Genomic DNA, 115,343 nt, shown 5'->3' on the forward strand with positions numbered 1-115,343 from the left:
TGGGGGAGCTCCTCGGCGACCACGATGCGGTCCGGCCGCTGGTGCGCGGGGAGCGACTCGGCCAGCGCGAGCGCGAGCTTCGACGGGTCGAGCGAGTGCCCGGCCCGGGGGACCACCGCGAGCAGGATCCTCTGCTCGGCGGCGTCGGCGCCCTCGACGTGCGCGGGCACGCCCACCGCCCCGGCCTCCGCCACGTCGTCGAGGGCCACCGCGGCCTCCTCGATCGCCGACGGCTGCGACCACGCGCCGCCCTTGAGGACGGCGTCCTCGCGGCGGCCGAGCACGGTCAGGTTCCCGTCCGCTGAGAGCACGCCCAGGTCCCCGCCGACGTACCACTCGCCGCGCAGGACCTCGGCGGTCTTGTCGGGCAGCCCGTCGTACCCGGCCATCCGGTGCGGTCCCGCCAGGTTGATCTCGCCGGTCTCGCCGACCAGGCGGCGGCCGTCCGGGCCGGTGATCCGTACGGCGTTGCCGGTGCGGGCCCGGCCGGAGGAGCCCAGCGGCGTGCTGCCGTCGTCGACCCGGCCGAAGCAGGTGTAGGGGGCCTCGGTCTGGCCGTAGTAGCAGTAGACGCCCGCCTCCGGCAGCCGCTCCTTCATCCTGGCCAGCAGGGCGGCCGGGAGCGGCTCGCCGCCGAGCATGATGACCCGCAGCGAGGACAGGTCGGCGGAGGCGTGCTCGTCGGAGCCGAGCAGCGCCGCGTAGAACGACGGGATCTGCGAGACGTGCGTGACCCTCTCGCGCGGGACGACCTTCAGGAAGTTCGCCGGTCCCCAGTCCTGCTCCAGCACCAGCCGCATCCCGGCGTAGAGGGCGGGTCCGACCAGGGCGGGGAAGCCGATGCCCCAGATGATCGCGCCGGTGCCGAGCACCGACTCCTCCGAGCGCGGCACGTCCAGCCAGATCTGCGCGGTGGCCAGGGCCGAGGCGTGGGTGTGCACCACGGCCTTGGGCAGGCCTGTGGTGCCGGAGGTGTAGTAGAGCGCCAGCGGGTCGTCGCCGGACGCGCCGGGCACGGGCTCCTCCTCGGCGGCTCCGGTGCTCAGCGCGTCCAGGTCCACCGCGTCGTCGCCGGGGCCGCCGACCTTGATCCAGGTGGTGATCCCGGGCAGTTCCGGCCGGATCTGCGCGACGACCTGCTCGACCGTCGAGTCGTAGACGAACGCGGTCGCTCCGGAGGCGGCGACGACCGCCTGGAGCGTCTCCACCGGCCAGTACGGGTTGAGCGCCGCGGTGACCGCGCCCAGTTTGGCCGCCGCCAGGTAGACCTCGGCCACGTGCAGTGTCTCGTTGAGCAGCGCCGCCACCCGGCGCCCCGGTCCGACCCCGGCCTCGGCCAGCGCGTGGACGCGCCGGTTGACGACCCGGTTCAGCTCCTCGTAGGTGAAGCTCTGCGTGCCGCAGTAGGTGAGCGCCACCCGGTCCGGGGTGCGCAGGGCGCCCGCGGTGAGGATGGCGTAGGCGTAGTTGCCGTAGGGGGATCGCGCCATGGTGGCCTCCGGTCGGCTTGCGGGTGGGGGAGGGAGCGGGTGCCGGCTACGGCCGGCGGGACGAGTAGAGGACGAAGGCGTTGCCCGACGGGTCGCGCAGCACGGCGCGGATCTCGTGCGGCCCGGTCTCGGGCTCGCGCACGACCTCGGCTCCCGCCCCCGCGAGCTCCCGTACGGCCAGCGCCACGTCGCCGACCTTGTAGGACGGCGCGGTGGCGGCCCCGGCGACCTGCTCGGCGGCCGAGACGAGCGCGACCGTGGCGCCCCCGCCGTCCAGGGCCGCGAACCGGTCGCCGTCGCGGAACCTGACCGCCAGCCCGAGCGCGCCGGAGTAGAAGGCGATCGCCGCCTCCAGGTCGTCGACGGGGACGAGGACGTTGCCGAGCTTGCTCACGCTGGTCTCCACTGGGGTAGGTCGTCGGCGAAGGTCACGCGCACCGGCATGCCGATCCGCACCCGTTCGGGCGGGCACCCCACCACCTGCCCGAACGCGCGCACCCCTTCGGGCAGGTCGATCCAGGCCAGCACGTACGGCTCCCGCCCCCGGAACTCCGGGACGAAGGAGCGGTGGACCACGGTGAACGTGTGCACGGCGCCGTGGCCCGAGACGGGTTCGTAGACGAGGTCGGCGCCGCCGCAGCGGGGGCACTCGGGAGCGGGCAGGTGCACCCGCCGGGCGCAGGCCGTACAGCGCTGGACGAGCAGCTCGCCGCGCCGGCAGGCGTCCCAGTAGGTGAGCGTGTCACTGGCCATCGATCGCCAAGCTAGCGCACGCTTGGTTTGCTCACAAGGTGTGGTAGCCGCCGGATTCGTCCCGGCCCGCCGGGTCCTGCCCCTGATCCCCGGCCGGGCCCTCCGGCGGGCCGTCCCCGGCGCCGCCCTCCCGGTCGGTCCCGGGGCCCTCTCCCGGATCGCTCTCCGGCTCGCCCTCCGGGTCGCCGGTGGGCGGGCCGGAGAGCGATCCGGACGGGGAGCCGCCCGGCTCCGGGCACGGCTCGCCGGGAACCTCCACGAGGAGGGAGCTCGCGCCGCCGGGGGCCTGAGGCGAGGTGGCGGCGGTGACCCGGCGGTAGAGGGTCTGCCCGCAGGGGGGATCGGCGAAGACGTGCGGGATCCGCTGGACGTAGGTCTCGGAGCCGGAGAGCGTGACGGTGCGGGCGGCCATCTCCGTGAGCCGGTCGGGGTCCGGCCCTTCGGCGAATCCGGCGGTGAGGACGACCTCCGCCGCGGTGGAGGCGCGCAGGGCGATCGTGGCGCCGTCCCCGTCGACCCCGGCGACGGCCAGGCCGCTGACCCCGTGCCGGGGGGCGGGAGGCGTCGGCCCGCCGGTGGGGGACGGGGATCCGGCGGGCGTCCGGGCTTCCCCGGTCGGATCCGGCGGCGCCGGAGGCGGGTTCACCGGGACGGCCGAGACGCTCCTCGGCGGCGGCGTGGCGGCCGGGCGGACGGGGGCGGAGGACCGCGGGGACGCGGGCCGGTCGGCGGCGACGTTCCGCGAGCGCTCCGTGGCCCCGGAGGGGGCGGGGGAACCGGACCGGGGTCCCGCCGTGCCCTCCGGCGCGCCCGCCCCGCCCGCGGAGTCCGGCCCCGGCCGCGGCGTGAAGACCGCGTCGGAGGCGAGCGGGTCGGCCGGCCGGTCGGCGGCGACCAGCGCGGCGGTGACCGCGACGGCCGCCGCGCCCGCGACGAGCGCCAGCCGCGCCCCCGGCCGCCGGCTCCGCCACTGGCCGTGCCGCCAGAGCCCCGCGGCACGGCCCGCGGCGCGGGCGGCCGGGCCGGCCGGCGGCGCCGCGGGCCGTGCCAGCGGGAAGTCCAGGGCGAGCAGGGTGGCCCGCTCGGCCAGCCGCCGCCGCCCGCGCTGCTCCCACTCCGGCCCGCAGGCGGCGAGTGCGGCCACGTCGAGCTCCGCGGCGAACGTCCGGGCCGTCGGCGGCCGGTCCGCCGGGTTCTCCGCGGTGCCGCGCGCGACCAGCCGCCACACCGGCCCCGGGATCGCCTGCGGGAGGGCCGGGCCCGGCGTCCCGGCGAGGTCCGCCGGCCGCGGGGCGCGCCCGGTGAGGCATTCGAGGAACACCCGGGCCGCCGCGTACAGGTCGGCCGCCGCGCTCCCGGCCGGGGCGCCGAGGCCGAAGTCCGAGAGCTTCGTGTTCCCGTCCGCCTGGACCAGCACGTTCTCCGGCCTGCAGCCGCGGTGCACGACGCCCCGCGAATGCGCCTTCGCCAGGCCCAGCAGCACGTCCTTGAACAGGGCCAGCGCCGCCTCGGGGCCCGTCGCGCCACCGGTGGAGAGGATCCTCCGGAGCGGGACGCCGTCGACCAGCTCCATCACGATCGCGGCGTCGAGCACGTCCTCGTAGTACTCGTACAGCCGGACCACGTTGGGGTGGTCGAGGTCGACCAGGGTGCGCGCGTCCCGGCGGAAACGCGCCACGGACAGGCGGTCGTCCTTCATGGCGGAGTTCAGGTACTTGATGGCCACGTAGGCGCCGGTTCCGGTGTAAGTGGCCAGCACGACGCGGCCACCGCCCCCGGTGCCGAGCTCTCGAACCTCGCGGTATCCCGGAACCATGCAGTCCCCTCCCGAGTGCCGTCGCCTTGTTCGACGGTCTCACCCGGGGCGCCGGTTGTCATGCTTCGCGAACTTTGGCGGAGTGTGATCCGAGTATCACGTCGAGTGGAGAGCCGTGTGCTCCGTCCCGTGTTACGCTCTGCCCACATAACCAAGCAAGCGCTCGTGTCATTTCGCGGGTGTGGAGGTCGCATGCCGGTCGATCTGGGAGCCCTGGCCCCGCCGGGGCGCAGCGCGGTTCTGGTCATGGAGATGCAGCGCGGGGTCGCCGGCGACCTGACGCGGTTCCCGGAACTGGTGGAGGTCTGCGAGCGCCGGGGCGTGGCGGAGAACGCCGCGGCGGTCCTGGCCGCCGCGCGCGCCGCAGGGGTCCCGGTGATCCACTGCACCGCCGCCTTCCGCGCCGACCGCGCCGGATCGCACACCGCCAACTGCCCGTTCGTGACCGCGCTGCTGAAGGACCCCGCCCACATGCTGGAGGGCACCGGCGCGGTCGAGGTCCTGCCGGCCCTGCTCGGCCCCGGGGACCTGGAGTCGCGCCGCTACCACGGCTTCTCGCCGTTCACCGGCACCTCGCTGGACACGACCCTGCGCTCGCTGGGCGTCTCGACCGTCGTCGCCACCGGCCTCTCGCTCAACCTGGGCATCCCCGGCCTCGCCCTGGAGGCGGTGAACCTGGGCTACCGGGTGGCGGTGGTGACCGACGCGGTGGCGGGGGTCCCGGACGACTACGCGCAGGCCGTGCTGCGGAACACCGTCAGCCTGCTGGCCGCGAGGGTGACCGCCGCCGAGGTGGCGGAGGCCTGGAAGTGATGCGGGGCATGGGCCTGGACGGCAGGACCGCCGTCGTCACCGGCGGAGCCGGCGCCATCGGCACCGCCATCTGCCGGGACCTCGCCTCCCTCGGCGCCCGCGTCGTCGTCGCCGACATCGACGGGCCCGGGGCCGCCGCGACCGCCGCCGCCCTCGCCGGGGCCACGCACCTGGCGGTGGACCTGGCGGACCCGGCCTCCATCGAGGAGTTCTGCGGCCGGACGGGGCCGGTGGACATCCTGGTGCACAACGCCGGGGTGTCGATCGTGGAGCCGTTCGTCACCGGCGATCCGGAGCACTGGGAGCTGATGTGGCGGATCAACCTGCGGGCGCCGATGCTGCTCACCAGGCTCCTGCTGCCCGGCATGACCGAGCGGGGGTGGGGGCGGCTGGTCTTCATATCCTCGGACGGCGCGCGGGCCGGGTCCGGCGGCGAGGGCGCCTACGCGGCGACGAAGGCGGGCCTGTTCGGCCTGGCCAAGACCCTCGCCAGGGAGGCCGCGCGGGGGAACGTGACCTCCAACGTGGTCTGCCCGGGGCCGACCGACACCCCGATGCTGCGCAGGATCGACGCCGAGAAGCCGGGACTGGTCGACAAGATCGCCAGAGGCATCCCGCTGCGCAGGCTCGGCGCTCCCGAGGACGTCGCCGGACTCGTCGCCTACCTCTGCACCGACAGGGCGGCCTACGTCACGGGCCAGACCCTGTCGGTCAGCGGGGGCGTCACGATGCATTGATCGGGGCGCCGGGCGGGGGAGGCTCCGCCGTCCGCGCGGGGGCGCACGCCCCGGTCACCCTCACGGCGTGCGCCCCCGGGCGGGCGGTCTCACCGCCCGAGCGCGTCGTAGACGGCCTCGGCCAGGCGGTAGGCGCGCAGGCTGCCGGAGACGGCGCCGGCCATTCTGTTCATCGTGTACGCCATGGCCAGGCCGTGCTCCACGTCTCCCAGGCCGAGGGACCCGCCCATGCCGGTGTGGCCGAAGGCGGTCCCGGCGCCCCGGGCCGGGGTGAGGAAGGTCAGGGACGGGCGCATGTAGCCCAGGCCGAAGGAGCTGTCGACGAACAGCACCCGGTCCGGCCCCTCGACGCGGCGGCGCACGGCGTCGTGGAGCGTCTCGGGGCGCAGGATCCGCCCGGCGACCAGCTCCCGGTAGAAGCCGGCCAGACCGCGGGCCGTGGTGACGGCGCCCATCGCCGGCCAGCCCGCCCGCAGGATGACCGGGTGGTTGGCGCCGCCGGCCAGCCGGTGGATCGGCGGGTTGCCCAGGGCGCGGTTCATCAGGCTGCCGGCGTCCATGGAGGCCCTGGCCATCTCGTAGAGCGGGTCGCCCGGCCCCTGCCCCGGCAGCCCGGCCGCCGCGGAGCCCCCGCCGCCGGGGCCGTCTCCGGAGGCCGGGACCCCGGCGTCGGTCTCCGCCGGAGCGGGCGGCTCCCCGGTCCCGGGCCGTCCGGCGCCCCCCGGCCCGGCGCGCTCCCCGGCGGACAGGCGCGCCGCCCGCGCCGCCACGTCGTCCGGGGCGCCGACCCAGAGCTCCAGCCCCGCGGGGCCGGCGATCTCGGCGGCGGTGATCTCGCCCACGGTCTTGCCCGACACCCGGCGGACCACCTCGCCCAGCAGGAACCCGTAGGTCAGCGCGTGGTAGCCGTGCGCCGTTCCCGGCTCCCAGATCGGCGCCTGGCGGGCCAGCCGGTCGGCGATGGCGGCCTGGTCCTCGAACTCCTCCGGCGGGACCGGATCCTCGATCGCCGGCAGCCCAGCCTGGTGGGTGAGCAGGTGCAGCGTGGTGATCCGCTCCTTGCCGCCGCGGGCGAACCCGGGCCAGACGTCGGCGACCGGGGCGGCGAGGTCGAGCAGTCCGCGCTCGGCCAGCAGCAGGACCGCCGTCGCGGTCACCGCCTTGGTGCACGAGTAGGCCAGCACGGGGGTGTCGCGCTCCCAGGCGCGCCCGGTGCGCCGGTCGGCGACGCCGCCCCACAGGTCCACGACCGGCTCGCCGTCCAGCTGGACGGCGAACGCCGCGCCGAGCTCCTCACCGTCGGCGAAGTGCCGGTCGAACACCTCGCGCACCCGGGAGAACCGGGGATCGCACCACCCGTCCGTCCGCACCCCGGGAGAGCCCGGGACCTCGTCATCCGCCACTGTGACCCGCCTCGTGAAAGTGAGCAATCGCTTGGTTGATCAGCCTAGCAACTGGGGGCGCTTCGGCCCAGACGACCAGCGCGGGACCCTGAACCTGCTGACCCCGGCCACGGTCCTCGCCGCCCTCGCCTCGGCCGCGACCGGACAGGTGATCAGCCTGGCCATGCCGATCAGGGGGGCCACCTCCTCGCCCGCTCCCACGACGGTCCCGCACCTGCGGGGCCGCCCGCTCCCGCAGCATTTCATGTCGGTGGACGGCGGCGACTACGCCGCCGGCACCCGCCCCGTCGGGGCCGGGCTCAGGATGGCGGACGACGCCGTCGTCGTCACCCCGCACGGCACCACCACCCACATGGACGCGCTGTGCCACATGTGGGCGGGGGAGGAGCTCTACAACGGCCACCCCGCCGCCCGGGTCAGATCGTACGGCGCGACCCGCTGCGGCATCGAGCACGCCGGCGGCGTCGTCGCCAGGGGGGTGCTCTTCGACGTCCCCCGGCATCTCGGCCTCGACCGCCTGCCCGCGGGCTTCCGGATCTCCGGGGAGCTCCTGGAGGAGATCCGCGGCGAGGTGCGTCCCGGTGACGTGGCCGTGGTCCGCACCGGCTGGCCGCTGGCCTGGCAGAGCTCCCCCGAGGAGTACTGGTCGGGACAGCCCGGCCTGTCGGCGGACGGGGGCCGCTGGCTCGCCGCCCGGGACGTCGCGATGGTCGCCTCCGACAACGCCGCCATCGGCGGCCTCAACGCCCGCCAGCTCGCCGACGAGGACCTGGCGGACGACCTCCACCTGATCCTGCTCTGGCGGCACGGCATCCACCTGGCCGAGATGCTCTGGCTGGAGGAACTGTCCGAGGCGTGCGCGGGCCGTACGGGCGGGGACTTCGTCTTCGTGGCCGCCCCCCTCAAGATCGAGGGAGGGACCTGCAGCCCCATCAACCCGCTCGCGATCCTCTGAACCGGGCAGGCCGGAGGATTCGCACGATCCCATCCGTTTTCGGGTCAGGTGGCGGGGGCCGCGGCCGATGAGACGACGCAGGCCGGAACCTGCCGTACCGCCGCCGGGGATGTGCCACCGGGCGGCGCGTGGAGTGAAGAGCCTCCCGGCACGCGCGTCCCGAGGAGGGGACCGACCATGGCAGAAGACCGTTCCACCCGGTGGATCCTCTGGGAGCGCCCGGAGGAGGACCGTCCCGGCTTCAACCCGGGGACGCTGTGGGGGAAGAAGCGATCCGACCAGCAGGACGCCCCGGCTCCCCCCGCCCCGGTTCCCCCCGCCCCGGTTCCCCCCGCCCCGGCCGCCCACGCCGGGACGTCGTCGACGACCCTGAGCACGTCGCAGCTGCGGCCCTCGCACGAGCAGCCGGTGGGGATCACCCAGCACACCGACCTGATCACCCGCATCATCGAGAACCGGCTGGTCGAGGTCGAGTTCCAGCCGGTCCTCGACGTGGTGCACAACCAGGTGGTGGGCTTCGAGGCGCTCAGCCGCGGCCCGCGGGACACGCCGCTGCGCGCCCCGGACCGGCTGTTCGCCGCGGCCCGCGCGGTGGGCCGCGCGGGCGAACTGGACTGGATCTGCCGCGCGGAGGCGTTCCGCCAGATGCTCGCCCGCAAGATGCCCGGCGCGGTCTCGCTGTTCGTCAACGTCGCCGCCGACTCGCTGATCGTGGAGTGCCCTGAGGACCTGCTCCCGGTGGTGTGGGAGGCGACCCGGCAGCTGCGGGTGCTGGTCGAGCTCTCCGGCGAGGCGATGGACCGCCACCCCCGGCAGGTGCTGGAGACGGTACGGCGCGCCCGGGCCGCGCGGTGGGGGGTGTCGATCGGGGACATCGAGTTCAGCCCGGCGGGCCTGGCGATGCTGCCGGTGCTCGAACCCGACGTGGTCAAGCTGGACCACTACCTGCTCACCAACGGCCGGGCGTACATGGGCCAGGCGCTGGCGGCGGCGCTGAGCGAGGCCCAGCACAGCCGGGCGACGCTGCTGGTGGAGAACGTCGAGGACCAGTCGGGCCACCTGATGGGCCGCAGCCTGGGCGGGAACTACCAGCGCGGCTACTTCCACGGCCGCCCCGGAGAGCTGCCCGACACGGTGCCCCAGCCCAGGGCGCCCATCCGGCTGCGCGAGGCCCCGCCGGAGCAGGAGTCCTCCTACTGGGACCTGGCCGTCGAGGCGGGCGCGCACGTGTCCAGCGGGCTGAGCTGGGAGGAGATCAACACTCTCACCCTCACTCTGGCCGGGCCCATCGCCCAGGCGCCGGTCCCGCCGGTCATCGGGTTCCTGCTGCCCGACGGCCACGGCTGGAACGCCGAGCTGGCCGTCATCTACCGCGTCCTGCTGGCCCGCTGCCCGCTGGTGCTGGTGCTGGGCTCGGACGTGGCGCAGCACGGCAACTGGCGGGTCCGGGGGGCGAACCTGCCGGGCGGCCACCCGCTGCTGAGCCACGGCTTCCTGATCGCGCTGTCGTCCAGCTCCGCGCTGGTGGTGCTGTCCCGGCAGCAGGACGCCGCCAAGGACCTGTGGGAGGTGGCCATCAGCGAGAGCTCCGAGCTGGCCCGGCAGCTCCTGCGCCACTCCACGGACCTCCTCGACGTCCTGGAAGGCGGGGTGCGCCACAACGCCGAGGCGGAGTGACGCACCCGCGGGCCGTCAGGAGCCGGGGTAGTTGCCGCCGCCGTAGGCGGCGTCGAGGGCGTCGTAGTCGGGGGTGAAGCCCTTCTTCGGAATGGACGCGGCGAACTCGACGTGCCGGGGCTTCTTGTAGGAGGCGAGCGCCCCCTTCACGTGCTCGGCGATCTCCTCCGCGGAGGCGGTCCCGCCGTCCTTCAGCACCACGACGGCCTTCACGGCCTGGTGCCACCGCTCGTCGGGCACGCCGATGACCGCGGCGTCGGCGACGGCGGGATGGGTCCTCAGCGCCCGCTCGACCTCGGCCGGGTAGACGTTCTCGTTACCGGACTTGATCATGCGCAGCCGGGGCCCGACGAAGGTGATCGTGCCGTCGGCCTCGCGGCGGCCGAGGTCGCCGGTGTGGTGCCAGCCGCCCCGGCTCCTGGCCTCGTTCAGCTCCGGCCGGTTGAAGTAGCCGGAGAAGAGCGACTTGCCGCGTGCGCAGATCTCCCCGGTCTCGCCCGGCGGGACCTCGCTCCCGTCCGGGGCGAGGATGCGGACCTGGACCAGCGGTGACGGCCGCCCGGCGAACCCGGCGGCGTCCGGGGCCAGGCCGAGGAAGGTCAGCATGCCGCCCACCTCGGTCTGGCCGTACCCGCCCATCTTGGAGCGGCACCACGGGGAGTCGTCCACGGTCGTCATCGCGTCCCACTCGGCGGAGTGCGAGACGAAGCGCAGCGAGGACAGGTCGTACTTGCCGCCCGCGTTGGCCGCCACCACGGCGTCGATCATCTGGCCGAAGAGGAACGCCTGGGTGACCTTCTCGGCGTCGACCAGGCGGCAGACCTCCTCGGCGTCGAACGCCGGCGTGAACACGTTGGTGCCGCCGATCTGGAGCGTGGCCAGGCAGAACATCATCGTGCCGACGTGGAAGAGCGGGCCGTTGTTCAGGAAGGTGAACCCCGGCTCCATCTGCCGGACCACCAGCAGCGAGGCGCTGTGCGCGACGAGCGCGGCGCTGCTGAGCAGGGCCGCGTTCGGGCGGCCGTCGAAGGCGGCGGTGTAGAGCGCCAGGACCGGGGCCGCGTCGTCGCCGGACTCCGGTACGGCCTCGGCGGATCCGCCCGCGAGGAACTCCTCGTAGTCGGCGCCCGCGGCGATCCAGCCGTCCCCGCTGAGCGGGCCGGCGGTCTCGGAGCGCTCCCAGACCACGGCCTTCGGCGCCAGGTCGTCCAGCACGAAGGCCAGCTCGTCGGCCGACTGCCGCCAGTTGGCCGGGCAGAAGACCGCGCCGAGCCGGGACGAGGCGAGCAGCAGCTCCAGCACCGCGTGCGAGTTCTGGCCGAGCCAGAGCACCCGCTCCCCGGCCGCGACCCCCCGGGCGGCCAGCGCGTTCGCCAGGCGGGTGACCCGCGCGTCGAGTTCGGGATAGGTGAGCCGTACCTCGCCGTCCACCACCGCGGTCACCTGCGGGCGGCTGCGGGCGTGCTCGGCGAGGACGTCGGACAGGGTCAGCTGGTGGATCATCGCGCCTCCTGGGGGGACGGGGGAATCACTGGAACGCGGGCATGACCTCGGCGGCGAAGAACCGCATGACCTTCTTCATGTCGTCCAGCGGCATCGGCCGGGTGCTGCCGAAGTCGCAGAGCAGGTTGGCGAAGCCGGCGTCCTCGAGGATCCTGATCTGGCCGATCACCCGCTCCGGGTCGCCGATGACCTCCAGCTGCTCCCAGCGGAAGTCGTTGGAGACCGAGCCGCCCTTGAGATAGCGGTCCTGGTAGTACTCGAAGCCCTGGGCGGCCTTGCCGGTCCTCGGGTCGATCGGCGCGCTCTTCTCGTTGAAGATCCGGGCCCGGTCGAACATCGCCTCGAAGCGCGCCTGGTCCTCGCGGGCCTGCTCGGCGGTGGGGGCGACGTAGACGCTGCGGGCGACGACCAGCTCCGCCTTGGCCACGTCGTGCCCGGCCCGCTCCGCGGTCTCCCGCCAGGTCTGCGCGGCCTGCACCACCTTGCGGAACGGCGCGGCGGGGTCGGCGAGGACGGGCAGTCCGCGCTCGGCGTACATGGTCACGGTCTCCGGGGAGACCGCGGCGACGTGGACCGGCGGGTGCGGGTCCTGCACGGGCCGGGGGACCAGCTCCACCTCCGCGCCGGTCCGGTAGAACTTGCCCTCGTGCCGGAGGACCGGCTCGGTCCACAGGCCGAGGATCACCTCCAGCGCCTCGTTGAACCGGTCGCGGGCCTCGGCCAGGTCGATGCCGAAGCCCTCGAACTCGAAGCTCTGGTAGCCGCGCCCGATACCCAGCTCCAGCCGCCCGCCGGAGAGCAGGTCCACCATGGCCGCCTCCTCGGCGACGTGGACCGGGTTGTGCAGCGGCAGGACCACGATCCCGGTGCCCAGCCGGAGCCGCTCGGTCCGGGCCGCCAGGTGGGAGAGCATCGTGAACAGGTTCGGCACCACCCCGTAGTCGCGGAAGTGGTGCTCGGCCAGCCGCACCCCGGTGAAGCCCAGCTCCTCGGCGAGTTCGGCCAGCTCCAGGTGGTAGTCGTAGACCTCCTTGAAGCTCTGGCCGTCGAACCGGTGGAAGAGGTGGAAGGTCGAGAACTTCATCGGCGTCCCCTGGCGGTCGTCTCGGTGTGTCCCGTGCCGCGCTCCGGGTACGGCTGGCCGTACGAAACCAAGCGCTCGCTTGGGAGCGTATCAGTGCCCACCGGGGACGGTCCAGGTGACGGGCTGCGCCGGGGAACCCCGTGACGCCGGGGCCGCGCACGCCGGCGGTCCCGTCCGGAGGGCGCCCGCGCCGTCCGCGGAGGCGGGGCGGGTACCGTGTCGCGGGTGACCGTCCTGCTGCCCGGTGTCGAGCTCACCGACCACGTCTTCACCGTCCCCCTCGACCACGCCGACCCCGGCGGGCCCATGATCGAGGTCTTCGCCCGCGAGGCGGTCGATCCGGCCGGGCGGGACCGCGACCTGCCCTGGCTGCTGTTCCTGCAGGGCGGGCCGGGCGGGAAGTCCCCGCGGCCCACGGCGGCCGGCGGCTGGCTGGGCCACGCGCTGAAGACCCACCGGGTGCTCCTGCTCGACCAGCGGGGCACCGGCCGCAGCACCCCCGTCACGGCCGCCACGCTGCCCGGCCTCCCCGCGGCCGGGGCGGTCCCGTCCGACGCGGAGATCGCCGCCTGCCTCAGGCGCTTCCGGGCCGACGCGATCGTCGCCGACGCCGAGCTGATCCGGCGGCGGCTCTGCGGGGACCGGCCCTGGGAGACCCTCGGCCAGAGCTACGGCGGGTTCATCACCCTCACCTACCTGTCGCGGGCCCCCGAGGGGCTCAAGGCCTGCTACGTCACCGGAGGCCTGCCCGGCCTGAGGGCCGGAGCCGAGGACGTCTACGCCCGGACCTATCCCCGGGTCCGCGCCAAGGCGGAGCGCTTCTTCGCCCGCTACCCCGGCGACAGCGCCCGGCTGGACGCGATAGCCGACCACCTGGGCCGGGAGAGGGTCCTGCTGCCCGACGGGGACGTGCTGACGGTGCGCCGCCTGCAGACCCTCGGCATGTGCCTGGGCGCCGGCGACGGCGCCGAGTACCTGCACTGGCTCCTCGACGAGGCCTGGACCGGCGGCGAGTTGTCGGCCGCGTTCCGCTACGAGGTCATGACGGCCACCGGCTTCGTGGGCAACCCGCTCTACGCGGTCCTGCACGAGTCGATCTACGCCCAGGGCTCCGCCACGGAGTGGGCGGCGCACCGGCTGCTTCCGGCGGAGTTCGCCGAGCACGCCCGCCCGCTGCTGCCCACCGGGGAGATGATCTACCCCTGGATGTTCGACGAGATCGCCGCCCTGCGTCCCTTCAAGGGCGCCGCCGGGATCCTCGCCGCCGCCGGCGACTGGCCCGATCTCTACGACCCGGTACGGCTGGCGGCCAACGAGGTCCCGGTGGCCGCCGCCGTCTACTACGATGACATGTACGTCGACGAGCGCCTGTCCATGGAGACCGCCCGCGCCGTCGGCGGCGTCCGGGCCTGGGTGACCAACGAGTGGGAGCACGACGGCGTCCGGGTCTCCGGCGGCAGGGTCCTCGCCCGGCTCATGGACGTGGTCGGGGGCGTCCACGGCTCCTGAGACCGGGGAGGCCCCGCCGAGGGGGAGGGCCGGGGCGCCGGTCAGACGGCCAGCGGAACGGGGTGGATCTCGCTGGCGGGGTGGCCCGCCCGCTCGTGGACGCGCTGCACGGCGTCCGGGCTGGGAGCCTCCGACAGGCAGTAGACGACGCCCGAGTCCGGGTCGGCCCACGCGTGCTCGAAGGAGACGCCTTCTTCGTCCTGGATCGCGAGGTCGGCGGCGTGCGCCTCGCGGAGTTGCTCGTCGGTGATGCCCGTCATGCCGCGATGGACGTCCATGAACGTCGCCATGGCTTCCTCCTGGAAGGGCTGGACCGGCTGGCGTGCCGGAGGTCTCTCCCAGGCTAATTTTCACATAAGTCGCAAAACACCCCAAAAAACCAAAATGCGCTTATGTCACCTTCGGGGAGCGGGCCGGGGTCAGGCGCCCGGCTGCTCGGCGAGGGGGAGGCGGACCTGGAAGCGGGTGTCGCCGGGGACGGACTCCACCCGCAGGTCGCCGCCGTGCCGGCCGGCCACGATGCGGAAGGAGATGTCCAGGCCCAGCCCGGTGCCCTCGCCGACCGCCTTGGTGGTGAAGAACGGCTCGAAGATCCGCTCGCGCAGGTGCCCGGGCACGCCGGGGCCAGTGTCGCAGATCTCGACCAGGGCGGTGGTGCCGTACTCCAGACGGGTGCGGACGGTCAGCGTGCCCGTCCCGTCCATCGCGTCCAGCGCGTTGTGGACCAGGTTGGTCCAGACCTGGTTGAGCTCGCCGGCGTAGGCGGGCAGCGGCGGCAGCGCCGGATCGTAGTCGGCGGCCACGGTGATCCCGGGCGGGATCTTGCCGCGGAACATGGTGAGGGTGCTGTCCAGCAGTTCGCGCACGTCGACCGTCCGGTACGGCGCGCGGTCCATCTGGGAGTACTGCTTGGCGGAGGCCAGCAGCGAGGTGATCCGCTCGGTCGCGTCGGCCACCTCGTCCAGCATCTGGGAGATCTCGACCGCCTCGGCCAGCCAGTGCACCGCCCCCGGCAGGTGGTCCTCGCCGATCTCGCCGCGGACCTTCTCCAGCCCCTCCGGGCCGAACCCGGCGGCGACCAGCGGGGAGGCGAGCTCCCAGCCGTCGTCGACGCCGGCCTCCTCCAGCGCGTCGCCCAGCTCGTCCTCGGCGTCGGAGACCTCCAGCGGGGAGCGGGCGGGCGCGTTCCCCGCGCCGTCCGCGCACCGCTCCTCCAGGTCCACCAGCGCGCGCAGCCGGTCGGGGGAGATGCCCGCCCCCGCCAGCTCCGCCAGCCGCCGCCGGGAGGAGCGGACCTTCTCCCGGAGCTCGCCCACGGCCCGCACGGCCGCCGCGGCCGGGTTGTTGAGCTCGTGGGTGAGCCCGGCGGTGATCGTGCCGAGGGCGGTCAGCCGCTGCCGGCGGTCGATGAGGTCCCGCTGCGCGAGGCCGCCCAGGCGCACCCCGTCCAGCAGGTGCACGGCCATCGGGAACCACTCGCCCATGATGCGGCCGAACTCCGCGGCGGGCAGCACGAAGAACCGCGAGGGCCTGGTCGTGTGGAGCGAGTGGGTGTAGGTCTCCGGCGCGCGCTCGCCGAGGTAGGCGGAGGTGGCCCCGGCGTAGACGCCGGCCTGCGAGGTGGGCGCCATCGGGACGGCGCCGGAGGGGGTCAGGGTGGACATGACCACCTCGCCCTCGACGAGCACCAGGAAGCAGTCGGCCGGGTCGCCCTGCCGTACGACCTGCTCGCCCGCGTCCGCCTCGCGCTCCGCGCCGTGCGCGGCCAGCCAGTCGAGCCGGTCCTCCGCCAGCCTCTCGAAGAGGAACAGCCCGCGCAGCGTCTCCTTGTCGATCACGCCTTCTCCAGGTAGCGGTGGACGAGGGCCACGGCCATCGCGCCCTCGCCGACGGCCGAGGCGACCCGCTTGACCGAGTCGGCGCGGACGTCGCCGGCGGCGAACACGCCCGGCACGCTGGTCTCCAGGTGGTACGGCTGGCGGTGGAGCGGCCAGTTGCGCGGCCGGTCCCCGGTGGCCGCGAGGTCGGGGCCGGTCAGGACGAAGCCCCTGGCGTCCCGCTCGACGGCGTCGCCGAGCCAGTCGGTGAGCGGCTCGGCTCCGATGAACACGAACAATCGCTCGGCCCCGACCGTGCGCTCGCCCTCCGGGCCCTTCAGCGTGAGCCGCTCCAGGTGGTCGCCGCCCTGCGCGCCGGCCACCTGGGTCCCGGTGTGCACCCTGATGTTCGGGATCTGCGCGATCTGCTCGATCAGGTAGTGCGACATGGACCTCTCCAGTCCGTCGCCCCTGACGATCAGGTGGACCGTGCTGGCGTATCCCGACAGGTGGACCGCGCCCTGCCCGGCCGAGTTGGCCGCGCCGACGACGTAGACCTCGCAGCCGCGGCACTCCGGCGCCTCGGTCACCGCGGCGCCGTAGTAGACGCCCGCGCCGATGAAGTCGTCCAGGCCGGGGGCGCCCAGCCGCCGGTAGGAGACGCCGGTCGCCAGGATCACGGTGTGCGCGGCGACGCTGCCGCCGTCGGCGAAGCCGACCACCCGGGTCCGGCCCCTGGCCTCCAGGCTGGTGACGGTGCGGGCGGTGAGCAGCTCGGCGCCGAACTTCAGCGCCTGGCGGCGGGCGCGGTCGGCGAGCTGGGAGCCGGAGACGCCGTCCGGGAAACCGAGGTAGTTCTCGATGCGGGAGCTCTGCCCGGCCTGCCCGCCGGAGGCGTGCTGCTCCACCAGCACGGTGCGCAGCCCCTCGGAGGCGCCGTAGACCGCCGCGCCCAGCCCGCCCGGGCCGCCGCCGATGACGACCAGGTCGTAGAAGTCGGTAGCCGGGGAGGTGGACAGCCCCACGGCGGCGGCCAGGTCCGCGGTGGCCGGAGCGCTCAGCACGGCGCCCTCCGCGGTGACCACCAGCGGCAGCGCGGCCGGTCCGGCACCGCCGTCCGCCCGGGCCGCGGCCAGCAGCTGCGCCCCCTCGGGGTCGTCGGCCAGGAGCCAGCGGTAGGGGACGTGGTTGCGGGCCAGGAAGTCGCGGACCTCGTAGGACCGGGCCGACCAGCGGGCCCCCACCACCCGGAGCTCGCCGGCGGCCCGGCGGTCGGTGCGCTGCCAGGCGTCGAGCTGGGCGTCGAGCACCGGGTAGAGCTTCTCCTCCGGCGGATCCCACGGCTTGAGCAGGTAGTGGTCGAGGTCCACGACGTTGATCGCCTGGATCGCCGCGTCGGTGTCGGCGTAGGCGGTCAGCAGCACCCGCCGGGCGTGCGGGTACAGGTCCATGACCTGCTCCAGGAGCTCCACGCCGTTCATCTGGGGCATCCGGTAGTCGGCCAGGACCGCCGCGAGGTCGTCGCCGCGCAGCCGCATCTGCCTGGCGCTCTCCAGGCCCTGCGCCGCCGTGTCGGCCCTGACGATCCGGTAGGCGTTCCCGTACCGGCGCCGCAGGTCGCGGGCGATCGAGCGGGAGACCCCCGGATCGTCGTCGACCGTCATGATGACCGGTTTGTTCACGCCTGTCTCCCCCTGCACTCTCGGCGAACCAGTTCGAAGGATGTCATACCGGAACACGGGCGCCCGCCCTCGCGGACGACCGGGCGGAGACGACGAGAGAGGCCGCGGACGCCCCCGGCAGGGTGTCCACGGCCTCTCTCGTCACGGGCGGATGCGCCCGCGGTCACGGGTCAGACCTGGCCGGCCTTCTCCAGCGCGGAGCAGCAGGTGTCCACCAGCAGGCGGGTCACCACGTAGGGGTCGACGTTGGCGTTCGGGCGGCGGTCCTCGATGTAGCCCTTCTTCTCGACCTCGACCTGCCACGGGATGCGGACCGAGGCGCCGCGGTCGGAGACGCCGTAGCTGTACTTGTTCCACGGGGCGGTCTCGTGGTGGCCGGTGAGGCGGTCCTCGATGCCGTGGCCGTACTGCTTGACGTGCTCGAAGGGCTTGTCGCCCTCGCCCAGCGCCTCGCAGGCGGTGATGATCGCGTCGTAGCCCTCGCGCATCGCCTTGGTGGAGAAGTTGGTGTGCGCGCCGGCGCCGTTCCAGTCGCCCTTGGCCGGCTTGGGGTCGAGGGTGGCGGCGATGCCGAAGTCCTCGGCGACGCGGTAGAGCAGCCAGCGCGCGACCCACATGTGGTCGGAGACCTCGACCGGGCCGGCCGGGCCGACCTGGAACTCCCACTGGCCGGGCATGACCTCGGCGTTGATGCCGGAGATCTTCAGGCCCGCCTCCAGGCACAGGTCGAGGTGCTTTTCGACGACGTCGCGGCCGAAGACCTCGTCGGCGCCGACGCCGCAGTAGTAGCCGCCCTGCGGGGCCGGGAAGCCGCCGATCGGGAAGCCGAGCGGGCGGCCCTCCTTGAAGAAGGTGTACTCCTGCTCGATGCCGAACCAGGACTCCTGGTCGGCGTACTTCTCGGCCACCTCGGTCAGCAGCGCGCGGGTGTTGCTGGCGTGCGGGGTCATGTCGATGTCCAGGACCTCGCACAGGACCAGGACGTTGTCGCCGCCGCGGATCGGGTCCGGGCAGGTGAAGACCGGCTTGAGCACGCGGTCGGAGGAGTGGCCGTCGGCCTGGTTGGTGCTGGACCCGTCGAAGCCCCAGATCGGGAGCTCGGCGCCGTCCGCGAGGACTCGCGTCTTCGAGCGGAGCTTGGCGGTGGGCTCGGTGCCGTCGATCCAGATGTATTCAGCCTTGAAGGTCATCGCCGGAGTCCTTGAGGATGGAGGGGTCTGCTGCCCTCAAAGAGTCGCAAGTCGCGATTTCACATCCATTGCCCATATGTGAACGGGATGTTACATAGGTCCGTTTCTCCAGGCAGCGGGGTTACGGGGAGATTTCACAGCCCCGTCCGCGCGGCTGTGAGCTGCGGTCATGCCGCAGGCTGCGGCCATCCGGTGGCGACCGGCCCGCTTCCGTGTTGAAGTGGAGCCGTGGCCCGAAACCTGATCCTCTCCGGAGGCCTGTACCACGACTTCCCCGCGACCTCCGCGGCCCTGGCCCAGGCACTGGCCGAGGTCGGCGTGGAGTCCGACGTCACCGAGGACATCGCCGGCGGCCTGGCCGACGCCCCCGAGTACCAGCTGATCACCGTCAACGCCCTGCGCTGGCGGATGCGCCAGGAGCGCTTCGCCGGGCAGCGCGCCCGGTGGCGCTTCGAACTGCCCGCCGAGGCCCGTACGGCCCTGCTGGACCACCTGGAGCGGGGCGGCGGCCTGCTCTGCATGCACGCGGCCCCGATCTGCTTCGACGACTGGCAGGGCTGGCCCCGCGTGCTGGGCGCCTGCTGGGACTGGCAGAAGTCCCATCACCCGCCGCTGGGCTGGGCCACGGTGCGGGTCCACGGCGGTCACCCGGTCGTCGACGGCCTGCGCGACTTCGACCTGGTGGACGAGGTCTACAGCGACCTGTCCGTCCTGCCCGACGTGACGCCCCTGGCCTCCTCGCAGGGCCAGCCCCTGATCTGGGCCCGCCCGGTACGGCGCGGCCGGGTCCTCTACGACGCCCTGGGCCACGACACCCGCTCCTACGACAGCCCGGTCCACCGCACGATCCTCCAGCGTGCCGCCCTCTGGCTGCTCAAACGCCCGGTCGCCTTCAGGGAGTAGCGTCCGGCCCCCGGTCGGCGCCCCCGGCCCGGGTCCCGAAGATGCGGGCGGAGGCGGACTCCTGGGCCAGGCGGCGCAGGACGTCGAGGGCGCGGCCGTGCACGACCGTGCCGATGATCAGGGCCTCCACCGCCTCCTCGCGGGTGCGGTCCAGCGGGATGGTGCCGATCTCGTGCTCGGTCACCAGCTCCATGGCCGTCTCCGCGTAGGGGCGCAGGGCCTCGCCGGTGGTGGGCATGCCGAGCCGGTCGAGGGTGAGGATGACCTGGGCGAGCTCGTCACGGGTGGGGGCATGGGCGTCGACCTGCCAGCCCAGGTCGGCGATGAGCCGGTCGGCCTCGGAGCGGGCCGCGTGCCAGGCCTCGGCGTCGGGATGGGGCTCGATCGCCGGCGCGATCGCGTAGTGGGCGGTTCCGAGCACGTGGTGCATGCTCAGCGTCTCGTCGTCCACGGCCTTGAGCACCGCGCGGATGGCGGCGATGGGCAGGCGGCCGACCTCCAGCAGCGCCCGGACCAGGCGGAGCCGCCGCACGTGGCGCGCGCCGTACTCGGCCCGGGTGGCGGAGGTCTGCTCCCCGGCGGGGAGCAGGCCCTCACGCAGGTAGTACTTGATCGTCGGGATGGGAACGCCCGAGGCGGCGCTGAGCTGGGATATCCGCATCATTGGATAGTACAGCTAGCCAATAGTTGCGGCCTCCCGCACGGGCGCGGCTACGGCATGCGCGCCACCACGCCGAGGATGCCGGGCTTGCCGAGGTCGTACGCGGCGTCCTCCTCGAACTCCGGGCGCCATGCCTGGACCGGGACGATCCCGGGGTCGAGCACCTCCAGGCCCTCGGTGTAGGCGGCCAGGTGGGCGGGGCCGCGCGGGGTGATCGACCCGGCGCTGGCGGGGCGGTAGGTGTCCTTCGCCCTGGCCTGCTCCTCGGCGGAGGTGGTCCCGAGATGGCCGTGGGAGAGCACCAGGTAGCTGCCGGGGGCCAGTGTCTCCCGGACCGCGGTGACGATGGCCGCGGCCTCGTCGTCGCCGGGGACGAAGTGGAGCATGGCCAGCATGATCACGGCGACGGGCCGGTCGAAGTCGATGTTCGCACGGATCTCGGGGTGGTCGAGCAGGGCCTTGGGTTCGCGCATGTCGGCCTGGACGACGACGGTGTGGGGGTTGTCGGCCAGCAGGGCCCGGCCGTGGGCCATGACGATGGGGTCGTTGTCGACGTAGACGACCTTCGCGTCGGGGATGATGCGGTGGGCGACCTGGTGGACGTTCTCCTGGGTGGGCAGGCCGGAGCCGATGTCGAGGAACTGGCGCACGCCCTGCCCGGCGATCTCGGCCACCGCCTTGCGGAGGAAGGCGCGGTTGGCCCGGGCCACCTCCCGGACACCCGGAACCGCGGCCATGAAGTTCTCGGCGGCCTCGCGGTCGGAGGCGAAGTTGTCCTTGCCGCCCAGGTAGTAGTCGTACATCCGGGCCACGCTCGGGATCGTCGGGTCGATCCCCGCGGGCGCCTGCTCGTCGTCCATGACGCTCTCCTCGGCCCCAGGCTGATCACTCTCCTGGTGATGCTAGACGACGGGAACCGATTTCTGATCTTCCCGCCCGCATCTCCGGGCGCCCGGCGGCGGGCGTCTCCCCGCCGTCCCCGTCCGCCGGTCCCCGTCCGCCGGTGTCCGTGCTGCGGCCTCTACGCTCCGGGGCCCGTCCCGCCCGCGGCGCGGCGGCTGCGGTAGGAGCGCATCGCGACCTGCGCCCCGCACGACCTCGGACTGCAGTACGCCGCGGACGAGTTGCGGGTGCGGTCGTAGAACCCGAGATGGCAGGGCGGGTTGCGGCAGGCCTTCAGGCGCGTCCACGTGCCGTGCCGGGCGAGCTCGGCCACGGCGGCGAGCAGGCTGCCGAAGGCCCCGGCCACGCCCGTGTGGGCGGGGAGGAGCCGGACGTCCTGTGCGGTGACGACGGGCGAGAGCGGGTACAGCGCCCCGCTCCGCCGCAGGTACGCCTCGGCCGCCTCCAGCGGCGCGCCGTCGCCGTCCGGCTCGCCGGCGTGCGCGAGCAGGACCGCGACCAGGGCCTCCCGCAGCTCGCGGGCCGTGGCGGCGTCCCCTTCGGTGACGAGGGCCTCCGGGGGGACCAGGCCGGCCGCGCGCAGCCAGAGCGCGGCCGACGGGGCGTCGGCCAGCCGCTCCTCCTGCCCGGCGATCGGCCGGGTGTTGACGAAGCCGAGCACGAGGTCCGCGGCTTCGGGCGGGCTGAGGGGACTGTGCCGCCCCTGATCGGTCACCACGTTCAGCATGATAGTCAACCATGGAGCAAAGTGGTTTGGCGAATAACGATTGTGAGTTTTAAGGCTTGCTAGTTATGTGTAAAAGCATTACGGTCATAACCATGTCGATCACAGCAGAATCCATGGCCACTGGGCCCACGACCGCCGGCCGCTCCTGGTTCGTCACCGGCGGCTCCTCCGGGATCGGCCGCGAGCTGGTGCTCGCGGCCCTCGGCCGCGGTGACAGCGTCGCCGCGGTGGCGCGCCGCGCCGGTGACGTCGCGGATCTCGCCGGGCGCCTCCCCGGCAGGTTCCTCGCCCTGGAGCTCGACGTCCGGGACGAGTCCGCGGTGCGCGCCGGCGTCGACCGGGCCGTCGCCGAGTTCGGCCGCCTCGACGTGGTCGCCAACAACGCCGGGTACGGCCTCTTCGGCGCGGTCGAGGAGGTGACCGACGCGCAGGCCAGGGCCGTCTTCGACACGAACGTCTTCGGGGCCCTGAACGTGCTGCGCGCCGCGCTGCCCGTGCTGCGGGCCCAGCGCTCCGGGCACGTCCTCCAGGGTTCGTCGGTGTACGGGCAGACGGCCCACCCGGGAGTGGGGCTGCTGGCCGCGACCAAGTACGCGCTGGAGGGCCTGTCCGACGCGCTGGCCGCCGAGCTGGCGCCGCTCGGCGTCAAGGTGACGCTGGTCGAGCCCGGCTACACGGCCACCGCGTTCCTGTCCAACCTCGCCTTCGCCGAGCCGGCGCCCGACTACGACCCGACGGTGCGGGCCGTGCAGCGGTCCCTCGGCGACCTGCCGCCGGAGGCGTTCGCCGACCCGGCCCGGGTGGCGCGCGCCATGCTGGCCGTCGTGGACGCCGAACACCCTCCGCTCCGCCTGGCGCTGGGCGGGCAGGCCGAGAACGACATGCGGGCCTCTCTCCTCGCGCGGCTGCGCGACCTGGACGAGTGGGCGGCCGTGGCCCGCGAGGTCGACCGCGAGCCCGTCTCCTCCTGACCGGGCGGGGGCCGGGCCGAGCGGGGCGGGGCGGGGCGGTCGGCGGCCGGCGGCCGGAGCCGGGGACCGGCCGCCGCATGTTAACCGAGCAAGCGCTTGCCTAAGTTGTCGGCCCGCGTTAGCGTGACGGACGGCGGCCCGGTGGAGGGCGGCCCACAGGCGTCACCCGCCGGGGCGGATCGCGCCCCGCCCCGGCGGGTGACACGGCTCCTTGCGGAGGGTTCATGCGGGACCGGGCGGCCGTCGCCGGGATCGGGATGACGGCCCTGACGCGGAGCTCCGGCAGGACCGAGCTGGAGCTCGCGGTCGAGGCGTCCCGCGCGGCCTGCGCCGACGCGGGCGTCGAGCCCGGCGAGGTCGACGCGGTGCTCAGCTACCACCTGAACGACTCGGCCCCGGTGGTCCAGGTCGCCGCGGCGCTGCGGATCGAGCCCCTGGGCTGGCACAACGACATCACCGGCGGCGGCACCCAGGCGGCCTCCATCCTGGGCGACGCGGCCATGCTGGTCGCCTCGGGCCTGGCCCGCACGGTCCTGGTCTACCGGGCGCTGAACGGCCGTTCGGGAACGCGCATGAACACCGTCTCCACCGGCCCGCAGGAGCGCTTCACCCGCCCGTACGGCATGGCCGGCCCGATCCCGATGTTCGCCCTGGCCGCCCAGCGCTACCTGCACGAGACCGGGCTCACCGAGGAGCACCTGCACGCGGTCGTCGCCCAGTCGCGGGAGAACGCCGCCGCCAACCCCCGCGCCCTGCGCCGGGACCCGCTCTCCCTGGAGGACTACCTGGCCCGGCCGTACGTCTGCTCGCCGCTGCGGACCGTCGACTGCTGCCAGGAGACCGACGGCGCGTGCGCGCTGGTGGTCCGCGACGCCCGGCTGGCGCCCGGCGCCCCCCGGATCCACGCCGTGGTCCGGGGCGGCGGCCCCGGCTGCTCGTCCATGGACCGCTCACCGGACGTCACGCAGATCTTCTCCGGTCACCTCGCGCCCCTCCTCTGGGAGCGGTCGGGCATGAAACCGGGCGACGTGGACGTGGCGCTGCTCTACGACGCCTACTCGTGGCTGGTCCCCCGCCAGCTGGAGGACTTCGGCCTGGCGGCCCGCGCCGAGCTCGGGGAGTTCCTGCTCCGCAGGCGGCACGCCGCGGTCAACCCGCACGGCGGGCTGCTCTCGGAGGGCTACGTGCACGGGCTCAACAACGTGGCGCAGGCCGTACGGGAGCTCAGGGGGGACCGGGAGACGGCGCTGGTGACCGGCTTCGGCGGATCCTACGGCAGCGCCGCGATCCTCACCCGGGGCCGCTGACCCCGGGAGCGTGACGCGCCGGCCGCGGCGGCACGAGGGCCGTGGTCCGCTCTCGGGCGGTCCTGCCCGGTGACCGAGGCGCAACCGGTCGACGGGCGGGGCGGAACGGCGGCCGGGCCTGCTGGGAAGGCTTGCGAACGAATCGGGCGGGTGCCCCCGTCCCGGCCCGCCCGGGCCCTCCGATGTGACTCCGCCGCGCAGGTAAAGATAAGGTAAGCCTCTCCTAAGTAATTCTATGAGCAGGAGACCTGATGCGGTGGACGGGGCTTGCGGCCTCCTTCGCGGTCCTCGCCGCGGTGGCCGTGCTCAGCCTCGCGGTCGGCGCCCAGGCGATCCCGCCCGCGGAGGTCTGGCAGCAACTGTGGCGGCCCGACGGAGGGGAGACCGCCGCGATCATCCACGACCTGCGCATCCCGCGGACGCTGCTCGGGCTCTGCGTCGGCGCGGCGCTCGGCCTGGCGGGGGCGCTCATGCAGGCGCTCACCCGCAACCCGCTCGCCGACCCCGGCCTGCTCGGTGTGAACGCCGGGGCCTCGCTGGCCGTGGTCGGCGCCATTCTGCTCGGCATCGTCGACATGCGGGTCTGGGTCTGGTTCTCCTTCGCCGGAGCGGCGCTGGCCGCGACCGCCGTCTACGCGCTCGGCGCGACGGGCCGGGGCGCGGCGAGCCCGGCCCGCCTGGTGCTGGCCGGGGCGGCGGTCAGCGCGGCCTTCCTCGCGGTGATCGACGCGGTGCTCACACTGAACGCCGGAGTGTTCGACAAGTGGCGCTTCTGGGACATCGGCGCGCTCGCCGGGCGGGACGCCGAGGTCGTCCGGCAGGTCGCGCCGTTCATCGTGGTGGGCGCCGTCCTCGCCCTCGGGCTCGGGCGGGGGCTCAACGCCCTCGCGCTCGGCGAGCAGGCGGGACAGGGCCTGGGGGCGAGCCCGGGCCGGATCCGGCTCGCCGGAGCGGGGGCGATCATGCTGCTCTGCGGGGCGGCGACCGCCGCGGCGGGCCCCATCGGCTTCATCGGGCTCATGGCCCCGCACGCCGTGCGGGCCTTCACCGGCCCCGACAACCGCTGGGTGCTGGCCTACTCGGCCGTGCTCGCCCCGGCCCTGCTGCTGGCCGCGGACGTCCTGGGCCGGGTCGTGATGCGGCCCGGCGAGCTGGAGAGCGGCATCGTCACCGCCTTCGTCGGGGCCCCCGTCTTCGTCTACCTCCTGCGCCGCCGGAAGGTCGTCCGCCTGTGAACGAACGAACCGATGGGCACGGCCGCCTTCTCACGGGGCCGGCGAAGGAGGGCCTGTGAGCGTCTACCGCATCGTGCGCACCCCGTCGCGCCGGATCTCCGCCCGGGTCCATCTCCGTGCGTCGGCCGTCGTGCTGGTCCTGCTCGCCGCCGCGGCGGCGGTGGGGCTGGCCGCGCTGGGCACCGGCTCGGCGGTCTCGGTCGGCGACGCGGCCAGGACCCTGTTCGGGTACGGCGACGCCACCAGCGAGATGGTCGTCTACGAGCTGCGCGCGCCCCGGGTGCTGCTCGCCCTCCTGGTGGGGGCGGCGCTCGGCGCCGGGGGCGCCGTCGTACAGAGCCTCTCCCGCAACCCGCTCGGCAGCCCGGACGTGATCGGGGTGAACGCGGGCGCCGCCGCGGGAGCGGTCCTGGTGATCCTCGTCGCCGGGACCTCGGCCCCCCCGGCCGTCGCCGGGGGCGCGCTGGTCTGCGGCCTGGCCGCGGCCCTGCTGGTCTACGTGCTCTCCTTCAAGAACGGGGTCCAGGGCACCCGCCTGGTGCTCGTCGGCCTCGGCGTCACCGCCATGCTCCACTCCGTCATCGCCTACCTGCTCTCCCGGGCGGACCTCTACGAGTCGGAGGGGGCCAAGGTCTGGCTCGTCGGCAGCCTGGCGGGCACGGGCTGGGAGCGGGTGTGGCCGGTCGCGGCGGCGCTGGCCGTCCTGCTCCCCGTCACCCTGGCGCTGGGCCGGTCGCTGAGCACGCTGGAGATGGGCGACGACACGGCCGCCGCGCTCGGCCTGCGGGTGGAGCGCCTCCGGCTCGCGCTGCTGCTGGCCTCCGTGGCGCTCTCGGGAGCGGCGGTCTCGGCCGCCGGGCCCATCACCTTCGTCGCGCTCGCCGCCCCCCAGCTCTCCCGGCGACTGACCCGGGCCCCCGGTCCGGGCGTCGCCGCCGCGGCGGCGACCGGCGCCCTGCTGCTGGCCGCCGCCGACCTGACGGCGCAGCGGCTTCCCACGCCCGGTCAGCTTCCCGTGGGGGTGCTGACCGGAGGGCTGGGCGGGCTCTACCTCGCCTGGCTGCTCCACCGGGAGTGGCGCGCCGGCCGCTCCTGAGCCGGCCGCTCCTGAGCCGGCCGCTCCCGATCCGGCCGCTCCCGGGCACCGGACCGGTCACGACGGCCGGCGCGTCCCCGGCGTGCGCCGGGGACGGGGATCGGCGCGCACCTGCGGACCGGCGTCAGGAGAGGGCGGCGATCAGGCCGTCGGCGAGCGAGCCGCGCCAGCAGGCGTGGTCGTGCCCGCCGTCGTACTCCCGGTAGGTCAGTTCGCAGCCCCCCGCGCGCAGCACGTCGCGCAGCCGCCGGGTCGGGCCGAGCAGCGCCCACTCGTAGGTGCCGACCTCGACGTAGGCGCGGGCCGGGACGCGGCCCGCCGCGGCCAGTTCGGCGGTGAGCCACTCGCCGCCGGGGCCGTCGCGGTCATCGGGGCCGCCCGGGTCGTTGGGCCACCAGAACGAGCCGGACTGCGAGACGGCGGACCCGAACCGGTCGGGACGGCGGTGGGCGGAGTACAGCGCGGTCAGTCCGCCGAGGCTCTGCCCCGCGACGACGGTCCGGGCCGGCGGGTGCCCTCCGGACGGCAGCTCGTCGGCGAGGAAGGCCGTGAAGGCGTCGTCGCAGGTCAAATCGCGGATTCTGGCCGCAGGAGGGCCCGCCTGGACCAGCAGCGCGGTCAACGGCGGCACGGCGCCCGCCTCGGTCAGGTTGCCGAGGAGGACCGGCAGGTCGTCGAGCCAGCACTCGCCGTCCAGCAGGACGAGGGTGCCCTCCGGCGGGCGGTCCGGCCGGAGGCGCCACACGGTCCGGCCGCCGACCGTGCGGCGGTCCGGCCCGCCCGCGCGCGCCCGGGGGGCGAGCCACCGCTGCGGCGGCGCGTCCGGCAGCTCGGCGACCGAATGCCCGCCGACGGTCCGGGGGTTGAACGGGTCGGCGACCGCCTGGGCCAGTCCCAGGCACCAGCGCTCGATCGCCGCGCGCGGCGCGGGGGACCCGGCGGTGATCATCGCGTCCCGCCGCCGGGCCGCCTCGCCGCCGATCGGCTGGGAGGCGGTGCCGGCGGGGCGCGGGGCGAGCCGGTAGGAGCCGCGCCAGCCCGACCTGAGCCGGTAGGTGCGGTGCCAGACGTCGGTGCCGTCGAGCCGTTCCATCAGGCTCGCGCCGAGCACGCCCGGATCGGTGATCTTGTTGGCCATGACGAGCACGTCCTCCGCGTCACCGCGCCACAGGAACGTGACGGCGCGGTGGCCGGGGTCGCCGGGGATCTCCTCGACCAGGGGCGTGCCCCGCGCGGCCGCCTCCGCCCAGAACGACTCCAGCGCCCCGGCCCGCCCCGCCCGCAGGTCCGCGGCCAGCGCGGCGACGCGCCGGCCGGCGAGGACCTCGGGAGGGCACGGGCAGGGAATCTGGGGAGGGACGTTCCGCATCAGGAGGCGAACTGCTGCTCGATGCGGTCGATGATGTTGGAGGCGCTGTAGTAGTCGATGCGGAAGGAGTCGAGGCCCAGGTCGTAGACCCGCTTGCCGGAGACCGCGGCGAGGTCCTTCCAGAGGGGCTTGGCCTGGGTGGCGGCGATCTCGTCGGCGCTGTGGCTGACGAAGAAGACCGAGCTGTCGCCGAAGGCCTTGACGACGTTCTCCTGGGAGACGCTCACGATGTCCTTGCGCGCGCCGCCCTCACGGTTGTCCGCGGCGGCGTAGGACGCGTCGATCGGGTGGAGCGTGAAGCCGAGGGAGCCGAGCAGCGCTCCCTGGGCGGACGCATCGGTGAAGACGGGGATGTCGGTGTTGTTGTCGCGCAGCAGCACGGCCTCGTGCTCGGGCGTGCCGATCTTGCCCTTCGCCTCGGCCACGCGCTGGTCGTAGGCGGTGAGGACCTTCTTGGCGTTCTCCTCCAGGCCGAGCGCGCCGCCCAGCTTGGTCATGAGCTCCTGCCAGGACAGGTCGTCGTGGCGGAAGAGCACGGTCGGCGCGACGGCCTTGAGCCGGTCGTAGACCTTGAGCGTGCTGTCCGCGCCGGAGGCGGAGCCGATGATGAGGTCGGGCTTGGCCGCGATGACCTTCTCGACGTCGGCCTCGAAGCCCTGGTAGACCACCTGGACGCCGCGCTGCTCGGCGACGTCGGCCCACTGCGAGAAGAAGCCGTTGCCGTCGGTGATCGGGCTGGGCGGAGTGGCCTGCGAGGCGATCAGCGGGGCCTCCAGGGCGAGCAGGTGGCCGGTGAGGGTCACGCTCACCGAGACGATGCGCTTGGGCGCGACCGGCACCTCCGTGGTGCCCGCCTCGTGCTGGACGCTCCTGGTCCGGCCGGCCGCCGGGGTCTCGCCCCCGCTCTTCGCCCCGGCGTCCTCCGCTCCCGAGCCGCAGGCCGTCAGGGCCAGCACGGCTGTGGCCGCGGCGACGGCGGCGGCCCAGCGACGGCCGATCGAGATCCTCATGACACTCCTATGGTTAGGTAAGCCTTTCCTAAAAGATATTAGGGCAGGCTTCCCTAAGAGATCCATCGGGGTGGGCGGTACGGCCACATGGCGGGACGGTGGTGTGATGTGGCGTGGCGGCCCCGGCACGCCACGCCCGCGCGGGCAGGCAGGAGCCCCGGGAAGGGAACCGCCGACGGGCCGGGCACCGGGGGAGGCGGGCCGGGCACGGCGGGAAGCCCGCGGGATCCGCTCAGCCGGCCGGGATGTTCTTCAGGGCCTCGCGGCGGCTCAGGCCGCTGATCCCCTTGTGGGCGACGTAGCGCACGACCTCTCGGGGGTTGGTCCTGGCGTACTCGCGCAGGGCCCAGCCGATCGCCTTGCGGGCGAAGAAGTCGGTGTCGGACAGGCTGGGCTCGATGCAGGCGTAGAGCAGGCCGGTGTCGGTGGCGGCCTTGAACTTGTTCTGGCAGATGATCGAGGTGCGGCGCTTCCAGAGGTCGTCGCTGTGCGCCCACTCGAGCATCAGGGGGCGCATGGTGTCGGGGAACGCCTTCAGCAGGGGCCCGACCCGCTGGACGGCCACCTCGTCCACGAGGTCCCACCAGGCGCCGGAGACGACCATCTCCTCGTAGATCGGGAGGGTGTAGAGCGTCTGGCCCCAGTGGCGCGGAGATCCGGTGAGGGCGATCGCCGCGTAGCGCTCCTCGCGGTACTCCGCCTCGCGCCAGAGGGCGAGCACGGCCCTGCGCCACTCGGGCGCACTCTCGATCGGGTGCTCGGCGAAGACCTTCCGCAGCGCCGCGCGGCGCGGGACGGCCTGCACGCCCAGGAACGGCATGGCCGACTTCATGTAGGCCTGCATGGCCGGAGCCTTGGCGGGGTCGGCGGCCTCGGCGAGCGCCAGCCGTACGGCCTTCTGCAGCGTCTCCGGGCTCACACGCCACTCCTCTTCCACCGCGCGGACGGCCGCTGCTCGCCGGCCGCCGCGCTCGCCGTTCGGGGGGTCGGCCGCGGCCTCCCGGCCGGGAGGCCGCGGCGGTCAGGCCTGCTGGCTCGTCCGCTCTCCGGTGGCCAGGCCGTCGAACAGGACGGTGACGTAGTGGTCGGCGAGGCCGGCGGTGTTGAGGCGGCCGCCGGGGCGGAACCAGCGGACGGCGACCCAGATGGTGTCGCGGATCATGCGGTAGGTGAGCTTGGGGTCCACGTCGGCGCGGAACTGCCCGGCGGCCTGGCCGCGCTTGATCTGCTCGACCCACATGCGCTCGACCTCGTCCTCGGCCCTGACGAGGTAGTCGAACCGGTCGCCGGGCAGGGAGCGCAGGTAGTTCCAGTCGTTCTGCATGACGGTGATCGCCGCGCGGTGCGGCTCCAGGGTGCTGAAGCCGATCCGCACCATCTCTGAGAGAATCGCGCGGGGGTCCCCGTCCCGCTCCAGGGCGGCCCGGTAGCGGCCGACGAGGTCGTCGAGGAAGGTGGTGAGCACCTCGTCGACGATCGTCTCCTTGGAGTCGAAGTGGTGGTAGAGGCTCCCGGAGAGGATGCCCGCCTCCGCCGCGATCTCGCGGACGGTGGTCGCCTGGAAGCCCTTGCGGGCGAAGATCTCGGCGGCGAGCTTGACGAGGTGGTCACGGCGCTCCGAGGCGGAGCCGGGCGCGGTCGCACGCTTCGCCGCGCCCTGGCGCTTGACCGGGGTGGTGGCGGCGCCGCCGGAGTTCTTTCGCGTGTTCACCCCCCCATTATGAGCCCTTGCGCAATCGCTTGTTCACGTGAACGCGCCGACCCGTTCCTCCCGCCGCTTCCGGTCGGGCGCCTGTTCCCCCGGCTCCAGCCCCTGCGGTGGGCGGAACGATGGGGCATTACCGAAATACTCTGAGAAATCACCGGCATGACGGCATGCCGTACGACACGATCGTGCTATGGCGAACCTCGGCTACCCCTTCACGCTGGGCGTCGCGTCGGGGGAGCCGCTTCCCGACGGGGTGGTGATCTGGACCAGGCTCGCCCCCGAGCCGCTCGGCCGGGACCCCGCCAGGCCGGGCGGGATGCCGGACCGGATCGTGCCGGTCGGCTGGCAGGTCGCCGAGGACGAGGGGTTCCGCCGGATCGTGCGGCAGGGCACCGCCCGGGCCGACCGGCGCTGGGCGCACAGCGTGCATGTCAGGGTCGACGGGCTGAACCCGGGCAGCGACTACTTCTACCGCTTCTCGGTCGGCGCGCCGTTCGCGGCCACGACCAGCCCGGCCGGCCGGACCAGGACCGCCCCGGCCGCCGGCGCCGTGACGCCGGTGCGGTTCGCCTTCGTCTCCTGCCAGCGCTACGAGCACGGGCACTTCACCGCGCTGCGGCACCTGGCGGACGAGCGGCCGGACGCGGTCCTCCAGCTCGGCGACTACGTCTACGAGTACGGCAGGCCCGCCGCCCCCGGTCCGGGGCGCTACGTCCGCCGGCTGGAGGCGCCCGAGGAGGAGTGCCGGACCCTGCAGCAGTACCGCAACCGGTACGCCCGCTACCGGACCGACCCGGACCTCCAGGCCGCGCACCGGGCCGCGCCCTGGATCGCCACCTGGGACGACCACGAGGTCCGCGACAACTACCGGGGCGCGCTGCCCGGCGACGGCTCCGACCCGGCCGCGTTCAGGCGCCGGCGGGCCGCCGCCTACCAGGCCTACTACGAGCACCTGCCGCTGCGGGTGCGGCCCTCGGCGTCCGGGCTGCAGATGCACCGGTGGAGGCCGTACGGCCGGGCCGCGGACTTCCTGGTCCTGGACGTCCGCCAGCACCGGACCGCGGCCAGCATGCTCGGCGGCGCGCAGGAGGAGTGGCTGCTGGCCCGCCTGGCCGGGTCGGCGGCGCGGTGGAAGGTGCTGGTGCAGCCGCTGTTCTTCTCCCGGAGGTTCGTCCCGGGCCCGCCGCCCAACCTGCGGGCGGACGCCTGGGACGGCTACCCGGAGTTCCGGCGGCGCGTCACGGGCGCGGGCGTCCGGGGCCTGGTCGTGGTCTCCGGGGACGTGCACAACGCCTGGGCGGGGGAGCTGCGCGCCGACTTCGCCGACCCCGCGTCGCCTCCGGCGGGGGTGGAGTTCGTCGGCTCCTCGGTGACCAGCATGCCTCCGGCCACCGACTCCGCCGCGGTCCTCGCGGCCAATCCGCATCTGAGGTTCTTCGACGGCCGCCGGGGCTACGTGGTCTGCACGGCGGGGGTGGACGGCTTCCACGCCGCCTACCGCGCCGTCGACTTCGTCGACCGGCCGGGTTCGCCGGTGCGGACGGCGGCGGGTTTCGCCGTCCGCGACGACCGTCTCGTCCCCGACGCCGTCTGAGTCCCCGCTCCCGCTCCACCCGCCTCCGCCGTCACTCAAGCGTGGCAACGCGATGGAAGACCCATGGTCAGCCCTATAGCAATTAGGAAACTTTCCTATTAGATTTGCGCGCAAGCCCCTGAGAGCGCTTTCTCGGGGGTCTTGAGACCACGGGCCGTCCGTACGCGTCCGGCAGGCCATGCCGCCGGTCCGCCTGGCGAGGAGGATGCATGAAGCGCAGCCCTGAGCTGCTCCGGCTGGCCGACTCGGTCGTTCTTCCGGGATTCGTGGGGAAGACTCCGCCGGACTGGCTCCGCGGGCGGCTGGCGGACGGGCTGGCCGGCGTGGTCCTCTTCTCCCGGAACATCGCCTCGCCGTCCCAGGTGGCCGAGCTGACGGCGGCGCTCCGCGCGGAGAACCCCGCGGTCCTGGTGGGCATCGACGAGGAGTCCGGAGAGGTCACCCGCCTGGAGGCCGCCACCGGGAGCACCCGGCCCGGCAGCTACGCGCTCGGTGTCGTGGACGACGCCGGGCTCACCGAGGAGATCGCCAGGGATCTCGGCCGCGACCTCGCCAGGGCGGGCGTCACCCTCGACTTCGCCCCCTCGGCCGACGTGAACTCCAACCCCGACAACCCGGTCATCGGCCTGCGCTCCTTCGGCGCGGACCCCGGGCTCGTCGCCCGGCACACCGCGGCCTGGATCAGGGGCCTGCAGTCCGCCGGCGTGGCCGCCTGCGCCAAGCACTTCCCCGGCCACGGCGACACCGCGGTGGACTCCCACCACGGGCTTCCGCTGGTCGCCGCCACCGCCGGTGAGCTCCACGAGGTGGCGCTGCGTCCCTTCCGGGCGGCGGTCGATGCGGGTGTGCGCATGGTCATGACCGGTCACCTGCTCGTCCCCGCCCACGACGCGGAGCTGCCCGCCACGCTCAGCGGCCGGATCCTGTACGACCTGCTCCGGGTGGAGATGGGCTTCGAGGGCGTCATCGTCACCGACGGCATCGAGATGGCGGCCGTCTCCGGCCCGTACGGCATCGGCGGGGCCTCCGCCCTGGCCGTCGCCGGCGGCGCCGACGCCGTCTGCGTGGGCGGCGAGAACGCCGACGAGCAGACCGCGCTCGCGGTCCGCGACGCCATAGCGGACGCCGTGACCGAAGGGCGGCTCCCGGAGGAGCGGCTGGCCGACGCGGCCCGCAGGGTCGCCGGGCTCGCCGCCTGGAGCGCCTCGGCCGAGGCGCCCCCGGCGGTCCCGGGCCGCCCCGGCGACGTCCCGGTCGGCCTGGCCGCCGCCCGGCGCGCCCTGAGGGTCACCCGCCGCTCCGCCGCCGCGGTCCTCCCGCTGCCCGCCCCGCCGCACGTGGTCGAGCTCGCCCCGGAGATGAACCTCGCCATCGACAAGGGCACCCCCTGGGGGGTCGGCGAGCCGCTCGGCAAGCTCCTGCCCGGCACCACGGTGACCCGCCTGGAGGCCTCGACCGCCACCGGGAGCGCGATCGAGGCCGTCCTGGCCTCCGCCGCGGGCCGGCCCCTGGTCGCGGTGGTCCGCGACGCCCACCGGCACGCCTGGCAGGCGGACGCCCTCGGCCACCTGCTGGCCGCCCGCCCGGACGCCGTCGTGGTCGAGATGGGGCTGCCCGGCCGCTCCGACCTCGGCGCCGTCCACCTCGCCACGCACGGCTCCGCCCGGGTCTGCGGCCAGGCCGCGGCCGAGCTCCTCGCGGGAGAGCTCCAGGCCTGACCCTCGCGCCGGGCGGCTCCACCGCCGGAACGGGCTGACATTACTTCGTAAAGGGCGTCCTCGCCCCTCTGTTTTACCTAACGCTTGCTTGGTATGGTGGCGTGCGGCGAACCGGCGAGGAGGGCGAGGGCGGCATGCGGGTCTCCTACGACCACACCGGCTCGGTGGTGCTGGTGACCGGCGGCACCCGCGGGATCGGCGCCGGGATCGCCGGGGCGTTCCTGGACGCCGGGGCCGAGGTGGTCGTGTGCGCCCGCAAGGACCCGGGGGCCGCCGTCCCCGGGCGCCTCGTGACGGCCGACGTGCGGGACCCGGCGGACGTGGACCGGCTGGTCGGGGAGATCGAGGACCGGTACGGCCGGCTCGACGTCGTGGTCAACAACGCCGGCGGCTCGCCGTACGCTCCGGTGGCCGGGACCTCGGCCCGGCTGCACGCCAGGATCGTCGAGCTCAACCTCACCGCGCCGCTGCTGGTCGCCCAGCGGGCCTACCCGCTCCTCGCCGCGAGCGGCCCGGCGGCCGCGGCCGGGGCGGAGCCGGCGGGCGCCACCGGATCGGTCATCATGATCGGGAGTTCCAGCGGCACGCGGCCCTCGCCCGGCACCTCCGCCTACGGCGCGGCCAAGGCGGGCCTGCACCACCTCGCCGCCTGCCTGGCCGCGGAGTGGGCTCCGCGGGTCCGGGTCAACACGGTGGTCGTCGGCCTCGCCGAGACCGAGGCCGCGGCCGGCCACTACGGCGGGCCGGAGGGCGTCCGGCGGATGGGTGCGGCGATCCCGGCCGGGCGGATGGCCTCTCCTGCGGACGTGGCCGCCGCGTGCCTGTGGCTGGCCGCCCCCGGCTACGTCACCGGGGCCGAGATCCTCCTGCACGGCGGCGGCGAGATCCCGGCCTGGCGGGAGATCGCCTCTGGGCCCGGCGGGTGAACCCGCATCCGGACACAGCGGGTGAACCCGCATCCGGACACAGCGGGTGAACCCGCATCTGGCACAGCGGGTGCGCCCACCTCTGGACAGGGCGGTGAACTCCCGGAAAACTCTGGATGATCACGGCGAAAGGACCTTTGCGTGAGCGGGATCTGTGACGGGCGCGTGGTGATCGTGACCGGGGCCGGGCGCGGCATCGGCAGGGAGCACGCCCTGGAGTTCGCCCGTCAGGGGGCGAAGGTCGTGGTCAACGACCTCGGCACCGGCCCGGACGGGAGCGGGCGCTCCGGCGGGCCCGCGCTGGACGTGGTCGGGGAGATCCAGGCCCTGGGCGGTCAGGCGGTGGCCAACAGCGACGACATCGCGGACTGGGACGGCGCCGCGCGGCTGGTCAAGATGGCGCTGAGCGCCTTCGGCCGGCTGGACGTGCTGGTCAACAACGCCGGGTTCGTCCGGGACCGCATGCTGGTCTCGATGACCGAGCACGAGTGGGACGAGGTGATCCGCGTCCACCTCAAGGGCCACTTCCTGCCGTTGCGGCACGCCGCGGCGCACTGGCGGGAGCGGTCGAAGGCGGGCGCGCCGGTGGACGCGCGGGTGATCAACACCTCTTCGGGGGCCGGGCTGCTCGGCAGCGTCGGGCAGGGCAACTACGCCGCCGCCAAGGCGGGTATCGCGGGGCTCACGCTGGTGGCCGCCGCCGAGCTGGGCCGGTACGGCGTGACCGTGAACGCCATCGCCCCGGCCGCCCGCACCCGGATGACCGAGGAGGTCTTCGCGCAGACGATGGCGCGGCCGGAGAGCGGCTTCGACGCGATGGACCCGGCCAACGTGGCGCCGCTGGTGGCGTGGCTGGGGTCGGCGGAGTCCGCGCACGTCACCGGGCGGGTGTTCGAGGTGGAGGGCGGGGTCATCTCGCTGGCCGAGGGCTGGCGGCACGGACCGCGCGCCGAGCGGGAGGCCCGCTGGCAGCCGGCCGAGATCGGCGGGGCGGTCGCCGAGCTGCTCGCCGGCGCGCCCGCTCCGGAGCCGGTCTACGGCGCGTGAGCCCCGTGGTCCGGCCTTCCCGCGCACGGGCTCTCACGTGGTCCGTGTCCCCGGTTCTGTTCCCGGGCAGTGCCTTCAGTCCGCGTCCCCGGGCCGCGTCCCCGGGCCGTGTTCCCGGGCCGCGTCTCCGGGCCGGGGCCCGGGACCTGCTGCGGGCCGTCTCGGATCGCGGAAACCTCCGGAGCGGATCATCGCCACTGATGTGTAATGTCCCCAATGTTGTTTAGATTCTGATATTGGGGCGTCTTGATGAGCATCTCCGCGGCGTACGTGACCTACGAGGACCCGGACGGGTTCGACGACGAGAAGGAGATCGCGCTCGCCGCCTGGGCCGAGGCGGGGATCTCCGGGCGGGTCGTGCGCTGGGACAACCCCGGCGTCGACTGGGCCGCCTTCGATGTGGTCGTGGTCCGCTCGGTCTGGGACTACGTGGCCCGCCGGGAGGAGTTCCTCGCCTGGGCGCACCGGGTCGAGGCCGTGACCCGGCTGGCCAACCCCGCCGCCGTGCTGGAGCGCAACACCGACAAGACCTACCTGCGGGACCTGGCCGCGCCCATCATCCCCACCTCCTGGGTCGAGCCGGGACAGGCCGCCGACCTGCCGGTCCTCACCGAGTACGTGGTCAAGCCCGCGATCTCGGCCGGGGCCCGCGACACGATCAGGACCACCGACCGGGCCGAGGCCGAGGCGCACGCGGCCCGGCTGGCGGCCGAGGGCCGTACCGCGATGGTCCAGCCGTATTTGGACATGGTCGAGACCGAGGGGGAGACCTCGCTGCTCTACTTCGGCGGCAGGCTCAGCCACGCCGTACGGCGCAACCCGATGCTGGCGGGGGGCGCCGCCGCGCCCGACGCCGACAACGCCCGCGCGGAGCTCCGCACCCCCGACCCCGACCAGGTCGCCCTCGCCGAGAAGGTCCTGGCCGAGTTCCCCGGGCTGCTCTACGCCCGCGTGGACCTGGTCCGGCTCCCCGACGGCAGCCCCGCCCTCATCGAGGTCGAGCTGACCGAGCCGTACCTGTTCCTGCGCTACGCCCCCGAGGCCGCCGCCAACCTGGCCCGCGCGCTCGCCGAGTCGGTCGCGTCATGATCTGGCCGGTCACCACGGGCCGGTGCCGCCTGGACTCACACATTCCGCCCGGCGCGCAACCGGCTTGACCCGCGCGGCCCGCCGGGCTCCGATGGTCCCGGATGACCTTAGGGAAGGGTGGAGATGGCCGTCACGATCGTCTACGAGACGCACTCGATCACGACCGACAACGAGGCCGGGATCGCGACCGGGTGGCTGCCCGGCGAGCTCTCGCCGCGCGGCCGGGAGCTGGCCCGGGAGCTCGGCGAGCGCCGCCGGGACGACGGGCCGGCCGCGGTCTTCACCTCCGACCTGCGCCGCGCCGTACAGACCGCGGAGATCGCCTTCGCCGGCCGCGGGTTCCCGATCCACAGGGACGTACGGCTGCGCGAGTGCGACTACGGCGAGCTGAACGGCATGCCCGTCGAACGCCTCGCCGCCGAGAGGTCCCGGCACATCGACGAGCCGTGGCCGGGCGGGCAGAGCTACCGTCAGGTGGTCGGGCAGACCCGTGGTTTCCTGCGTGATCTCGCCGAGGGCTGGGGCGGCGCCCGGGTGCTGGTGATCGCGCACTCGGCCAACCGGTGGGCGCTGGACCACCTGCTCGGCGGGCAGGCGTTGGAAAAACTCGTGGACGCGCCGTTCGCCTGGCGGGAAGGCTGGACCTATCTGCTTCCTGACGGATGGGATGGTGAGAGGTGACCGGAGAAGGCTCGCGCGGTGCGGCGGAGGCCGCCGGGGCGGACATGCTGGACGAGCGGCGGCTGGTGAAGATCTCCAAGTATCTGGCCAAGCACCTGCGGCACCAGCCCGAGCGGATCGGGATCGAGCTGGACGAGCGCGGCTGGGTGGAGGTCGGCACGCTGCTGGCGGCCGCGGCGGCGCACGGGTTCCCGATCTCGCGGGCGGAGCTGGAGCAGGTCGTGGCGGGCAACGACAAGCGGCGCTACGCGATCGAGGACGGCAGGATCCGGGCCAGCCAGGGGCACTCGGTGGAGGTGGACCTCGATCTGCCGGTGGCCGAGCCGCCCGCCTTCCTCTACCACGGCACGGTGGCCGGGAACCTGGCCGTGATCCGCGCCGAGGGGCTGCGGCCGATGAACCGCCACCACGTCCACCTCTCGCCCGACCGCGAGACCGCCACCCGTGTCGGGGCGCGCCGGGGGAAACCGGTCGTGCTGGCGGTCGACGCCGGGGCGATGCGCGCGGCCGGGCACGAGTTCCGCCTGAGCGCCAACGGCGTGTGGCTGGCGGAGCGCGTCCCCCCGTCCTTCATCCGGTTCCCGGGCTGACGGGGCCTCCTTCGGGGGAGGCCCCGTCAGGCGCCCGCCGCGCCGTCCGTCCCGGATGCCTCGGCCGCATCCAGCCTGCGCCGCAGGTACGCGCGCTCGGGTTCGGTGCCGGCCAGGCCGAGCGCCTCCCGGTAGGCCGCCGCGGCCTCGGGGAAGCGGCCGAGCCGGCTCAGCAGGTCCGCCCGGGCCGCCGGGTACGGGTGGTGGCCGCGTAGCCGCGGTTCGCCGGACAGCCCGTCGAGCAGCGCCAGGCCCGCCTCCGGGCCGTCGCGCATCGCCACCGCCACCGCCCGGTTCAGCGCGACGACCGGGGAGGGCGCGAGAGCGAGCAGCACGTCGTAGAGCGCCACGATCTGCGGCCAGTCGGTGGTCGCGACGTCCGCGGCCTCGTCGTGCAGGGCGGCGATCGCGGCCTGCACCCCGTACGGGCCGGGCGGCCCGCCGGTCAGCGCGGCGAGTACCAGGTCGCCGCCCTCCTGGATCATCGTACGGTCCCAGCGGCCGCGGTCCTGGTCGTCGAGGAGCACGAGCCCGCCTTCGGGGCCGATCCGGGCGTCGCGCCGCGCGTGGACCAGCAGCATCAGGCCGAGCAGGCCCGCGGCCTCCCGCTCGGCGGGCATCAGCCGGCGCAGGATCCGCCCCAGGCGGACGGCCTCCTCGGCGAGGTCGATCCGCTGCAGATCCGGGCCCGCGCTGGCCGCGTACCCCTCGGTGAAGATCGAGTAGATGACCTGGAGCACCCCGGGCAGCCGCTCGGGCAGCTCGTCCGCGCCGGGCACGCGGAACGGGATGCGGGCCTCGCGGATCTTCTTCTTCGCCCGCACGATCCGCTTGGCCATCGTCTCGACCGGCACGAGGAAGGCCCGCGCGACCTCGGGCGTGGTCAGCCCGGCGAGGCAGCGCAGGGTCAGCGCCCCGCGGTCCTCGGCGGACAGCGCCGGGTGGGCGCAGGTGAAGAACAGCTGCAGCCGCTCGTCGGGCAGGTCGCCGTCCGCGCCCGCGGGCGGGACGGGGCCGGCCCGGTCCGCCTCGACCTGCAGGACGGCGAGCCGGGCGGCGTAGGCCCGGTCCCGCCGGAGCCGGTCGACGGCTTTGCGCCGTGCCGTGGTCATCAGCCAGGCCCCGGGCTTGGGCGGCACGCCCTCGGCCGGCCAGTGCAGCAGCGCCGCCTCGATCGCCTCGGAGGCGACCTCCTCGGCCAGGTCGAGGTCGCCGAAGCGGCGGACGAGGGAGGCGAGCAGCCGTCCGCGCTCCTCGCGGAACATCGCCTCCACGGTCGACTCCGCGGGGGTCGCGCTCCCGGCTGCCCGCTCCTCCACCGGGATCAGGCCTCGAACTCGGCGACCGGCCGCACCGTGATCGCCCCGCCGCCGCGCGAGCCGGGGCAGCGGGCGGCCCAGTCGAGGGCGACGTCGAGGTCCGGCACGTCGATGACGTAGTAGCCGCCCAGGACCTCGCGGGTCTCGGCGAACGGCCCGTCGGTGACGGTCCGGTCGCCCTCCGGGCCGACCCGGACGGTCGTGGCGGTGACCAGGTCGGCCAGCGCCTCCCCGGAGACCCAGACCCCCGCGTCCCGCACGGCCTTGTCGTAGACCGCCCAGTCCTCGAAGGAGGGCGCGTCGGCCGCCGCGGCCGCGTCGGTCCCGGCACTGTAGATCAGCAGCATGTACTTCATGGTCCGGCTCCTGTGTCCTGTCGTGTTCTCGTGCGGCGGGATCGCCGTACGCCGTTACTACGAACGGGACGCGGTCCGATGGACACGTCTTCCGGAATTTTTTCCGGGACGGGTCCCGGCGATCCCGGCCGGACGGTGCCCACAGCCTCCCACGCCCGTCGGCGTACCCGGCGTGCCCCGGTGGGCGGGCGTGTCACAGGAGCGGGTGGACCTCGGGGTGGGCCTCCCACCAGCGGGCGAAGGCCGGGTTGTCGGCCACGTGGTCGGAGAAGGCGGTGGCGAGGCCGCGGTAGACCGCGGCGGCGTCCCCGGTGCCCAGCCGGTCCCGGCGCCAGGCCATGACCAGCCGTTCGGTCTGGGGCTCCCCGCTCAGCGGGCGGACGACCGTGCCGGCCGCCGCGGGCCAGGTGGGGTCGACCAGGCGTACGCCGTACCCGGCCGCGACCAGGGGATGGCCCGCGCCGCTGGGGGCGTCGTAGCGCACGTCGGGCTCGAAGCCGGCCGCCCGGCACGACGCCCGCAACGCGGCGAGTGAGCCGTCCTCGGCGCCCGGCGGGCCGATCCACGCCTCGTCCTTCAGATCTGCCAGCCTGATCTCCTCCTGCCCGGCGAGAGGGTGCTCCGCCGACAGGGCGACGAAGATCGGATGGCGGGGGATCAGGGTCCGGCTGGCGACCGGTCCCGTCAGCGTGATGTCGAAGCCTTCGATGATGCCCAGGAGCGCGGCGTCGAGGTGGCCGCGGGCGAGCGCCTCGGCCAGCAGCGTGGCGGACGGTTCGATGCGCAGAGAGACCGTGCGGCCGGGCAGGGACTCGCCCACCCGGCCGACGACGCTCGCCACGCAGGCCAGGTGGACGCAGCCCAGGCGGATGCCCTCGGAGGGGCGCGCGGGGGCGCGCAGATCGCCGAAGAGCGTGTCGGCCTCGGCCAGGACGATCCGGGCGCGGGCGACGACCCGGTGCCCGAGGGCGGTGGGCTCCGCGCCGGAGCGGCCGCGGGCGAACAGCTCCCCGCCGACGACGGCCTCGACGCGGCGGAGCTGGGCGGTCATGGCCGGTTGGGACAGGCCGAGCCGGGCCGCGGCCCGGGTGATGCTGCCCGTCTCCGCTATCGCGCAGACCATGCGGAGATGCCTGAGCTCAAGCTCCATGAACAGGATTATGTGACATATCACAACTCATAGCCGTATGCATGGGCAAATTTCCGCGCTGCGGGCGGATGCCGTACGGCTGCCGCCTCCGCGAGGGGCCGCGAGCGGAAGCCCGGGGTGGACCGTCCATCGCAAAGAATTATGCGGCGCTCTATGACGGCGTCCGGCGTCCGGCGAGCAAGCTGCGAACGGCGTTCCCCCCGGATTCGCCTCTCGACCGTTCCCTGTCCTGCCTCGCGTCCAGTGATGGATACCCCCCGGAGGTAAAAGTTGACAACCAGACCGTTCCGACGACGGCTGCTGGCCTCGCTGGCCGCCCTCGGCCTGCTCCTTCAGCCGCTGACCGCCGCCCCCGCGGGCGCGGCGGCGGACCCGCCCGCCAGGACCGGTTCGGCCGGTGACCCGCCGCCGGTCAAGGTGAGCTCCGCCGACGACGAGCCGCAGCACGTCCGCAGGTCCCGCCTGGCCGTACACGACCGCCCGCCGCTGCCCGCATCGCAGGACGCGCTCCGTCGCGACTACGACGAGCCCGCCCGGAGCTCTCGGCACCCGAGGCCGTCGTCACCGAAGAACAGGGCCGCCACGATGGCGGCCTGCGACCCGGCCGACTTCACCGGCCGCTCGGGGAGCGCCCTCGTCCGGCAGATCACGTCCTCGGCCACCGACTGCGTCAACACCCTGTTCAACCTGACCGGTGACGACGCCCGCCTCGCCTTCCGCGAGGCGCAGATGACCACCGTCGCCTACGCCCTGCGCGACAGCGGCTCGTCCTACCCCGGAGACAACAGCGCCGGCACCGCCCAGCTCGTGCTGTACCTGCGCGCCGGCTACTACGTCCAGTGGTACCACCCCGCCACCGTGGGCTCCTACGGCCAGGCGCTGGAGACCGCCATCGAGGCCGGGCTCGACGCCTTCTTCGGCAACTCCCGCTCCAGGACGGTCAGCGACGCCAACGGCGAGGTCCTCGCCGAGGCGGTCACCCTGATCGACAGCGCCGGGGAGAACGACCGCTACCTCCACGTCGTCGAGCGGCTGCTCAACGGCTACGACAGCTCCTACGACGCGCACTGGTGGATGCTCAACGCGGTCAACAACGTCTACACCGTGCTCTTCCGCGGCCACCAGGTCCCGGCGTTCGTCAGCGCCGTCCAGTCGGATCCGGGCGTCCTGAACACGCTCGGCTCCTTCGCCCTGGACCACCTCGGCCTGCTCGGCACCGACCGCGGCTACCTCACCTCCAACGCCGGCCGCGAGCTCGGCCGCTTCCTCCAGCACGCGGCGCTGCGCCCCGCGGTCCGGCCGCTGGTCGCGAGCCTGCTCTCGCGCAGCAGCATGACCGGGGCGACCGCGCCGCTCTGGGTCGGGGCGGCCGAGATGACCGACCAGTACGACAGGGCCGAATGCTCCTCCTACGGCACCTGCGACCTGCAGCGGCGGCTGGCCGCCGCCGCCCTGCCGATCACCCACGCCTGCAGTGCGAGCATCAGGATCCGCGCCCAGCAGATGACCTCGGGGCAGCTCGCCGAGACCTGCTCAAGCCTGGCCGGTCAGGACGCCTACTTCCACGGCGTCGCCGGGGACGGGGGGCGCCCGGTCGACGGCGACCGCAACACCACCCTCGAGGTCTGCGTCTTCGACTCCAGCGCCGACTACCAGACCTACGCCGGCGTGATGTTCGGGATCGACACCGACAACGGCGGCATGTACCTGGAAGGGGACCCGTCCGCCGCGGGCAACCAGCCGCGCTTCATCGCCTACGAGGCCGAGTGGGAGCGGCCCGCCTTCGCGATCTGGAACCTCAACCACGAGTACACGCACTACCTCGACGGCCGGTTCACCATGCACGGCGACTTCACCGCCGGGATCTCCACGCCGACCATCTGGTGGATCGAGGGCTTCGCCGAGTACGTCTCCTACGGCTACCGCAAGCTCGCCTACGACGCCGCGATCACGGAGGCGGCCCGGCAGACCTACCCGCTCAGCACCCTGTGGGACACCACCTACTCCCACGACACCACCCGCATCTACCGCTGGGGCTACCTCGCGGTCCGGTACATGTTCGACAAGCACCCGGGCGACGTCGCCACCGTGCTCGGCCACTACCGGTCCGGCGCGTGGAACTCCGCCCGGTCCTTCCTGACCGGCACGATCGGCAGCCGCTACGACGCCGGCTGGCGGACCTGGCTGGCCGAGTGCGCCGCGGGCGGCTGCGCGGGCGGCGGCAGCGGTTCCAACCGGGCGCCGTCGGCGTCCTTCACCGCCACCTCGAACGGCCTCACCGCGACGTTCGCCGACACCTCCACCGATCCCGACGGCACGGTCGCCGCACGCCGGTGGGACTTCGGCGACGGCGCCACCTCCACCGCCGCCACCCCCTCGCACGCCTACGGCTCCGCCGGGACCTACACCGTGAAGCTGACCGTCACCGACGACGACGGGGCGAGTGCCACCGCCACCGAGCAGGTCACCGTCTCGGCCGTCCCGGAGTGCGCCTCGGCCGATCCCAGGAAGCTGGACCGCGACTGCAGGCGCAGCGGCCTGTCGGAGACCGAGGGGAACTACGCCTACCTCTACCTCTCGCTCCCGGCGGGAGTCCGCACCCTGACCATCACCTCCTCGGGCGGCACGGGCAACGCCGACCTGTACTACAACGCCGCCTCCTGGGCCACCGCCTCCTCCTACACCAGGCGCTCGACCGGCCCCGGCAACACCGAGACCGTCACCGTCACCGACCCGCCGGCCGGATACCACTACATCAGCCTGCGCGCGGTGGCCGGCTTCGACGGCGCCACCGTCAAGGTCGAATACTGACCCGGGCCGCGTGACCGCGTAGCCGCGAGACCGGGGCGGCCGGGACCGGGCCACGAGTCCGCTCCCGGCCGCCCTTCCGGGTGTCCGGGATCCTGTAGCGTGCCTCGGCGTGGACGAAACAGGAGAGGCCCCGGCGCGTCCGGTGGCGGCGGACGGGGACTTCGGGGTGCCGGGCTCGCTGGCCCGGGTGCTCGCCGACATCGGGGCGGAACGGGTCGCGCAGGACGCGATGTGGGGGATCCAGGACATCCCCGACGGCACCGGCCCGGAGGGCGCGGCCGCCGCGGAGCGGGCCAAGGACGAGACCTCGGCGGCGTTCGCGGACGGGACGCTGAGCTGGCGGCACATCCTCGTCGAGGAGGTGCTGGAGGCGTTCGCCGAGGACGACCCCGAGGCGCTCAGGACCGAGCTGGTCCAGGTCGCCGCGGTCGCCGCCAAGTGGATCCAGGCACTCGACCGGCGCACCGCCAGGCCGGGCAGGGCAGAGCGGTGGGACGGCGCCCTCCATGACAGATGATCACGCCGATGGGGACCGTACGGTGTTCTCGGTCCTGCAACCGAAAAAACCTGATTCGACGGAGTCATCATGAGTATCACCACCACCGTTCATGTCAACGACCCAGGGCTGAAGCAGCCTTGGGCTTGCGCCTCTCGCGCCTGCCTGGATGGCAGGAACGGGACGCACTGACCCCGCTTTCCACGGCGGGATCGTTGGGCGTGTCGACGAACGCCCACGCCACCCCGGCTCGTCGTTCGACGTTGAGGGCGGCGATGTGGTCGGCGGGCCCAGCGAACCCGCACGACCGGCAGGAGAAGAGGTCCCGGCTGGGACGGTTGCCCCGCCCGACCGACCCGCACCAGGTGACGGGACACATCTGCGAGGTGTAGGCCGGATCCACCTGCGTGTACGGCACGCCGACGCGGCGGGCCTTGTAGGCGAGGAAGGCGCCCAGCTGGTGGAACGGCCAGGAGGAGAGCGTGGCCCGCTGGGATGGCCAGAGCCGTACCCGCTCACGGATCCCCGCCAGCTCTTCGACGGCGATGCCGCGTCCGGTGCGTTGCGCATCGGCCACGATCTCTTTGGCGATCTTGTGGTTGGTGTGGGTGGCGTGCCGGGTCTCCCGCTTGGCGCGTTTCTTGAGCTTGCGCCGCGCCGACTTCGTCCCGCGGGCTTGGAGTTCGGCCCGGACGCGGGCCATGCGACGCCGGTAGCGGGTCAGGCCGTCGCCGCTGTGGTTGGTCCCGTCGCTGGTGGTCGCCAGGTTGACGATGCCGCGGTCCACGCCGATCCACCCGGCCGGATTCGCGTTCAGCGGGGTTTCGGGCATCTCGCAGGTGGCGATCAGGAACCATTTCCCGTCCCGCAGCAGCAGGTCGGACTCGCCGTGGCGGTAGCGGGCGAGGGTGGTGAGCTGGTCGGCCGAGCCGGTGAACGTGATGTCCTTGAGGCGGCCGTGCACCGTCCAGATCGACACGGTCTGTTGCTCGTGCAGCCAGGACAGGCAGCGGTCGTCGTACGGCTGGGCGGCGTCGGGCCGAAAAGTGATGGGTTCGCTCTCGGCCTTGCGCGCCCGGGCGCCGGTCAGCCGTCCGGTGCGGATCAGGCCGCGCAGGGTGGCATAAGCGTCGGCGACCTTCTTGATGATGTGCTGGGCGATCTGGGCCGACAGTCCGGTGGCCCGCAGTTCGCCGTAGGTGTGGCGGCGCAGGTCGTAGTTGCCGAAGACGCTCTTGCCGTAGGCGGTGCGGGAGACGGTGGTGGCGGCGGCGTTGACCGCGTGCAGGGTCGCCTCCAGTGCCGCCGCCTGCTCGGGCGTCGGCAGGAGCTTGATCTGCACGACCAGTTTCACCTCGAACACGCTATCGGGTGGCCTGCATCCACCGCAGCGGAACCCGGAGATCAGCCGATCCGGCGAGGCCGTAGCGTGGTGTCCACCCTGCCTGCGCATGTGGTCGTCACGCCAAGGTATCGGCGTGGGGTGTTCACCGAAGCGGCCTGCCGTCACGATGCGAGGAGATCATGGCGGAGGTGTGCGAAGGTTTCGACGCACGGCTGGTCGAGGTCGGCGGCGAGTCCGACCGCATCCACCTGCTGGTGCACTACCCACCCGAGATCGCCCTGTCGGCCGGAGGTCAACTCGCTCAAGGGCGTCTCGGCCAGGCTGCTGCGCAAGGGGTACGGCGAGCATGTCCGCCGGTACCTGTGGGGCGGGCACTTTTGGTCCCCGTCCTCCTGCGGCGAGGCTCGGCTGTCGATCGTCAAGGAGGACATCGAGAATCAGAGGCGCCCGGACCAGCGTCCGGTCGAGGAGAGGGAAGCGATTCCTCCCGGGCGTGAACGCCCGGGGTTCTTCGCTAGATAGCGCTGAACTTCCAGGACAACGCCCGCGCGGCGCTGGAGTTCTACCAGTCCGTCTTCGGCGGCCACCTCGTCGCGTTCACCAACGCCGGCGACCGGGCGTTCTTCGTCTCCGTCCGCGGCAAGGACGCCGACGAGATCACCGCCTACTGGAAGGGCCTGTCCGATGACGCCACCGTCATCGAGGACCTCGGCCCGGCCGGCTGGACCCCGCTCTACGGCATGCTCAAGGACCGTTTCGGCGTCACCTGGGTCCTCGACGTCGCCGTCGAGTACAGCGCCGGCTGACGTGCCGCCGGCGAAGCACCGGTGACGCTGATGCGTCACCGGTGCTTCCGTGTGCCCGGCCGAGGTCTTGTTTTCGGACCGACCTCGGCGACAAGCCGGTCAGGATCCAGCCGACCTGGCCTGACGGGTGGCTGGGACCGTTCAAGCGTGGCCGGCCCGTCACCGTCTGGATGGCGGGGATTCCGCAGGTGTCCGGCGACATCGGCCCGTCGGTCGTCAGATCGCCGTCCCGGGTGGAGACTTCAGGAGCGATGCCGCTTCGGCCGGGTAGCCGCCGCGCCCCGACCGCAGGGCGGTGGCCGCCAGGCGGATCAGGTCGATGTTGACGCCGGCGGCGCCACTCGGGTCGTGCACCTGCAGCCGCACATCCAGGCTCACCGCCGTCCCGCCCCAGCCCTGCGCTTCGATGTTGAGGTGGGCGATCTTCTGGGACTTCAGCTGCGGCAGATATCCGAGGGGAGCCACCTGGACCTTGTCCGACCCCAGGGCATTCAATTTGGACTGCTGCTTGGTGTTCGGGTTCTCGACCAGGTTGCGGAAATCTTCGGTGCCCCCCAGGTTGACCTGGTAAGAGCTGACCAGGGTGAGGCCGCGTTCCTCGAGCAGCCGCAGCAGTGCGTGATGCACCACTGAGGTGCCGAACTGACTGGCCAGGTCGTCGCCGAGCAGCGGCAGGCCGGCCTCCTCGAAACGCTTGAGCCAGAACGGCTCCCGGGCGATCGGGTCCGACGTGGTGTTGACGAACGCCGCCCCCGCCGCCAGAGCCGCTTCGGCATAGGCCCGGGCCGTGTCCGGCCTGCCGCTCGGCGCGGAGTAGAGCAGCACCTCCGCGCCCTCCACCGCGTGCGCCACCCGTTCGACCTCCGCCGAGTCCACGAGTCCACGCTGCACCGTCACACCTGAAGGGCGCATCTCCGCGGTGAGGCGGGGAAAGTTGTTGGGCGGCACGAATATCGCCTCGTGGAGGTCCTTGCCCACCTTGTCGCCGGAGACGGCGAAGGCCGCGACGAAATCGATGTCGCCGACGCCCAGTCCTGCTATCTGCGGACGGCGGATGCCCGCCAGACTGCCGGTGTCGCGATAGAAGGAAATCCCCTGGACCAGAGCCGACGTGTTGTTCCCCACGCCGACGACTGCGACCTTCACCTTTTCGATCATGGCGTGAGGGTATCGGAGAGCTGTCCGGGGGCCCGGGCTATCCGTGGGTGGTGATGCCGCCGTCGACCGGGATCACTGCGCCGGTGAGGTAGGCGCCCGCCCGTGAGGCGAGGTAGATCGCGGCGCCCGCCATGTCCTCCGGGCTGCCGATCCGGCCCAGCGGCACACTGGCGGCGATCGCGTCGCGGGTTCCCGGGTCGTCGAGGGCGAAGGCCATCATCTTGGACTCGAAGGGGCCCGGCGCGATCGCGTTGACGGTGATCGACTCCGCCGCGAGCCGGTGGGCGAGCTGGCGGGTGAGCATGTGCACGGCCGCCTTGGTGGTGGAGTAGGCGTAGGTCTCCAGCGCGGGCACCCGGATGCCGTCGACGGAGCCGATGTTGATCACCCGGGCCGGGGACTCGGCGGAGGCGGCGGCGCGCAGCAGCGGCAGGAAGCGCTGGGTCAGGTAGAACACGCCCTTGACGTTGACCCCCCAGAGCTTGTCGAAGGCGTGCTCGGGGTACTCCTCCAGCGGCGCCCCCCAGGTCGCCCCGGCGTTGTTGACCAGCACGTCCAGCCGGTCCTCGCGGGCGGAGACCGCCTCCACCAGCGCGGCGACGCCCTCGGCGGTGGACAGGTCGGCCGGTACGGCGACGCAGCCCAGCTCGGCGGCGGTCTTCTCCACCTCGGCGGCCTTGCGCGAGGAGATGTAGACCGTGGCCCCGGCCTCGACGAACCCCGCCGCGATCATCCGGCCGATCCCGCGGGAACCGCCCGTGACCACGACTGTCTTACCTTCCACGGAGAACAGACTCATGTTCGGTAAGCATGCCGTACGGCCGCGGGCGCGTCCATACCGACTGGTCGGTTCTGAAGCTCATGGAGGGTGAAAAATAATGCCGATAAAAGAAACAAGAGTGAAACAATCTTCCACAGCTCGTTGACACGGGGTCCCGGCGGGGTGTGACTTCGACTACAACGGTTCGCTGGTTGGAAGGTGAGGACCACCATGACCAGATTGGGTGCGCGGCTGGCGGCGCTGGGCCTGGCGCTGTCGCTCGCCGCTCTCCCGGCGACCTCCGCGCAGGCGCAGGTCCTGCGGGAGCCCGCGGAGGGCAAGAGGATCGTCCGGCTGGGGGCGATCCAGGCCATCGACTCGATGAACCCCTTCCTGGCGGTCCGGGTGGTCTCGACCTCGGTCCACCGGTGGATGTACGCCTACCTGACGACCCCCGACTCCAAGACCCTCGCGCCCAGCCCGGACCTGGCCGAGTCCTGGGAGACCTCGGCCGACAAGCTGACCTGGACCTTCAAGATCCGGGACACGAAGTGGTCCGACGGCGCCCCGGTCACCGCGCACGACGCCGCGTGGACCCTCAACAAGATCATGACCGATGACGGGGCCAAGACGGCCAACGGCCCGGCGGTGGAGAACTTCGCCTCCGTGACCGCGAGCGACGACCGCACGCTGGTCATCACGACCAGGAAGCCCCAGGCCTCGATGCTGGAGCTGCCGATCCCGATCATGCCCAGGCACGTCTGGGAGAAGGTCGGCGACATCGCCGGCTTCGAGGCCGAGCAGTACCCGGCCGTCGGCAACGGCCCGTACATCGCCGTCGAGCACAAGAAGAACGCCTACGTGAAGCTGAAGGCCAACCCCGGCTACTGGCGCGGCGCACCCAAGATCGACGAACTGCACGTCATCTTCTACGAGAACCCCGAGGCCGCCAACGTCGGGCTGAAGAAGGGCGACATCGACTGGATCGGCCGGCTGGCCGGGCCGCACTTCGAGGCCCTGGCCGGCGACCCGGACATCGTGCAGTGGAACACCCAGGGCCGCCGCGCGTCCTACCTGCAGCTCAACCCCGGGGCCGCCACCGCCGACGGCGAGGAGATCGGCGACGGGCACCCGGCGCTGAAGGACCCGAAGGTGCGCCAGGCCATCCACCACGCCATCGACAAGCAGGCCCTGGTCGAGCAGGTGCAGAACGGCCTGGCCGTGCCCGCCGACGGCTCGATCGTCCCGCCCATGTACAAGGACTTCTTCTGGCAGGCCGAGGGCGACGTCCGCGTCGCCTTCGACCCGGCCAGGGCCAACGAGATCCTCGACGACGCGGGCTACAGGAAGGGCGCGGACGGCATCCGCACCATGCCCGACGGGAACCGGAAGCTGGAGATGCGCTTCAGCATCCACACCGAGGACCCGGTCGAGGACAAGCTCGCCCAGTTCCTCACCGGCTGGCTCAAGGACATCGGCATCGGCCTCACCACGCGCAAGCTCGACTCCAACAAGTTCACCGAGGAGACCGGGAGCACCGCGCTGTACGACATCGCGATCAGCGGCTGGTCGGTCAACCCCGACCCCGAGGAGGTCTTCGCCACCCACCTGTGCAGCCGGCGGCCGACGGCGGCCGGCGAGGGCGGCGGCACCGAGTCGTTCTACTGCGACGAGGAGTACGAGAGGCTCTACCAGGCGCAGCTCGTCGAACTCGACCGGGCCAAGCGCGCCGAGCTGATCAGGCGGATGCAGCAGAAGCTCTACACCGACGCCCCGGTCATCGCCCTCTACTACCCCAACAACCTGGAGGGCTACCGCTCCGACCGGATCACCTCGATCACCCCGATCCCGGAGGACAAGGGCATCCTGTACGGCGGCAGCGGCTACTGGCCCGTCTACTCGCTCCAGGCGGTGGCGACCCCGGCCGGCCCGGCCGCGGGCGGTTCCTCCGCGGGCGCGGTCATCGGGATCGTCGCGGGAGCGGTGGTGGTCCTCGGCGCCGGCGGGTATCTCCTGGCCAGGCGGCGCCGCGCCGCCGCGGACGACCGGGAGTAGCCGCATGGACCAGACGGATCGCACGGCCGTACCCGCCCGGGCGGGGCGCGGGTAGGCGCGCGTGGCCGCACCCACCGAGATCGAGCCCGCCGCCGGACCGGCGGCGGGCCCCGGGGAGCGCGGCGGTCCTCCCGGGGCCCGCCGGGGCCTGCTCCGGTACGCCCTGGCCAAGCTCGGCGGCGCGCTGCTGAGCGTCGGCATGGTGGTCGTCGCGACGTTCTTCCTGTTCCGGCTGATCCCCGGGGACCCGGCGGTCGCCTACACCAGGGACGTGCCGCTCACCCCCGACCAGCTCGACCTGCTCCGCCGCCAGATGGGGCTGGACCGGCCGCTGCCGGAGCAGTTCCTCGACTTCGTGCTCAGGGCGCTCCGGGGCGACCTCGGCACCTCCTACGAGTACCGCCGCCCGGTCGCCGAGCTCATCGGCGAGCGGCTCGGCCCCACCCTGCTGCTGGTCGGCACCGGCCTGGTCGTCGCGGTCACCCTCGGCCTGTGGCAGGGCACCCGGGCCGCCTGGAACCACGGGGGACGGCTGGACCGCTTCTCCACCGGGATCTCGCTCACCCTCTGGTCGGTGCCGACGTTCTGGCTCGGCCTGCTGCTGCTGATGGTCTTCGCGGCCGGCGTGGGCCCGGTCCCGGGCATCTTCCCCACCCGGGGCATGGAGGACGTCGACGCGCCCGACGGCCCGCTCTACCTGCTGCACGTCGCCCACCACCTGGTGCTGCCGTGCGTCACGCTGGTCGCCGTCGTCTACGCCCAGTACCTCGTCGTCATGCGCTCGTCGCTGCTCGACGAGATCGGCCAGGACTACGTGACCACCGCCCGCGCCAAGGGCCTGCGCGACGCCGAGGTGCGCCGCCGGCACGCCGTGCCCAACGCGCTGCTGCCCACGGTGACGCTGGTCTTCCTGCACATCGGGCTGGTGGTCCAGGGCGCGGTGACCACCGAGACCGTCTACTCCTGGCCGGGCCTGGGGCTGCTGTTCTACGAGGCGATCAAGGGCCCGGACTTCGCCGTGATGCAGGGCACGTTCATGGTCCTGTGCGTCGCGGTGATCGTCATGAACACGCTGGCCGACGTGCTCTACCACGTCCTGGACCCCCGGGTGGGGTCCGCATGAGCGAGCGAACCGATGGGCGCGGTGCGTCCGCGAACGCGGGCTCCGAGCCGCCGGGCGGGGAGGCGGTATGAGCGAGGCGACGGCGCGCCGCCGCGGGGCCCTGGCCCGGTTCTGGCGGGACTACCGCGCGCAGCGGGCCGGGCTGTACGGCGCCGCGATCCTGGCCGCCGCCGTCCTGGCGGCCCTGGTCACGCCTCTGGTCACCGACCCGGCGGGCCTGGACGTGACCAGGGCGACGGGCGAGAAGATGGCGCCGCCGAGTCCGGAGTTCCCGCTCGGCACCGACGAGTCGGGCCGCTCGATCCTGCTGACGATCCTGTGGGGCTCGCGCGTCTCGCTCCTCATCGGGTTCCTGTCCGCGCTGCTCAGCATGGTGATCGGCACGGTCGTGGGGATCACCGCCGGGCACTTCCGGGGCTGGCCCTCGGCCGTGCTGATGCGGATCACCGACTGGTTCCTGGTGCTGCCCTCGCTGGTGCTGGCCCTGGTGCTCGCGGCCATCCTCGGCGGCGGCACCTCCACGATCGTGCTGGCGATCGGAGTGACCTCCTGGGCCTCGACGGCCCGGTTGATCCGGGCCCAGACGCTGGCCGTCGAGGCCAGGCCGTACGTCGAGCGCTCCCGGGTGCTCGGCGGCGGGCACTGGCACGTCATGACCCGGCACGTGCTGCCCAACGTGGCCCCGCTGGTGCTGGCCAACACCACCCTCACGGTGGCGAGCGCCATCGTGACGGAGTCGACCCTGGCCTTCCTCGGCGCCGACTCGGGGCAGGCGTCGTGGGGCAGCATGCTGCGCGGCTCCTACGACTGGGGCGCGGTCACCTCCGGCGCGTGGTGGTACGTGCTCCCTCCCGGCCTGTGCATCGTCGCGGTGGTCCTGGCGTTCACGCTCTGCGGCCGGGCGCTGGAGGCCGTCCTCAACCCACGCCTGCGGGGGGTCTCGTGACAGCACCGGAGACAGCGCCGGAGACAGCGCCGGGGGCGCGGCCGGAGGCCCCGGGACGGCTGCTGGAGCTGCGTGACGTGGCGGTCACCTACCGGAGCACCGCCGGGGACGTGCCCGCCGTGCGCGGGGTCTCGCTGGAGCTGGCCGAGGGCGAGGCCCTCGGGATCGCGGGGGAGTCCGGCTCGGGCAAGTCGACGCTGGCCATGGCGGTGCTCCGGCTGCTGCCCAGGTCGGCCCGGGTGGGCGGGGAGATCCTGCTCGGCGGTGAGGACGTGCTCACCATGACGTGGGGGCGGCTGCGCGCGGTGCGGTGGGCGTCGGCCTCGGTGGTGTTCCAGGGCGCCCAGCACGCGCTCAACCCGGTGCGCCGGGTCGGCGCGCAGATCGCCGAGCCGCTGCTGGTGCACGGCCTGGCGGACCCGGCCGGGGCCCGCACCCGGGTGGCCGAGCTGCTGGAGCAGGTCGGCCTGCCCGCCTGGCGGGCCCGGAGCCATCCGCACGAGCTCTCCGGCGGGCAGCGGCAGCGGGTGATGATCGCCATGGCGCTGGCCTGCTCGCCCCGTCTGATCATCGCCGACGAGCCGACGACGGCCCTGGACGTGATGATCCAGGCCCAGGTGCTCGCACTCATCCGCTCGCTCATCGCGGACCGGGGCATCGGCCTGGTCATGATCTCGCACGACCTGTCGGTGCTGGCGGCGACGTGCGACCGGCTGGCGGTGATGTACGCCGGGCGGGTGGTCGAGACGGGACCGTCGCGCGAGGTCTTCACCGGCGCCCGGCACCCGTACGGCCGCGCGCTGGCGGGGGCGTTCCCCACGGTCGGCGACCGCGCCTCCCGGCTGGCGCCCCGCGGGCTGGGCGGCGACCCGCCCGACCCCGCGCGGCTGCCGGGAGGCTGCTCCTTCCACCCGCGCTGCCCGGAGGCCCTGCCGTCCTGCTCGTGGCGGGAGGTCGAGCTCTGGCCCGCCGGAGGCGGCTCCGCGCGCACCTCCGGGGGGCCCGCGGTCGCGCACACCGCCGCGTGCGTGCACGTCCTGCCGGACCCGGAGGCGATGCCGGGGCCGGGCGGAGGGGCCGCGGACCCGGTCGCGCGGCCGGCGAAGGAGAGCGCATGAGCCTGCTCGAAGCCAGGGACCTGCACGTGGAGTTCGCCTCGCGCGGGCGGCGGGCCAGGGCCGTGGACGGCGTCGACCTCACCGTCGGCGAAGGCGAGATCGTCGCGCTGGTGGGCGAGTCCGGCTGCGGCAAGACCACGCTGGCGCGCACCCTGCTCGGCCTGGAACGGCCCGCCTCGGGCACCGTCCGGTACGGCGGGGCGCCCCTGGCCTACTCCACCCGGGCGCTCAAGGCCTACCGCCGCGAGGTCCAGCTCGTGCCGCAGGACCCGACCGGATCCCTCAACCCGCGGCACACCGTCTACGAGGCGGTGGCCGAGGGGCCGCGCATCCACGGTCTGCCCGGCGAGCGGGAGCGGGTGGCCTCGGCGCTGTCGCGGGCCGGGCTCCGCCCGCCGGAGCGCTTCTTCCCGCTGTACCCGCACGAGCTCTCCGGAGGGCAGCGGCAGCGCGTGGTCATCGCCGGGGCGCTCGCCCTGGACCCCGGTGTCCTGGTCGCCGACGAGCCCGTCGCCTCCCTGGACGCCTCCGTCCGCGGCGAGATCCTCGCCCTGCTGCTGCGCCTCCGCGCCGAGCTGGGCCTGTCCGCGCTGGTCGTCACCCACGACCTCGGCCTGGCCTGGAACATCGCCGACCGCGTCGCGGTGATGTACCTCGGCAGGATCGTCGAGTCGGGGCCGGTCGAGCAGGTGCTGAGCGCGCCCTCCCACCCCTACACCCAGGCGCTGCTCTCGGTGCTCCCGGAGTCGCCGGCGCCCGTCGTGCTGGGCGGCGAGCCTCCGGACCCGACCCGCATCCCCGGGGGCTGCCGCTTCCACCCCCGCTGCCAGGTCCTGGCCGGCGGGCTGGCGGCCGGGGCCGGGGTCGACGGGCGGTGCCGCTCCCAGCCGCCGGCCATCCTGCCCGCCGCGGCGGGCTCCCGGGTCGCCTGCCACTTCGCCGAGGCGAGCCGGGCCCCGGCCTGAGCCCGCCCGGCCGGCGAAGGCCGGCCGGGCGCCCCGGGGCCGGATTCCTGGAGGGGGATCCGGCCCCGGACCCGGTGCGGGCTCAGAGGCCGGGCAGGCGGCCGTTGCGGAACAGGTCGACGAAGAGCTGGTGGTCGGCCCTGGCCTGGGCGCCGTAGACGTGGGCGAAGCCGACGAGCATGCTCGTGAAGCCCTCCTCGTCGCCGCCGATCACCCTGACGATCGCGTCCTCGGTGGAGAAGTCGACCAGGTCGTGGCTGGACTCGTCGTCGGCCACCGAGTGCATGCGGGCCACCGCCGTACCCAGGTCGCGGATCACGCAGGCGAGGTCCTCGCGCTCGTTGACGTCGCTCCAGTCGAGGTCGGCGGAGTACGGCGAGATCTCGGCGACGAGCTGGCCGGCGCCGTTCAGCGCGGTGTAGCCCAGCCACGGGTCGGCGTAGGCCTGCAGGGCGCGCTGGGACTCGGCGGTGCGGTGGCCCTGGTGCCTGAAGTAGCCGTGCACCTTCTCGTCGGTGATGTGCCGGGCGACCGCCGGGACCTGGGCCTGCTTCATGTAGAGGATGACGTCGTTCTCCAGCGCCTCGGTGTGCCCCTCCAGCAGCAGGTTGTAGGAGGGCAGCCCGGCCGAGCCGATGCCGACGCCCTTGCGCAGCGCGACGTCCTTGATCCGGTGCTCGACCTCGGAGACCGACGGGAGCGTGGTCAGGTAGTCCTGGAAGGCCGCCTCGACCGCCTGCCGCGTCTCCTCGTCGACCGGGTACCGGCCCTCCATGACGGCGAAGCGCCTGTCGTAGTTCTCGACCGTGGTCTCCAGGTCGAGAAGGGCGACCCGGGTGTTGAGCCGGGCCCGCTGGAGCACCTGGTGGAGCACGCCGCTGGTGGTCTTCAGGGTCAGCGAGCCGATCGCGTCGTCGCCGCCGTGCGCGATGCCGTTCAGCTCGGCGAGGTAGGCGCGGGCGAACTCGGCGACCAGCTCCGAGATCACCTCGTCCGAGAGCGCCTTGGCGTAGCCGATCAGCGCGACGCTGGCCGCGAACCGCTTCAGGTCCCAGGCGTAGGGGCCGACGTAGGCCTCGTCGAAGTCGTTGACGTTGAAGACCAGGACGCCGGAGGCGTTCATGTAGGTGCCGAAGTTCTCGGCGTGCAGGTCGCCGTGGATCCACACCCGGCGGGTCTGCTCGTCCAGGAACGCCTCGTCGGCGAACGCGCCCGTCATGTCCGCGTAGAACAGGCTGGCGCTGCCCCGGTAGAAGGCGAAGGGGGAGGCGGCCATCTTGCGGAACTTGCGCCGGAAGGCGGGCGGGTCGAGCTTCATGGAGTCGCCGAACTCGGTGACGAGGACGTCGAGGATGTGGGCCGAGCGCCTGTCGGTGGTCATGGTGCGCACCGTAAACCCGGGAATATATGTTCCGCCAGATGCCGGAGGCTGATTTTGGAACGCGTTAACGACATGTCGGGGATCCGGGGAATCGGCGGTTGCCCGGCCGGTCGCCGGGGGCACGGACCGCGGGCCGGCCGTGCCCGTGCCGCCGGCGCCGGTCAGCGCAGCGAGCCGCTCGTGCTGCGCGCGCTCCCGTACTCCTTGAGCGTGATCGAGTTCGCCGCCTTGGTGGTCATCCGGTTGAGCAGGACCGACAGGATGCGGGAGGAGAGCACCTTGTAGGCCCGGTTCCGGCTCCGGATCTTCTTCTCGGTCGGCGGCGCGATGAACGGGCCCATGCCTGCCGCGACCTTCTGGCACGCCTTCGCGTAGCCGCGGATGGCCTCCTCGTAGCGGGGGAAGGCCACGCGGTGGTCGCCGCCGGCGTCCGCCAGTTCCCCGGCCAGCACGTAGGAGGAGATCATGGCCATGCCGGCGCCCATGCCGCCGCAGGTGGCGCCGTACCCGGCGTCCCCGAGCAGGGCCACGCGCCCGGCGGTGCAGCGGTCCATGCGGACCAGGCTGATGGAGTCGAAGTAGAAGTCGTCCGCCTTCCGCATGCCGTCCAGCAACTGCGCGGTCCGCCAGCCCATCCCCTCGCAGACGGCGGCCACGAGCTCCTTCTGCCGGGCGGTGTCGCGGTGGTCGTAGTCGAGCGGCTCCGGGGTGGTGAAGACGAACCCCGCGTCGGTACGGCCGTGCACCCCGCCCACCGAGGCGCTCCTTCCCGGCTCGTTGTAGAGCAGCGTGCCCGGCCCGGTGCCGGGGTCCCCGTCCATGGTGAAGATCGCGACGTAGTAGCCGGACGGGTGGACGAACTCCCCCTCGGGGCCGAAGGCGAGTCTGCGCACGTTGGAGTGCAGGCCGTCGGCGCCGATCACCAGGTCGAAGGTCCGGCGGGCGCCGCTGTCGAAGACGACGTCCACCCCTCCGGCGGTCTCGGTCATGGAGGCGATGGAGTCGCCGAAGACGTACTCGGCGTCGTCCCGGGTCCGCTCGTAGAGCAGACGGCTCAGGTCGCCGCGGAGGATCTCCACCTCGCCGCCGGTGAACTCCGGCGGCAGGCTCGCCAGCGGCGTGCCGGCGCCGTCGACGACGGTCAGCGGGCCCGGGGCGGTCCGCAGCCGGCGGATGTCCTCCAGCACGCCCATGCGCCGGAGCATGCCCATGTGCGCCGCTCCCCGGAAGTCGACCGCCTGGCCGCCCTCGCGCAGCGCCGGGGCCCGCTCGACCACCGTGACGGCGAAGCCGTACCGGTGCAGCCAGTGCGCGAGTGCGGGCCCGGCGATGCTCGCGCCGGAGATGAGGATGCTCTTGTTCTGCATGGCGGGCTCCCTGCCGTGTGGTCGTCGTGACCGAAGCATCGGCGGGAGCGCTGACCGGGCCCTTACCGATCGCTGACGGGAACCTGCGCCGCCGCTCCCGGGCCGGGGCGCGGCCCCCGAGCGGCCCGCGGGCGCCTATGCGGACCGCACCACCAGGCCCATCGCGGTGGCGATCGTGACGGCCTGGGGGACGTCGATCACCGCGTTCTTCAGCGTGACGTTGAGCGGGTCCACCGCGGTCAGGTCGCTGCCGCGCAGGTCGCAGCCCGTCAGGTCGGCGCTGTGCAGCCACGCGCCGGACAGGTCGAGGCGCTGGAGCGTGGCGCCCTCGAACCGGGCCCCGGTGAGGTCGGCCTCGCGCATCCGCACGTCGCCGAAGGAGGCGCCGCGCAGACCGGCGCCGGGCAGGCCGGTGAACGACCAGTCGCCGCCGGAGACCTTCAGCAGGTCGAAGGTGCAGCCGTCGAACATGCTGCCGATGAGCTTGCAGTCGGTGAAGGTGGCGTCGAAGAACGTGCAGCGGGTGAAGGTGCAGTTCAGGAAGGCGCTCTCGGTGTGCGTGGAGGCGTTGAACCGGACGTTGCGGAAGGTGCACTCGGTGAAGACCGCGCCGCGGCTCGTCGCCTCGGTCATGTCCACGTCGACGAAGGCGACCCGCTCGTAGGACCGGTCGGCGAGGTCCTCGCTGTCCCAGTCCTCGCCGCTGATCGTACTGTGGGTCTCGGGTGCGGGCACGCCGTACTTGCGCTCAGCCATGTGCGGCATCCTGCCACCCGGCGCCGACATTCCCGCTCCGGGCTCCGCCGCTCCGCGACGGGATACGCAGTGCGGTCCTGTCCGCTGACGGATGTCGGCATTAATGCTGTTATGCCCTCGATTTTGACGTTTTCCGGTGTTAACATCGCCGATCGGCGCTGAAGGGGCATCAGACGGCCGGAGATGTCCTGGATTCTCATACAACATTCCGGTTTAGTGCTTTTGAGATTTTTGCGGGGGTTTGATATGCAGCAACGCTTGACCGGAATGCTGATCGGCGCGGTTTTCGGGACGGTCTTCGTGGTCGTCAACGCGAACAGCCCGCTGGACGCGACGGCCGGAGCGATCCTGCGGGGGGCCGCCGTCCTGGGGCTCGCCGGCGTCGTCGTCATGTGGTTCCTCGCCGTCAGGCGGATCAAGACCGGCGCCGTGCGGGCCGCCGGGCCGGACACGACCGGGCCGGGCGCGGCGGGACGCTTCTTCGGTCTGCGCTACGCGTTCATCGTCGCCGCCGAGGCCGTCCTGCTCTTCGGCGGGATCGCGGTGCTCCGCGTCTGGGAGCGGCCCGAGCAGACCAACGTCGCCTGGATCGCGTTCGTCGTCGGCGTGCACTTCGTCGCCCTGGCGCCGGTCTGGGGACAGCGCAGCATCCTCGTAGTCGGCGTGGTCCTCGCCCTGCTCGGCACGGCCGGGCTCATCATGGCGGCGACCTCCGCCGTCGCCTGGGTGCCCTTCGTCAGCGGCGTGCTGTCCGGAGCGGTGCTCCTCGCCGGATCGCTCACCTTCGCCCGGCAGGAGCTCGCCGCCCCGGCCGCGCAGGACCGGACCGCTTCCTGACGGCGGCCTCCGCCGGGACCCCGCCCGTGGGGGAGGGTCTCATCCTCCGTCGGCGGGGACGGTGAAGAGCCGGACGTGCAGCGGCCGCGCGCCGGCGGGCGCGTCCTCCGCCCGGCGCGCGTATCTCTTCAGCAGCGCCATGTACGCCTCGTAGAACTCCTCGAACTCCTCCCCGGTCAGCCGGACCGTGGAGCGCGACATCCTGATCCAGCCGGGGTCGCGCAGGTAGGCCTCGGGGAGGCGCTCGAACAGCTCGCGGTCCTCCTCGAAGCGGACCCGGTGGAACGCGGCGAGCGCGGGGCGGTCCTCCGGGGCGAGCCGGTCGGGAGCGGGAAGCCGGAGGTCCCGGGTCCCCTCGACCCGGCGCCACCAGCGCTCCCGGCCCGCCGAGCGCTCCGGGACCTCCTCGACGAACCCGTACTTCTCCAGCTGGCGCAGGTGGTAGCTGGTCGTGCCGGTCTTGGCGCCGAGCAGCTCGCCCAGGGTCGTCGAGGTCGCGGGGCCGTGCAGGCTGAGATGGCGCAGCATGAGCCGCCGCATGGGGTGGGTCAGCGCCTTGAGCCTGGCCGGGTCGTCGAGGGTGAACGGCTCCTCATCCTTCATGAGGAGGAGTCTAGTTCCACAGAAGGATATCTGCAGACATCTGTTTGCCGAGAACTCTCTGCAGACTACATTCGGCATATGAGACGAACCCTCCCGGCGGCGACCGCCGCCCTCTGCCTCCTCCTCGCCGCTCCGGCGGCCGCGGCCACCGCCTCTCCGCCCGCCGCGCCGCCGTCCGGCACGCGGTCGTCCCCTGCGGCCCCCTCCGCCGCGTCCCCGCCCGCCGTGCCGGCCGACCTGACCGCCACCGAGGTGAGCTTCCGCGGAGACGGAGGGCGGACCATGCACGGAACGGTGCTGGCCCCCGCGGCCCCGGCGCCCGCGCGTCCGGGTCTCGTCCTGGTGCACGGCGCCGGCGACGCCACCCCGCGGACGAAGCTGATGGGCGAGGCCGTCGCGTTCGCCCGCGAAGGCGTCGCCGTACTCGTCTACGACAAGCGGTCCGAGGGGTACTCGCGCTTCCGGCGCTCCTACGCGCAGCTCGCCGGCGACGCACTCGGTGCCGTGGCCGCGCTGCGCGCCCGGCCGGGTGTCGACCCGGCGAAGGTCGGCCTCTGGGGGCTCAGCGAGGGAGGCTGGGTGGCCCCGCTGGCCGCGTCCCGGTCGAGGGACGTCGCCTTCGTCGTGATCGTGGGCGCCAACGGGATGACCCCGCTGCGGCAGCAGGCCTGGGCCGTGACGTCAGGACTGCGCAGGGCCGGGGTGTCGGGCTCGGTGGTCGACCGGACCGAGCCCACCCTCTACCGGGCGATCGCCGACGGCGGCCTGTTCCCCGAGCCCCACCACGACCCCGGGCCGGTCCTCGCCGGGGTGGACCAGCCGGTGCTCGCCGTCTGGGGCACCCACGACCTGCTGACCCCGCCGCGGGAGAACCCGCCGCTGATCGCCGGAGCGCTGGAGAAGGGCGGCAACCGGAACTACACCTTCCGGTTCTTCCCCGGCGCCGACCACGCCGCCCACCAGACCCCCGACGGAGGCGTCACCCGGCTGCCCGGGCTCACCCCCGGCTACGCCGAGCTGGTCGGTTCCTGGATCGGGGAGGTCACGGCGGGCAGGCCGCCCACCGCGCAGGTGTCGGGGCCCGAGCCCGTGCAAATCGCGCAGAGCACGCCGGTGGACCCGCCGGCCTGGTGGGAGTCGGCGCCGGTGCAGGTCGCCGCACTGGCGCTGTTCCTGGTCGCGTTCACCGCCTACCCGGTGACCGCGCTGGTGCGGCGCCTGCGCGGCCGCTCACGGGCTCCGGTGTCCAGGGCCGCCGGGCTGCTCAGCGCGGGCGGGCTCACGGTGGTGCTCGGCGGCTTCTCCTACCTGTTCCACCTGACGCTGACCAGCGTCAAGCTGGCCGCCCCCGGCCCCCTGCTGGCGGGGCGCCCGCTGCCCTGGCTGGCGCTCCAGCTCCTCGCGGCGGCCTGCGTGATCGCGACGGCCCGCACCGCGCTGGCCTGGCGGCGCGCCCCCGGCCCCACTCCGCGCGGCGAGAGGGTACGGCTCGGCCTCCTGCTCACCGGCGGGGCGGTCTTCCTCCCGTGGGCCGTCTACTGGGGCCTGCTCCTGCCGTGACGGCCGATCAGTGGAGCAGGTCCTCCAGCCGGGCCGCGACCTCGCGGTAGCGGGTCACCGGGACGAGGTGGACCCCGTCGAAGGCCCCGGACTCCCTGATCCTCAGCACCTGCTCGCAGACGGCCTCGACCCCGGCGCTCCGGTCGGCGGACACCCGCCGCACCAGCTCCTCGGGGATGTCGATGTCCGGGATCGCCGCGGCCAGGCGGCGGGCGTGGTTCTCACTGGCGATGACCATCACCCCGGCGTAGACCGGCACGTCCACCGGGTTGGCCTCCCGCCACCGCAGCAGCGCCTCCAGGGAGAAGCCGACCTGGAGGAACATGAAGTCCGCCTCCCGCTTCCACGCGGGCAGCGGGCGCAGCCCGGCCGCCGTCCCGGCGCGGAAGGGCCGGACCCCGGCGAACGCGGGATCCTGCGAGGCGGCGCGGACTTCCTCGATCATCGAGCGGACGTTCAGCTCGCTTGTCCGCCCGCCCGCCGTGGGCTTGTCGCCGTAGACGAACAGGAACTGGTCGACCCCGTACGCGGCCGCGGTGAGCAGGTCCCGGCGGAACCCCAGCAGGTTGCGGTCGCGGGAGTTGAGGCAGGCGATGCTCCGCCCGCCCATGGCCTCGACCTCGTGGGCGACCGCGACGCTGGAGACCGTGGCGCGGCCGATGTGGTTGTCGGGGATCAGGAAGGCGTCGGCGACCTTGCCGAGCGTGCCGATCTGGTGCCGGACGTGTTTCAGGTCGGGCCGGGTCGGCGGCTCGACCTCGCAGATGACCTCGAACCGGTGGCTGCTCATGGGATCAACCTAGGGAAACCGCCGGAGATCGGCCAGCCGGACCCACCTGCTGAGACGGAGAGGCGGCGGTCCGGGGAGACTCACCGGACGCGGTAGCGGAGGTGGGTGACGCCGGTGCCCTCGACGACTGAGACCGGTCCCTCCAGCACGACCGGGGCGTTTCCCAGCTGCTCGAAGAAGGGGGTCCCGCCGCCGAGCAGGACGGGGACGAGCTCGATCCAGATCTCGTCGAGCAGGCCCGCGTCCAGGCACTGCCGGGCGATGGTGCCGCCGTTGACCCCGACCGCCCGGTCGCCGGCGATGGCCTTGGCCCGCTCGACCGCGCTCTCGATGCCGTCGGTGACGAAGGTGAAGGGCGCGTCCTCGCGCGGCCAGCCCTCCGGCACATTGTGGGTGACCACGACCACGGGCCGGTCCATCGGGTGGGTGCCGCCCCAGCCGCCGGTCTGGTCGAACAGCTTGCGCCCGACGACCAGCGCCCCGGTGTCCTCGAAGAGGCTGCGGACGTGCTCGGCGCTCACCGCGGAGGGGTGGAACGTCATCTCCGGGTTCGCGGTCTGCACGGCCGTGTCGCCGTTGCCGTACCACGCGAACAGATGCTCGAACCCCGTCTCTCCCGGTCCGGAGATGAAGCCGTCCAGCGACATGCTCGCCGCGGTGTACACCTTGCTCATCAAGCTGCTCCTGTGATTTCGGCGCCTGCCCGGCAGGCTCTCCCGCATGGTCGCTTTTCGGTGCTGGTGAGTACGTCGTGCGGAGAAGGCGTAGAACCCGAACCGGGTACGGCCTCCGCCGGATTCGAGACGGCCTGCGGCTGCTAAAACCTGAAACCGAACAGGCCGCCATCTGGTTGATCGTTCAGGTGGGGCTCGATGATGTAAGGATCCGCGTCGAATCCCATCGAGACTGCCTTGTTCAGGTCGTCTGAGTTCATGGTGGCGATGTACTGCATCTGCTCTTCCTCTGCGACCTCGGCCGCCAGCCGAAGGGCACGTGCCACCTGGCGTTCGTCCACGCCGTCATAGAGGTGACTGTCGTGGACGAGGAAGTCGGGACCTCGACCGGCGCGGTGGGCGATGACGGCAGCGGTCAGGTCGAAGCAGAAGATCACCATGTTGTGGATTCCTCTGCTCCCATCGTCTTCGATCCGAGGCTCGATCTGCATCCGCTGCTTGCCCGGGTTGAAGGTCAGGTAGGGGTTCTTGCCGTCTCCGTACAGTTGCCTGGCGTATTTATTGAAAAGACTGCTGGCCTCGTAGGTGATGGCGTCCCGTTCTTCGAGGTCGGTCACCATCTCCTGTTCGAGTTCAAGGCGTTTCGACTCGATCTCCCGTCGGCTTGCCTCGAGCGCCTGCGCGGCCTGGAACCGGTGACGGAGAGACTCGAGATGAGCCTGCTCACGAGCTAGGGCGTATTGCAGGGAGTTGAGCGCGTCGAGTGCGCCACCCGAGTTCAGCGTGCGAAGGAGGGCCGCCTGGCGTTCGCCGAGTTGCTCGCGAGTCCGGGCGCGTTCCTCCAAGAGCCGCCGGAGCCGGAATATCTCCTCGTGTAGCTGCTTCTCGCGGTTGCGGACGACCGTCTCATGGAAGGCGCGCACATCGTCAAATCGGCGGCGCACTTCATGGCCGAGGACCAGGTTCAGCTGCTTGTAAGCCGACTCCAGATAGCGATCGTCTGGTTCGGTGACCTCCTCAACGGCCTGTTCCATGTCCTGAAGGTTGCGCCGGTCGATGGTGTCGGCAGACCGCAGAGCCCGGATCCGCTGGTCGAGTTCGTCGGCTTCTCGGCGGATGTTCTCGTATTCGGGGACGACCTGGAAGCCGGCGATCTGGCGTTCAAGCTCACTGACCCGCTGCTCTACGGCACCGATCTCACCTCGGAGGTCGGCGGAGCGACCGACGATTTTCCCCCAGACGGGATCTTTGGCGGCTTCGACGAGCTTCTTTCTCGTGGCTTCCTGATTGGATAGGAGGCGGTACTGAGCGGCCAGGCCGACATCCAGTCCGAAGAGATGGCACAGGTTGACCATCGCATCGTGTGGAGACTGCTGAGCAAACGTTTTGGTGGGATCGAGGAAGCCGCCAGAGTTGGTGCGGCGAATCGCGAAGGACAACAGTGTCCGTCCGCTGACCTCCGATCCGGCTCCGATGACTCCGTAGAGGTCTCGCTCGATCGCCCACTGCCAGTCTTTCAGGGGCACTTCAGCGACATGCTCGAACAAGGCCTTGGTCGTTGTCTGGGTGATATCCGGATCGAGCCTGACGTTGCTGGGCCGGGCAGGTTGTCGCCGCACCACTAGAGGCTCCGCCCAGTTGTGTTGGTCCGACCCCGGCCTGGGCCAGTCCAGCTCCAACTTGAAGACGTGCCAGCGAAGTGCTTTGTGCGCCCAGATCGCCCTGGTCTCATTACGAGCACCCAGCAGGAAATGCAGCAGCTCGACCATGCTCGACTTGCCGGCGCCGTTTCGGCTGTCCGTGTCAGCGGAGGTGTCCGTGCGTTCGGTGACCAGAATGTTCAGCCCTGGCCCGAAACGGATCGTCCGGAACCTGTCGTCGTCGGAAGTGAGTCTACGCAGCATCGTCACGAGCCCGGAAGATCAGCACATCTTGGTCGATATCGACCAAGTCCATGGCGTAGAGGAGGTCGAGTGCGAGAGCGAACCACCAGAACGTCAGCGGTGCGCGATGGTTGTTCTTCTCCCTCCACCTCAGCAGGCGGCGCCATGCCTGGGTGACGGTCACCGGTTGCCGTTCCGTGGCCAGCACGATCTGTGCCCCCACTGCGAGCAGGGCGCGCTGAGGGGCGACTCCCTTCGTCGGCACGATCACGTGGCCACTCCCATCTCGGTCTCGGGAACCCAGCCCACGGGCGGCACTTTGAAGATCTCACACTCGCCGAAGAAGTACATCAGGACAACGAGCGCGTTCAGCTCCATGGGTGATCGTTGCGAGGCATTGCCGAGAATGTGCCGTTCAAGGTGCCAGAGGATGTCGTCGGAGTCGTCGCACGTCTCGGCGATCATCTCATAGTGTGCGCGGAAGCCCTCCGCGACCTCGTCCCGTTCGTTGGGGTCGTATCGGCCGCGGTAGTACTCCTCGACGTGGTTGACGTACGGCAGAGCGAGTGTCATGCGATGTCGGACGTCCCATGAGAACCCGTTGTAGTCCATCTTCGTCAGCGGTGGTCTGGGGACGGCCGGTAGCGCCTGCAGAGGGCGGCGGTGTACGGCGAGGTGGTCAAGGAGCGGAATCAGATCGTCGAGCACGACGCCGACGGCCACCGGTTCGGCGGGGAACGGGCCCAGGAAGTCCTCGACCTGCCATCTCTCCATCCGGCAGAACTCGGTATAGAAGTGGCGCCGCCCGAAGTTCTCGAAAGACAGTTCGGGATGATCGTTGCGGGCGGTCGCGATCAGCGATGCCACCTCGGGGTGAATGCCCCTGCGGTCGTTGTGCACAAAGACAAAGGTGTTGAACTCGTCCTTGCGCTTTTTGATTGCTTTGGTCAGGTCATCCCGGAACTTCGCTGCAATGCTGGTGGAAACAGCTGTCTGGGGTGCATAGCAGGCGTACAGCTTCTTGCTGCTTAGGAGTAGTCCATCGGCTCCCTGGTCGCCGAGGCGCCCAGCGGTCCGGACATCGAGGAAATTCGGGTCTCGAGCACACATGACTCCGTGGAAGAAATCCTCGAACCCTTCACCGTGGAGCTCGTCGAGCTTGGCGTTGAGCATGAACCGGATCGACGAACGCTCCCAGAGCTCCACACGCCCCTCCGAAGGTACTGCCCGGTATGCCCACGCGTTTTTGGAATTCATGGGCCTGAAGGAGAGTAGTCCACCTGGGTCGGGAATGTAAGACGGTTTCGATCGGTGAGGGAGAGAAGTGGAATCTTCCTGTCCTGGATGCCCGATAAGCGGTGTAGACTGCGGGAATCGCTGCTGAGTGGATGCCCTCCAGCGTGGTGACCACGCTGTCGGCGTCGGATTCGGGAAAAATGTCCTCCAATCCTCCGGGCGTGAGCGAGTCGAACGGCGACCGGTAAAGGCGGATGACATCCATCGTGTCGTTCCCGGTGAGGAAGTCCACCGGCAACCGGAGAAAATCGAGCTGGTGGGCGATCGGCACCTTATCGGCCTGGAAGCGGTCGAACGCCGCCGGTGCGGCCTCGCGGTCGAGGGGTCGGCGCGGGTCGATCCCTCTCTTCGTGCTGCCGAGCTCCCCTTCTGGAGGGTAGGCCGGCTGTCGGCGGCCCCGGTCTGCGGCGGGCTGTCGGGCGTGAAACGCGGCGCGTCCGACGCCTGGGGGCGGACCCGGCGCGGGGTGCTCAGCCTCTGGGGAGGCCGAGGGTGCGTTCGGCGATGATGTTGCGCTGGATCTCGCTGGAACCCGCGTAGATGGTGTCGGCCCGGCTGAACAGGTAGAGCCGCTGCAGGTCGTTCAGGTCGTACGGCGGGCCGTCGGCGACCAGCCCGGCCCTGCCCTGGACGGCCTGCGCCAGCTCGCCCAGCCTCCGGTGCCACTCCGACCAGTAGAGCTTGGCGATCGAGACCTCCGGGCCCGGCTCCCCGGCGGACAGGGAGGTCATCGTGCGCAGCGCGTTCAGACGCATGATCCGCAACTCCAGCCAGGACCGGACCAGCCGGTCGCGGATGATCGGGTCCTCGGCCGCGCCGGTGCGTTTCGCGACCGCCACCACCTGCTCGAACTCCCGCTGGAAGCCGATCTGCTGGCCGAGCGTGGAGGCGCCGCGCTCGTAGCCGAGGGTGGCCATCGCCACCCGCCAGCCCTCACCGGGCGCACCCAGGATGTTGGCGGCGGCCGTGCGGGCGCCGTCGAAGAAGACCTCGTTGAACTCGCTGGTCCCGGTGAGCTGGACGATGGGCCGGACCTCGACGCCGGGCCGGTCCATCGGGACCAGCAGGTACGACAGGCCCCTGTGGCGCTGCGAGCCGGGTTCGGTGCGGGCCAGGACGAAGCACCAGTCGGCGACGTGGGCCAGCGAGGTCCACACCTTCTGGCCGGTGATCACCCACTCGCCGTCCTCCAGCCGGGCCCGGGTCTGCACGCCGGCCAGGTCGGAGCCGGCCTCCGGCTCGGAGTAGCCCTGGCACCACAGCTCCTCGCCGCGCTGGATCGGCGGGAGGAAGCGCCGCTTCTGCTCCTCGGTGCCGAACTCGAGGATGGTCGGGCCGATGAGGCCCTCGCCGATGTGCCCGACCCTGGCCGGGGCGGCGGCCCGGGCGTACTCCTCGTGGAAGACGACCTGGTCGGCCAGGGAGGCGTCCCGCCCGCCGTACTCCTTGGGCCAGCCCAGGCAGGTCCACCCGGCCGCGCCGAGCAGCCGCTCCCAGGCCAGGCGCACCTCGTGGCCCTCGTGCTCGCGGCCGGGTCCGCCCAGCCCGCGGGCGTGGGCGAACCCGCCGCTCAGGTGCTCCTCCAGCCAGGCGCGGACCTCGTCGCGGAAGGCCGTCATCGAATACCTCCGGCGTGGGGATCCCCGGCTCCGGTCACGGGGGCGGTCAAGCGTGGAACCGGCCGTAGCCGCCGCGGAAGAACAGCAGCGGGCCGCTGTCACCGCAGGTGTCGAGCTGGTGGACGCGGGCGACGACGATGACGTGGTCGCCGGCCGGGTACTCCGCCTCGACGGAGCAGTCGATCCAGGCCAGCGCGTCGCCGATCACCGGGTTGCCGCTGGGGGACTCGGTCCAGTCCAGGCCGGCGAACTTGTCGCCGCCTTTGCTCGCGAGTGCCGCGCAGACCGGCTGCTGGTGCTCGGCCAGCACGTTGACCGTGCAGGTCTTGGCGGCGCGCACGCGGGGCCAGCTCGTGCTGGTGTGCGCCACGCAGAACGCCACGAGCGGCGGGTCGAGCGAGACCGAGGTGAAGGAGTTGGCGGCCAGGCCGCACGGCTCACCGGTGTCGGGGTCGATCGCGGTGATGGCCACGACGCCTGTGGCGAAGTGGCCGAGCACGGACCGGAACCGCTTGCCGTCCACGGGCAGGGGGCGGCCGCCGGGCTGCTCGCCCGGCCCGCCGGACCGATCGCCGGATCCGTCGGACTGGCCCGGGAGAAGGCCGTTGCGCATGGCGGCTCCGTTGGCGGTGATCCCGTGCCCGTGCGGGTGGGCGCGGGGGTGGCCGTCCTGCTCCAGCAGCCGCGTCGTGTGGGTGCTCATGGTCGGACTCGCCTCCTTGATCGCGCCCGATCGGCCCCGAGGGGATGGCGGCGGCGGGCCTGCCGGCCCGCCGTCGCTCCTATATTACCAAGCGCTTGCTTGGATGGTAGGGGAGTGCCGGAAAAAGTCCCGCACCCGCCCGGGCCGCCGATCCGGCGGGACGCCTCGGGGTGCGGCGGCCCGCCGTTGACACCCGGGAGCGGCCCGGCCTAGCCTCTGGCCAAGCGCTTGCTTGGAAAAGGAGGGATCGCGCGTGGCGGGATTCCGGGACCGTACGGCCGTCGCCGGCGTCGGGTATACGCGCTTCTCCAAGAACTCCGGGGTGAGCACGCTGACCCTGGCCTGCGAGGCGATCCTGGCCGCCCTGGAGGACGCCGGCCTGACCGCCGGCGACGTGGACGGCCTGGCCACCCACCGGGTCGGCGACTCCGCGGCCCCCTCCCTGGTCGGCCCGGCGCTCGGCGTCCACCGGCCCTCCTGGCACCTGGACCAGTTCGGCGGCGGCAGCGTCTCGCACGCCGTGATCGGGCAGGCCGCGCTCGCGGTCGCGGCCGGGGTCGCCGAGACGGTCGTCTGCTACCGGGCGATCAACGCGCGCTCTGAGTTCCGGATGGGCGGGACCGGCCGCGCCCTGCCGGTCAGCCCCGAGGTGCAGTACCAGGCGCCGTACGGGTACGTCGCGCCGCCGCAGCAGTTCGCCATGGTCGCCCGCACTCACATGCTGAAATATGGCACAAAAGAAGAACATTTCGGGCAGGTCGCCGTACGGCAGCGCGCGAGTGCGGCGAAGAACCCCCGCGCGCTGATGCGCGACCCGATCACCCTCGACGACTACCTCGCCAGCCGCTGGATCGCCGAGCCGTTCCGGCTCCTCGACTGCTGCCTGGAGACCGACGGCGCCTGCGCCCTGGTGATCACCACCGCCGAGCGGGCCCGCGACCTGCGCCGCCCGCCGGTGCTGATCTCCGCGGCGGCCTGGGGCGGCGGCGACTCGTTCCTGTCCGGCGGGCCGCCCGACCCCACGGTGACCGCCGCCGCCGAGCTGGCCCCCCGGCTCTACCGGCAGGCGGGCGTCGGGCCCGCCGAGATCGACGTGGCCCAGCTCTACGACTGCTTCACCTACTCGGTGGTCGTGCAACTGGAGGACTACGGCTTCTGCGCCAAGGGCGAGGGCGGGCCGTACGCCGCCTCCGGCGAGGGGATCCCGGTCAACACGCACGGCGGGTTCCTCTCCGAGGGGTACGTGCACGGTATCAACCACGTCGCCGAGGCCGTCTCCCAGCTCCGCGGCGAGGCGGGCGACCGGCAGGTGGACGGCGCCGAGGTCGCCCTGTCCACCGCCCAGCCCGGCTACATCCTGCCCGCCACCTCGGCGCTGATCCTCAGGAAGGGGTGAGCCGGTGTCCGCGGAGGCGATCCGCCCGGTGACCGACCGGGACTCGGCGCAGTGGTGGGAGCGGGTCCGCGCGGGGGAGCTCGCCGTCCAGCGGTGCGACTCCTGCGGGACGCTGCGCTTCCCGGCCCGCGCCTACTGCCACCGCTGCCGCACTGCGGAGTGGAGCTGGCGGCCGGTCGAGCCCGCCGGGCGGGTCGAGAGCTGGATCGTCAGCCACCAGCCGTTCCTGCCCGGCGTGCGGGAGCCGTACGTGGTGGTGATGGTACGGCTGGCCGAGGCGCCCGAGTGCGTGATGTACGGCAACTGGCGCGGGGCGGAGCCGCCGTGGGCCGGGCAGCGCGTCGAGGCGGTCCTCACCGCCGTGGACGACGGGCTCACCCTGGTCGACTGGGGCCCGGCGGGCTGAGCACGCGGTCCCCGGGCCGGAGCGCCGTGAACGGCGGCCGGCTCACCGGTCCCGGGCCCGGCGCCCTACTTGGGCGTGTACCACAGCGTGATCTTGTCGAGTTCGGCGGCGGGCCCGTCGGCGAGGACGCGGACGGCCCTCCCCGTCAGGTCGAGCATGACGATCTCGGAGACCTTCTTCCCCTTCCGGGTGGCCAGCAGGTGTTCGGTGCTCAGCCAGCCGTGCACGGTGATCCGCTCACCGGTCGGCAGCCGGGCCCTGCGCGTACCCGATCGGTAGTCCCAGACGCACGTGGCCGCGGGCCCGTCCGGGCAGGCGGTCAGGAACAGGCCGCCCCCGGGCGTGGTGACGGCCCCCCCGCCGGACAGGTCGCCCACGCCGGGGATGGTCCGCCGCAGTGAGCCGTCCAGCCCGTACACCAGGACCGCGCCGCCGGGTCCCCGGTGCATCACGGTTCCGGGTTCGGGACCCCAGACGTAGGGGTGGTGACCGGTCGCGGGCATCCTGGTGATCCGCGCGGTGCGCGCCGCCGGGTCCACCACCGCGAAGCCCACGCTCGGCCGGTCGTCCTCGAGGTCCTCGTAGACGGTGAGCAGGATTCCGGCGGCGCCGCCGCCGGACCAGGAGGGGTTGTCGGTGATCAGCGGCCGGTCCACGGTGCGGATGTCGTAGGCGGCGCCCGAGGCGCGGTCCGTGATGCGGATGCGGTCGTAGTCGGGTGCGTACAGGCGGCTGGCCGCCAGCGAGGCGACGAAGCGCCCGCCCGGGGACACCACCGTCGTCTTCAGGTTCCCGTCGGCCGTGAAGGCGCCCGAGCGGGGGTCCCGAAGGAAGCCGGGCGCGCCGTGCTTGCGCCAGTCCTGGAAGGCGGAGACCCAGACCTCGTCGGCGGGGTTCTCGCGCAGGGTCAGATCGGAGCCGGGGAGGGCGGTCTCGGTGGTGGAGGCGGCCGCCATGGTCGGCTGGACGGCCGGGACCGGCGCGGAGCCCGAGAGGGAGGGGGAGGGGGCCGGGTCACCCGAGGACAGGAGCCGGGGGGCCAGCAGCCCGCCCGCGAGCAGTCCCGCGACGGCCAGTACGCCCGCCGCGGAGACCGCCGTCACGACCCGGCGCGGACGCCCGGCGGGAGGCGGCGCGGCCCGGCGGCTGCCCTCGGGGAGGATCTCCCGCGCGGGCACCTCGCCGCCGAGCAGGCGCATCAGGGCCTGTGGCGCGGTGGGCCGCCGCGCGGGGTCCTTGTCCAGGCAGGCGGCCACCAGCTCGCGGAGCTCGCCGTCCAGCTCCACCGCTCCGCCCAGGTCCGGCTCCCCGTTCAGGATCCGGTTGATCACCACGGGCATCGGCTCGGTGCCGAACGGCGGCCTGCCGGTGGCGGCGCAGACGATGGTGGAGGCCCAGGCGAACATGTCCGCCGGCGGCCCCGCGTGCTCCCCGCTGAACTGCTCCGGCGCCATGTAGGGCGGTGTGCCGACCAGGTCGGCGGTGCCGGCGGTGACGTCCAGGACCTGCGCGATCCCGAAGTCGATCACCCGCGGCCCGTCCCGGCCGAGCAGCACGTTGGCCGGCTTGAAGTCGCGGTGCACCACCCCGGCCTGGTGGACGGCGGCCAGCGCGGTCATCGTGCCGAGGGCCAGCCGGCCCAGCTCGGGGCCGCGCAACGCACCGCGCCCCTCGATCACCTGGGCCAGGTTCGGCCCCTCGACGTACTCGCTGACGATGTACGGCCGCCCGCCGGCCAGGCCCGAGTCGATCACCTGGGCGGTGCAGAACGGCCGGACCCTGCGGACCAGCTCGGTCTCGGCGAGGAACGGGCCCGTGCCGTCCGCCGAAGCCCGGTGCAGCACCTTGACCGCGACGCGCCCGCCGCCGGCCGGCTCCGCGAGGTACACCACGCCCTGGCCGCCCGTGCCGAGCCTGCCGAGCAGGCGGTAGCCGGCGAGCAGTTCGGGGTCTTCGGGGAGGAGGGAGGCGGTGGGGGGCATCAGCGCGGGGTGACCCGGTCGAACCGGAGGAACGCCTCGTTCCCGTCCGGCACGTCGGCCAGCACGCGCACGACGGTCCCGGTGAGGTCGACGATCTGGAAGCGGGTGCCCTTCTTGTGCGGAACCTGCAGGATGACGTGCTGCTCGTTGAACCAGCCGGCCCAGTGCGCCCCGGAGGCCGCCGGGACGGTCGCCCGCCTGTCACCCGTCTTGGTGTTCCAGACGCAGAAGGTGCCGTCGTTCTTCGGGCAGATGGTGGCGAACACGGCGCCCGAGGGGGAGAACCAGGTGGTGCTGAGCGGATTGCCCACCCAGTGCATCGACCTGACCACTCGCCCGGTCGTGTCGTAGACGTTGACCCCGATCCGCTTGCCGTCCGAGAACCCGCGGGCGATCCGGCCGTCGGGCATGAATGCGAACGGCCGAGATATGTCGTCGATGTACTCGGTCTCCACGGCGGTGGCGGTGCGGGAGGCCGGATCGATGAGCACGAAACCGCTGATCAGCTCCTTGTCGCGGTCGAGGATCGACAGCAGTAGCCGGGAGCCGTCGCGTGACCAGACCGGCGCTATCGTCTGCAGGGGCTGCTTGACCGTGGTCACCGTGAACTGCTCTCCGGTGGACGGCCTGCTCAGCTTCACCTGGTCGTGGTCGGAGTCGAGAAACTTGAGCCACGGGTGCAGCGCCACCAGCGTGCCGTCCGGGGAGGGCACGACCTCGTCCCCCGGGGCGAGCTTGCGGAAGGTCCCGGACCGCTCCCGCAGATAGGACGTGAACGGTCGCTTGGTCAGCAGATAAGAGACGATCTTGACGGGGTCCGACGGGTGCTCGTGGACGGTGATCGAGGTGCCGTCGAGCTTGACCTCCGAGTTCGGCTTCTCGACCTTCTCCCACACCGCGGCGGTCGGCCGCGCGGTCGTGGTCACGCCCGGACTCGCGCTGAGCGCGGGGGCGAGCGAGCCGCCGGGGGAGGGGGGCGCCACGGCGGCGCGCGGCCCGGGTGGCGGCGCGGTCAGGTACACCGCGGCGCCGGAGGCCGCCGCCACCGCGAGGAAGGCCCCGGCCAGCAACAGGACGCGCCCGGCGCGCATGCCCGGCGACCGGGTGGGCGGCGCGGCGACCTGTCCCGTGGCGATGGCGGTGGCGGCCTCCAGTAGCGACGACTCGCCGATCAGCCGGAGCAGGACGGCGTTCGCGGCGGGCCGGACCGCCGGATCCTTGGCCAGGCAGTCGGACAGCACGGCGCCCAGCTCCCCGGGAATGTCGGCCAGGTCCGGCTCGTCGCGCAGCACCCGGTTGATCGTCGCGGCGACCGTGCCGCCCGCGAACGGGGCGGTGCCGGTCGCGGCGAAGACCATGGTGGCCGCCCAGGCGAACACGTCGGCCGGAGGGCCGGGCGGGGAGCCGTCCAGCTGCTCGGGCGCCTGGTAGGCGGGCAGGCCGACGGACCTGGTCGGCCCCGAATCCACGGTCCCCAGCGCCTGGACGAGCCCGAAGTCCACGACGATGGGGCCGTCGGGGCCCAGGACGACCGTCTCCGGCCGGACGTCGCCGTGGACGGCGCCGGCCCGGTGGACGGCGGCCAGCGCGGCCATGGTGCCGATGGCGAGGCGGTCCAGGGCCGCGCCGCGCGGCGTGCCGTCCGCCGCGACCGACTCGGCCAGCGTCGCCCCCTCGACGTGCTCGCTGACGAGGTAGGGGCGGTCGCCGTGCAGCCCGCCGCCGAGCACCTGCGCCACGCCGGAGGCCGAGACCCCGCGCAGCGGCTCCACGGCCCGCAGGAAGCGCTCGGGGTCCGCGCCGGGAGGCAGCAGCCTGATCGTCACCTGCGCTCCGGAGGGATCCTCCGCGAGATAGGCGCCCTCCGGGCGCACGTCGTCGAACCTTCCGGTGATCCGGTATCCCGCCAGCTCGTGCGGGTCGTCCGGGGTCAAGGGTGCGGCGCGTGCCATTCGAACGCCCCCGTCTCCGGTGAGACAGCCGTCTGGACCGCCCATTATGGTCATGGACCCGTGCCGGAGAGAAGACCGCGGGCACGGCGAGGGACGCGAAAGCGCGCCCTGGCGGGCGTGGGGGACCCGCCAGGACGCGTTCCGCCCCTGCACGGCGGCGAGAGGACCCCGGCGAGGGATGGGGTCCTCGGGCCGGTCACTCGCGCAGGGAGTCGGTGGGGATGAGGCCCGCGGCCGCGGCGAGGTCCGCCGGGCGGTGCACGACGTCGTCCGCCGTGCCGTGCACGCCGTCGTCGTCGTCCGCCGCCTCGTCCTCGGGGGCCGGCCGCCGGTAGTGCCGGGAGATCAACCGTGCGGCTCCGACCGGGTCGTCCGCCGGATGCGAGACCTCGCGCCCGTCCTCATGCCATACGAACGATCCGTTCTTGCACCACACGGTCAGATCCGCCAGCACCGAAAGCACGGACATCCCGTTCCCATTGCTCTGGTAGGTGTGGGTGAACCCCAGACGGTGCAACGCGTAGCGCAGTAAACGCGTCGCCTCGCGGGGATCGCGCCAGGGCAGGTACGGAGTACCCGCGCGGGCCGACAGCACCGGCATTCACCCCCTGCCGACCTTTCGGTGGATTTGTACCAACGATTGGATAATGCGGCCCTCCGAGGGCTGGGTCAAGGGGCTGTTTCCCCCTAGAACCAGATCGTCTAGTTTTGTTGGAACAAAGGGGATCTATGGCACGGTCAACGCTGTACCAATTGGTGGCCTCCGAACTCAGGAGGACCATCTACTCCGGCGTGCTCGGGCCGGGGGACCAGCTGCCGACCGAGGCGGAGCTCATGACGGCCCACCAGGTGAGCCGCAACACCGTCCGGCTGGCCCTCGGCGAGCTGGTCAACGAGGGCCTGGTGACCCGTACCCCCCGCCGGGGGACCGTGGTGCGCGAGCGCCGCCCGCTGCTCATCCACCCGCAGCGCGAGCTCCAGCCGAGGCCGGGGGAGACCCGCGAGGCCTTCGCCTGGGCGGTCTCCCAGGAAGGGCGCGAGCCGAGCCAGGACATCGAGGTCTCGATCGTGCACCCGGCGGAGGAGATCGCCAGCCGGCTGGAGTTGCCCGACGAGGAGCTCGCCGTGGTCCGCCGCAGGCTGCGGTTCGTGGACGGCCAGCCGTACAACACCAACGACTCCTACTTCCCGCTCGCGCTCGTCTCGGGCTCCGAGATCGCCCGCCCGGGCGACATCGCGCGCGGGGCCAACCGGGTGCTGGAGGAGCTCGGCCACCCCCAGGTCAGGGTGGTGGACGACATCTGGGCGCGGATGCCCACCAGCTCGGAGACCGAGCGCCTCCAGCTCCAGCTGGGCACGCCGGTCGTCGTCTACGTCAGGGTCGGCTACGACCGGGAGGGCGTTCCCGTGCGCGTCGCGGTCTCCGTCCTCCCCGCCGACAAGCACCTGATCAGATACGAGCTGGAAAACCGTTGAGGTCCCCGTGGCCGCCCTGACCGGGCGGCCTTCACCCCGTCCGCGCCGCGGGCGGGTGCCGGGCCGCGCCCGCCGTGCGGACCGGCGCGGTCTCTTCCTCCGCTTCGCCTCGGGCCCCTAGCGGCCTCTCCCGCCCGGCATGGATGCCGTGCGCCATCATCCGGCCACTCTCCGTGTCATCTTGCACACCCATCGCAACGAAGGGATGAACCATGCACTCGAACACCGTCGACCTCGCCGCGCCACGCCGGCTGACCCTGCGCAGGGCGACCGGCGGCGACCTCCCCGCCGTGCTCGCGCTGCTCGCCGAGACCGCCGCCTGGCTCGACGCCCGGGGCGTGCGCCAGTGGCCGGCCGGGGGCTTCCCCGCCGGACGCATCGCCCCGCTGATCGAGGAGGGCGCCATGTACCTGGTGGACGGCGAGGGCGGCCCGGCCGCGACCGTCGCCCTGGACGGCCACGCCGACCCCGAGTTCTGGACCGCGGAGGACGGCCCCGGCTCCGCCCTCTACGTCCACAAGCTCGCGGTGGCCCGCGGTCACTCAGGCCGCGGACTGGGAGAGGCGCTGCTCGACTGGGCGGGCCTGCGCGTGCTCGCCGCGGGCAGGAGGTGGCTCCGGCTGGACTGCGCCAAGGACAATCCGGGGCTGCAGGGCTACTACCGGCGGCAGGGCTTCGCCCATCTGCGCACGGTCGATCTCCCGCACCGCGCCTCCGGCGCCCTGTTCCAGCGGGCCGGGGGCCTGCGCGGCGGTTCTGCGGGACCGGTCCCGCCGTTCGCGGACCGCGTGGGACCGGCCTCGCCGCTCGCGGACCGCCGCATGCCGGTGGGCGGGCGGCGGAGCCGGTCCGCACCAGGGAAATCTCGGGACAAAGTCATCCGATAGCCTCACCTCATGACCGGATCCCTGCTTGAGGTGATCGCGCTGGACGTGCGCGACGCCGTCGCGGCCGAGGAAGGCGGCGCCGATCGCCTGGAGATCGTCGCCGACATGATGTCCGACGGGCTCACCCCGGCGGTGGAGACGGTCGCGGCGATCTCCAGGGAGTGCGCGCTGCCGCAGATGGTGATGTTGCGCGGCGAGGCCTCGTTCCTGGCCGCGCCCGAGTCGCTGGAGAACCTGCGCCGCGACGCCAAGGCCCTGGCCGAGGCGGGCGCGGCCGGGTTCGTGTTCGGCTTCCTGGACGCCGAGGGCAAGGTCGACCTGGCCGCCACCGAGGCGATGATCCACGCCGTGGCCCCGCTGCCCTGGACCTTCCACCGGGCGGTGGACCACGCGGCGGACCTCCAGGCGGCCTGGCGCGCCGTCCGGCTGCTGCCCAACCTCGCCACCGTGCTCACCTCGGGCTCGTCCGGCGGCGTGGGAGACGGCCTGCCCGTGCTGAAGACCCGCTGCGAGGCGGGCGACGGTCCTCTGATCATGGCGGGCGGCGGGCTGCGGCCCGCCCACGTCGCGTCCCTGCTGGAGTACGGCGTGCGGGCCTTCCACGTCGGGAGCGCCGTGCGGGTGTCCTGGTCCGGCCCGGTCGACGCCCAGCGGGTCCGCCGCTGGCGGAGCCTGATCGACGGCTGACGTCCGGCGGCCCTCAGAGGGCCAGTTCCGCCCGGCGCAGCGCGGCGGCCATCGTCTTGACCGTGGCGGGCTCGTCCATCACGCCGCCGCCCGCCTCGCGCTGCTCCTCCCAGGCCCGGACCCGCTCACCGAACTCGGCGTGGTGGCGCAGGTGGAAGGCGTAGACCGTGACGAAGCGGCTGACGAGGTGCGAGGGGTGCATGTCCCAGCCCTGGTAGAAGCCGTGCCGGAGCGAGTGCCCGACCAGCTCCGCGTGGCGGGCCCACAGCGCGTGCACGTCGTCCCTGCCGCCGGAGGCGGGGGAGGCCGCCAGCGAGCCGTCCGACAGCTCCACGCCGGTGCCGGCGAACGCCGTCTGCATGACGTGCCGGGCGTGGTCGCAGGCCGGGTGGTCCAGCCGCTGCTCGTGCGGGGGGAGCGAGCAGCTCGCGGTGTAGTCGAAGACGCCGAAGTGCGCGGCGGCCAGCCTGCCGCCGAGCGAGGCGGCCAGGCCCGTGTCGAGGAACCCCACGGTCTGCGTGGCCTCGACCTGGATCTCGAACCGGAGCGTGCCCTCGGCCAGGCCCAGCCCCTTCTCCAGGGCCGCCAGGCAGTCGGCGAACTGGTACAGGTAGTCCTTCATCAGCACCTTGGGGAAGGTGACCGTGAAGCCCTCCGGCAGGCCCCCGGCCCGCTCGGCGACCCCGGTGAGGAACCCGTCCAGCGTCCGCAGGCTCCGGCCGGGGTCGCCGTCGGCGAACGACTTCACCCGCAGCCCCCAGCGGCGGGGGAGCGCGCCGGCCGCGTGCAGGGCGGCGACCGCCCCGGCGGCCCCGGCGGCGTGGCCGTCCTCCTCGGCGGGGCGCACGCCGTACCCGTCCTCGAAGTCGATCCGCAGGTCCTCGACCGGTTCCCGGAAGAGCTTGGCGGCCACCCGCGCGTGCACGTCGCCGGCCAGGCGCGCCGGGATGCCGAAGACCTCGGCGAGGTGCTCGGGCCCCGGCAGGTGCCGGGTGAACAGCTCCAGCGCCGCCTCCCCCCACTCCGCCACGGTCCGCGCGCCGAACCGGTCGGCCGGCACGTAGACGGTGTGCACCGGCTGCCAGCCGGGCGCCGCCGCCGGATATCTCGCCGACTGCTCCCGATGGGCCCGCTCGAAGCCCGGGATGAGGGAGAGGGGATCGGCGAGCGTGACGCGCATGGTGGTGCTCCTCGTGGACGTTCCGGGTCAACGGCACCCTAGTGCGTGCCCGCCGCGGCCGGTCCCGGGCGCCCCGATCGAGGTCGCCCGGGCCGTCCGGATCGCCCGGGTCTCAACCGGCGGCGGGCGGGGGCGGGGCGTCGCGGTGCCGGCGCCGGTCGCTGGGGACGGCGGGGAAGAGGGAGGCCCCGGTGGCGCCGGAGGTGGCGCAGACGCGGTTGCGGCCCTTGTGCTTGGCGGTGTACAGGTTCGCGTCGGCGAGGGCGAGCAGCTCGGCCTGGGTGCTGTCCGCCTGGGAGGCGGTGATGCCGATGCTCACGGTGACGGGCAGGTCGCCGGTGATCGACCGCCAGGAGCGGGCGGCGACGGAGGCCCGCAGGTCCTCCAGCCTGGCCACCGCCTCGGTCGGGGTCACCCCCGCCATGACCAGCAGGAACTCCTCGCCGCCCATCCGCGCGGCGAACCCCGGGGTGGCGCCGGCCGGGACGGCCTCGAGCATCCCGGAGATGGCGACCAGCACCTGGTCGCCCACGTCGTGGGAGCAGGTGTCGTTGATCCGCTTGAAGTGGTCGAGGTCGACGAGCGCGATCGTGACCGAACCGCCGGTCGCGGCGGCATCGGTGAGGATGGCGGGCAGGTGCTCGTCGACGTAGCGGCGGTTGCGCAGCCCGGTGAGCGGGTCGCGGCGGGCCTGCTCACGGAAGAGCTCGGCCTCCTGTCGGGCCTCGGCGGCCTCGAACATGGCCTGCCGGGTCCGGGCCCGGGCCTCCTGCTGGATGGAGACCAGTTCCTTCTCCGTGGCGTGGTAGACCTTGTACGCCTCGAAGGCCCGGCGGTAGTCGTTGCTCGCGGCGTGCAGTTCGGCCTGCTCCTGCCGGACCTGGACCAGGATCCTGGTGTAGCCGTGCTCCTCGCAGATCATCCGGCTCCGGTCGAGGCTCTTCTGGGCGTTCTTGGTGTCGCCCATGTGCCGCTGGGCGAGGGCCAGGGTGAGCAGCACCTCCGGGAGGATGGTGGCGTGCGTCAGCTCCTGGGACTCGTGCATCAGGACGCCGGTCTGGGCGGCCATCACGGCCTCGGGGTAGTGGCCGAGCGCGATCTGCACCCGGGACACGGTGTCCATGATGAGCGGGTCGGGCTCGTATCCGCCCATCTCGCTGATCGCCAGCAGGCGCTCGACGACCTCCCAGGCGACGTCGTACCGCCCGGCCTTGTACTCGGCGTAGGCGAGGTTGTTGAGCACCGTGACGTGCCGCTCCACGTCGATCGTGGCGGCCAGGCGCTCGGCCTGCCGGTAGCGCTCGCGGGAGGCCTCCACTGAACCGGTCTCGTCGAGCGCGTCGGCCAGCTTCATCAGGTGGGTCAGCCGGATACGGGGCAGAGTGCTCTCGTCGAGCGCCTCCATGGAGCTCACCATGTGCTCCAGCACGGACGCCATGTCGGCCAGCTCCCAGTAGGCGCGCGCCATCAGCAGGTGGCTGCGGGCCAGCAGCGGCCGGCAGCCGTTGGCGACCGCCCACGCGTTGACCTGCCACATCACGGGGACTACCGAGGCCAGCTCGCCCCAGCGGATCTGGACGTCGACCTGGACGAGCTTGGCCCGCAGCGCCAGCACGGTCTCGCAGAGCCCCTCGGAGATCCGCTCCAGCTCCACCGCGCGGTCGTAGGCCGCCTCGATGTTGTAGCCGCTCATGCTCTCCAGGACGTCGAGCTCGGCCGATATCTCCTCGATCGTGGGCGTCCTGGGGGTCGCGGCGGACGCGGCGCGTGCGTCCGCCCTGGCGACGGGGCCGCCGGGGGCCGCGTACGCAGAGTCTCCCGGGAGGGGGGTCCTCGACGCCTGCCCCGGGACTTCGTCAGCCAATGGTCCGTTCACGTAGCGCCCATCGGCGCGGGCGGCGGACTCCTTAGCGATTCCGTCCGTCGGATGGCGGACTCCGCCCGACCGGCCCGGGCCCCCGTCCCCGGCCGCGCCGTCCCGGTACGGCTCAGCCCGGCCGGTCGAGGGCGTCGATCATGGCGGCGAGCCCGGGGAGCTTCACCCGCTCGCCGCGGTCCAGGGAACGGGCCAGCTCGGCCTCGGCGGCCTCGATGGCCAGCCACTGCCGGTAGGTCACGGGGGAGATCCCGCGCCCGGCCAGGAGGTCGTCAGGGTCCGCGCGCCGTACGGGCGCGCGGCCGGCGAGGTCGGCGAGGAGGGTGCGGACCGTCTCGGCGGCGTCGGACTTGTTGGTGCCGATCACGCCGGTGGGGCCGCGTTTGAGCCAGCCCGCCACGTACTCGCGCTCGCGCACGCGTCCCGCCTCGTTGGGCACGGTCATGGTGGCCTCGGAGAAGGGCACCCCCGGCAGGGGGACGCTCCGGTAGCCGACCGAGCGCAGGACCATGCCGACCGGGAGGGTCTCGAACTCGCCGGTCCCGACGACCCTGCCGCCGTCCAGGCGGGTCCGCTCCAGCCGCAGCGCCTCCACGCGCCCGTCGCCCAGGATCTCCACCGGGCGCATCCAGAAGCGCACGTCCAGCCGGCGCGGGCGGCCCGCGGGCGGGCGGGCGGCCCACGCCCGGATCACCTCGACGTTCCCCCGGACCTGCCGGGGCAGGTCCGCCGGGTCCACCGAGACCGGGGCCTCCTCCGGCCGCACGCACACGTCGGCGTTGGCCAGCTCACCGAGCTCCCGCAGCTCCTTCAACGTGAACTTGGCGTGCTCGGGCCCGCGGCGGCCGATCATGTGGACGGCCTTCACCTGGCTGCCGGCCAGCCGCGCCAGGACCTCCTCGGGCACGTCGGTGGCCCGCAGCTCCTCGGCGGTCTTGGCCAGGACGCGCACCACGTCCACCGCCACGTTGCCCACGCCGATCACCGCGACCTCGGGGCTGTCGAGGACGAACCGGTCACCGGGCACGTCGGGGTGACCGCAGTACCAGTTCACGAAGTCGGTGGCGGCCACGCTGCCGGGAAGGTCCTCGCCGGGGATGCCCAGCCGCCGGTCGACCATCGCGCCGGTGCAGTAGACCACCGCGTCGTAGCAGGCCAGCAGGTCCTCCGCGGTGACGTCCCGGCCGAACCGCACCCCGCCCAGGAAGCGCACGCCCGGCAGCTCCAGCACCCGGCGCAGGTAGCCGGCGATCGACTTGATGGAGGTGTGGTCGGGGGCCACGCCGTACCGCACCAGCCCGTAGGGCGTGGGCAGCCGCTCCAGCACGTCCACCTCGACGGGGCCCGGCGCCTGCTTCGTCAGGGCTTCGGCCGTGTAGATCCCGGCGGGGCCCGACCCAACGATCACCACTCGCAGCGCCACATCGCCTCCCAGAGGGTTATGCCCGCGATTGTGTATCAACCACGGCGCACCCTGCCAGAGCCGGCAGGCTGAACACGCCGGGGCGGTGCGCACCCGTCCGGCACCGTGCCCGCCCGGGTCACCGGGCGGCCCTCTCCCGCAGGACCGCCCTGTCCACCTTCCCGTTGGCGTTCACGGGGAGCTCGTCCACCACGATCACCCGCCGGGGCACCTTGTAGTTGGACATGTTGTCCCGGGCCCAGGCGATGATCTTCTCCGGGTCGGCGGCCGCTCCCGGCAGGGGCACCACGAACGCCCAGCCCGCCTCGCCGAGCCGCTCGTCCGCCACCCCGACCACCGCGGCCTGGGCGAGTGAGCCCTCCCTCAGCAGCAGGCCCTCGACCTCGGCGGGGGAGACGTTGAACCCGTTGGCGATGAACAGCTCCTTCTTCCGGTCCACGATCGCGAGGTTGCCGCCGGAGTCGAGGACGCCGACGTCCCCGGTGTGCAGCCAGCCGTCGCGGAGCACCTCGGCGGTCATGGCGGGCTCGTCCCAGTAGCCGCGCATGACGCCGTAGCCGCCCACGAGGATCTCGCCGCGCTCACCGGCGGGGACCTCCCGGCCGTCGTCGTCCACGATCCTGACCGCGACGCCCGGCACCGGGCGGCCGGTGCTGGAGGCGATGACCTCCACCGGGTCGCCGGCCCTGGTCATGGAGACGACCGTGCCCTCCATCAGCCCGTAGGCGTTGATCATGCGCTCCAGTCCGAGCCGCTCCAGCGACCTGCGGACGAGCTCGGCGGGGACCGCGGCGGCGCCGCAGATCGCCACCCGGAGCTCGTGGCCGGCGGTGTCGACCTCGTCCAGCATGCGGTGGAACAGGGTCGGCGGCCCGGCCAGGACCGTGATCCGCTGCTTGCGGATCAGCTCGGTGAGCAGGTCGGGGCTGAACCTCCGGATGGGCAGCATCGTGGCGCGGCGCAGCACGCAGGCGAGCAGTCCCGCGTTGAGCCCGAACCCGTGGGCGAACGGCGCGATGACCGGGTAGCGGTCGCCGGGGCCGAGGGTGACGATCTCCGCCCAGTCCCAGTAGCCGCGCAGCACCTGACCGTGCTCCAGCATCACGCCCTTGGGCGTGCCGGTGGTGCCGGAGGTGGACATGATCTCGCACAGGTCGCCGGGGCGTACGGCCAGCGCCCGGTCCTCGGCCTCGGCCCGGGAGATCCGGGAGCCCGCGGCGAGCAGCCGGGAGAGCGGGAGGGCGCCCGGCCGTTCCCGTCCCTCGGGCACGACGGCGTGCCGCAGGGCGGGCAGCCCGGCGAAGGGCCGGTCGCCGACGGGCCCGCCCGCGGTCTCGGCCAGCAGGTCGGTGAAGACCGTCCCGTCCGGGCCCTCGCCGGTGACCAGCACGGCCGCCCCGGTCCTGCGCAGCAGCCCGGCCGCCTCGATGCCCTTGTACCGGGAGGAGAGCGGCACCACGACCGCCCCGGCGTCCCAGGCTCCGAACGCGGCCAGCACCCACTGCAGGTCGTTGAGGCCCCAGATCGCGACCCGGTCCCCGGCCTCGACGCCCAGTGCGATCAGGCCCCGGGCGACGGAACCGGCGTGGGTGCGCAGTTCGGCGAGCGAGAGCCGTACCTCCCCGTCGGCCACGACGATGTCGGAGGGATGGTTCCTGGCCTGGTCGCGCAGCATCCGGGGGATGGTCCCCCAGTCGGGAACGTCCATCTCGCGCCTTTCGGGACGGCTCAGGGGGTGACGGCCGTGCGGTCCGGGCCCAGGTGGTGGCCGCGGGCGTCGCGCACTGCGCCCACCGGACCGGACGCCGCGGCCTCTGCGACCTCCTCGGAGACCTCGACGGCGACCGTGATCGGGGTGAGAGCCTTGAGCGACTGCTGGATGCGGGACCTCCACATGGGGTTCCTGACGAGACTTTCCCGGTTGAACGTCACCGTCAAGACCGCGGTGTCGAGCGTGCCCGGCCGCGAAAGGCCCAGCTCCCAGCCGGACACCCCGTCGATCCTGCCGAGCGCCCTGCGGATGCGCTCCAGAGAGAGCCAGACGCCCCGCACCAGCACGTGGTCGCCGACCGTGTGCCCGGGCGCGGGGACCGCCCCGCCGGCGGGAACCCGGGCGACCTGACCGGTCCGCAGCACGGCCTCGCCGTCGACGACCACCAGTTCCGCCAGGCCCTCCGCGTACGGCGGGGCCAGCAGTTCGTCCTTCTCCAGCGAGGCCAGGCGGAGGGTTCCGGGGGCGAACAGGGTGAGCGGTTCGGTCTCCGAGGACCTCCAGCCCAGCGGCACCGCGGTGAAGGGGGAGCCGTAGACCTCGGTGACCCGCGCCTCGAACTCGGAGGCCAGGTGCGCCATGGTCCGCCGGGAGGCGATCTCGCCGGTGAGGACGATGTTCCGGAGGCCCAGGTCGAGCGGGTCGAGCAGGAACTCCAGGTGCAGCCGGGCGAGCAGGTCCATCGCCCCGGTCGGGGTGGTCACCAGGGTCGTCGCCCGCAGGGACTCCAGCGCGTGGTGCAGCCGGAGCCTGCCCCGGGGGCCGACCGAGGCCGCCGCCTGGCCGACCTCGGCCGCGGCGTGCGCCCACTGCGGGCCGGCCAGCTCGCCGTCGCCGGACAGGGCCACCACGACCCGGTCCGCCGGTCCCACGCCCGCCGCCTCCAGTGCGGCGGTGAAGGCCCCGGCCGCCCCGGCGGGGTCGCCCGGCACGACGCTGTCGCCGTCCGGGGACACCAGCAGGAGTCCCGTCGCGGTCCGGCCCGCCGCGGCCAGGTCGCCGCGCGTCCGCCACGCCACCGGAGCCGCCGGGGCCGGGTTCGCCGGAGTCGTCACTTCATCACCTCGGTCATGAACAGCCGCATCGACTCGCAGACGTGCTCGTGGGCCAGGCCGCCCACCTGCGCCTGGAGGATCAGGTCGGTGGCCCCGGCCTCGGAGATGCGGGCCGTGGCCTTGCGGGAGCCCTCCACGTCGTCGACCACGACCATGTGGTGCTCGCGGAGCGTGGACATGGCCTCCTCCGGGGGCATGCCTGCGGCGAGCTGGCCGAGGACCTTGTGGGTGGCGTGCCTGGCGTCGTAGTAGTCGGGCGGGGTGACCAGGTTGACCTGGCGCCGGATGTACCACAGGACGGGGTCGGCGGCGATCTCGATCGCCTCCTCGCGGGTCCGCCCGACGAACCAGGGGATCATCAGCGCGATCCGCCGGGTCGCGGGGTCGAAACCGTTGTCGGCCAGGCACTCCTTGTACTTGGCGATGTCCTCGGCGACGTCGTCGAGGCCCTTGAGTATCGTCATGCCGAGCAGGTTGTAGCCGTGCCTGGCCGCGGCGAGATAGCCCTCGAGCGAGGTGGAGGCCACCCACACCGGCGGGTGCGGGACCTGCGCGGGGCGGGGGTAGACCGCGACGTCGGGGATCTCGAAGAACTCGTTGGAGCGGCTGACCGGCTCGCCGTCGGCGTTCCAGATCGCCAGGGTCGCCTCCAGGGAGTCCTCCCAGATCTGCCGGGACTTCTCGAACGGCCGCTGGAACGCCTGGTACTCCAGCGGCGAGGCGCCCCTGCCGGTGCCGAACTCCACCCGCCCGCCGGAGACGACGTCGAGGGTCGCCACCCGTTCGGCGGTGCGGATGGGCGACTGGAAGGGCAGCAGGACCACGCCGAGTCCCAGGTGGATCCGCTCGGTCAGCTGGGAGGCCGCCGCCAGCACCAGGTCGGGGGCCGAGGAGTGGGAGAAGCCGCGGGTGAAGTGGTGCTCGACGAACCAGGCGGTGTCGAAGCCCAGCCGGTCGCCCAGGACCACCTGGTCGATCACGTTCCGGAACGCGCGCTGCTCGACCTCGCGGGAACGCCCGCGGACCTCCAGTTCGTATCCCAGGCTGATCCGTAGGGACGTCATCCACGCCTCCGTTGTGTCACGTCGATCCCCGGTCGCGGGCTCGCTATTTAACCAAGCGCTCGCTTGGCGAGATTACCAGCCTGGTGGGACGGCAACAAGCCGACCCTGTCCTCCCCGGGGGGAAACCAGGGCTCCGCTTGGCGCGCCGGCCCTCCGGCGCGGGTTCTCGTGAGGCAGGGGCGAAGAAGCGGCAAAGCGGGGGCGCGCGGTACCCGGGAGGTGGCACCCTCCCAGTCATGAGGGGACTGCGTGGATGGCGCTCCGCAAAGGCGCCCGAGGAGATCCAGCCGACCGACGCGCGCCGCTACGAGGCGTTCGGCCGGGTGATGGCCGCGCTCGCCTGCGACGCCGAGCTGATGGAGGCCTGCCGCGACCTGACGTGGTGGCGGGGGACGGACCGGAGCTGGCACGTCGAGTGGCGTGACGGCCTCTACGCCGCCGAGGTCGCCGCGTCCCTCGCCGGGCGGACGGACGACCCGGACCTGCCGGGGGCGGCGGTCGCCCTCCTGGGCCCGGCCACGTCCGGATCCGCCACCCTCGACGTGATGGGCGTGCGCTTCGTCCTGCGGGCCGTCGACCCCCTCGGCCGCGCGCGCCTGAACGCCCGGCCCGGCGCGTGGCGGCTGGCCGACGCCCTCGACACCACCCGCCGGACGGACTCCCGCCACCCCTGGGAGGAGCTCCTCGGCGGCTGACGGGCTCTTCCCGTCCGGGGAGCGGCCCGGGGCCGGACCCGCCCGCCCTCGGCCGGCGCGGGAGCCCGCCGTCGCGGGTCGCCGACCGGTTGATCGGTGCGGGACGCGGAAGCCGGCGGACGGCCGTGGAGACAGAACCGTCAAATCGTGATTTCACGAGATAAATGCACTTCAAAAGGTCTGCAAGCGCGCTAGCGTTCACTTCCAGGGGATCGAACAAGCGAACCGGGGTGGGAAGTGGCGCTGGGCGTCAACGTGCTGGGACCGATGACGGCCGAGATCGACGGGCAGGCGGTCGCACTGGGCGGGCCCAAGCAGCGGGCCGTCCTGGCCCTGCTGGTGGCCGCCCGGGGGGAGGCGGTGACGGCAGAGGGGATCATCGCGGGCATCTGGGGTGAGAGCGACATCTCCCTGATGTCCACCCTGCACGCTTACATCGCCAAAATCCGCAGGGCCATCGAACCGGCCAGAGCGGCCAAGGCCCGCTCCGGCCTCCTGGTGCGGGCGGGGGCCGGGTACGCCTTCCGGATGGACGCCGCCGCGGTGGACGCCGAGCGCTTCGGCCGGCTGGCGGAAGAGGGCGCGCGGCTGCTGGAGCGGGGTGGCGCCGCGGAGGCGGTGGCGGTGCTGACCGGGGCACTGGAGCTGTGGAGGGGCCGGCCGTACGCGGAGTTCGCCGACATGCCCTTCGCCGCTCCGGAGGCCGCCCGGCTGGAGGGACTGCACCGGACGGCCCGGGAGAACCTCTTCGGCGCGCAGCTGGCCGTGGGCCGGCACGCCGAGATCGTGGGGGATCTGGAGAAGCACGTCGCCGAGCAGCCGTTGAGCGAGCGAGGCTGGGAGCTGCTGGTCCTGGCGCTGTACCGGTCGGGCCGCCAGGGCGACGCCCTGGCGACGCTGCGGAGCGCCCGGAAGATGCTCGTCGAGGAACTCGGCGTGGACCCCGGCCCGGCGCTGCGCGAACTGGAGTCGGCCGTACTGGCCCAGGACGAGGCGCTGCGGCCGCGGCCGGCGGCGCCCGCCGGGCCCGCAGGGAACGTTCCATACGCGCTGTCCGGTCTGGTCGGCCGGGACACCGACATCCGCCGGGTGAACGCGCTGCTGGCCGCGAACCGGCTGGTGACGCTCACCGGGCCGGGCGGGATCGGCAAGACGCGGCTGGCGCTGGAGGCGGCCCGCGCGCGCCGCGACGGCGACGGTCCGTGGCTGGTCGAGCTCGGCGGACTGACCGACGGGACGCTGCTGGCCGGGACGGTCGCCCAGGTGCTGGGCGTCTCCGGGGCGGCCTCCACCGAGAGGGTCGCCCAGGCGCTGCGCGATCGGCGGCTGCTGCTGGTGCTGGACAACTGCGAACACCTGGTGGACGCGGTGCGCGAGACGGCCGCCGAGTTGCTGGCCCGCACCGCCGGGCTGCGGATTCTGGCCACCAGCCGGGAAACGCTCGGCCTGCCGGGCGAGGTGGTCTACGAGGTGCCCGCGCTGCCGGGGGGCCAGGCGCAGGAGCTGTTCCTGGGCCGCGCCGCCGCGGCCGCCCCCGGCTGGGATCCGACCCGGCAGGAGCAGGAGGCCGTACGGGAGCTGTGCGACGAGCTCGACGGCCTGCCGCTGGCGATCGAGCTGGCCGCCGCGCAGTGCCGGATGCTCTCGGTCGAGCAGATCCGCGACGCGCTGGAGGACCGTTTCGCCCTGCTCGCCGCCGGTCCGGGGGTCCAGCAGCGGCACTCCACGCTGCTGCGCACCGTGGAGTGGAGCCACCGGCTGCTGGAGCCGGCGGAGCGGGAGCTGTTCCACCGGCTCGGCGCGTTCGCCGCCGGCTTCGACCTGGACGCCGCGGAGGCGGTGTGCGGCGGGCCGGTCCTGGAGGGCCTGGGCGCGCTGGTGCGCAAATCCCTGGTCGCGGTGGAGGCCGGGACGTCGCCGCGCCGCTACCGGCTGCTGGAGACGCTCAAGGAGTTCGCCCGGACCCGGCAGGACCCGGCCGAGCTGGCCCGCGCCCAGGCCGCGCACCGCGCCTGGGTGCTGGCCCGGGCCGAGGCGGCCGGGTCGCGGCTGCGCGGGGACAAGGCGGTGCCCGCCATGCGGCTGCTGATCACCGATCAGCCCGAGCACCGGGCCGCGTTCACCTCCGCGCTGCTGGCCGGTGACGGGGAGTACGCCATGCGGCTGGGCGCCGCGCTGTCGTGGTTCTGGTACCGCCGCGGGCACGTCGCCGAGGGCCTGCGCCGGCTGGCGACGGCGATGGAGCTGACCCACGACCCGGCGCCCGGCGTACGGGCCGGCGCACTGCTCGGCGTGGCAGGCCTGTGCTACCTGGCCGGCGACTTCCCCGCCGCGCGCCTGGCGGCCCGGGACGCGGCCGACGCCGCCAGGACCGCGGGCGACCTGCACGCGGAGGGGCATGCCCTGACCTACCAGGCGCTGTTCGGCGGACTGTGCGGGATCCCCACGGCCGTGGCCGACATCCGCGCCGCCCTGGACCTGTCGCGCCAGGCCGAGGCGGGATGGCTGGAGGCCGAGGCCCTCATGGGGCTGGGCATGCTGCTGCTGGGCGCCGGCGAGGTGAACGAGGCGCGCCAGGCCCTGGAGGAGGCGAACGCCGTGGGCGCCGCGAACGGACACCGCTTCGTCCAGGGCTCCGCCACCTGGCTGCTGATGAAGACCGACCTGAGGACGGGGCGGGCTGAGCAGGCGCTGGGCCCGGGCGGGGAGATCCTCCTGCTGCTGGAGGACGAGGGCGACATCACCTCCTGGCTGGTGATCGCCCAGACCCTGGCGGCGGCCCTGAGCATGACCGGTCACCCCCGGGAGGGGGCGGAACTGCTCGGTGCGGTGCAGGCCGTCGGGACACGGGTCGGCTTCTCGCCGCTGGAGATGGACCCGGCCGACGCGGGCTGGCAGGCCGAGCAGGTACGCCGCGCGCTCCCGGCCGCGGACCTGGCCGACCGCCTGGCGAAGGGCGGGAGGATGTCCACGGCGGAGGTGCGCGCGATGCTGACCTGCCTGGCTCACGACTACGCGCGGTGAGACCGCGCCGGTGCCGCGGACGGGTCTCTCCGCCGATTGCAGTGGATCACCAGTGGCTTCTCAGTCCTGCCCGCCACAGTGGTGAGCGCCACGGAGCAGAGGGGATTGGATGGTCACTCAGATCGGAGCCCGTTCGACCGGCCGGTCGTCCGCCGAGGAGGTCCTGCGCGACTGCCGGGCCGGGCACGGCGGGCCGGCGGAGGCGATGAGGGGTCTGCTGGAGGGATGGTCGGCCCGCACGGGGATCGCGGTCGAGGTCTGGGCGCTGCCCGGGCGGCGGATGCCCGCCCGGATCACGGCCGGGATCCTCGCCGTCATGGACGAGGCGCTGTCGAACGTCGAGAGGCACAGCCGGGCGAGCTCTGTCTCGGTCGCGGTCACCGCCGGTCGGCGGGAGGTGATGGTGACGGTGAGCGACGGGGGAACGGGGTTCTCCGGGCAGGCGCACGGGCGTGGCGTCGCGGCCATGCGCACGTCCTTCACCAGGCTCGGCGGTTCGCTCACCATCAGGGGCACGGCCGGCGGGGGCACCACGGTCTCCGGGGCCGTGCCGCTGTCCAGGTGGTGAGCCGGACCGGCGGGGCGCGTCCTCACAGGCCGGCGGCGGCGGCCAGGCGGGCGCGGTGGGCGTGGGGCGGGCCGAAGAGTTGGGCGTCGGCGGTGGCGCGCTTGAAGTAGCGGTGGGCGGAGTGCTCCCAGGTGATGCCGGTGCCGCCGTGGATCTGGATGTTCTCGCCGGCCGCGGCCAGGTAGGCCTCGGTGCAGTACGAACCGGCGACGGCGGCGGCGACGGGCAGGTCCTCCGGCCGGGCTCGGGCGGCGGCCAGAGCGGCGGAGCGGGCGGACTCGACCAGCAGGAGCAGGTCGGCGAGCTTGTGCTTGACGGCCTGGAAGGAGCCGATGGGACGGCCGAACTGGCGGCGCTCCCCGGCGTGGGCCGCGGCCGCCTCCAGGCAGCGGGCGGCCCCGCCCGCCTGCTCGGCGGCGAGGGCGGCGACCCCCAGGTCCCGGACGCGCCGCCAGGCCGTGCCGTCGCCGGCGCGGCGGACCGGGACGGCGTCGAAGGCGAGCGCGGCGAGCGGCCGGCTCGGGTCCAGGGTCGTGTACGGCGTGCGGGACGAGGGGACGGCCTCGACGAGCTCGTCCCCGACGAAGGCCAGCACCACCTCGCCGTCCAGCGCGTAGGGGGCGGTGCCGGACAGGCGGCCGCCGGACAGGGTCAGGCCGGCGTCGCCGGGGAGCAGGACGGTCGCGGTGCGGGAGCCGTCCGCGATGCCGGGCAGCAGGCGGGCCATCGCGTCCGGGTCGCCGCCCGCCCTGAGCGCCTCGGCGGCGAGCACGGCGGTGGACAGGTAGGGATGGGGGCTCAGCGCGCGTCCCAGCTCCTCGCCGACGACGGACGTCTCCGCCGGGCCGCATCCGGCTCCGCCGTACTCCTCGGGCACGGCCAGCCCCGCCACGCCGAGTTCCGCGGCGAACCGGGTCCACGGCGCGCCGGGCCGCGCGGCGAGGAAGGAGCGGACCGCGTCGCGGAGCTCGGACTGCTCCTCGGTGAGGCCCATGCTGTCGGGGCCCAGGTCGGCAGGGTTCACAGGCGAAGCATAAAACAAGCGCTCGCTTGTTTGGATATCGCTTGACGGTTTTTGTCGATATTTGCAGGTCAGATATACTTCGGATAGCCACAGTCGGATGCAGATCGGGGGATCAGCGGCTTTGGTCGGACACGACGACACGCTCGACTTCCTCGCGGGGGAACGCAGGGAACGGGCGATCCTGCGCCACATGGTGCTCGCGCTGGCCGCCGGGCTGGCGCTCGGCGCGCTGGGAGAGGCGCTCTCTCGCGCGCCGGGCTCGCTGCACGGCGCCTACGACCCCTACGCGTACATCCTGATGGCCGCGGTCGTGGGGCGGACCGCCGCCGGGTTCGGCTGGGCGGTGCTCTCCGGCGCGCTGGCCGCCCTCGGGCCGGTCCTGTCCATGCTCGGAGCGACGTTCTTCCTCCCGGAAGAGCACGTCCTCCACATGAACCTCGACGGCATGATGCTGAACATCATGCTCCTGGTCCTGACCTCCGTCGCGGCCATGGCCCATCTCACCAAGTACCGCGGCCTGCGGGGCGACGTCGCGGCGGGCCTGCTGGCCGGGATCGTGGCGATCGAGGGCGTCGAGGCGGTGCGGCAGGCGGGGGCCGGGTACGGCGGGCCGTGGTCCTGGGGGGCCCCGGTGGTGATCGCCCTCCTCGCGGTGGTCGTCCTGTCCCTGCGCGAGGGGGCGGGGCGGATCCGCGCCGCCGCGGTGGGGCTGCTCATGGGGACGGCCTACCTCGTGTCCTCCGCCGGGGGATAACGGCAGGCGGCCGGGTCGCCCGAGTCGATACCCTGGAGGCCGAACAATCCCTGCCACCGAGGAGTAGCCGTGCTGCTGCGCATGTCGTCGTTGTTTCTCCGAACCCTGAGGGACGACCCGGCAGACGCGGAGGTCCCGAGCCACAAACTGCTCGTCCGCGCCGGTTATGTCCGCCGCGTGGCCCCCGGCGTCTACTCCTGGCTGCCGCTCGGCAAGATGGTCCTGGAGAACGTCGCGCGCGTCGTGCGCGAGGAGATGGACCGCATGGGCGGCCAGGAGGTGCTCTTCCCCGCCCTCCTGCCCCGGGAGTACTACGAGGCCACCGGCCGCTGGACGGAGTACGGCGACACGCTCTTCCGCCTCAAGGACCGCAAGGGCGCCGACTACCTCCTCGGCCCCACCCACGAGGAGATGTTCACCGACATGGTCAAGGGGGAGTACTCCTCCTACAAGGACTACCCGGTGACGCTCTACCAGATCCAGACGAAGTACCGCGACGAGGCCCGCCCCCGGGCCGGCATCCTGCGCGGGCGCGAGTTCGTCATGAAGGACTCCTACTCCTTCGACCTGGACGACGACGGTCTCAAGCGCTCCTACGAGCAGCACCGCGAGACCTACATCCGGACCTTCGACCGGCTCGGGATCACCTACAAGATCTGCTTCGCCACCTCGGGCGCGATGGGCGGCTCGGCGTCGGAGGAGTTCCTCGCCCCCGCCGCGACCGGTGAGGACACCTTCGTCGCCTGCCACAACTGCGGCTACGCGGCCAACGCCGAGGCGGTCACCACGCCCGCCCCCGCCGCGGTCACCGGCGACCGCCCGGCCCTGCGGGTCCTGGACACCCCCGGAACCCCGACCATCGAGTCACTGGTCGCCCACGTCAACGAGCACCACGGCCTGGGCGTCACCGCCGCCGACACGCTCAAGAACGTCGTGGTCAAGGTCTCCACGCCCGGTTCCGGCAAGACCGAGGCCCTGGTCGTCGGCGTGCCCGGCGACCGCGAGGTCGACTTCAAGCGGCTGGAGGCCTCGCTGGCCCCCGGCGAGCCCGCCATCTTCGAGGCCGAGGACTTCGCCAAGCACCCCGGCCTGGTCCGCGGCTACATCGGCCCGCAGGTGCTCAGGGAACTCGGCATCCGCTACCTCGTCGACCCCCGGGTGGTCGAGGGCAGCGCCTGGGTGACCGGAGCCAACGAGCCCGGGAAGCACGCCGCCGGCGTGGTCGCCGGACGCGACTTCGTCGCCGACGGCACCATCGAGGCCGCCGAGGTCCGCGCCGGGGACGACTGCCCGGCCTGCGGCTCGGCCCTCTCCATCGACCGGGGCATCGAGATCGGCCACATCTTCCAGCTCGGCCGCAAGTACGCCGACGCGGCCAGGCTCGACGCCCTCGGCCCCGACGGCAAGCCGGTCCGCATCACCATGGGCTCGTACGGCATCGGCGTCTCGCGCGCCGTGGCGGTGCTGGCCGAGCAGCGCCACGACGAGCTCGGCCTGGTCTGGCCCAGGGAGGTCGCCCCCGCCGACGTGCACATCGTGGGCACCGGCAAGGAGAACCAGATCGAGGCCGCCCTGCAGCTCGCCGAGGAGCTCCGGGCCCGCGGGCTGCGCGTCCTGGTGGACGACCGGGCGGGGGTCTCCCCGGGAGTGAAGTTCAAGGACGCCGAACTGCTCGGCATGCCGACCATCGTGGTCATCGGCCGGGGCCTCGCCCAGGGCGTGGCGGAGCTGCGCGACCGGGCCACCGGGGCCAGGGAGGAGATCCCGATCGCCGGGGCCGCCGACCGCGTCGAGGCCGCCTGCCGCGCCTGACCGCAGCGACCCGAGCGGCCCGCCGTCCGGCGGGCCGCTCTTCCGCATGCCCGCGAAAGCACCCGGCCGCTCCTCCCCGCAGGAGCGGCCGGGTGCTTTCGCGGCGTGGGGAGGCACGGAAACCGGCCGGCGGTTCGGTTCAGGTCCTGCCCGGAGCTTCCGATATGTGGCCGAGGAGGACGGGAAGGAGACCTTCGCCTGCGCGGTGGCGCCTGTCCTCGGTCGCACTGCCATTGGAATCGGGAATCTCTTGTGAAGACAGCGAACTTGACGATCAGCCGGAAGCTGGGCCTCGGCTTCCTGGTGGTCGTGCTCAACATGGTGCTGGTGACGGCCTTCGGAGTCAGCCGCGTCGATGAGATCAACGACGGACTGAGCACCATCAACGACCTCAACGCCGTGAAACAGCGCTACGCGATCAACTTCCGCGGAAGCGTGCACGACCGGGCCATCAGCCTCCGGGACGTCGTGATGGCCCCGACCCCCGCCGAGGCGGAGCCCGAGGTCGAGAACATCGAGCGGCTCGCGGCGAACTACGCCGACTCCGCCACCAAGCTGACGGCGATCTTCGCCGACGAGGGCAAGGTCAGCCGGGATGAGAAGGACGCGCACGCGGAGATCGAGCGCATCGAGCGGGAGACGCTGCCGCTGATCGACCAGGTGGTCGAGCTGCGGAGGGCGGGTGACACCGGCAGGGCGATGGAGATCCTCACGGAGCAGGCCAAGCCGCTGTTCGTCGACTGGCTCGCGGCGATCAACCGCCTGATCGACCTCGAGGAGTCGATGAACCGGGCCGAGACGGCCCAGGCGCGCAGCACCGCCGACGGCTTCCTGACCGTCATGATGCTGATGTGCGCCCTGGCCGTCGCCGTCGCGGCGGCCGTGGGCTGGCGGATCACCCGGAGCATCACCCGCCCCCTGTCCGAGGCGGCCTCGGTGATGACCGCCGTGGCCGACGGCGACCTGACCCGGCGCCTGAACGTCACCTCCGGCGACGAGATCGGCCGGATGGGACGGTCCATGAACGCCGCGCTGTCGAAGCTCGGCGAGACCATGACCGCCCTGGGGCGCAGCGCGGACGAGCTGGCCGCCAGCAGCGAGCGGATCGGCACGCTCTCGGACCGGATCGCCGGCGGGGCGGCGGAGTCCGCGGCCCAGACCGACGTCGTCGCGGCGGCGGCGGGCGAGGTCTCGCGCAACGTCCAGACCGTGGCGACGGGCTCGGAGGAGATGGGGTCGGCGATCAGGGAGATCGCGCACAACGCCAGCGAGGCGGCGACGGTCGCGGGCCGCGCGGTGACCGCGGTGGAGACGACCACCGCGACCGTGTCGCGGCTGGGCGAGTCCAGCCGGATGATCGGCGACGTGGTGAAGGTCATCACCTCCATCGCCGAGCAGACCAACCTGCTCGCGCTGAACGCCACCATCGAGGCGGCCCGCGCCGGGGAGTCGGGCAAGGGCTTCGCGGTGGTCGCCGGGGAGGTCAAGGACCTGGCCCAGGAGACCGCCCGGGCGACCGAGGACATCTCCCGCCGGGTCGACGCGATCCAGGCCGGCACCGCCGGCGCGGTGGCGGCGATCGCCGAGGTGGCACAGGTCATCGCGCAGATCAACGACTACCAGACGACCATCGCGGCAGCCGTCGAGGAGCAGACCGCGACGACGAACGAGATGAACCGCAGCGTCGCCGAGGCCGCCGCCGGCTCGGGCCAGATCGCGGAGAACATCGTCGGCGTCGCCACCGTGGCCAGGGCCACCACGGAGTCGGTGGAGGAGTCCCAGCGCGCCGCGGAGGAGCTGTCCCGGATCTCCGGGCAGCTGCGCTCCCTGGCCGCCGGATTCCGCTTCTGAGACGGCGCTTCTGAGACGGCGCTTCCGAGACGGCGCCGGACGGGCCCCGTGCCGACCGTGCCCCTGCGGGGCGGTCGCACGGGGCCCGTCTCGCGTGCGGTCAGCGGTGGTAGCGCGAGCGTTTGCCGACGGCCTTGCTCAGGTGGAGGCCGCCGGGCAGGTTCACGGTCACGTACGTGCGGCCGTCCGGGGCCCGGGACACGTGGAACCGCCGGTTGCCGAAGCTCTGCCCGACCCCGTGCCGGGAGAGGTTCAGCCGGAACGGGCCCAGCTTGATCGACTTTCTGTAACTCCAGCCCATGGCGTCCCCCCGGGGAGTCTCGGTCCGTCATCCGGAGAACGGCCGGCGCCCGCGGATGGTTCCAGGTCAGCGCCGGGAGCCGCTGCCCAGGGTCTTGCGCCAGTGGAAGCCGCCCGGCAGGTTGACGCTCAGTGTCCGGCGGCCGTCGGCCGTTCTGGTCACCCGGAAGGCCCGGTTGCCCCAGCTGTGCCCGACGCCGCCCCGCGAGAGGTTCAGCCGGAACGGGCCCAGTTTGATCGACTTTCTATATCCCCAGCCCATGTGATGCTCCCTTGGTGGATTCCGGGTACTTCACCTACCCGTCAGCACCGGTGCAAACGTTGGCAAAATCCACCAGGCGGATACGAAACCACCAGCCGGTCAGGACGAGGGAGCCGGTGTCGGCGTCGGCGCGCCCGCCTCGGGCGCGCCGACCGCGGGCATGCCGGGGAAGGCCTCGATCGCCGGGCGCAGGCCGTACGAGCGGGTGGTGCACTCCTGCATGGTCAGCGCGGCCATCCGGCGCAGGGCCGCGTCCTCGGAGGCGGCCAGCTCCAGGTAGGCCGCGGTCACCCCCTGCTCGACGAGCACCGCCAGCTCCACGGCCTGTGCCGCGGTGGACGGGACGACCGGGAGATCGTAGACGGCGCCGGGTTCGGCGGGGGTGCCGCCCCGGCCGGCGATCAGGGCGCGGAGCCGGTCGCGGCGGGCGCGGTGGGCGTTGAAGGCGTTCGTCGCGGTGGTCCGCAGCCTCCCCGTGGTCCGGGCGGCGATGACCCCGTAGGCGTAGACGGCGGCGTGTTCGGCGGACAGGGCCGTGCCGAGCCCCTGGTCGGACGTCACAGCGCCCCCGGTCGTCACAGGGCCCTCGACAGGGCCAGCGCGTGGGCGGCCTCGCAGGCGCCGATGGAGGCGAGCAGCTGGGCCAGGGCGGGGGAGGTCTCCGCGAGCTGCCGGGCGCGGAGCGCGGCGGCCTTCCTCTCGAGGTCGCGCAGCGCTCGCAGGGAGACCTTCGGTTCCGGGTCCGGCGAGGCGCCGGGCGAGGCGGGGGCGGAGGGGCTCGCGGAAGGGGACGCGGGCGGTTCCGGCGGCAGGCGCCGGCGGAGTTCGGAGAGGTGGGCCTCGTGCCGCCGCCGGAAGGGGACGAGCTTGTCCGAGGCCGCCGAGGCGTAGAGCGCGATCGTCCGCTCCTTCTCCTCGATGAGCCCCCTGAGCAGCACCGTCTCCGGGTCGGGGGGCGCGGCCGCGGGAGGCTCGGGCTCCTCGGCGGCGCACCCCGCGGTCATCGCGGCGGCCACTCCGAGGGCGCCGCCTCCCAGCAGGGCGCGCCGCGAGAGGGAACGCACGGACGACCTCCGGTCTAGGGTGGGCTGCTGACGCATCTAGCATCGTACGGGCTCAGAATGACAGTCACCGCGCTTCTCGGACGGCCCCGCCACACCGAGTGGCGCTCTTTCTACGCCCTGGTGTGGATAGGCTGGTGAATCGCGCGGGCGATGGACGCCCGCGCGGATCGTGACAATGGGAGGTCGGCATGGGCAGCGTCACACCCCGCGACCGCCTGATGAAGCTTCTGGAACCAGTCGTCGGGGCCGAAGGGCTCGACCTGGAGGACGTCACGGTCACCCCGGCGGGCAAGCGGCGGTTGCTGCGCGTCGTCGTCGACCGCGACGGCGGCGTGAGCCTGGACGACATCGCCGAGGTCAGCCTCGCCGTCTCAGCGGCGCTGGACACCGGTGACGCGATGGGCTCCGCGCCGTACGTGCTGGAGGTCTCCTCTCCCGGGGTCGACCGCCCGCTCACCGAGCCGCGCCACTGGCGGCGTGCGGTGAAGCGGCTGGTCAAGGCCGACCTGCGGGACGGCACCTCCGTGGAGGGCCGGATCGTCGCCACCGACGAGACCGGCGTGGAGCTGGACGTCGAAGGCGTGCCGCACCGCGTCGACTATCAGGACCTGGCCCGAGGACGGGTGCAGGTGGAATTCCGCCGGTTCGATGAGGCCGACGACGACGGCGACGACGCCGGAGACGACGGCGACGACGGCGACGAGGGCTAAGGGGGAGCCTCGTGGACATCGACATGAGCGTCCTGCGCAGCCTGGAGCGGGAGAAGGACATCTCCTTCGACCTGGTCGTCAAGGCGATCGAGGACGCGCTGCTGATCGCGTATTTCCGGACGGAGGGCGCGGCGGCCAAGGCGCGCGCCGAGCTCGACCGGAGCACCGGGCACGTGACCATCTACGCGGCCGAGATCGGTGACGGCGGTGAGGTGCTCAGGGAGTTCGACGACACGCCGGGCAACTTCAGCCGCATCGCCGCGACCACGGCCAAGCAGGTCATCCTGCAGCAGCTCAGGGACGCCGAGGACGAGATCAACTTCGGCGAGTTCGCCAGCCGTGAGGGCGAGCTCGTCGCCGGGGTCATCCAGCAGGGCAAGGACCCCCGGGTCGTCCTGGTGGACCTGGGCAAGATCGAGGCCGTGCTCCCGCACAACGAGCAGGTCCCCGGCGAGGAGTACGTCCACGGAGAGCGGATCCGCTGCTACGTGGTCCAGGTCAAGAAGGGGCACAAGGGCCCGTCGGTGACCCTGTCGCGGACCCACCCCGGCCTGGTGAAGAAGCTCTTCGCCCTGGAGGTGCCGGAGATCGGCGACGGCACGGTCGAGATCGCGGCGGTCGCCCGCGAGGCCGGCCACCGAACCAAGATCGCGGTCCGCTCCCGCCGTCCGGGGGTCAACGCCAAGGGCGCCTGCATCGGCCCGATGGGCTCGCGGGTGCGCAACGTGATGACCGAGCTGCACGGCGAGAAGATCGACATCATCGACTGGTCGGAGGACCCTGCGGAGTTCGTGGGCAACGCCCTGTCGCCCGCCCGCGTCTCCAGCGTCGAGGTGATCGACGCGGGTGGCCGGGCCGCCCGCGTGGTCGTGCCGGACTACCAGCTCTCCCTCGCCATCGGCAAGGAGGGGCAGAACGCCCGGCTGGCCGCGCGGCTCACCGGCTGGCGCATCGACATCCGCTCCGACGCCCAGGCGGGGGACGCGGCCGGTTCCGCAGATGCATCCACACGGTAAGCTGGAATATGGTGGCCAGGCCGCCCCACTGAGAACATGTGTGGGCTGCCGGGTTCGCACGGTTTCCTCCGAGCTGCTCCGCCTGGTGGTTGTCGAGGGCGTCATAGTCCCCGACCTGCGACGACGGCTCCCAGGACGTGGTGCTTCACTGCATCCCGTCCTGAGCTGTCTCGAGCTCGCCGAGCGCCGCCGAGCGTTCCCGCGCGCGTTTCGCGTCGCGGGGCCGCTCGATCTGTCGCGAGTGCGGGACCACTTGGAAGAGCTGCAGGCTGAAAGGATCGGGTGAAATGGTTGCCAACTGTCATGTAGGACGCCGAGTCGATGGGCTGGTCAGATAGCTATGAGCGCCTGATGAGCATGCGGCGATGAGTACGTTCACGTAACGACGGTCCGGCGGCACAGCCTCCCGGGCCGAGTAAGGGAGTGCAGTGGCGAAGGTCCGGGTATACGAGCTCGCCAAGGAGTTCGGTGTGGAGAGCAAGGTCGTCATGGCCAAGCTCCAGGAGATGGGCGAGTTCGTGCGTTCGGCGTCCTCGACTATCGAAGCACCGGTAGTGCGCAGGCTCACGGAAGCTTTGGGCGGGCCCACCAAGGGCTCGTCCGACAAGGGCGGCAACAGGACGCCCAGGCCGCCCCAGGCGGCCCCCCGGCCGGCTGACAGCCAGGCCGGCGGCGGCGCTCAGGCGCCCGCAGCCCCGCGTCCGGGGCCGGCTCCCAAGCCGGGTCCGCGACCGGGTCCGGCTCCGCGTCCCGCGGCCCCCGCGCCGCAGGCCCCGCAGCCCCAGCAGATCCAGCAGCAGCCTCCCGCGCAGCAGCAGCCGTCTCCGGTGCAGCCGCCGCGCTTCGAGGCTCCCCGCACCGAGACCCCGCGTCCGGCCGGCCCCGGCCCCAAGCCGGGTCCGCGGCCCAGTCCGCGTCCGGCCCCGGGCGGGCGTCCCGAGGCCGCGCGTCCCGAAGGCCGTCCCGCCGGTGGTCCCGGCGGAGGGCCCTCGGCGCCGCGTACCGGCGCCGGCGCCGGCGGGGCGAAGCCCGGCCCCAGGCCGGGCCCGCGCGGTCCGCGTCCGGGCAACAACCCGTTCTCCTCGAACGCCAGCGGCATGGGCCAGGCCCGTCCGCCGCGTCCGGGCGGTCCCGGCGGTCCCGGTGACCGCGGCCCCCGTCCGGGTCCCCGTGAGGACCGCGGCCCGCGTGAGGACCGCGCTCCCCGCGAGGGCGCAGCCGGTCCGCGTCCCGGTGGTCCGCGTCCCGGCCCGCCCGGTGCGGCCGGTCCGCGCCCGGGTCCCGGTGCCGGCGGTCCGCGTCCCGGTGGCGGCGGCGGTGTCGCCGGTCCGCGTCCCGGCGGTCCGCGTCCCAGCCCGATGATGATGCCCCAGGGCCGTCCCGCCGGTCCCGGCGGCGGCGGTGCGGGCCGTCCCGGCGGTCCCGGCCGTCCCGGCGGCGGCGGTGCGGGCCGTCCCGGCGGCGGTGGCCGTCCGGGTGGCGGCGGCTTCGCCGGCCGTCCCGGCGGCGGCGGTGGCGGTGCGGGCCGTCCCGGAACCGGGACCGGCGGTCCCGGTGGCGGTGGCGGCGGCTTCGCCGGCCGTCCCGGCGGCGGTGGCGGCCGTGGCCGCGGCGGCGGCACGGCGGGCGCGTTCGGCCGTCCGGGCGGACGCCCGGCCCGCGGTCGCAAGTCCAAGCGCCAGAGGCGCCAGGAGTTCGACAACATGCAGGCCCCGGCGATCGGCGGCGTGCAGGCTCCCCGCGGCGGCGGTCAGACGATCCGCCTGTCGCGCGGCGCCTCCCTGGCGGACTTCGCCGACAAGATCGGCGCCAACCCCGCGTCGCTGGTGCAGATCATGCTGCACCTCGGCGAGATGGTGACCGCCACGCAGTCGGTCAACGAGGAGACGCTGCAGCTCCTCGCCGCCGAGCTCGACTACAACCTGCTCGTGGTCAGCCCGGAGGAGGAGGACCGCGAGCTGCTCGAGTCCTTCGACATCGAGTTCGGCGAGGACGAGGGCGACGACGCCGACCTGGCCGCGCGCCCGCCGGTCGTCACCGTCATGGGTCACGTCGACCACGGTAAGACCAGGCTCCTCGACGCCATCCGCAAGACCAACGTGGTGGCGCGCGAGGCCGGCGGCATCACCCAGCACATCGGTGCCTACCAGATCGCCACCGAGCACGAGGGCGAGCAGCGGCGGATCACCTTCATCGACACCCCGGGTCACGAGGCGTTCACCGCCATGCGAGCCCGCGGTGCCAAGGTCACCGACATCGCCATCCTGGTGGTCGCGGCCGACGACGGTGTGAAGCCGCAGACCATCGAGGCGCTGAACCACGCCCAGGCGGCGGACGTGCCGATCGTGGTCGCGGTCAACAAGATCGACAAGGAGGGCGCCGACCCGAACAAGGTCCGGGCCCAGCTCACCGAGTACGGCCTCGTCGCCGAGGAGTACGGCGGCAGCACGCTGTTCGTCGACATCTCCGCCAAGAACGACATCGGCATCGAGAGCCTGCTCGAGGCGGTCCTGCTCACCGCGGACGCCGAGCTCGACCTGCGGGCGAACCCGACGATGGACGCCCAGGGCGTCGCCATCGAGGCCCACCTCGACAAGGGCCGCGGCCCGGTGGCGACCGTGCTGGTCCAGCGCGGCACGCTCCGCGTCGGCGACTCGATCGTCTGCGGCGAGGCCTTCGGCCGCGTCCGGGCGATGCTGGACGACAACGGCGAGTCGATCGAAGAGGCCGACCCGTCGCGTCCGGTGCTGGTCCTCGGCCTGACCGCGGTGCCCGGCGCCGGTGACAACTTCATCGTCGTCACCGACGACCGGATGGCGCGCCAGATCGCCCAGCAGCGGGCCGCCCGCAAGCGCATCGCGGACATGGCCAGGTCCGGCCGGCGCCGCACCCTCGAAGAGCTCTTCAGCGAGATGGAGAAGGGCCAGATCGACGAGCTCAAGCTCATCATCAAGGGTGACGTCTCCGGTTCGGTCGAGGCCCTGGAGGACGCGCTGCTCAAGATCGACGTCGGCGAGGAGGTGCGCCTCCGGGTGCTCCACCGCGCGGTCGGTGCCATCACCGAGTACGACGTCAACCTGGCGATGGCCGACGACAACGCCGTCATCATCGGCTTCAACGTGCGTCCCGAGGTCCGGGCGCGCGACCTGGCCGAGCGCGAGGGCGTCGACATCCGCTACTACTCGGTCATCTACCAGGCGATCGAGGAGATCGAGGCGGCCCTCAAGGGCATGCTCAAGCCCGAGTTCGAAGAGGTCCAGATGGGCACCGCCGAAGTCCGCGAGGTCTTCAAGGTGCCGAAGATCGGCAACATCGCCGGTGCGCTGGTCCGCTCGGGCGTGATCGTCCGCAACAGCAAGGCGCGGATCATCCGAGGCGGTGTCGTGATCTCCGACAACCTCACCGTCTCGTCGCTGCGCCGGTTCAAGGACGACGCGACCGAGGTCCGCGAGGGCTACGAGTGCGGTATCGGTGTCGGCTACAGCGACATCAAGATCGACGACGTCATCGAGACGTTCGAGATGCGGGAGAAGCCGCGCGTCTGATGCCCGCTCCCGTCCCGCGCCGGTACGCACGCCGTACCGGCGCGGGGCGGGGGAGGCACGCGTGGTGAACTCACGATGTACGTAGGTGCTCTGACACTGGACATCCTGCTCGGCGACGTCCACTCGCTGAAGCAGAAGCGCTCCGTGGTGCGTCCCATCATCGCCGAGGTGCAGCGGCGGTTCCCCGGTGTGGCCGTCGCCGAGACCGGCCACCTGGACCTGCACCGCCGTACGGAGATCGGGATCGCGGTCGTCTCCGCCACCGCGGCCAACTGCGGCGGCGTGCTGGACGACTGCGAGCGCCTGGTCGCCGGACGGCCGGAGATCGAGCTGCTCTCGGCCAGGCAGCGGCTCTACAACGAGGACGAAGACTAGTTACGGACGGCCGGGCGCGGAGGCGCACTCCGCGTGCCCGGCCGTCGGCGAGAAGGGGGAGGCGACGATGGACGCCGCACGCGCCAGCAAGATCGCTGACCGGATCCAGCAGATCGTGGCCGAGTTGCTGAAGCGCCGGATCAAGGATCCGAGGCTGGGCTTCGTGACCGTGACGGACGCGCGCATCACCCCGGACCTCAGCGACGCCACGGTGTTCTACACCGTGTTCGGCTCCGAGGCCGAGCGGGCCGACTCCGCCGCGGCGCTGGAGAGCGCCAAGGGGCTCATCCGCTCGGAGGTGGGCCGCCAGACCGGCCTGCGCCACACGCCGACGCTGACGTTCACCCACGACCCGCTCCCGGACAGCGCCCGTCACCTCGACGACCTGCTCGCCGAGGCCAGGGCGCGGGACGCGGAGATCGCCAGGCGGGCGGAGAACGCCCAGTACGCCGGCGAGGCCGACCCGTACCGGAAGCCCGACGAAGACGGCGAGGACGACGAATCCGAGGAAAACGCGGACGAGCCGTCAGGCCGCGCGGGACACTCGGCACCGTGACCTCCGACGCGCGTGATGGCGGTCCGGTGCCGGACCTCGAGTGGGACCGGGCCGTCGAACTGATCTCGTCCGCCGACGAGATCGCCCTGGCCTGCCACATCGCGCCGGACGGCGACGCCCTCGGTTCGATGCTGGCGGCCGGGAGCGCGCTGCGCGCCGCGGGCAAGCGGGTGGCGGCCTCCTTCGGCGACCGCAGGTTCGAGGTCCCCCGGCTGCTGCGCTTCCTGCCCGGCCAGGAACTCCTGGTCGAGCCCGCCGCCTACCCGGCCGCGCCCGAGCTGATGATCACTTTCGACGCGGCCGTCGCCGACCGGCTCGGCCTGCTGGCCGCGAACGCCGGCAAGGCCCGCGAGCTGATCGTGGTGGACCACCACCCGTCCAACCCCGGCTTCGGCACGCTCAACCTGGTCGACCCCGCAGCGCCCTCCACCACCGCGCTCGTCGAGGAACTGCTGCGCAGGCTCGGCCTGCCGATCGACGAGACCGTCGCCACCTGCCTCTACACCGGCCTGGTGACCGACACCGGCTCCTTCCGGCACGCCTCGGCCACCCCGGCGGCGCACCTCATGGCCGCCCGGCTGGTGGCCGCGGGAGTGGATCCGGCGGAGACCGCCCGGCGCCTGTGGGACAGCGCCCCGTTCGGCTACCTGCGCATCCTCGGCGCCGTGCTCGGCCGGGTCGCGCTGGAGCCCGGGGTGGGCGCGGGCCTGGTCTGGACGTTCGTCACCCGTGCCGACCGGGCCGCGTACGGCCTGCCGTACGACGCGGTCGAGGGGATCATCGACGTGGTCCGGCGCGCCGACGAGGCGGACGTGGCCGTGGTCCTCAAGGAGGACGACGACGGCGCCTGGCAGGTCTCCACCCGATCCCGGGGCGGCACGGACGTCGCGCGCCTCTGCGCGGAGCTGGGCGGCGGCGGGCACGCCCGGGCCGCCGGCTTCACCTCCCGCCTGCCCGTCGAGGAGACGATGGCGCGCCTGCGCGCGCTCCTGTAGGAGAACCCCCGCGGCCCGCCCGCCGCGGCCGGGACCCGCACGCTCAAGGAGATTCGATGAGTACGGCTCGCGCCAAGCGAACCCCGCCGCCGAGCGGGCTGATCATCGTGGACAAGCCCGCCGAGTGGACCTCGCACGACGTCGTCGGCAAGCTCCGCGGCATCGCGGGCACCCGCAGGGTCGGCCACGCCGGGACCCTGGATCCGATGGCCACCGGCGTGCTGGTGGTCGGCGTGGAGAAGGCCACCCGCCTGCTGGGGCACCTGGCGCTCACCGAGAAGGGCTACGACGCCACGATCCGGCTCGGCCGATCCACCAACACCGACGACGCCGAGGGCGAGATCACCGCGGAGGCGTCGGCGGCCGGGGTGGCGGAGGAGGCCGTCCGGGCCGGCGTCGCGGCGCTGACCGGCCGGATCATGCAGGTCCCGCCGCAGGTGAGCGCCATCAAGGTGAACGGCGAGCGGGCCTACAAGCGGGCCAGGGCGGGGGAGGAGGTCGCGCTCCAGGCGCGCCCGGTGACGGTCTCCGGCTTCGAGGTCACCGCGATCCGCCGGGAGGGCGACCTGCTCGACGTCGACGCCTCGGTGACCTGCTCCAGCGGGACCTACATCCGGGCGCTCGCCCGGGACCTCGGCGCGGCCCTCGGCACCGGCGGGCACTTGACCTTCCTGCGCCGCACCCGGGTCGGCCCCTACGACCTGTCGATGGCGCGCACGATCGAGGAACTCGGCCGGGAGTGCGCGATCCTGCCCATGGCCGAGGCCGTGGCGGCGGCGTTCCCGCGCCGCGACGTGACCGCCGAGGAGGCGGGCACGGTGGCGCACGGCGGGCGGCTGCCCGCCGCGGGACTGGGGAAGGGGCCGATCGGGGTGTTCGCCCCGGACGGCACACTGGTCGCGCTGGTCGAGGAGCACGGCAGGATCGCCAGATCCCTGGCCGTCTTCACCGGCTGACCCGGAGCCCGGGGGTCCGCTCCTGCCGGGGCCGGGAGGCCCGGCGGGCCCGGCAGGAGACCCGCTCCCCGCCCGGACGGGGAGGCCCCGGGTCCGGGGAACCGCACCCGGGAGATCCGTTCCCTGCCTGGCCAGGGGCGTCCGGCGGGCCCGGCGCCCGGCAACGGCCTCCCCGATTGGGGAAAGGCGCGGGGAGCATGGCAGGCTTTAGGGGTCGATCCGTCACGAGGGAAGAGGCTGCGGTGCGAGGCTGGCACGGATTGCAGGACGTGCCCGAGGACTGGGGCAGGTCCGTCATCACGATCGGCGTCTTCGACGGCGTGCACACCGGTCACCAGCAGATGGTGGCCCGCGCCGTCGCGATGGCCGGCCGGCTCGGGCTGCCCTCGGTGGTCGTGACGTTCGATCCCCACCCGGACGAGGTGGTCCGGCCGGGCACGCACCCGCCCCGGCTGACCACGGCCAGGCACCGCACCGAGCTGCTGGCCGCGCTGGGCGTGGACGCGGTCTGCGTGCTCCCGTTCACGCTGGAGTTCTCCCGGATGAGCCCGGACGAGTTCGTGCAGACCGTGCTGGTCGACCGGTTGCACGCGGCGGGGGTCGTGGTGGGGGAGAACTTCCGCTTCGGCCACAAGGCCTCCGGCGACGTCGAGACGCTGCGGACCCTGGGGGAGAAGTACGACTTCGAGGCCGAGGGGGTGCCCCTGGTGAGCAACGGGGAGGCCATCTCCTCCACCCGGATCCGCGAGCGGCTCGCCGCGGGGGACATCGAGGCGGTCACCGCCGCGCTGGGCCGTCCGCACCGGGTGGAGGGCGTGGTGGTCCGCGGCTACCAGCGCGGGCGCCAGCTGGGCTTCCCGACCGCCAACGTCGAGTCGCCGGAGTTCACCGCGATCCCCGCCGACGGGGTCTACGCCGGGTGGCTGCGGTGCATCCCGACAGGGAACCTGCCGGCCGTCTACGAGGGCGAGCGCTGGCCGGCCGCGATCTCCGTGGGCACCAACCCGACCTTCGAGGGCGTGCCCCGCACCGTCGAGGCCTACGCGCTCGACCGCGACGACCTGGAACTGTACGGCGCGCACGTGGCCGTCGAGTTCGGCCACCGGCTCCGCGGCAACACGAGGTTCGACTCGATCGAGGCGCTGGTCGAGCAGATCAACGCCGACGTCGACGAGACCCGCCGCCTCACCTCCTGACCCGGCCGGTCCGGAGGGCGGAGCCCGGAGCCTCTGCGGATCTCCGGAGCCCGTCCGATCCAGGACAGGGGCGTCCTCGCGGGGGCACGGGAGCCCCGTCGGCCAGCGGTTCCGCGGCCGCCAGCGAGCACACGCCCACGCTCGCCCGCGCCCGCGCCCGCACCGGCAGGCGAGCCGACAGCACGCCCTCCGGCCCTTCGTACGACACTCCCTCGGCCAGTCCGTCCCGGCCTCCGAGGGCCGCCCAGGCGTGGAGGGTCGCCGCGTCGTCTCCGTACATCATCCGGCCAGTCTGCCCGAGCCCTCGGGACGCCGGCGGCGGGGGCGGCACATCGCTGTTTCACTGGATCGACGCCTCGGGGGCCAACCGGGCGTTCCAGGGCGTCGCTCCTTGGAAGCTTGTGTCGCCCGCCCGGAGCGATTCCCCTTCCCAGAGATGTAATTCCAGTTACCATAACTTGCGTTACTATTCCTGGAGGTGGGTTGCTTGCAGGCATGGACCAAGCCGGACCTGCTCTTCGACCGGGAGACCGAGTGGGAGGATCTGGTGGAGTTCGCCGGGAACCCGGCCTCCGGTGCGACGCTGGCCTTGGTCTACGGCCGCAGACGTCAGGGTAAGACCCTGCTGCTCGAACTGCTCACCGAGGCCGCCGGTGGATTCATGTTCACCGGCCTTCAGCAGTCCGACACACAGAACCGGGCGGATCTCGCCACCGCGTACGCGCGCCACACCGGGCTTCCGGGTGCCGCCTTCGGCGACTGGCGGGAAGCCGTCGATGCGCTGCTCCGGCTCGGGGAGGGCAGGGACCAGCCGGTCACGGTCGTGCTGGACGAGTTCTCCTACCTGCTGGAGGCGGCCCCTCCGCTGGCCTCGATCGTCCAGAACGCGCTCAGCCCGCGCAGCCACGCCAAGACCCGGACGCGGACGCGGCTGATCCTGTGCGGGAGCGCGATCACCACGATGCGGGGGCTGCTGGGCGGCAGCGCCCCGCTCAGGGGCCGGGCGACCCTCGAACTCATGGTCGATCCCCTGGGATACCGGGACGCGGCCGAGTTCTGGGGGGTGGCGCATGACCCCGAGCTGGCCTTCCGGCTGCACGCTCTGGTCGGCGGTACCCCCGCCTACCGGGAGATGTCTTTCGACGCGCCGATGAGCGCGGCCGACTTCGACGGCTGGGTCGCCCGCCGGCTGCTCCGTCCGGCGAGTGCGATGTTCCGTGAGGGCGATGTCCTGCTCCATGAGGAGCCGGGCCTCGGTGATCCCGCGCTGCATTACGCGGTGCTCGCCGCGATCAGCAGGGGAGCGCACAAGAGGGGTGAGATCGCGACCGTTCTCGGCCGGCCCGACAGCGCGCTGACCTACCCGCTGCTCATGCTGGAGCACACCCTCCTGATCGAGCGGCTCGACGACGCCTTCCGGCAGAAGCGGCCCGTCTACCGGATCGCGGAGCCGCTCATCCGCTTTCACCAGCTCGTCATCCGCCCGAACGAAGGCCGTCTGGTCATGCGGGCGGAGAAGCAGGTATGGGCGGAGGCCGCCGACGCGGTCAGCTCATTGATCTACGGCCCGCACCTGGAGGACCTGGCCCGCAGGTGGTGCATGGAGCACGCGTCGAAGGAGACCCTCGGAGGCGTCGCCGGTCAGGTGATGCCCGCCGTACTGGCCTGCAGAAAGGAACGGTCGTCGCACGAGCTGGACGTGGTGGCGATCGAGGCGCGGCTGTCCGCCGCCGATCGGGTGACCGCCATCGGAGAGGTCAAGGCGACCGCCGTGCCGATGGACACGGGTGCGGTGGAGCGGCTTGAGCACATCCGCGGGCTCCTGGATCCGGGAAAGGTCGACGGGCCGCCCAAGCTGCTGCTGTTCTCCCGCTCCGGCTTCACCCGGGGACTGCGCGATCTCGCGAAGGCCCGGGACGACGTCGAGCTGATCGACCTGGACCGTCTCTACCGAGGAGACTGAGCACGTCCGACGGGGGTCAGCCCGCGGCGGGCGCGGGCGGGACGAGGGCCTGGCGGGCGTAGTCCATCGCGTGGGCGAGCGAGCTCTCCCGGGTCACGCCGGGCACGCCGATCACGAGCTGGGTGCTGAAGCCGTCCAGCATCGCGCGCAGCCGTACCGAGAAGCTCTCCAGGTCCACGGGGACGGCGAACTCGCCACCGCGTGCGCCCTGCTCCAGCAGGGCGACCAGGTCGCGGTGCCAGACCAGGTCGAGCTCCAGCTGGGTGTCGCGCAGCTCGGGCACCGCGAGCGTGCGGCCCCACACGTGGACCCAGAGCAGCCAGCGCGGGTCGGCCGCGCCTTCGGGCAGGTAGAGCTCCACGAAGGCGGGCAGCCGCTCCAGCGCGCTCCCGCCGGCCGCCAGCAGCGCCGCCCGGCCGGGGACGTGCTTCTCCTCGCTCCAGCGCAGCGTTTCCAGCAGGACCTGGTCCTTGCTGCCGAAGTAGTACAGGACGTGACCGCCGCTGGTGCCCAGCCGGCGGGCGAGCTCGGCCATCGTCATCTCGGCCGGGCCGTACTCGGCGATCGCCTCCATGGCGGCTTCGAGCATCTGCTCGCGCGGGCGCTCCAGCCGCCGCCGGACCGTACCGCGCGCCTGACCCCGTGCCATGTCGCCTCGTTCCGGTAACAGGTCGTCAAAGCCCACTTGACGCACGACTCTACGACAGTGCATTTTGAATGGCATTCAAAACTTTGAACGTCATTCAAAATGATCGTCGTGTGAGGAGCTCCCGTGCTCGACCAGACCGCTCTCACGCCGCAAGCGGCTCCATCCCTGCCCCGCGTGCTCGGCCTGTTCGGCGCGGTCATGCTCACCCTGTCGTGTATCACGCCCACCTCGTCGCTGTTCATCATCGTTCCCGAGGTGCTGGCCGGGCAGGGGAGCGGCGCGGTGCTCGCACTGGCCGCGGGCCTGGTGGTCTCGGCCGGTATCGCGTTCTGCTACGCCGAGCTGGGCACGCTCGCGCCGAGCTCCGGCGGCGAGTACGCCATGGTGACCACGGTGCTCGGCCGGTTCGCCGGCTGGATCACCTTCGGGCTCTCGGCCTCCCTCCTGGTCGTCATCCCGCCGATCATCGCGCTGGGCACCGCCGACTACCTGGCGGACCTGTTCACCGTGGACCGCGCGCTCGCCGGAGCGGTCGTCATGCTGCTGGCCACGCTGTTCGCCGTGCTCGACGTCCGCTCCAACGCCTTCATCACCGGCATCTTCCTCGCCATCGAGATCATCGCCGCCGCCGTGGTCGCCGGCTTCGGCTTCCTCAACTCCCAGCGCGACGTGTCGGTGCTGGTCTCCCCGGTGGTGCCCGACGGGCAGGGCGGGCTCTCGGCCTTCTCCCTGGGAATCCTGATGGCCGGGCTCACGGTCACGATGTTCTCCTTCAACGGCTTCGGCTCGGCCGTCTACCTCACCGAGGAGATCAAGGACCCGCGCCGCAACGTCCCCCGGACCGTCTTCTGGGCGCTCGGCCTGGCCGGAGCGATCATCATCATCCCCACGGCCGCCGCGGTGCTCGGCGTCGGCTCGCTCGACGACCTGGTCAACGGGACCTTCCCCGACTACGTGCGGGCCTGGACCAGCCCCGGCTTCGCCGCCGTGATCAACCTGGGCATCGCGATCGCGATCCTCAACGCGGTGCTGGTCATGGCGCTGCAGAACGGCCGCGTCATCTTCGCCTCCGGCCGCGACCGCGCCTGGCCCGAGCCGGTCAACCGGGCCCTCACCAGGCTCCACCCCAGGTGGGGCTCGCCCTGGGTGAGCACCCTGGCCATCGGTCTGCCCGGCGCGCTGATGGCGGCCCTGTTCGACATCGAGGGCCTGCTCGGCGTCACCTCGGTCATCCTGACGCTGGTCTCCCTCGTCATCGCGGTCGCCGCCCTGCGCGCCCGCGCCGGCGGCTACCGCAGGGCCGCCGCCTGGCGGATGCCGCTCTGGCCGGTCGTCCCGGTCGCGGTGATCGCCGCCCTGCTCTACGCCCTGGCCGAGCAGGAGCTGAAGGACCTGGCCATCGCCGGCGCCATCGTCGCGATCTGCGCGGCCTACTACCTCTTCTACCTGCGGCCCCGTACGGCGAGCCGCTGGGTCGTGGCGACCCCGGAGGACGAGGCCGCGTGAACGACCTGGTGGTGCGCAACGCCCGCATCCACACCGTGGACCCCGCGCTCCCGCGGGCGCAGGCGCTGGCGGTGAAGGACGGGCGGATCACCTGGGTCGGCGACGACGCCTCCCGCCCGGAGGCCGCGGAGGTGGTCGACGCGGGCGGGCGGCTGGTCCTGCCCGGGTTCGTGGACGCCCACAACCACGTGCGGCTCGGCTCGGACGCGGCGTGCGTCCAGCTCGCCGGGGCGGGCTCCCTGGCGGAGATCGGGCGGCGGATCGCCGCCTGGCGGGCGGCCAACCCGGACGCCCGGTGGATCGAGTGCGAGGGCTTCGAGTACTCCGCGATCCCCGGCGGCCGGATGCCGCGCGCCGCCGACCTGGACCCGCTCACCGGGGGCCTGCCCGCCTTCGTGTTCGGGTACGACGTGCACACCATGTGGCTGAACACGGCCGGCCTGCGCGAGCTGGGCATCGACCGCGACCGCACCGACCTGCCGTACGGCGTGGCCGAGACGGACGAGGCGGGCGAGCCGACCGGGTTCGTCACCGAGTTCGCGGTGCGCGGGCTCTCCCGGGACGGGCAGCGCGCCCTGGCGGAGCTGGGCGTGCCGTGGGCGAGCGCCGAGCGGCAGTATCCGAGGCTGCTGGCCAGCCTCGACATGGCCACCGGGTACGGCATCACCACGATCGTCGAGCCGCAGAACTCGCTGGACGACCTGGCGCTGTTCGAGCGGGCCCGGGCCGAGGGGCGGCTCCGGTCGAGGGTGATCGCGGCCCTGTTCCACCCCCGGGGGACGGGCCGGGCCGAGCTGGCGGAGTTCGCGGCGGCGGCCCGCGGCGGGGACGAGTGGCTGCGGGCCGGCCCGCTCAAGCTCTACATCGACGACGTGGTGGAGCCGCACACGGCGGCGCTGCTGGAGCCGTACTGCGGGCACGCGCACCGGGGGGAGACCTTCTACCCGCCGGAGGAGTTCGCGCGGCTGCTGGCCGAGCTGGACGCGGCGGGGTTCCAGGCGTTCGTGCACGCCACCGGGGACCGGGGCATCCGCACCGTGCTGGACGCCGTCGAGCACGCCCGGCGGGTGAACGGTCCCCGCGACGCCCGCCACCAGGTCGTCCACGTCGAGTGCCTCGACCCGGCGGACGTGCCGCGCTTCGCCGAACTGGGCGTCGTCGCCTGCATGCAGCCCCGGCACTGCTCGCCGGACATCGCCGGGCCCGGTCACGACTGGGCCGAGGCCGTGGGACCCGGCCGGTGGGCCAAGGCGTGGCCGATGCGCTCGCTGCACGAGGCGGGAGCCGTCCTGGCGTTCTCCAGCGACTGGAACGTGGCCGAGATGGACCCCATGATCGGCATCTACACCGCCGTCACCCGCAGGGGCCTGGCGGGCGGCCCCGCCTGGGTGCCGGAGGAGACCGTCGACCTGGAGACCGCGGTCCGTGCCTACACCCTGGGCTCGGCCCACGCCAACTTCTGCGACCACGACCGGGGCTCCCTGACCGCGGGCAAGCTCGCCGACCTGGTGATCCTCTCCGAGGACCTCTTCGGGATCCCGGTGGAGCGCATCCCGCACGTGCGCGCCGAGACCGTGATCGTGGACGGCCGGGTCGTCCACGAGGCGGGCTGACCGGCTCCTCCCGCGCTCCGGATCCGCGGCCCCGCCGGGCCGCGGCGTGTGCGGGGAGGGGAAGACCGATGGTAGTCTGGCATGTCAGCTCTGTGACCGGTGGTGTTCACGCCCCCGGCCGCTGATCCCGCCACGGCGACTGTAGGCACGCACGGTCGTTCGGGCTTTCCGAATTCACGTGTGCCCGTAGATGTTCAAGGAGAGACGTGTCGCTCGACAGCGCCGCAAAGAAGCAGATCATCGGGGAGTACGCCAAGAGCGAGGCCGACACCGGCTCGCCCGAGGTGCAGATCGCACTCCTCAGCAAGCGCATCAGTGAGCTCACCGAGCACATGAAGCGCAACAAGCACGACTTCCACAGCCAGCGCGGTCTGCTGCTGCTGGTCGGCCGGCGCCGCCGCCTGCTCAAGTACCTGCAGAACAAGGACATCGAGCGTTACCGTTCGCTTATCGAGCGGCTCGGCCTGCGCCGCTAGCATGACGGGGGAGCGGCGTTCGCGCCGCTCCCCGTCTCATGGGGCCGCCTCCGGCGCGTCGTGATGCCGAAAGGCCCGCTCCATGAGCAAACTGAATAGCCGAGAAGTGCCCCGCGTCCGCAAGCAAACGCGCCCCACGGCGTCGGAGGGCCGGTCCTCGGTAGTGGCCCCCGGTCGCGCACGGCTCCGAGCCGTGCGCGGACCGGGCGCTTCGATCGAAGACCGGCGCTGCACCTACGGGGAAGCGGCGAGAAGACGACCCAGGCACGACACGCGTGCCTGGGCGGACGCGGGCGACCGACCACAAGGAGGTCCCCCGTGGAGGGTGTCCACAGCAGTGAAGCCGTCATCGACAACGGCTCCTTCGGCACGCGCACCATCCGGTTCGAGACCGGGCGGCTCGCGCGCCAGGCGGCGGGTTCCGCCGTCGTCCACCTGGACGACGAGACGATGGTCCTGTCCGCGACCACCGCGTCCAAGAACCCCAAGGACAACCTCGACTTCTTCCCCCTGACGGTGGACGTCGAGGAGCGCATGTACGCCGCGGGCCGCATCCCCGGCTCGTTCTTCCGGCGCGAGGGCCGTCCCTCCGAGGACGCCATCCTCACCTGCCGCCTGATCGACCGGCCGCTGCGCCCGTCGTTCGTCAAGGGCCTGCGCAACGAGATCCAGGTCGTCGCCACGGTCATGGCGCTCCACCCCGACCACCTCTACGACGTGGTCGCGATCAACGCCGCCTCCCTGTCCACCCAGCTCGCCGGGCTGCCCTTCTCCGGCCCGATCGGCGGCGTGCGCGTCGCGCTGATCGAGGGCCAGTGGATCGGCTTCCCGACCCACACGGAGCTGGAGAGCGCCACCTTCGACATGGTCGTGGCCGGCCGCGTCCTGGAGGACGGCGACGTCGCGATCATGATGGTCGAGGCCGAGTCCACCCGCGACACGCTCAAGCTCATCGCCGACGGCGCCGTCGCGCCGACCGAGGAGACCGTGGCGCAGGGCCTGGAGGCGGCCAAGCCGTTCATCAAGGTGCTCTGCGAGGCGCAGGCCAAGGTGGCCGGGGTCGCCGCCAAGGAGACCCGCGAGTACCCCCTCTTCCTCGACTACCAGGACGACGTCCTGGAGGCCGTGACCGGCGCGGTCAAGAGCGAGCTCGCCGCCGCGCTGACCATCGCCGGCAAGCAGGAGCGCGAGACCGAGCTCGACCGGGTGAAGGCGCTGGCCGCCGAGAAGGTCGCCGCCGACTTCGAGGGCCGCGAGAAGGAGGTCGGCGCCGCCTTCCGGTCGCTGACCAAGAAGCTCATGCGCGAGCGGGTCATCGCCGAGGGCGTGCGGATCGACGGCCGCGGCGTGAAGGACATCCGCCAGCTCAACGCCGAGGTGCACGTGGTGCCCCGGGTGCACGGCTCGGCCCTGTTCGAGCGCGGCGAGACCCAGATCCTGGGCGTCACCACGCTGAACATGCTCCGCATGGAGCAGATGATCGACACGCTCAACCCCGAGCGCACCAAGCGCTACATGCACAACTACAACTTCCCGCCCTACTCCACCGGCGAGACCGGCCGGGTGGGATCGCCCAAGCGCCGCGAGATCGGCCACGGCGCCCTCGCTGAGCGGGCGCTCATCCCGGTCCTGCCGGCCCGCGAGGAGTTCCCCTACGCGATCCGCCAGGTGTCGGAGGCGCTGGGCTCCAACGGCTCCACCTCCATGGGCTCGGTCTGCGCCAGCACGATGTCCCTGCTGGACGCGGGTGTCCCGCTGAAGGGCATCGTCGCGGGCATCGCGATGGGCCTGATCAACGAGGGCGACCAGTACGTCACGCTGACCGACATCCTCGGCGCCGAGGACGCCATGGGCGACATGGACTTCAAGGTCGCCGGCACCAGGGAGATCATCACCGCCCTGCAGCTCGACACCAAGCTCGACGGCATCCCCGCCTCGGTCCTGGCCGCCGCGCTGAAGCAGGCCAAGGGCGCCCGCCTGGCCATCATCGACGTGATGCAGGAGGCCATCGACTCCCCGGCGGAGATGAACGCGACGGCCCCGCGCATCATCACGATCAAGGTCCCGGTCGACAAGATCGGCGAGGTCATCGGCCCGAAGGGCAAGATGATCAACCAGATCCAGGACGACACCGGCGCCGAGATCACGATCGAGGACGACGGCACCATCTACATCGGCGCCACCGACGGCCCGTCCGCCGAGGCCGCCCGGTCGGCGATCAACGCCATCGCCAACCCGCACATGCCGGAGGTCGGCGAGCGCTACCTGGGCACGGTCGTCAAGATCGCCGCCTTCGGCGCGTTCATCTCCCTCATGCCGGGCAAGGACGGCCTGCTGCACGTCTCCCAGATCCGCAAGCTGCACGGCGGCAAGCGCATCGAGAACGTCGAGGACGTCATGAACGTCGGCGAGAAGGTCCAGGTGGAGATCGCCGAGATCGACGCGCGCGGCAAGCTCTCCCTGGTCCCCGTCGAGGTCGTCGAGAAGGAGGCCGAGGCCAGGGGCGAGGCCGGCACCCCCGAGTCGGGAGACTCGGACGCCGCTCCCGCCGCCTCCGCGGCTCCGGCCGAGGAGCGGCCCGCGGCCGAGGACAAGCCGCGCCGCACCCGTACGCGCACCCGCACCAGCGGGGGCGGTCGCGGAGGAGAAGACCGCAACTCGTGATCACCACCACTCTGCACCCCGGCTCCGGTGGGGCCGGGGTCGTGCGGCGCACCGTCCTCCCCGGTGGGCTCCGGGTGGTGACCGAGTCCATGCCGACCGTGCGTTCCGTCGCGGTCGGCATGTGGGTCGGCATCGGATCGAGGGACGAGGCGCCCGAGCACATGGGGGCCTCCCACTTCCTCGAGCACCTGCTGTTCAAGGGCACCCCCACACGGGACGCGCTGGAGATCTCCGCGGCGATCGAGGGCATCGGCGGTGAGATCAACGCCTTCACCGCCAAGGAGTACACCTGCTACTACGCGCGGGTCCTCGACGAGGACCTGCGGGTGGCGATCGACGTGCTCGCCGACGTGGTGACCTCCTCGCTCATCACCCCCGACGACGTCGAGGCCGAGCGCGGCGTGATCCTCGAGGAGATCGCCATGCACGACGACGACCCGTCGGACGTGGTGCACGAGCAGTTCTCCGCCGAGCTGTACGGCGACACGCCCATCGGCAGGCCGATCCTCGGCACGGCCGAGTCGATCGACGCGATCGGCCGCGACCGGATCGCGGAGTACTACCGGCGCCACTACCTGCCCACGCACACCGTGGTCGCGGTGGCGGGCAACGTCACCCACGAGCAGGTCGTTGAGCTGGTCGCCGCGGCCTACGAGCGGGCCGGGGCCCTGGGCGGGGACGCCGAGCCGATCCCCCCGCGCCTGTCCGGCGAGGGCGTGCCGCCGGCCCGTTCCGGGCTGCGGGTGCTGCACCGCCCGACCGAGCAGGCCAAC

General features: G+C 73.0%; 103 protein-coding genes and 1 pseudogene (2 of these 104 cut by a window edge). 53 read left to right on the forward strand and 51 right to left on the reverse strand.

Features of this window, described 5'->3' with window-relative positions:
• The 4 genes in view from FHS22_RS24220 to FHS22_RS24235 are tightly spaced (at most 46 nt apart) and all read right to left on the reverse strand, a layout consistent with a single transcriptional unit that may run on beyond the window.
• A protein-coding gene (locus tag FHS22_RS24220; protein WP_184945159.1) for a class I adenylate-forming enzyme family protein crosses the window boundary here: on the reverse strand, positions 1-1,490 show its 5' portion. It extends 79 nt beyond the left edge of the window; the window shows 1,490 of its 1,569 coding nt (coding positions 1-1,490); the start codon lies at positions 1,488-1,490; the stop codon falls past the left edge of the window.
• A gap of 46 nt (positions 1,491-1,536) precedes the next feature.
• Complete coding sequence (locus tag FHS22_RS24225) at positions 1,537-1,884, reverse strand: VOC family protein (RefSeq protein ID WP_184945161.1); 348 nt, start codon at positions 1,882-1,884, stop codon at positions 1,537-1,539.
• The gene (locus FHS22_RS24230) at positions 1,881-2,243 is read right to left on the reverse strand and encodes a Zn-ribbon domain-containing OB-fold protein (RefSeq protein WP_184945163.1); all 363 of its coding nucleotides are present in this window, start codon (positions 2,241-2,243) and stop codon (positions 1,881-1,883) included. The genes FHS22_RS24225 and FHS22_RS24230 overlap by 4 nt, the downstream gene beginning before the upstream one ends.
• A gap of 31 nt (positions 2,244-2,274) precedes the next feature.
• Entirely contained in the window at positions 2,275-4,059 is a 1,785-nt protein-coding gene (locus FHS22_RS24235; protein WP_184945165.1) for a serine/threonine-protein kinase, read from the reverse strand.
• Positions 4,060-4,251: 192 nt separating this feature from the next.
• Here FHS22_RS24235 and FHS22_RS24240 point away from each other — a divergent pair, with 192 nt between their 5' ends.
• Both FHS22_RS24240 and FHS22_RS24245 read left to right on the forward strand, forming a co-directional pair.
• The gene (locus FHS22_RS24240) at positions 4,252-4,872 is read left to right on the forward strand and encodes an isochorismatase family protein (protein ID WP_184945167.1); all 621 of its coding nucleotides are present in this window, start codon (positions 4,252-4,254) and stop codon (positions 4,870-4,872) included.
• Positions 4,872-5,609 carry an SDR family NAD(P)-dependent oxidoreductase gene (locus tag FHS22_RS24245; RefSeq protein ID WP_184945320.1) on the forward strand — a complete coding sequence of 246 codons (738 nt, stop codon included), beginning with the start codon at positions 4,872-4,874 and terminating at the stop codon, positions 5,607-5,609. Before FHS22_RS24240 ends, FHS22_RS24245 begins: the two co-directional genes overlap by 1 nt.
• Positions 5,610-5,698: 89 nt before the next feature.
• Here the strand turns inward: FHS22_RS24245 and FHS22_RS24250 are convergent, their stop codons facing one another.
• Complete coding sequence (locus FHS22_RS24250; protein ID WP_338047912.1) at positions 5,699-7,012, reverse strand: serine hydrolase domain-containing protein; 1,314 nt, start codon at positions 7,010-7,012, stop codon at positions 5,699-5,701.
• Positions 7,013-7,043: 31 nt separating this feature from the next.
• Between FHS22_RS24250 and FHS22_RS24255 the strand changes: the two genes are divergently transcribed.
• Together FHS22_RS24255 and FHS22_RS24260 are read left to right on the forward strand one after the other, a co-directional pair.
• Positions 7,044-7,967 carry a cyclase family protein gene (locus tag FHS22_RS24255; protein WP_184945169.1) on the forward strand — a complete coding sequence of 308 codons (924 nt, stop codon included), beginning with the start codon at positions 7,044-7,046 and terminating at the stop codon, positions 7,965-7,967.
• A gap of 177 nt (positions 7,968-8,144) precedes the next feature.
• Positions 8,145-9,644, forward strand: a complete 1,500-nt coding sequence (locus FHS22_RS24260; protein WP_184945171.1) for an EAL domain-containing protein — start codon at positions 8,145-8,147, stop codon at positions 9,642-9,644.
• A gap of 15 nt (positions 9,645-9,659) precedes the next feature.
• Here the strand turns inward: FHS22_RS24260 and FHS22_RS24265 are convergent, their stop codons facing one another.
• Entirely contained in the window at positions 9,660-11,147 is a 1,488-nt protein-coding gene (locus tag FHS22_RS24265; protein ID WP_184945173.1) for an AMP-binding protein, read from the reverse strand.
• A gap of 25 nt (positions 11,148-11,172) precedes the next feature.
• The gene (locus FHS22_RS24270; RefSeq protein WP_184945175.1) at positions 11,173-12,231 is read right to left on the reverse strand and encodes an LLM class flavin-dependent oxidoreductase; all 1,059 of its coding nucleotides are present in this window, start codon (positions 12,229-12,231) and stop codon (positions 11,173-11,175) included.
• Positions 12,232-12,456: 225 nt separating this feature from the next.
• Here FHS22_RS24270 and FHS22_RS24275 point away from each other — a divergent pair, with 225 nt between their 5' ends.
• A complete protein-coding gene (locus FHS22_RS24275; RefSeq protein ID WP_338047913.1) occupies positions 12,457-13,740 on the forward strand; it encodes an alpha/beta fold hydrolase in 1,284 nt (427 codons plus the stop codon).
• A gap of 41 nt (positions 13,741-13,781) precedes the next feature.
• On the opposite strand, the gene FHS22_RS24280 is transcribed toward FHS22_RS24275, so the two are convergent.
• The 4 genes from FHS22_RS24280 to glnII form a co-directional block, all read right to left on the reverse strand.
• Positions 13,782-14,030 (reverse strand): SCO4226 family nickel-binding protein, encoded by a 249-nt coding sequence (locus FHS22_RS24280; protein WP_184945177.1) that lies wholly within the window; start codon positions 14,028-14,030, stop codon positions 13,782-13,784.
• Positions 14,031-14,159: 129 nt separating this feature from the next.
• Entirely contained in the window at positions 14,160-15,578 is a 1,419-nt protein-coding gene (locus tag FHS22_RS24285; protein WP_184945179.1) for an ATP-binding protein, read from the reverse strand.
• Positions 15,575-17,239 (reverse strand): NAD(P)/FAD-dependent oxidoreductase, encoded by a 1,665-nt coding sequence (locus tag FHS22_RS24290; RefSeq protein WP_338047914.1) that lies wholly within the window; start codon positions 17,237-17,239, stop codon positions 15,575-15,577. The genes FHS22_RS24285 and FHS22_RS24290 overlap by 4 nt, the downstream gene beginning before the upstream one ends.
• A gap of 170 nt (positions 17,240-17,409) precedes the next feature.
• Positions 17,410-18,429 carry a glutamine synthetase gene (gene glnII, locus FHS22_RS24295; RefSeq protein ID WP_184945181.1) on the reverse strand — a complete coding sequence of 340 codons (1,020 nt, stop codon included), beginning with the start codon at positions 18,427-18,429 and terminating at the stop codon, positions 17,410-17,412.
• A gap of 228 nt (positions 18,430-18,657) precedes the next feature.
• Here glnII and FHS22_RS24300 point away from each other — a divergent pair, with 228 nt between their 5' ends.
• Positions 18,658-19,332 (forward strand): ThuA domain-containing protein, encoded by a 675-nt coding sequence (locus tag FHS22_RS24300; protein WP_184945183.1) that lies wholly within the window; start codon positions 18,658-18,660, stop codon positions 19,330-19,332.
• Here FHS22_RS24300 and FHS22_RS24305 read toward each other — a convergent pair.
• The 3 genes from FHS22_RS24305 to FHS22_RS24315 form a co-directional block, all read right to left on the reverse strand.
• The gene (locus tag FHS22_RS24305; RefSeq protein ID WP_184945185.1) at positions 19,322-19,993 is read right to left on the reverse strand and encodes a MerR family transcriptional regulator; all 672 of its coding nucleotides are present in this window, start codon (positions 19,991-19,993) and stop codon (positions 19,322-19,324) included. The genes FHS22_RS24300 and FHS22_RS24305 overlap by 11 nt on opposite strands.
• A gap of 50 nt (positions 19,994-20,043) precedes the next feature.
• Positions 20,044-20,853, reverse strand: coding sequence for an SAM-dependent methyltransferase (locus FHS22_RS24310; RefSeq protein WP_184945187.1), 810 nt, complete (start codon positions 20,851-20,853; stop codon positions 20,044-20,046).
• Between the two features lie 161 nt (positions 20,854-21,014).
• Positions 21,015-21,614 (reverse strand): CGNR zinc finger domain-containing protein, encoded by a 600-nt coding sequence (locus tag FHS22_RS24315; RefSeq protein ID WP_338047915.1) that lies wholly within the window; start codon positions 21,612-21,614, stop codon positions 21,015-21,017.
• Positions 21,615-21,715: 101 nt separating this feature from the next.
• On the opposite strand from FHS22_RS24315, the gene FHS22_RS24320 reads away from it, so the two are divergent.
• The 4 genes from FHS22_RS24320 to FHS22_RS24335 all read left to right on the forward strand — a co-directional run bounded on the left by FHS22_RS24320 (position 21,716) and on the right by FHS22_RS24335 (position 26,232).
• Entirely contained in the window at positions 21,716-22,594 is an 879-nt protein-coding gene (locus FHS22_RS24320; protein WP_221474039.1) for an SDR family NAD(P)-dependent oxidoreductase, read from the forward strand.
• A gap of 224 nt (positions 22,595-22,818) precedes the next feature.
• Positions 22,819-23,901, forward strand: a complete 1,083-nt coding sequence (locus FHS22_RS24325; protein WP_184945189.1) for a thiolase C-terminal domain-containing protein — start codon at positions 22,819-22,821, stop codon at positions 23,899-23,901.
• A 251-nt stretch (positions 23,902-24,152) separates the two neighbouring features.
• A complete protein-coding gene (locus tag FHS22_RS24330) occupies positions 24,153-25,136 on the forward strand; it encodes a FecCD family ABC transporter permease (RefSeq protein ID WP_184945191.1) in 984 nt (327 codons plus the stop codon).
• Positions 25,137-25,191: 55 nt separating this feature from the next.
• Positions 25,192-26,232: a FecCD family ABC transporter permease gene (locus FHS22_RS24335; protein ID WP_184945193.1), complete on the forward strand. Its 1,041-nt coding sequence runs from the start codon at positions 25,192-25,194 to the stop codon at positions 26,230-26,232.
• 124 nt (positions 26,233-26,356) lie between these two features.
• Here FHS22_RS24335 and fes read toward each other — a convergent pair whose 3' ends face one another.
• The 4 genes from fes to FHS22_RS24355 all read right to left on the reverse strand — a co-directional run bounded on the left by fes (position 26,357) and on the right by FHS22_RS24355 (position 30,322).
• Entirely contained in the window at positions 26,357-27,601 is a 1,245-nt protein-coding gene (fes, locus tag FHS22_RS24340) for an enterochelin esterase (protein ID WP_184945195.1), read from the reverse strand.
• On the reverse strand, positions 27,601-28,611 hold the full coding sequence (gene fepB / locus FHS22_RS24345) for a Fe2+-enterobactin ABC transporter substrate-binding protein (RefSeq protein WP_184945197.1): 1,011 nt from the start codon (positions 28,609-28,611) through the stop codon (positions 27,601-27,603). The genes fes and fepB overlap by 1 nt, the downstream gene beginning before the upstream one ends.
• A 232-nt stretch (positions 28,612-28,843) precedes the next feature.
• The gene (locus FHS22_RS24350; protein WP_184945199.1) at positions 28,844-29,530 is read right to left on the reverse strand and encodes a DNA alkylation repair protein; all 687 of its coding nucleotides are present in this window, start codon (positions 29,528-29,530) and stop codon (positions 28,844-28,846) included.
• Between the two features lie 102 nt (positions 29,531-29,632).
• Complete coding sequence (locus FHS22_RS24355; RefSeq protein WP_184945200.1) at positions 29,633-30,322, reverse strand: TetR/AcrR family transcriptional regulator; 690 nt, start codon at positions 30,320-30,322, stop codon at positions 29,633-29,635.
• Positions 30,323-30,509: 187 nt separating this feature from the next.
• On the opposite strand from FHS22_RS24355, the gene FHS22_RS24360 reads away from it, so the two are divergent.
• From FHS22_RS24360 to FHS22_RS24390, 7 genes are all read left to right on the forward strand, one after another.
• The gene (locus tag FHS22_RS24360; protein WP_184945201.1) at positions 30,510-31,913 is read left to right on the forward strand and encodes an alkaline phosphatase D family protein; all 1,404 of its coding nucleotides are present in this window, start codon (positions 30,510-30,512) and stop codon (positions 31,911-31,913) included.
• A gap of 209 nt (positions 31,914-32,122) precedes the next feature.
• Complete coding sequence (locus FHS22_RS24365) at positions 32,123-33,631, forward strand: glycoside hydrolase family 3 protein (RefSeq protein WP_184945202.1); 1,509 nt, start codon at positions 32,123-32,125, stop codon at positions 33,629-33,631.
• Positions 33,632-33,732: 101 nt separating this feature from the next.
• The gene (locus FHS22_RS24370; RefSeq protein WP_377295781.1) at positions 33,733-34,557 is read left to right on the forward strand and encodes an SDR family oxidoreductase; all 825 of its coding nucleotides are present in this window, start codon (positions 33,733-33,735) and stop codon (positions 34,555-34,557) included.
• A gap of 141 nt (positions 34,558-34,698) precedes the next feature.
• On the forward strand, positions 34,699-35,604 hold the full coding sequence (locus FHS22_RS24375) for an SDR family oxidoreductase (protein WP_184945203.1): 906 nt from the start codon (positions 34,699-34,701) through the stop codon (positions 35,602-35,604).
• Between the two features lie 249 nt (positions 35,605-35,853).
• Entirely contained in the window at positions 35,854-36,693 is an 840-nt protein-coding gene (locus FHS22_RS24380; RefSeq protein WP_184945204.1) for an ATP-grasp domain-containing protein, read from the forward strand.
• Between the two features lie 123 nt (positions 36,694-36,816).
• The gene (locus FHS22_RS24385; protein ID WP_184945205.1) at positions 36,817-37,374 is read left to right on the forward strand and encodes a histidine phosphatase family protein; all 558 of its coding nucleotides are present in this window, start codon (positions 36,817-36,819) and stop codon (positions 37,372-37,374) included.
• Positions 37,371-37,964 carry an RNA 2'-phosphotransferase gene (locus FHS22_RS24390; RefSeq protein WP_425567340.1) on the forward strand — a complete coding sequence of 198 codons (594 nt, stop codon included), beginning with the start codon at positions 37,371-37,373 and terminating at the stop codon, positions 37,962-37,964. Before FHS22_RS24385 ends, FHS22_RS24390 begins: the two co-directional genes overlap by 4 nt.
• Positions 37,965-37,990: 26 nt before the next feature.
• Here FHS22_RS24390 and FHS22_RS24395 read toward each other — a convergent pair whose 3' ends face one another.
• From FHS22_RS24395 to FHS22_RS24405, 3 genes are all read right to left on the reverse strand, one after another.
• Positions 37,991-39,283, reverse strand: a complete 1,293-nt coding sequence (locus FHS22_RS24395; RefSeq protein ID WP_338047916.1) for an RNA polymerase sigma factor — start codon at positions 39,281-39,283, stop codon at positions 37,991-37,993.
• A gap of 5 nt (positions 39,284-39,288) precedes the next feature.
• On the reverse strand, positions 39,289-39,639 hold the full coding sequence (locus tag FHS22_RS24400) for a YciI family protein (RefSeq protein WP_184945207.1): 351 nt from the start codon (positions 39,637-39,639) through the stop codon (positions 39,289-39,291).
• A 193-nt stretch (positions 39,640-39,832) separates the two neighbouring features.
• Complete coding sequence (locus tag FHS22_RS24405) at positions 39,833-40,789, reverse strand: LysR family transcriptional regulator (RefSeq protein ID WP_184945209.1); 957 nt, start codon at positions 40,787-40,789, stop codon at positions 39,833-39,835.
• Between the two features lie 270 nt (positions 40,790-41,059).
• Between FHS22_RS24405 and FHS22_RS24410 the strand changes: the two genes are divergently transcribed.
• Together FHS22_RS24410 and FHS22_RS24415 are read left to right on the forward strand one after the other, a co-directional pair.
• Entirely contained in the window at positions 41,060-43,600 is a 2,541-nt protein-coding gene (locus tag FHS22_RS24410) for a collagenase (protein WP_260408231.1), read from the forward strand.
• 109 nt (positions 43,601-43,709) lie between these two features.
• Positions 43,710-44,117, forward strand: coding sequence for a hypothetical protein (locus FHS22_RS24415; protein ID WP_221474040.1), 408 nt, complete (start codon positions 43,710-43,712; stop codon positions 44,115-44,117).
• Between the two features lie 94 nt (positions 44,118-44,211).
• On the opposite strand, the gene FHS22_RS24420 is transcribed toward FHS22_RS24415, so the two are convergent.
• The gene (locus FHS22_RS24420; RefSeq protein WP_338047917.1) at positions 44,212-45,450 is read right to left on the reverse strand and encodes an RNA-guided endonuclease InsQ/TnpB family protein; all 1,239 of its coding nucleotides are present in this window, start codon (positions 45,448-45,450) and stop codon (positions 44,212-44,214) included.
• A 57-nt stretch (positions 45,451-45,507) separates the two neighbouring features.
• Here FHS22_RS24420 and tnpA point away from each other — a divergent pair.
• Positions 45,508-45,891 (forward strand): annotated as a pseudogene (tnpA, locus tag FHS22_RS24425) (IS200/IS605 family transposase); the annotation flags it as partial.
• Here the strand turns inward: tnpA and FHS22_RS39775 are convergent.
• The 3 genes from FHS22_RS39775 to FHS22_RS24440 all read right to left on the reverse strand — a co-directional run bounded on the left by FHS22_RS39775 (position 45,879) and on the right by FHS22_RS24440 (position 48,189).
• Entirely contained in the window at positions 45,879-46,286 is a 408-nt protein-coding gene (locus tag FHS22_RS39775) for a hypothetical protein (protein ID WP_425567356.1), read from the reverse strand. The pseudogene tnpA and the gene FHS22_RS39775 overlap by 13 nt on opposite strands.
• A 177-nt stretch (positions 46,287-46,463) precedes the next feature.
• Positions 46,464-47,405: an inositol-3-phosphate synthase gene (locus FHS22_RS24435; protein WP_184945211.1), complete on the reverse strand. Its 942-nt coding sequence runs from the start codon at positions 47,403-47,405 to the stop codon at positions 46,464-46,466.
• Between the two features lie 37 nt (positions 47,406-47,442).
• Positions 47,443-48,189: a glucose 1-dehydrogenase gene (locus FHS22_RS24440; protein ID WP_476704283.1), complete on the reverse strand. Its 747-nt coding sequence runs from the start codon at positions 48,187-48,189 to the stop codon at positions 47,443-47,445.
• A 207-nt stretch (positions 48,190-48,396) separates the two neighbouring features.
• Here FHS22_RS24440 and FHS22_RS24445 point away from each other — a divergent pair, with 207 nt between their 5' ends.
• The 5 genes from FHS22_RS24445 to FHS22_RS24465 all read left to right on the forward strand — a co-directional run bounded on the left by FHS22_RS24445 (position 48,397) and on the right by FHS22_RS24465 (position 54,372).
• Positions 48,397-50,220 carry an ABC transporter substrate-binding protein gene (locus FHS22_RS24445; RefSeq protein WP_184945215.1) on the forward strand — a complete coding sequence of 608 codons (1,824 nt, stop codon included), beginning with the start codon at positions 48,397-48,399 and terminating at the stop codon, positions 50,218-50,220.
• Between the two features lie 61 nt (positions 50,221-50,281).
• A complete protein-coding gene (locus tag FHS22_RS24450) occupies positions 50,282-51,343 on the forward strand; it encodes an ABC transporter permease (RefSeq protein WP_184945216.1) in 1,062 nt (353 codons plus the stop codon).
• Positions 51,344-51,410: 67 nt separating this feature from the next.
• Positions 51,411-52,289: an ABC transporter permease gene (locus FHS22_RS24455; protein ID WP_184945218.1), complete on the forward strand. Its 879-nt coding sequence runs from the start codon at positions 51,411-51,413 to the stop codon at positions 52,287-52,289.
• Positions 52,290-52,348: 59 nt separating this feature from the next.
• Positions 52,349-53,407: an ABC transporter ATP-binding protein gene (locus tag FHS22_RS24460; RefSeq protein ID WP_221474061.1), complete on the forward strand. Its 1,059-nt coding sequence runs from the start codon at positions 52,349-52,351 to the stop codon at positions 53,405-53,407.
• Positions 53,404-54,372: an ABC transporter ATP-binding protein gene (locus tag FHS22_RS24465; protein ID WP_184945220.1), complete on the forward strand. Its 969-nt coding sequence runs from the start codon at positions 53,404-53,406 to the stop codon at positions 54,370-54,372. The genes FHS22_RS24460 and FHS22_RS24465 overlap by 4 nt, the downstream gene beginning before the upstream one ends.
• An 82-nt stretch (positions 54,373-54,454) precedes the next feature.
• Here the strand turns inward: FHS22_RS24465 and FHS22_RS24470 are convergent, their stop codons facing one another.
• The 3 genes from FHS22_RS24470 to FHS22_RS24480 form a co-directional block, all read right to left on the reverse strand.
• Positions 54,455-55,753, reverse strand: coding sequence for a DUF2252 domain-containing protein (locus FHS22_RS24470; protein ID WP_184945222.1), 1,299 nt, complete (start codon positions 55,751-55,753; stop codon positions 54,455-54,457).
• A 161-nt stretch (positions 55,754-55,914) separates the two neighbouring features.
• Positions 55,915-57,120 carry an FAD-dependent monooxygenase gene (locus tag FHS22_RS24475; protein WP_184945224.1) on the reverse strand — a complete coding sequence of 402 codons (1,206 nt, stop codon included), beginning with the start codon at positions 57,118-57,120 and terminating at the stop codon, positions 55,915-55,917.
• A gap of 135 nt (positions 57,121-57,255) precedes the next feature.
• A complete protein-coding gene (locus FHS22_RS24480) occupies positions 57,256-57,876 on the reverse strand; it encodes a pentapeptide repeat-containing protein (RefSeq protein WP_184945226.1) in 621 nt (206 codons plus the stop codon).
• A gap of 258 nt (positions 57,877-58,134) precedes the next feature.
• Here FHS22_RS24480 and FHS22_RS24485 point away from each other — a divergent pair, with 258 nt between their 5' ends.
• A complete protein-coding gene (locus tag FHS22_RS24485) occupies positions 58,135-58,713 on the forward strand; it encodes a hypothetical protein (protein WP_221474041.1) in 579 nt (192 codons plus the stop codon).
• Between the two features lie 39 nt (positions 58,714-58,752).
• Here the strand turns inward: FHS22_RS24485 and FHS22_RS24490 are convergent, their stop codons facing one another.
• Positions 58,753-59,316, reverse strand: a complete 564-nt coding sequence (locus tag FHS22_RS24490; RefSeq protein WP_184945230.1) for an ArsR/SmtB family transcription factor — start codon at positions 59,314-59,316, stop codon at positions 58,753-58,755.
• Positions 59,317-59,394: 78 nt separating this feature from the next.
• On the opposite strand from FHS22_RS24490, the gene FHS22_RS24495 reads away from it, so the two are divergent.
• Entirely contained in the window at positions 59,395-60,876 is a 1,482-nt protein-coding gene (locus FHS22_RS24495) for an alpha/beta hydrolase family protein (protein ID WP_184945232.1), read from the forward strand.
• Between the two features lie 7 nt (positions 60,877-60,883).
• Here FHS22_RS24495 and FHS22_RS24500 read toward each other — a convergent pair whose 3' ends face one another.
• The 7 genes from FHS22_RS24500 to FHS22_RS24530 form a co-directional block, all read right to left on the reverse strand.
• Positions 60,884-61,666: a methylenetetrahydrofolate reductase gene (locus FHS22_RS24500; protein WP_184945234.1), complete on the reverse strand. Its 783-nt coding sequence runs from the start codon at positions 61,664-61,666 to the stop codon at positions 60,884-60,886.
• Positions 61,667-61,746: 80 nt separating this feature from the next.
• Positions 61,747-62,340: a dihydrofolate reductase family protein gene (locus FHS22_RS24505; RefSeq protein WP_184945236.1), complete on the reverse strand. Its 594-nt coding sequence runs from the start codon at positions 62,338-62,340 to the stop codon at positions 61,747-61,749.
• Positions 62,341-62,483: 143 nt separating this feature from the next.
• A complete protein-coding gene (locus tag FHS22_RS24510; protein WP_184945345.1) occupies positions 62,484-64,244 on the reverse strand; it encodes an ABC-three component system protein in 1,761 nt (586 codons plus the stop codon).
• Entirely contained in the window at positions 64,234-64,494 is a 261-nt protein-coding gene (locus FHS22_RS24515) for an ABC-three component system middle component 6 (RefSeq protein WP_184945238.1), read from the reverse strand. The genes FHS22_RS24510 and FHS22_RS24515 overlap by 11 nt, the downstream gene beginning before the upstream one ends.
• The gene (locus FHS22_RS24520; protein ID WP_338047918.1) at positions 64,491-65,429 is read right to left on the reverse strand and encodes an ABC-three component system protein; all 939 of its coding nucleotides are present in this window, start codon (positions 65,427-65,429) and stop codon (positions 64,491-64,493) included. Before FHS22_RS24520 ends, FHS22_RS24515 begins: the two co-directional genes overlap by 4 nt.
• Before the next feature lie 560 nt (positions 65,430-65,989).
• Positions 65,990-67,138, reverse strand: coding sequence for an acyl-CoA dehydrogenase family protein (locus FHS22_RS24525; protein WP_184945240.1), 1,149 nt, complete (start codon positions 67,136-67,138; stop codon positions 65,990-65,992).
• Positions 67,139-67,184: 46 nt separating this feature from the next.
• Entirely contained in the window at positions 67,185-67,841 is a 657-nt protein-coding gene (locus tag FHS22_RS24530) for a flavin reductase family protein (protein WP_260408232.1), read from the reverse strand.
• 253 nt (positions 67,842-68,094) lie between these two features.
• Here FHS22_RS24530 and FHS22_RS24535 point away from each other — a divergent pair, with 253 nt between their 5' ends.
• Both FHS22_RS24535 and FHS22_RS24540 read left to right on the forward strand, forming a co-directional pair.
• On the forward strand, positions 68,095-69,237 hold the full coding sequence (locus FHS22_RS24535; protein ID WP_184945241.1) for a thiolase C-terminal domain-containing protein: 1,143 nt from the start codon (positions 68,095-68,097) through the stop codon (positions 69,235-69,237).
• A gap of 4 nt (positions 69,238-69,241) precedes the next feature.
• Positions 69,242-69,643, forward strand: coding sequence for a Zn-ribbon domain-containing OB-fold protein (locus FHS22_RS24540; RefSeq protein WP_338047919.1), 402 nt, complete (start codon positions 69,242-69,244; stop codon positions 69,641-69,643).
• A 65-nt stretch (positions 69,644-69,708) separates the two neighbouring features.
• Here the strand turns inward: FHS22_RS24540 and FHS22_RS24545 are convergent, their stop codons facing one another.
• The 3 genes from FHS22_RS24545 to FHS22_RS24555 form a co-directional block, all read right to left on the reverse strand.
• Entirely contained in the window at positions 69,709-71,625 is a 1,917-nt protein-coding gene (locus FHS22_RS24545; RefSeq protein ID WP_184945243.1) for a serine/threonine-protein kinase, read from the reverse strand.
• Positions 71,625-73,577: a serine/threonine-protein kinase gene (locus FHS22_RS24550; RefSeq protein ID WP_184945245.1), complete on the reverse strand. Its 1,953-nt coding sequence runs from the start codon at positions 73,575-73,577 to the stop codon at positions 71,625-71,627. The genes FHS22_RS24545 and FHS22_RS24550 overlap by 1 nt, the downstream gene beginning before the upstream one ends.
• Before the next feature lie 196 nt (positions 73,578-73,773).
• Positions 73,774-74,178 carry a hypothetical protein gene (locus FHS22_RS24555; RefSeq protein ID WP_184945248.1) on the reverse strand — a complete coding sequence of 135 codons (405 nt, stop codon included), beginning with the start codon at positions 74,176-74,178 and terminating at the stop codon, positions 73,774-73,776.
• Between the two features lie 155 nt (positions 74,179-74,333).
• Here FHS22_RS24555 and FHS22_RS24560 point away from each other — a divergent pair, with 155 nt between their 5' ends.
• The 3 genes from FHS22_RS24560 (at position 74,334) to FHS22_RS24570 (ending at position 76,627) form a co-directional block, all read left to right on the forward strand.
• Positions 74,334-75,053, forward strand: a complete 720-nt coding sequence (locus FHS22_RS24560; protein ID WP_338047925.1) for a GntR family transcriptional regulator — start codon at positions 74,334-74,336, stop codon at positions 75,051-75,053.
• Positions 75,054-75,265: 212 nt separating this feature from the next.
• The gene (locus FHS22_RS24565) at positions 75,266-75,940 is read left to right on the forward strand and encodes a GNAT family N-acetyltransferase (protein ID WP_184945251.1); all 675 of its coding nucleotides are present in this window, start codon (positions 75,266-75,268) and stop codon (positions 75,938-75,940) included.
• 9 nt (positions 75,941-75,949) lie between these two features.
• Complete coding sequence (locus FHS22_RS24570) at positions 75,950-76,627, forward strand: copper homeostasis protein CutC (protein ID WP_184945252.1); 678 nt, start codon at positions 75,950-75,952, stop codon at positions 76,625-76,627.
• 13 nt (positions 76,628-76,640) lie between these two features.
• On the opposite strand, the gene FHS22_RS24575 is transcribed toward FHS22_RS24570, so the two are convergent.
• The 6 genes from FHS22_RS24575 to FHS22_RS24600 form a co-directional block, all read right to left on the reverse strand.
• Entirely contained in the window at positions 76,641-77,807 is a 1,167-nt protein-coding gene (locus FHS22_RS24575) for a DUF6986 family protein (RefSeq protein ID WP_184945253.1), read from the reverse strand.
• Between the two features lie 112 nt (positions 77,808-77,919).
• Positions 77,920-79,671 (reverse strand): GGDEF domain-containing protein, encoded by a 1,752-nt coding sequence (locus FHS22_RS24580; RefSeq protein ID WP_184945254.1) that lies wholly within the window; start codon positions 79,669-79,671, stop codon positions 77,920-77,922.
• Between the two features lie 124 nt (positions 79,672-79,795).
• Positions 79,796-81,106, reverse strand: coding sequence for an FAD-dependent oxidoreductase (locus FHS22_RS24585; RefSeq protein ID WP_184945256.1), 1,311 nt, complete (start codon positions 81,104-81,106; stop codon positions 79,796-79,798).
• 118 nt (positions 81,107-81,224) lie between these two features.
• On the reverse strand, positions 81,225-82,814 hold the full coding sequence (locus FHS22_RS24590) for an AMP-binding protein (RefSeq protein ID WP_184945257.1): 1,590 nt from the start codon (positions 82,812-82,814) through the stop codon (positions 81,225-81,227).
• Between the two features lie 20 nt (positions 82,815-82,834).
• On the reverse strand, positions 82,835-83,932 hold the full coding sequence (locus tag FHS22_RS24595) for a phenylacetate--CoA ligase family protein (protein WP_338047920.1): 1,098 nt from the start codon (positions 83,930-83,932) through the stop codon (positions 82,835-82,837).
• On the reverse strand, positions 83,929-84,996 hold the full coding sequence (locus FHS22_RS24600; RefSeq protein WP_184945259.1) for an LLM class flavin-dependent oxidoreductase: 1,068 nt from the start codon (positions 84,994-84,996) through the stop codon (positions 83,929-83,931). The genes FHS22_RS24595 and FHS22_RS24600 overlap by 4 nt, the downstream gene beginning before the upstream one ends.
• Positions 84,997-85,232: 236 nt before the next feature.
• On the opposite strand from FHS22_RS24600, the gene FHS22_RS24605 reads away from it, so the two are divergent.
• The 3 genes from FHS22_RS24605 (at position 85,233) to FHS22_RS24615 (ending at position 89,283) form a co-directional block, all read left to right on the forward strand.
• Positions 85,233-85,691, forward strand: coding sequence for a hypothetical protein (locus FHS22_RS24605; RefSeq protein ID WP_260408234.1), 459 nt, complete (start codon positions 85,233-85,235; stop codon positions 85,689-85,691).
• 237 nt (positions 85,692-85,928) lie between these two features.
• The gene (locus FHS22_RS24610) at positions 85,929-88,715 is read left to right on the forward strand and encodes an AfsR/SARP family transcriptional regulator (protein ID WP_184945261.1); all 2,787 of its coding nucleotides are present in this window, start codon (positions 85,929-85,931) and stop codon (positions 88,713-88,715) included.
• A 109-nt stretch (positions 88,716-88,824) separates the two neighbouring features.
• Entirely contained in the window at positions 88,825-89,283 is a 459-nt protein-coding gene (locus FHS22_RS24615; protein ID WP_184945263.1) for a sensor histidine kinase, read from the forward strand.
• Positions 89,284-89,305: 22 nt separating this feature from the next.
• Here FHS22_RS24615 and FHS22_RS24620 read toward each other — a convergent pair whose 3' ends face one another.
• Entirely contained in the window at positions 89,306-90,307 is a 1,002-nt protein-coding gene (locus FHS22_RS24620; protein WP_338047921.1) for an acyl-CoA dehydrogenase family protein, read from the reverse strand.
• 121 nt (positions 90,308-90,428) lie between these two features.
• On the opposite strand from FHS22_RS24620, the gene FHS22_RS24625 reads away from it, so the two are divergent.
• The 3 genes from FHS22_RS24625 to FHS22_RS24635 all read left to right on the forward strand — a co-directional run bounded on the left by FHS22_RS24625 (position 90,429) and on the right by FHS22_RS24635 (position 94,724).
• The gene (locus FHS22_RS24625; protein ID WP_184945266.1) at positions 90,429-91,061 is read left to right on the forward strand and encodes a hypothetical protein; all 633 of its coding nucleotides are present in this window, start codon (positions 90,429-90,431) and stop codon (positions 91,059-91,061) included.
• Positions 91,062-91,130: 69 nt separating this feature from the next.
• Positions 91,131-92,873 (forward strand): proline--tRNA ligase, encoded by a 1,743-nt coding sequence (locus FHS22_RS24630; RefSeq protein ID WP_184945268.1) that lies wholly within the window; start codon positions 91,131-91,133, stop codon positions 92,871-92,873.
• Positions 92,874-93,140: 267 nt separating this feature from the next.
• A complete protein-coding gene (locus FHS22_RS24635; protein WP_221474043.1) occupies positions 93,141-94,724 on the forward strand; it encodes a methyl-accepting chemotaxis protein in 1,584 nt (527 codons plus the stop codon).
• Between the two features lie 100 nt (positions 94,725-94,824).
• On the opposite strand, the gene FHS22_RS24640 is transcribed toward FHS22_RS24635, so the two are convergent.
• The 4 genes from FHS22_RS24640 to FHS22_RS38335 all read right to left on the reverse strand — a co-directional run bounded on the left by FHS22_RS24640 (position 94,825) and on the right by FHS22_RS38335 (position 96,350).
• The gene (locus tag FHS22_RS24640; RefSeq protein ID WP_184945270.1) at positions 94,825-95,025 is read right to left on the reverse strand and encodes a DUF4236 domain-containing protein; all 201 of its coding nucleotides are present in this window, start codon (positions 95,023-95,025) and stop codon (positions 94,825-94,827) included.
• 66 nt (positions 95,026-95,091) lie between these two features.
• A complete protein-coding gene (locus FHS22_RS24645; protein WP_184945272.1) occupies positions 95,092-95,286 on the reverse strand; it encodes a DUF4236 domain-containing protein in 195 nt (64 codons plus the stop codon).
• Between the two features lie 99 nt (positions 95,287-95,385).
• Positions 95,386-95,847 (reverse strand): ferritin-like domain-containing protein, encoded by a 462-nt coding sequence (locus FHS22_RS38330; protein WP_338047922.1) that lies wholly within the window; start codon positions 95,845-95,847, stop codon positions 95,386-95,388.
• 14 nt (positions 95,848-95,861) lie between these two features.
• Positions 95,862-96,350, reverse strand: a complete 489-nt coding sequence (locus tag FHS22_RS38335; RefSeq protein WP_260408235.1) for a hypothetical protein — start codon at positions 96,348-96,350, stop codon at positions 95,862-95,864.
• Positions 96,351-96,538: 188 nt separating this feature from the next.
• Between FHS22_RS38335 and rimP the strand changes: the two genes are divergently transcribed.
• From rimP to FHS22_RS24700, 10 genes are all read left to right on the forward strand, one after another.
• Entirely contained in the window at positions 96,539-97,060 is a 522-nt protein-coding gene (gene rimP / locus FHS22_RS24655) for a ribosome maturation factor RimP (RefSeq protein ID WP_184945276.1), read from the forward strand.
• Between the two features lie 11 nt (positions 97,061-97,071).
• Positions 97,072-98,076, forward strand: coding sequence for a transcription termination factor NusA (nusA, locus tag FHS22_RS24660; protein WP_184945277.1), 1,005 nt, complete (start codon positions 97,072-97,074; stop codon positions 98,074-98,076).
• A complete protein-coding gene (locus FHS22_RS24665; RefSeq protein WP_184945278.1) occupies positions 98,060-98,362 on the forward strand; it encodes a YlxR family protein in 303 nt (100 codons plus the stop codon). Before nusA ends, FHS22_RS24665 begins: the two co-directional genes overlap by 17 nt.
• Before the next feature lie 142 nt (positions 98,363-98,504).
• The gene (gene infB, locus FHS22_RS24670; protein ID WP_184945279.1) at positions 98,505-101,621 is read left to right on the forward strand and encodes a translation initiation factor IF-2; all 3,117 of its coding nucleotides are present in this window, start codon (positions 98,505-98,507) and stop codon (positions 101,619-101,621) included.
• 75 nt (positions 101,622-101,696) lie between these two features.
• Entirely contained in the window at positions 101,697-101,996 is a 300-nt protein-coding gene (locus FHS22_RS24675) for a DUF503 domain-containing protein (protein WP_184945280.1), read from the forward strand.
• 67 nt (positions 101,997-102,063) lie between these two features.
• Positions 102,064-102,552 (forward strand): 30S ribosome-binding factor RbfA, encoded by a 489-nt coding sequence (gene rbfA, locus FHS22_RS24680; protein WP_184945281.1) that lies wholly within the window; start codon positions 102,064-102,066, stop codon positions 102,550-102,552.
• Positions 102,549-103,547, forward strand: coding sequence for a DHH family phosphoesterase (locus tag FHS22_RS24685; protein WP_184945282.1), 999 nt, complete (start codon positions 102,549-102,551; stop codon positions 103,545-103,547). Before rbfA ends, FHS22_RS24685 begins: the two co-directional genes overlap by 4 nt.
• Before the next feature lie 56 nt (positions 103,548-103,603).
• The gene (gene truB, locus FHS22_RS24690; RefSeq protein WP_184945283.1) at positions 103,604-104,503 is read left to right on the forward strand and encodes a tRNA pseudouridine(55) synthase TruB; all 900 of its coding nucleotides are present in this window, start codon (positions 103,604-103,606) and stop codon (positions 104,501-104,503) included.
• A 242-nt stretch (positions 104,504-104,745) separates the two neighbouring features.
• Complete coding sequence (locus tag FHS22_RS24695; RefSeq protein WP_184945285.1) at positions 104,746-105,699, forward strand: bifunctional riboflavin kinase/FAD synthetase; 954 nt, start codon at positions 104,746-104,748, stop codon at positions 105,697-105,699.
• A gap of 487 nt (positions 105,700-106,186) precedes the next feature.
• Entirely contained in the window at positions 106,187-107,662 is a 1,476-nt protein-coding gene (locus FHS22_RS24700) for an AAA family ATPase (RefSeq protein WP_184945287.1), read from the forward strand.
• A gap of 16 nt (positions 107,663-107,678) precedes the next feature.
• Here FHS22_RS24700 and FHS22_RS24705 read toward each other — a convergent pair whose 3' ends face one another.
• Positions 107,679-108,311: a TetR/AcrR family transcriptional regulator gene (locus FHS22_RS24705; RefSeq protein ID WP_184945289.1), complete on the reverse strand. Its 633-nt coding sequence runs from the start codon at positions 108,309-108,311 to the stop codon at positions 107,679-107,681.
• Positions 108,312-108,434: 123 nt separating this feature from the next.
• Between FHS22_RS24705 and FHS22_RS37420 the strand changes: the two genes are divergently transcribed.
• The 5 genes from FHS22_RS37420 to FHS22_RS24725 form a co-directional block, all read left to right on the forward strand.
• Positions 108,435-109,817, forward strand: coding sequence for an APC family permease (locus FHS22_RS37420; protein ID WP_221474045.1), 1,383 nt, complete (start codon positions 108,435-108,437; stop codon positions 109,815-109,817).
• Positions 109,814-111,430, forward strand: a complete 1,617-nt coding sequence (locus tag FHS22_RS37425; RefSeq protein WP_221474046.1) for an amidohydrolase — start codon at positions 109,814-109,816, stop codon at positions 111,428-111,430. Before FHS22_RS37420 ends, FHS22_RS37425 begins: the two co-directional genes overlap by 4 nt.
• A 206-nt stretch (positions 111,431-111,636) precedes the next feature.
• Positions 111,637-111,906, forward strand: a complete 270-nt coding sequence (rpsO, locus tag FHS22_RS24715) for a 30S ribosomal protein S15 (RefSeq protein ID WP_184945291.1) — start codon at positions 111,637-111,639, stop codon at positions 111,904-111,906.
• Between the two features lie 318 nt (positions 111,907-112,224).
• Entirely contained in the window at positions 112,225-114,570 is a 2,346-nt protein-coding gene (locus FHS22_RS24720) for a polyribonucleotide nucleotidyltransferase (RefSeq protein ID WP_184945292.1), read from the forward strand.
• Positions 114,570-115,343: the 5' portion of an insulinase family protein gene (locus FHS22_RS24725; protein ID WP_184945363.1), read on the forward strand. Its footprint extends 540 nt past the window's final position; the window shows 774 of its 1,314 coding nt (coding positions 1-774); the start codon lies at positions 114,570-114,572; the stop codon falls past the right edge of the window. Before FHS22_RS24720 ends, FHS22_RS24725 begins: the two co-directional genes overlap by 1 nt.

It is taken from the genome of Thiemannella venezuelensis (assembly GCF_014203605.1).
In the GTDB taxonomy this organism is placed as follows: Bacteria; Actinomycetota; Actinomycetes; order Streptosporangiales; family Streptosporangiaceae; genus Planomonospora_A; species Planomonospora_A venezuelensis.

Coding starts and splice junctions, on each gene's coding strand:
- FHS22_RS24240 (WP_184945167.1), top strand. CDS start 4,252: ATGCCGGTCGATCTGGGAGCCCTGGCCCCGCCGGGGCGCAGCGCGGTT.
- FHS22_RS24365 (WP_184945202.1), top strand. CDS start 32,123: ATGAAGCGCAGCCCTGAGCTGCTCCGGCTGGCCGACTCGGTCGTTCTT.
- FHS22_RS24505 (WP_184945236.1), bottom strand. CDS start 62,340: ATGAGCAAGGTGTACACCGCGGCGAGCATGTCGCTGGACGGCTTCATC.
- FHS22_RS24380 (WP_184945204.1), top strand. CDS start 35,854: ATGAGCATCTCCGCGGCGTACGTGACCTACGAGGACCCGGACGGGTTC.
- FHS22_RS24645 (WP_184945272.1), bottom strand. CDS start 95,286: ATGGGCTGGGGATATAGAAAGTCGATCAAACTGGGCCCGTTCCGGCTG.
- FHS22_RS24265 (WP_184945173.1), bottom strand. CDS start 11,147: ATGATCCACCAGCTGACCCTGTCCGACGTCCTCGCCGAGCACGCCCGC.
- FHS22_RS24570 (WP_184945252.1), top strand. CDS start 75,950: ATGACCGGATCCCTGCTTGAGGTGATCGCGCTGGACGTGCGCGACGCC.
- FHS22_RS24360 (WP_184945201.1), top strand. CDS start 30,510: ATGGCGAACCTCGGCTACCCCTTCACGCTGGGCGTCGCGTCGGGGGAG.
- FHS22_RS24495 (WP_184945232.1), top strand. CDS start 59,395: ATGAGACGAACCCTCCCGGCGGCGACCGCCGCCCTCTGCCTCCTCCTC.
- FHS22_RS24270 (WP_184945175.1), bottom strand. CDS start 12,231: ATGAAGTTCTCGACCTTCCACCTCTTCCACCGGTTCGACGGCCAGAGC.
- FHS22_RS24510 (WP_184945345.1), bottom strand. CDS start 64,244: ATGCTGCGTAGACTCACTTCCGACGACGACAGGTTCCGGACGATCCGT.
- FHS22_RS24525 (WP_184945240.1), bottom strand. CDS start 67,138: ATGACGGCCTTCCGCGACGAGGTCCGCGCCTGGCTGGAGGAGCACCTG.
- FHS22_RS24490 (WP_184945230.1), bottom strand. CDS start 59,316: ATGAAGGATGAGGAGCCGTTCACCCTCGACGACCCGGCCAGGCTCAAG.
- FHS22_RS24605 (WP_260408234.1), top strand. CDS start 85,233: ATGAGGGGACTGCGTGGATGGCGCTCCGCAAAGGCGCCCGAGGAGATC.
- FHS22_RS24385 (WP_184945205.1), top strand. CDS start 36,817: ATGGCCGTCACGATCGTCTACGAGACGCACTCGATCACGACCGACAAC.
- FHS22_RS24455 (WP_184945218.1), top strand. CDS start 51,411: ATGAGCGAGGCGACGGCGCGCCGCCGCGGGGCCCTGGCCCGGTTCTGG.
- FHS22_RS24445 (WP_184945215.1), top strand. CDS start 48,397: ATGACCAGATTGGGTGCGCGGCTGGCGGCGCTGGGCCTGGCGCTGTCG.
- FHS22_RS24325 (WP_184945189.1), top strand. CDS start 22,819: ATGCGGGACCGGGCGGCCGTCGCCGGGATCGGGATGACGGCCCTGACG.
- FHS22_RS24555 (WP_184945248.1), bottom strand. CDS start 74,178: ATGCCGGTGCTGTCGGCCCGCGCGGGTACTCCGTACCTGCCCTGGCGC.
- truB (WP_184945283.1), top strand. CDS start 103,604: ATGAGTACGGCTCGCGCCAAGCGAACCCCGCCGCCGAGCGGGCTGATC.
- FHS22_RS24640 (WP_184945270.1), bottom strand. CDS start 95,025: ATGGGCTGGAGTTACAGAAAGTCGATCAAGCTGGGCCCGTTCCGGCTG.
- FHS22_RS24470 (WP_184945222.1), bottom strand. CDS start 55,753: ATGACCACCGACAGGCGCTCGGCCCACATCCTCGACGTCCTCGTCACC.
- FHS22_RS24235 (WP_184945165.1), bottom strand. CDS start 4,059: ATGGTTCCGGGATACCGCGAGGTTCGAGAGCTCGGCACCGGGGGCGGT.
- FHS22_RS24305 (WP_184945185.1), bottom strand. CDS start 19,993: ATGCGGATATCCCAGCTCAGCGCCGCCTCGGGCGTTCCCATCCCGACG.
- FHS22_RS24465 (WP_184945220.1), top strand. CDS start 53,404: ATGAGCCTGCTCGAAGCCAGGGACCTGCACGTGGAGTTCGCCTCGCGC.
- FHS22_RS24475 (WP_184945224.1), bottom strand. CDS start 57,120: ATGCAGAACAAGAGCATCCTCATCTCCGGCGCGAGCATCGCCGGGCCC.
- FHS22_RS24530 (WP_260408232.1), bottom strand. CDS start 67,841: ATGAGCACCCACACGACGCGGCTGCTGGAGCAGGACGGCCACCCCCGC.
- fes (WP_184945195.1), bottom strand. CDS start 27,601: ATGCGGAACGTCCCTCCCCAGATTCCCTGCCCGTGCCCTCCCGAGGTC.
- FHS22_RS24310 (WP_184945187.1), bottom strand. CDS start 20,853: ATGGACGACGAGCAGGCGCCCGCGGGGATCGACCCGACGATCCCGAGC.
- FHS22_RS24545 (WP_184945243.1), bottom strand. CDS start 71,625: ATGCCCCCCACCGCCTCCCTCCTCCCCGAAGACCCCGAACTGCTCGCC.
- FHS22_RS24550 (WP_184945245.1), bottom strand. CDS start 73,577: ATGGCACGCGCCGCACCCTTGACCCCGGACGACCCGCACGAGCTGGCG.
- FHS22_RS24480 (WP_184945226.1), bottom strand. CDS start 57,876: ATGGCTGAGCGCAAGTACGGCGTGCCCGCACCCGAGACCCACAGTACG.
- FHS22_RS24675 (WP_184945280.1), top strand. CDS start 101,697: ATGTACGTAGGTGCTCTGACACTGGACATCCTGCTCGGCGACGTCCAC.
- FHS22_RS24615 (WP_184945263.1), top strand. CDS start 88,825: ATGGTCACTCAGATCGGAGCCCGTTCGACCGGCCGGTCGTCCGCCGAG.
- FHS22_RS24665 (WP_184945278.1), top strand. CDS start 98,060: ATGCATCCACACGGTAAGCTGGAATATGGTGGCCAGGCCGCCCCACTG.
- glnII (WP_184945181.1), bottom strand. CDS start 18,429: ATGACCTTCAAGGCTGAATACATCTGGATCGACGGCACCGAGCCCACC.
- FHS22_RS24405 (WP_184945209.1), bottom strand. CDS start 40,789: ATGGAGCTTGAGCTCAGGCATCTCCGCATGGTCTGCGCGATAGCGGAG.
- FHS22_RS24400 (WP_184945207.1), bottom strand. CDS start 39,639: ATGAAGTACATGCTGCTGATCTACAGTGCCGGGACCGACGCGGCCGCG.
- FHS22_RS24245 (WP_184945320.1), top strand. CDS start 4,872: ATGCGGGGCATGGGCCTGGACGGCAGGACCGCCGTCGTCACCGGCGGA.
- FHS22_RS24565 (WP_184945251.1), top strand. CDS start 75,266: ATGCACTCGAACACCGTCGACCTCGCCGCGCCACGCCGGCTGACCCTG.
- FHS22_RS24435 (WP_184945211.1), bottom strand. CDS start 47,405: ATGATCGAAAAGGTGAAGGTCGCAGTCGTCGGCGTGGGGAACAACACG.
- FHS22_RS24320 (WP_221474039.1), top strand. CDS start 21,716: ATGTCGATCACAGCAGAATCCATGGCCACTGGGCCCACGACCGCCGGC.
- FHS22_RS24260 (WP_184945171.1), top strand. CDS start 8,145: ATGGCAGAAGACCGTTCCACCCGGTGGATCCTCTGGGAGCGCCCGGAG.
- fepB (WP_184945197.1), bottom strand. CDS start 28,611: ATGAGGATCTCGATCGGCCGTCGCTGGGCCGCCGCCGTCGCCGCGGCC.
- FHS22_RS24280 (WP_184945177.1), bottom strand. CDS start 14,030: ATGGCGACGTTCATGGACGTCCATCGCGGCATGACGGGCATCACCGAC.
- FHS22_RS24590 (WP_184945257.1), bottom strand. CDS start 82,814: ATGGACGTTCCCGACTGGGGGACCATCCCCCGGATGCTGCGCGACCAG.
- FHS22_RS24330 (WP_184945191.1), top strand. CDS start 24,153: ATGCGGTGGACGGGGCTTGCGGCCTCCTTCGCGGTCCTCGCCGCGGTG.
- FHS22_RS24575 (WP_184945253.1), bottom strand. CDS start 77,807: ATGCGCGTCACGCTCGCCGATCCCCTCTCCCTCATCCCGGGCTTCGAG.
- FHS22_RS24230 (WP_184945163.1), bottom strand. CDS start 2,243: ATGGCCAGTGACACGCTCACCTACTGGGACGCCTGCCGGCGCGGCGAG.
- FHS22_RS24705 (WP_184945289.1), bottom strand. CDS start 108,311: ATGGCACGGGGTCAGGCGCGCGGTACGGTCCGGCGGCGGCTGGAGCGC.
- FHS22_RS24600 (WP_184945259.1), bottom strand. CDS start 84,996: ATGACGTCCCTACGGATCAGCCTGGGATACGAACTGGAGGTCCGCGGG.
- rbfA (WP_184945281.1), top strand. CDS start 102,064: ATGGACGCCGCACGCGCCAGCAAGATCGCTGACCGGATCCAGCAGATC.
- rimP (WP_184945276.1), top strand. CDS start 96,539: ATGGGCAGCGTCACACCCCGCGACCGCCTGATGAAGCTTCTGGAACCA.
- FHS22_RS24500 (WP_184945234.1), bottom strand. CDS start 61,666: ATGAGCAGCCACCGGTTCGAGGTCATCTGCGAGGTCGAGCCGCCGACC.